Source organism: Azospirillum thiophilum (genome assembly GCF_001305595.1).
Lineage (GTDB): Bacteria > Pseudomonadota > Alphaproteobacteria > Azospirillales > Azospirillaceae > Azospirillum > Azospirillum thiophilum.
Genome location: NZ_CP012401.1, coordinates 1,274,891 through 1,367,500, shown reverse-complemented (window position 1 = coordinate 1,367,500; position 92,610 = coordinate 1,274,891). Strand labels below are relative to the sequence as shown.

At 69.0% G+C, this 92,610-nt stretch carries 86 protein-coding genes, 1 tRNA gene and 1 riboswitch (2 of these 88 only partly in view); of the genes, 51 read left to right on the top strand and 36 right to left on the bottom strand.

Annotation, left to right across the window (positions count from 1 at the left end):
- The 3 genes from AL072_RS06315 to AL072_RS06305 all read right to left on the bottom strand — a co-directional run.
- Nucleotides 1–951, bottom strand: partial view of a potassium channel family protein gene (locus tag AL072_RS06315; RefSeq protein WP_045581048.1) — the 5' portion only. It extends 66 nt beyond the left edge of the window; the window shows 951 of its 1,017 coding nt (coding positions 1–951); the start codon lies at nucleotides 949–951; its stop codon lies beyond the left edge, outside the window.
- 153 nt (nucleotides 952–1,104) lie between these two features.
- Nucleotides 1,105–1,725, bottom strand: a complete 621-nt coding sequence (locus tag AL072_RS06310) for a 2-hydroxychromene-2-carboxylate isomerase (RefSeq protein WP_342669598.1) — start codon at nucleotides 1,723–1,725, stop codon at nucleotides 1,105–1,107.
- Nucleotides 1,726–1,825: 100 nt separating this feature from the next.
- The gene (locus AL072_RS06305) at nucleotides 1,826–2,539 is read right to left on the bottom strand and encodes a response regulator (protein ID WP_045581049.1); all 714 of its coding nucleotides are present in this window, start codon (nucleotides 2,537–2,539) and stop codon (nucleotides 1,826–1,828) included.
- Between the two features lie 273 nt (nucleotides 2,540–2,812).
- On the opposite strand from AL072_RS06305, the gene AL072_RS06300 reads away from it, so the two are divergent.
- From AL072_RS06300 to AL072_RS06290, 3 genes are all read left to right on the top strand, one after another.
- Entirely contained in the window at nucleotides 2,813–2,998 is a 186-nt protein-coding gene (locus AL072_RS06300; RefSeq protein ID WP_045581050.1) for a hypothetical protein, read from the top strand.
- A 22-nt stretch (nucleotides 2,999–3,020) separates the two neighbouring features.
- Nucleotides 3,021–3,263, top strand: coding sequence for a hypothetical protein (locus AL072_RS06295; protein WP_144428162.1), 243 nt, complete (start codon nucleotides 3,021–3,023; stop codon nucleotides 3,261–3,263).
- A 103-nt stretch (nucleotides 3,264–3,366) separates the two neighbouring features.
- Complete coding sequence (locus AL072_RS06290) at nucleotides 3,367–5,580, top strand: hypothetical protein (protein WP_045581052.1); 2,214 nt, start codon at nucleotides 3,367–3,369, stop codon at nucleotides 5,578–5,580.
- Between the two features lie 51 nt (nucleotides 5,581–5,631).
- Here AL072_RS06290 and AL072_RS06285 read toward each other — a convergent pair whose 3' ends face one another.
- The 5 genes from AL072_RS06285 to thiO all read right to left on the bottom strand — a co-directional run bounded on the left by AL072_RS06285 (nucleotide 5,632) and on the right by thiO (nucleotide 8,934).
- Complete coding sequence (locus AL072_RS06285) at nucleotides 5,632–6,090, bottom strand: hypothetical protein (protein ID WP_144428161.1); 459 nt, start codon at nucleotides 6,088–6,090, stop codon at nucleotides 5,632–5,634.
- Between the two features lie 29 nt (nucleotides 6,091–6,119).
- Nucleotides 6,120–6,563 (bottom strand): PaaI family thioesterase, encoded by a 444-nt coding sequence (locus AL072_RS06280; protein WP_045581053.1) that lies wholly within the window; start codon nucleotides 6,561–6,563, stop codon nucleotides 6,120–6,122.
- 100 nt (nucleotides 6,564–6,663) lie between these two features.
- On the bottom strand, nucleotides 6,664–7,473 hold the full coding sequence (thiG, locus tag AL072_RS06275) for a thiazole synthase (protein WP_045581054.1): 810 nt from the start codon (nucleotides 7,471–7,473) through the stop codon (nucleotides 6,664–6,666).
- 73 nt (nucleotides 7,474–7,546) lie between these two features.
- Nucleotides 7,547–7,756, bottom strand: coding sequence for a sulfur carrier protein ThiS (thiS, locus tag AL072_RS06270; RefSeq protein WP_045581055.1), 210 nt, complete (start codon nucleotides 7,754–7,756; stop codon nucleotides 7,547–7,549).
- Nucleotides 7,753–8,934, bottom strand: coding sequence for a glycine oxidase ThiO (gene thiO / locus AL072_RS06265; protein ID WP_045581056.1), 1,182 nt, complete (start codon nucleotides 8,932–8,934; stop codon nucleotides 7,753–7,755). The genes thiS and thiO overlap by 4 nt, the downstream gene beginning before the upstream one ends.
- Nucleotides 8,926–9,025, bottom strand: a riboswitch (TPP riboswitch). (Overlaps the previous gene by 9 nt.)
- 219 nt (nucleotides 9,026–9,244) lie before the next feature.
- Here thiO and AL072_RS06260 point away from each other — a divergent pair.
- Nucleotides 9,245–9,547, top strand: coding sequence for an STAS domain-containing protein (locus tag AL072_RS06260; protein ID WP_045581057.1), 303 nt, complete (start codon nucleotides 9,245–9,247; stop codon nucleotides 9,545–9,547).
- Nucleotides 9,548–9,664: 117 nt separating this feature from the next.
- Here the strand turns inward: AL072_RS06260 and AL072_RS06255 are convergent.
- Nucleotides 9,665–9,749, bottom strand: a tRNA-Leu gene (locus AL072_RS06255).
- Nucleotides 9,750–9,925: 176 nt separating this feature from the next.
- Here AL072_RS06255 and lipB point away from each other — a divergent pair.
- Nucleotides 9,926–10,681: a lipoyl(octanoyl) transferase LipB gene (gene lipB / locus AL072_RS06250; protein WP_045581058.1), complete on the top strand. Its 756-nt coding sequence runs from the start codon at nucleotides 9,926–9,928 to the stop codon at nucleotides 10,679–10,681.
- 10 nt (nucleotides 10,682–10,691) lie between these two features.
- Here the strand turns inward: lipB and AL072_RS06245 are convergent, their stop codons facing one another.
- The 5 genes from AL072_RS06245 to AL072_RS06225 all read right to left on the bottom strand — a co-directional run bounded on the left by AL072_RS06245 (nucleotide 10,692) and on the right by AL072_RS06225 (nucleotide 15,507).
- Entirely contained in the window at nucleotides 10,692–11,213 is a 522-nt protein-coding gene (locus AL072_RS06245) for a hypothetical protein (protein ID WP_045581059.1), read from the bottom strand.
- On the bottom strand, nucleotides 11,200–12,069 hold the full coding sequence (locus tag AL072_RS06240) for a hypothetical protein (RefSeq protein ID WP_245636783.1): 870 nt from the start codon (nucleotides 12,067–12,069) through the stop codon (nucleotides 11,200–11,202). The genes AL072_RS06245 and AL072_RS06240 overlap by 14 nt, the downstream gene beginning before the upstream one ends.
- Before the next feature lie 84 nt (nucleotides 12,070–12,153).
- Nucleotides 12,154–12,444 carry an acylphosphatase gene (locus AL072_RS06235; protein WP_045581061.1) on the bottom strand — a complete coding sequence of 97 codons (291 nt, stop codon included), beginning with the start codon at nucleotides 12,442–12,444 and terminating at the stop codon, nucleotides 12,154–12,156.
- Entirely contained in the window at nucleotides 12,441–14,219 is a 1,779-nt protein-coding gene (locus tag AL072_RS06230; protein WP_045581062.1) for a long-chain-fatty-acid--CoA ligase, read from the bottom strand. Before AL072_RS06230 ends, AL072_RS06235 begins: the two co-directional genes overlap by 4 nt.
- 163 nt (nucleotides 14,220–14,382) lie before the next feature.
- Nucleotides 14,383–15,507 carry a serine hydrolase domain-containing protein gene (locus AL072_RS06225; RefSeq protein ID WP_052709923.1) on the bottom strand — a complete coding sequence of 375 codons (1,125 nt, stop codon included), beginning with the start codon at nucleotides 15,505–15,507 and terminating at the stop codon, nucleotides 14,383–14,385.
- A 188-nt stretch (nucleotides 15,508–15,695) separates the two neighbouring features.
- Between AL072_RS06225 and AL072_RS06220 the strand changes: the two genes are divergently transcribed.
- On the top strand, nucleotides 15,696–16,532 hold the full coding sequence (locus AL072_RS06220) for a hypothetical protein (RefSeq protein WP_045581063.1): 837 nt from the start codon (nucleotides 15,696–15,698) through the stop codon (nucleotides 16,530–16,532).
- A 12-nt stretch (nucleotides 16,533–16,544) separates the two neighbouring features.
- Here the strand turns inward: AL072_RS06220 and AL072_RS06215 are convergent, their stop codons facing one another.
- The 5 genes from AL072_RS06215 to AL072_RS06195 form a co-directional block, all read right to left on the bottom strand.
- On the bottom strand, nucleotides 16,545–17,447 hold the full coding sequence (locus AL072_RS06215; protein ID WP_245636782.1) for an FkbM family methyltransferase: 903 nt from the start codon (nucleotides 17,445–17,447) through the stop codon (nucleotides 16,545–16,547).
- A 66-nt stretch (nucleotides 17,448–17,513) separates the two neighbouring features.
- Nucleotides 17,514–19,067, bottom strand: a complete 1,554-nt coding sequence (locus AL072_RS06210) for a SpoVR family protein (protein ID WP_045581065.1) — start codon at nucleotides 19,065–19,067, stop codon at nucleotides 17,514–17,516.
- Between the two features lie 53 nt (nucleotides 19,068–19,120).
- Entirely contained in the window at nucleotides 19,121–20,413 is a 1,293-nt protein-coding gene (locus AL072_RS06205; protein ID WP_045581066.1) for a YeaH/YhbH family protein, read from the bottom strand.
- 123 nt (nucleotides 20,414–20,536) lie between these two features.
- Nucleotides 20,537–22,483, bottom strand: a complete 1,947-nt coding sequence (locus AL072_RS06200) for a PrkA family serine protein kinase (protein ID WP_045581067.1) — start codon at nucleotides 22,481–22,483, stop codon at nucleotides 20,537–20,539.
- An 893-nt stretch (nucleotides 22,484–23,376) separates the two neighbouring features.
- Entirely contained in the window at nucleotides 23,377–23,775 is a 399-nt protein-coding gene (locus AL072_RS06195) for a response regulator (RefSeq protein ID WP_045582447.1), read from the bottom strand.
- A 231-nt stretch (nucleotides 23,776–24,006) separates the two neighbouring features.
- On the opposite strand from AL072_RS06195, the gene AL072_RS06190 reads away from it, so the two are divergent.
- Nucleotides 24,007–24,858, top strand: coding sequence for an NUDIX hydrolase (locus tag AL072_RS06190; RefSeq protein ID WP_045582448.1), 852 nt, complete (start codon nucleotides 24,007–24,009; stop codon nucleotides 24,856–24,858).
- 84 nt (nucleotides 24,859–24,942) lie between these two features.
- Here AL072_RS06190 and AL072_RS06185 read toward each other — a convergent pair whose 3' ends face one another.
- Nucleotides 24,943–25,482, bottom strand: a complete 540-nt coding sequence (locus AL072_RS06185; RefSeq protein WP_045581068.1) for a c-type cytochrome — start codon at nucleotides 25,480–25,482, stop codon at nucleotides 24,943–24,945.
- Nucleotides 25,483–25,808: 326 nt separating this feature from the next.
- On the opposite strand from AL072_RS06185, the gene AL072_RS06180 reads away from it, so the two are divergent.
- The 4 genes from AL072_RS06180 (at nucleotide 25,809) to AL072_RS06165 (ending at nucleotide 28,356) form a co-directional block, all read left to right on the top strand.
- A complete protein-coding gene (locus AL072_RS06180; RefSeq protein ID WP_045581069.1) occupies nucleotides 25,809–26,585 on the top strand; it encodes a 3-deoxy-manno-octulosonate cytidylyltransferase in 777 nt (258 codons plus the stop codon).
- 55 nt (nucleotides 26,586–26,640) lie between these two features.
- Nucleotides 26,641–27,507, top strand: coding sequence for a prephenate dehydratase (locus tag AL072_RS06175; RefSeq protein ID WP_045581070.1), 867 nt, complete (start codon nucleotides 26,641–26,643; stop codon nucleotides 27,505–27,507).
- Between the two features lie 238 nt (nucleotides 27,508–27,745).
- Complete coding sequence (locus AL072_RS06170) at nucleotides 27,746–28,054, top strand: hypothetical protein (RefSeq protein WP_045582449.1); 309 nt, start codon at nucleotides 27,746–27,748, stop codon at nucleotides 28,052–28,054.
- A gap of 98 nt (nucleotides 28,055–28,152) precedes the next feature.
- A complete protein-coding gene (locus AL072_RS06165; protein ID WP_045581071.1) occupies nucleotides 28,153–28,356 on the top strand; it encodes a hypothetical protein in 204 nt (67 codons plus the stop codon).
- A 7-nt stretch (nucleotides 28,357–28,363) separates the two neighbouring features.
- Here the strand turns inward: AL072_RS06165 and nudC are convergent, their stop codons facing one another.
- Nucleotides 28,364–29,272: an NAD(+) diphosphatase gene (nudC, locus tag AL072_RS06160; RefSeq protein ID WP_045581072.1), complete on the bottom strand. Its 909-nt coding sequence runs from the start codon at nucleotides 29,270–29,272 to the stop codon at nucleotides 28,364–28,366.
- A 161-nt stretch (nucleotides 29,273–29,433) separates the two neighbouring features.
- Here nudC and hisN point away from each other — a divergent pair, with 161 nt between their 5' ends.
- The 10 genes from hisN to rpmB all read left to right on the top strand — a co-directional run bounded on the left by hisN (nucleotide 29,434) and on the right by rpmB (nucleotide 41,311).
- Nucleotides 29,434–30,216, top strand: a complete 783-nt coding sequence (gene hisN / locus AL072_RS06155) for a histidinol-phosphatase (RefSeq protein WP_045581073.1) — start codon at nucleotides 29,434–29,436, stop codon at nucleotides 30,214–30,216.
- A gap of 35 nt (nucleotides 30,217–30,251) precedes the next feature.
- Nucleotides 30,252–30,749, top strand: a complete 498-nt coding sequence (locus tag AL072_RS06150; RefSeq protein ID WP_045581074.1) for a hypothetical protein — start codon at nucleotides 30,252–30,254, stop codon at nucleotides 30,747–30,749.
- Between the two features lie 83 nt (nucleotides 30,750–30,832).
- Nucleotides 30,833–32,683: an extracellular solute-binding protein gene (locus AL072_RS06145; RefSeq protein WP_045581075.1), complete on the top strand. Its 1,851-nt coding sequence runs from the start codon at nucleotides 30,833–30,835 to the stop codon at nucleotides 32,681–32,683.
- Nucleotides 32,684–32,757: 74 nt separating this feature from the next.
- Complete coding sequence (locus AL072_RS06140; RefSeq protein ID WP_052709925.1) at nucleotides 32,758–34,608, top strand: extracellular solute-binding protein; 1,851 nt, start codon at nucleotides 32,758–32,760, stop codon at nucleotides 34,606–34,608.
- Between the two features lie 73 nt (nucleotides 34,609–34,681).
- Nucleotides 34,682–35,791, top strand: coding sequence for a microcin C ABC transporter permease YejB (locus AL072_RS06135; RefSeq protein WP_045581076.1), 1,110 nt, complete (start codon nucleotides 34,682–34,684; stop codon nucleotides 35,789–35,791).
- Nucleotides 35,791–36,873 (top strand): ABC transporter permease, encoded by a 1,083-nt coding sequence (locus tag AL072_RS06130; RefSeq protein WP_045581077.1) that lies wholly within the window; start codon nucleotides 35,791–35,793, stop codon nucleotides 36,871–36,873. The genes AL072_RS06135 and AL072_RS06130 overlap by 1 nt, the downstream gene beginning before the upstream one ends.
- Before the next feature lie 190 nt (nucleotides 36,874–37,063).
- Nucleotides 37,064–38,704 (top strand): ABC transporter ATP-binding protein, encoded by a 1,641-nt coding sequence (locus AL072_RS06125; RefSeq protein ID WP_144428160.1) that lies wholly within the window; start codon nucleotides 37,064–37,066, stop codon nucleotides 38,702–38,704.
- A gap of 73 nt (nucleotides 38,705–38,777) precedes the next feature.
- Complete coding sequence (gene meaB, locus AL072_RS06120) at nucleotides 38,778–39,776, top strand: methylmalonyl Co-A mutase-associated GTPase MeaB (RefSeq protein WP_045581078.1); 999 nt, start codon at nucleotides 38,778–38,780, stop codon at nucleotides 39,774–39,776.
- Nucleotides 39,777–39,989: 213 nt separating this feature from the next.
- Entirely contained in the window at nucleotides 39,990–40,739 is a 750-nt protein-coding gene (locus AL072_RS06115) for a phasin family protein (RefSeq protein WP_045581079.1), read from the top strand.
- Nucleotides 40,740–41,011: 272 nt separating this feature from the next.
- Nucleotides 41,012–41,311, top strand: a complete 300-nt coding sequence (gene rpmB / locus AL072_RS06110; protein ID WP_045581080.1) for a 50S ribosomal protein L28 — start codon at nucleotides 41,012–41,014, stop codon at nucleotides 41,309–41,311.
- Between the two features lie 361 nt (nucleotides 41,312–41,672).
- Here rpmB and AL072_RS06105 read toward each other — a convergent pair whose 3' ends face one another.
- The gene (locus AL072_RS06105) at nucleotides 41,673–42,266 is read right to left on the bottom strand and encodes a regulatory protein RecX (RefSeq protein ID WP_045581081.1); all 594 of its coding nucleotides are present in this window, start codon (nucleotides 42,264–42,266) and stop codon (nucleotides 41,673–41,675) included.
- 155 nt (nucleotides 42,267–42,421) lie between these two features.
- Between AL072_RS06105 and AL072_RS06100 the strand changes: the two genes are divergently transcribed.
- The 5 genes from AL072_RS06100 to AL072_RS06080 all read left to right on the top strand — a co-directional run bounded on the left by AL072_RS06100 (nucleotide 42,422) and on the right by AL072_RS06080 (nucleotide 47,356).
- Entirely contained in the window at nucleotides 42,422–43,225 is an 804-nt protein-coding gene (locus AL072_RS06100; protein WP_045581082.1) for an ABC transporter permease, read from the top strand.
- 125 nt (nucleotides 43,226–43,350) lie between these two features.
- On the top strand, nucleotides 43,351–44,523 hold the full coding sequence (locus AL072_RS06095; RefSeq protein WP_045581083.1) for an aspartate aminotransferase family protein: 1,173 nt from the start codon (nucleotides 43,351–43,353) through the stop codon (nucleotides 44,521–44,523).
- A complete protein-coding gene (gene argF, locus AL072_RS06090; protein ID WP_045581084.1) occupies nucleotides 44,520–45,461 on the top strand; it encodes an ornithine carbamoyltransferase in 942 nt (313 codons plus the stop codon). Before AL072_RS06095 ends, argF begins: the two co-directional genes overlap by 4 nt.
- Nucleotides 45,462–45,725: 264 nt before the next feature.
- Nucleotides 45,726–46,667, top strand: a complete 942-nt coding sequence (locus AL072_RS06085; RefSeq protein WP_045581085.1) for an Hsp33 family molecular chaperone — start codon at nucleotides 45,726–45,728, stop codon at nucleotides 46,665–46,667.
- A 92-nt stretch (nucleotides 46,668–46,759) separates the two neighbouring features.
- A complete protein-coding gene (locus tag AL072_RS06080) occupies nucleotides 46,760–47,356 on the top strand; it encodes a YajG family lipoprotein (protein WP_045581086.1) in 597 nt (198 codons plus the stop codon).
- Nucleotides 47,357–47,387: 31 nt separating this feature from the next.
- Here the strand turns inward: AL072_RS06080 and pdxR are convergent, their stop codons facing one another.
- Nucleotides 47,388–48,998: a MocR-like pyridoxine biosynthesis transcription factor PdxR gene (gene pdxR, locus AL072_RS06075; protein ID WP_144428159.1), complete on the bottom strand. Its 1,611-nt coding sequence runs from the start codon at nucleotides 48,996–48,998 to the stop codon at nucleotides 47,388–47,390.
- Nucleotides 48,999–49,243: 245 nt separating this feature from the next.
- Between pdxR and AL072_RS34180 the strand changes: the two genes are divergently transcribed.
- Nucleotides 49,244–49,453, top strand: a complete 210-nt coding sequence (locus AL072_RS34180) for a hypothetical protein (RefSeq protein WP_144428158.1) — start codon at nucleotides 49,244–49,246, stop codon at nucleotides 49,451–49,453.
- A gap of 256 nt (nucleotides 49,454–49,709) precedes the next feature.
- On the opposite strand, the gene AL072_RS06070 is transcribed toward AL072_RS34180, so the two are convergent.
- Complete coding sequence (locus AL072_RS06070; RefSeq protein ID WP_082108841.1) at nucleotides 49,710–51,602, bottom strand: potassium transporter Kup; 1,893 nt, start codon at nucleotides 51,600–51,602, stop codon at nucleotides 49,710–49,712.
- Nucleotides 51,603–51,842: 240 nt separating this feature from the next.
- Between AL072_RS06070 and AL072_RS06065 the strand changes: the two genes are divergently transcribed.
- From AL072_RS06065 to AL072_RS06040, 6 genes are all read left to right on the top strand, one after another.
- On the top strand, nucleotides 51,843–52,949 hold the full coding sequence (locus tag AL072_RS06065; RefSeq protein WP_045581088.1) for a GGDEF domain-containing response regulator: 1,107 nt from the start codon (nucleotides 51,843–51,845) through the stop codon (nucleotides 52,947–52,949).
- A gap of 151 nt (nucleotides 52,950–53,100) precedes the next feature.
- On the top strand, nucleotides 53,101–53,667 hold the full coding sequence (locus AL072_RS06060; protein ID WP_045581089.1) for a hypothetical protein: 567 nt from the start codon (nucleotides 53,101–53,103) through the stop codon (nucleotides 53,665–53,667).
- 14 nt (nucleotides 53,668–53,681) lie between these two features.
- Entirely contained in the window at nucleotides 53,682–54,203 is a 522-nt protein-coding gene (locus AL072_RS06055) for a hypothetical protein (protein ID WP_045581090.1), read from the top strand.
- 211 nt (nucleotides 54,204–54,414) lie between these two features.
- Complete coding sequence (locus AL072_RS06050) at nucleotides 54,415–57,564, top strand: error-prone DNA polymerase (protein ID WP_045581091.1); 3,150 nt, start codon at nucleotides 54,415–54,417, stop codon at nucleotides 57,562–57,564.
- Nucleotides 57,565–57,674: 110 nt separating this feature from the next.
- Nucleotides 57,675–58,052, top strand: coding sequence for a VOC family protein (locus AL072_RS06045; protein ID WP_045581092.1), 378 nt, complete (start codon nucleotides 57,675–57,677; stop codon nucleotides 58,050–58,052).
- Between the two features lie 25 nt (nucleotides 58,053–58,077).
- Nucleotides 58,078–58,815 (top strand): helix-turn-helix transcriptional regulator, encoded by a 738-nt coding sequence (locus AL072_RS06040; RefSeq protein WP_045581093.1) that lies wholly within the window; start codon nucleotides 58,078–58,080, stop codon nucleotides 58,813–58,815.
- Here AL072_RS06040 and AL072_RS06035 read toward each other — a convergent pair.
- Together AL072_RS06035 and tsaD are read right to left on the bottom strand one after the other, a co-directional pair.
- Complete coding sequence (locus AL072_RS06035) at nucleotides 58,812–59,819, bottom strand: NAD(P)H-dependent glycerol-3-phosphate dehydrogenase (protein WP_045582453.1); 1,008 nt, start codon at nucleotides 59,817–59,819, stop codon at nucleotides 58,812–58,814. The two genes, AL072_RS06040 and AL072_RS06035, sit on opposite strands and share 4 nt — an antisense overlap.
- A gap of 46 nt (nucleotides 59,820–59,865) precedes the next feature.
- Nucleotides 59,866–60,939 (bottom strand): tRNA (adenosine(37)-N6)-threonylcarbamoyltransferase complex transferase subunit TsaD, encoded by a 1,074-nt coding sequence (gene tsaD / locus AL072_RS06030; protein ID WP_045581094.1) that lies wholly within the window; start codon nucleotides 60,937–60,939, stop codon nucleotides 59,866–59,868.
- Nucleotides 60,940–60,984: 45 nt separating this feature from the next.
- Between tsaD and AL072_RS06025 the strand changes: the two genes are divergently transcribed.
- The 5 genes from AL072_RS06025 to AL072_RS06005 all read left to right on the top strand — a co-directional run bounded on the left by AL072_RS06025 (nucleotide 60,985) and on the right by AL072_RS06005 (nucleotide 66,959).
- A complete protein-coding gene (locus AL072_RS06025; RefSeq protein WP_052709927.1) occupies nucleotides 60,985–61,869 on the top strand; it encodes a class I SAM-dependent methyltransferase in 885 nt (294 codons plus the stop codon).
- A gap of 72 nt (nucleotides 61,870–61,941) precedes the next feature.
- Entirely contained in the window at nucleotides 61,942–62,880 is a 939-nt protein-coding gene (gene hemC, locus AL072_RS06020) for a hydroxymethylbilane synthase (protein WP_045581095.1), read from the top strand.
- Between the two features lie 52 nt (nucleotides 62,881–62,932).
- A complete protein-coding gene (locus tag AL072_RS06015) occupies nucleotides 62,933–63,703 on the top strand; it encodes a uroporphyrinogen-III synthase (protein ID WP_045581096.1) in 771 nt (256 codons plus the stop codon).
- A 149-nt stretch (nucleotides 63,704–63,852) separates the two neighbouring features.
- Nucleotides 63,853–65,613, top strand: coding sequence for a mitofilin family membrane protein (locus AL072_RS34855; protein WP_045581097.1), 1,761 nt, complete (start codon nucleotides 63,853–63,855; stop codon nucleotides 65,611–65,613).
- Nucleotides 65,610–66,959: a heme biosynthesis protein HemY gene (locus AL072_RS06005; protein WP_045581098.1), complete on the top strand. Its 1,350-nt coding sequence runs from the start codon at nucleotides 65,610–65,612 to the stop codon at nucleotides 66,957–66,959. The genes AL072_RS34855 and AL072_RS06005 overlap by 4 nt, the downstream gene beginning before the upstream one ends.
- A gap of 49 nt (nucleotides 66,960–67,008) precedes the next feature.
- On the opposite strand, the gene AL072_RS06000 is transcribed toward AL072_RS06005, so the two are convergent.
- Entirely contained in the window at nucleotides 67,009–68,967 is a 1,959-nt protein-coding gene (locus AL072_RS06000; RefSeq protein ID WP_045581099.1) for a right-handed parallel beta-helix repeat-containing protein, read from the bottom strand.
- Between the two features lie 242 nt (nucleotides 68,968–69,209).
- On the opposite strand from AL072_RS06000, the gene AL072_RS05995 reads away from it, so the two are divergent.
- Together AL072_RS05995 and AL072_RS05990 are read left to right on the top strand one after the other, a co-directional pair.
- The gene (locus AL072_RS05995; RefSeq protein ID WP_045581100.1) at nucleotides 69,210–70,655 is read left to right on the top strand and encodes a membrane protein; all 1,446 of its coding nucleotides are present in this window, start codon (nucleotides 69,210–69,212) and stop codon (nucleotides 70,653–70,655) included.
- Nucleotides 70,652–71,617, top strand: coding sequence for a glycosyltransferase family 2 protein (locus AL072_RS05990; RefSeq protein WP_045581101.1), 966 nt, complete (start codon nucleotides 70,652–70,654; stop codon nucleotides 71,615–71,617). Before AL072_RS05995 ends, AL072_RS05990 begins: the two co-directional genes overlap by 4 nt.
- On the opposite strand, the gene AL072_RS05985 is transcribed toward AL072_RS05990, so the two are convergent.
- A complete protein-coding gene (locus AL072_RS05985; protein WP_045581102.1) occupies nucleotides 71,553–72,122 on the bottom strand; it encodes an MAPEG family protein in 570 nt (189 codons plus the stop codon). The two genes, AL072_RS05990 and AL072_RS05985, sit on opposite strands and share 65 nt — an antisense overlap.
- Nucleotides 72,123–72,435: 313 nt before the next feature.
- On the opposite strand from AL072_RS05985, the gene AL072_RS35945 reads away from it, so the two are divergent.
- Entirely contained in the window at nucleotides 72,436–72,564 is a 129-nt protein-coding gene (locus AL072_RS35945) for a hypothetical protein (protein ID WP_281178655.1), read from the top strand.
- 111 nt (nucleotides 72,565–72,675) lie between these two features.
- Here the strand turns inward: AL072_RS35945 and pspC are convergent, their stop codons facing one another.
- From pspC to AL072_RS35165, 4 genes are all read right to left on the bottom strand, one after another.
- A complete protein-coding gene (gene pspC / locus AL072_RS05980; protein ID WP_045581103.1) occupies nucleotides 72,676–73,077 on the bottom strand; it encodes an envelope stress response membrane protein PspC in 402 nt (133 codons plus the stop codon).
- A 254-nt stretch (nucleotides 73,078–73,331) separates the two neighbouring features.
- Nucleotides 73,332–73,559, bottom strand: coding sequence for an envelope stress response membrane protein PspB (gene pspB, locus AL072_RS05975; protein ID WP_045581104.1), 228 nt, complete (start codon nucleotides 73,557–73,559; stop codon nucleotides 73,332–73,334).
- 78 nt (nucleotides 73,560–73,637) lie between these two features.
- Nucleotides 73,638–74,309: a phage shock protein PspA gene (pspA, locus tag AL072_RS05970; protein WP_045581105.1), complete on the bottom strand. Its 672-nt coding sequence runs from the start codon at nucleotides 74,307–74,309 to the stop codon at nucleotides 73,638–73,640.
- A gap of 17 nt (nucleotides 74,310–74,326) precedes the next feature.
- A complete protein-coding gene (locus AL072_RS35165) occupies nucleotides 74,327–74,503 on the bottom strand; it encodes a hypothetical protein (protein WP_167543366.1) in 177 nt (58 codons plus the stop codon).
- A 180-nt stretch (nucleotides 74,504–74,683) separates the two neighbouring features.
- Between AL072_RS35165 and pspF the strand changes: the two genes are divergently transcribed.
- Both pspF and aceB read left to right on the top strand, forming a co-directional pair.
- Nucleotides 74,684–75,754, top strand: a complete 1,071-nt coding sequence (pspF, locus tag AL072_RS05965; RefSeq protein WP_045581106.1) for a phage shock protein operon transcriptional activator — start codon at nucleotides 74,684–74,686, stop codon at nucleotides 75,752–75,754.
- Nucleotides 75,755–76,043: 289 nt separating this feature from the next.
- Nucleotides 76,044–77,648 (top strand): malate synthase A, encoded by a 1,605-nt coding sequence (aceB, locus tag AL072_RS05960; RefSeq protein WP_045581107.1) that lies wholly within the window; start codon nucleotides 76,044–76,046, stop codon nucleotides 77,646–77,648.
- 128 nt (nucleotides 77,649–77,776) lie between these two features.
- Here the strand turns inward: aceB and AL072_RS05955 are convergent, their stop codons facing one another.
- The gene (locus tag AL072_RS05955) at nucleotides 77,777–78,544 is read right to left on the bottom strand and encodes a class I SAM-dependent methyltransferase (protein WP_045581108.1); all 768 of its coding nucleotides are present in this window, start codon (nucleotides 78,542–78,544) and stop codon (nucleotides 77,777–77,779) included.
- Between the two features lie 169 nt (nucleotides 78,545–78,713).
- Between AL072_RS05955 and AL072_RS05950 the strand changes: the two genes are divergently transcribed.
- Nucleotides 78,714–79,670, top strand: coding sequence for an acetyl-CoA carboxylase carboxyltransferase subunit alpha (locus AL072_RS05950; RefSeq protein WP_045581109.1), 957 nt, complete (start codon nucleotides 78,714–78,716; stop codon nucleotides 79,668–79,670).
- Nucleotides 79,671–79,807: 137 nt separating this feature from the next.
- Here AL072_RS05950 and AL072_RS05945 read toward each other — a convergent pair whose 3' ends face one another.
- On the bottom strand, nucleotides 79,808–81,253 hold the full coding sequence (locus AL072_RS05945; protein ID WP_045581110.1) for a Y-family DNA polymerase: 1,446 nt from the start codon (nucleotides 81,251–81,253) through the stop codon (nucleotides 79,808–79,810).
- 248 nt (nucleotides 81,254–81,501) lie between these two features.
- Here AL072_RS05945 and AL072_RS05940 point away from each other — a divergent pair, with 248 nt between their 5' ends.
- From AL072_RS05940 to AL072_RS05925, 4 genes are all read left to right on the top strand, one after another.
- Complete coding sequence (locus AL072_RS05940) at nucleotides 81,502–82,032, top strand: hypothetical protein (RefSeq protein WP_045581111.1); 531 nt, start codon at nucleotides 81,502–81,504, stop codon at nucleotides 82,030–82,032.
- A 110-nt stretch (nucleotides 82,033–82,142) separates the two neighbouring features.
- A complete protein-coding gene (locus AL072_RS05935; protein WP_045581112.1) occupies nucleotides 82,143–82,637 on the top strand; it encodes a HupE/UreJ family protein in 495 nt (164 codons plus the stop codon).
- Nucleotides 82,638–82,718: 81 nt separating this feature from the next.
- The gene (locus tag AL072_RS05930; RefSeq protein ID WP_052709928.1) at nucleotides 82,719–83,903 is read left to right on the top strand and encodes a TAXI family TRAP transporter solute-binding subunit; all 1,185 of its coding nucleotides are present in this window, start codon (nucleotides 82,719–82,721) and stop codon (nucleotides 83,901–83,903) included.
- 123 nt (nucleotides 83,904–84,026) lie between these two features.
- Nucleotides 84,027–84,488, top strand: a complete 462-nt coding sequence (locus AL072_RS05925; RefSeq protein ID WP_045581113.1) for a GNAT family N-acetyltransferase — start codon at nucleotides 84,027–84,029, stop codon at nucleotides 84,486–84,488.
- 46 nt (nucleotides 84,489–84,534) lie between these two features.
- Here the strand turns inward: AL072_RS05925 and AL072_RS05920 are convergent, their stop codons facing one another.
- The gene (locus AL072_RS05920) at nucleotides 84,535–87,612 is read right to left on the bottom strand and encodes a beta strand repeat-containing protein (RefSeq protein ID WP_144428156.1); all 3,078 of its coding nucleotides are present in this window, start codon (nucleotides 87,610–87,612) and stop codon (nucleotides 84,535–84,537) included.
- A 244-nt stretch (nucleotides 87,613–87,856) separates the two neighbouring features.
- Between AL072_RS05920 and AL072_RS05915 the strand changes: the two genes are divergently transcribed.
- The 3 genes from AL072_RS05915 (at nucleotide 87,857) to htpG (ending at nucleotide 92,325) form a co-directional block, all read left to right on the top strand.
- The gene (locus AL072_RS05915; RefSeq protein WP_045581115.1) at nucleotides 87,857–88,525 is read left to right on the top strand and encodes a glutathione S-transferase family protein; all 669 of its coding nucleotides are present in this window, start codon (nucleotides 87,857–87,859) and stop codon (nucleotides 88,523–88,525) included.
- Nucleotides 88,526–88,618: 93 nt separating this feature from the next.
- Nucleotides 88,619–90,241: a hypothetical protein gene (locus AL072_RS05910; protein ID WP_045581116.1), complete on the top strand. Its 1,623-nt coding sequence runs from the start codon at nucleotides 88,619–88,621 to the stop codon at nucleotides 90,239–90,241.
- A 203-nt stretch (nucleotides 90,242–90,444) separates the two neighbouring features.
- The gene (gene htpG / locus AL072_RS05905; RefSeq protein ID WP_045581117.1) at nucleotides 90,445–92,325 is read left to right on the top strand and encodes a molecular chaperone HtpG; all 1,881 of its coding nucleotides are present in this window, start codon (nucleotides 90,445–90,447) and stop codon (nucleotides 92,323–92,325) included.
- A 38-nt stretch (nucleotides 92,326–92,363) separates the two neighbouring features.
- On the opposite strand, the gene AL072_RS05900 is transcribed toward htpG, so the two are convergent.
- Nucleotides 92,364–92,610, bottom strand: partial view of an ATP-binding protein gene (locus AL072_RS05900; RefSeq protein ID WP_045581118.1) — the 3' portion only. The gene runs 977 nt beyond the window's last position; only the last 247 of its 1,224 coding nucleotides appear in the window; its start codon lies off the right edge, out of view; the stop codon is at nucleotides 92,364–92,366.

Genomic DNA, 92,610 nt, shown 5'->3' with positions numbered 1-92,610 from the left:
GAACAGCAGCAGAAGCACGCCCATGATGATCTCGATGCCGCAGATCAGACGCACCGGCCCGGAGACCGGATGGATATCGCCATAGCCGACGGTGGCGAAGGTCACGATGGAGAAATAGATGCCTTCGGCGAAGGTCAGATCACGCCTGACACCTTCGATGACGAAGTTCGGCTCCACCATGAAGCGGTCCATGATGGTGTAGATGGCGCCGAACAGGATGATGCACAGCGAATAGAAGGTGAGGAAGGCGAAGGCCGGCAGCACCAGCCGTGCCGATTGCTGGAAGAACCCTTCGAACAGCAGTCCGGCATCGAGCAGGAAGATGGCGATGTCGCGGGCGACCAGGGCGACGATCGCGGCGACCGCCGACATGGACAACAGGAAGATGGCGCCGACCGTCTGCGTGTCGATGTCCTGACCCGGCACCAGGAAGGTCAGGGCGCCGATGCCCCAGACCGGGGCCATCCACAGGAAGATCCGGTCGAAATGGCCGCCTTCGCGCAGACGCCGCGACATCACGATCCGCCGGATGTCCTCCGCCCGCCACCAGGCACCGCCCAGGAACGCGGCCAGCGGCAGGACGAAGGCGATGGCCTGGGTCAGCGGCCGGATGTTGTGGAAATTGCTTTCCAGGAAAAAGACGAAGATGCAGGCATAGACGCCGATGAAGTTGGTCAGGGCCAGCGTGAAGAACTGGCTGCCCGGAAACAGGTAGTGGAAGGCGCCGACCGCCAGCCCGACCGATCCCAGAAGCACGAAGGTCAGGTCGCCCGACACCGACCGGATCGACAATGCGATCAGGCCGAGCAGCAACGCGGTCAGCAGCGCCCCGCCCAGCCAGGATTTGGATGCACCGCGCGCGCCATGGGCACCGGCATGCGCGCCGACAGTGGGGGCCGCTGCTGTGGGACTTGCCGTCCGGGGGCGGCGGTCGGGAACGATCTGGTCCATGGGGCGGCAACCCGAAGCGGAAACAGGCACCGGCGCCGGCGCCTCAACGAAAGTCATGGTTCGGAGTTATAGCGGTTCGCCCACCCCAACCGTCAGAGATTTCCGCACGGGAGGTAAGGATTTCGGGCGGAGGCCGGGTCCGCCCGACGCCGCTCACCAGCCGCCGGTGGCAAGCCAGCGGTCGACCATGTCGAGCCGGTCCCAGCCCCAGAAGGGTTCGCCGTCGACGAGGACGAAGGGAGAGCCGAAGACCCCGCGGTCGACCGCATCATCCGTTTCCGTCCGCAGCCGGTCCTTGACCGTCGGGTCCTGGAGCGCGGCCGTCACCGCGGCGCGGTCGATGCCGAGGCTGCCCAGCGTCTGCGACGCGATCTCCGCCACCGTGTCGGACGGTCCGATGTCGCGCCCTTCGCCGAAATGGGCATGGAATAGCGCGCGGGCCAGCAGCTTCGCCTGTTCCGGATGCTGGTCGGCCAGCCAATAGAAGGCACGCGACGCCGCGACGCCGTTGACCGGCGCCGAATCGGGGAAGGTGAAGGGAACGCCGGTCAGCCGGGCGATGCGGCCGACATCGTGCGTCAGATATTCGCCGCGCAGCGGCTGCTGCAGGTTCGGCTTCATGCCCGTCACCTTGAAGATGGCGCCGAGCAGGACAGGGTGCCAGATGACGGAGCGGCCATGCTTCGCCGCCAGTTCGTCGATGCGCAGGCTGGCGAAATAGCCGTAGGGCGAGGCGAAGTCGAAATAGAAGTCGATGGGGTCGGACACGCGCATTTCCTCTCCGCTGGTTTTCAGAAAGGTTAACGCGTGCGTAAGGAAGCGTCCAGGGGCAGGCGCCCTCCCCCGAACGGCCGGGCGTTCAGACCGTCAGCAGCTAGACCGCCCGCACCTTGGCGTCGAAGACGTAGCCGGCGCCGCGTTCGGTCTTGATGATGCGGGGTTCCTTCGGATTGGCCTCGATCTTGCGGCGCAGGCGCAGGATCAGGACGTCGATGGACCGGTCGAACACCTCCGCCCCGTCGACCCGGGTGAGGTCAAGCAGCTGGTCGCGGGTCAGCACCCGCTGCGGCCGCTTGACGAAGGCGGCGAGCAGACCGAATTCCGCCTTCGTGAGCTCAACCTCGCGCCCCTCCTGCCCGCGCAGGCGCTGGGCGGTGAGGTCGAGCTCCCAATTGGCGAACTGCACGACGGCCCGCAGTTCGTCGGCATTGCGCGGCGGACGTCCGTCATTGGAGACGCGGCGCAGCACCGCCTTGATGCGGGCCAGCAGTTCGCGCGGGTTGAACGGCTTGGTCAGGTAATCGTCCGCCCCCAGCTCCAGCCCGACGATGCGATCAACGTCCTGGTCCTTGGAGGACAGGATGATGACGGGGATCTGCGATTCGGTGCGAATCTGGCGGACCAGCCCCAAACCGTCGCCGTCGGGCAGGCGGAGGTCGCAGACCACGAGGTCGACGGGCTCGCCATCCAGGGCCTGCTTGGCCGATGCGGTATCGTGCGCCGTGGTGACCCGGTAGCCTTCCCCCGCCAGATAGGACGCCAGAAGCTCCCGAATCGGCTCGTCGTCGTCGACCGCGAGAATGTGCATGCCTGATACCTCCCCCGATCTTCTTATCCCACGCGCGAACGACGCGCAATGCGTTACAACCCGGTAACCGTCGCCGGTCCTCCGGCTTTCGCATGAGCCGACTGAAATGGCAGCCGGCCCCGGTGACATGAAATTACCCCTTCACGGACATTAACCAGAAACATGCTGCGGTTTAAATGCCGACCATCGAACAGGGGGCGAACAGGGGACGGTGACCCGCCCGGGTGCCGGACCACCGCCAGCGATACCGCTCGTGATGGGGAATGCACCGCCATGTCGAACATCGATCATTGCCTGGAGCGCCTGGCGTTGCTCGACCGCGCAGACCGGCTGCTGAACGAGGTGCGGGTCTATGGCCAGCAGGGCTCGAACCGCGACATGCTGGCGCAGCACCGGTTGCTGCTGGGCGAGGCGCGACGCCACCTCGATTCGGCGCGCTCGGTCGGCCGGTCGGGCTGAGCCGCGACGCGCGATGCCGATCATGTCCGGTTGCAATGCCCCGGCACCGCCGGTGCCGTTCCACCGCGGCAAGCCGTCGCGGCGCCTGCCCGCCGACGGCCATCGCCGTCCGGTGCAGGACCGCTGCGGCCACCATGCCGGCTGCGCCCCCGCCGCGGCACACGGTCCCTTGCCCCAACCGGCAAAGCTCCCCATGCCGATGCCGGTCGCGCCTGCCCCGCTGTGGCGCACGATGATGGACCGCTGGCTGGCGGCGACGCCCTGACCAGCCGATACCTCACCGGCCTTCGCCACATCGTCTCCCTATTCCCGCCCGATTTCACGCCTATGCCGGCGGTTCGGGAACAACAGGAACGGAGAGACCCATCATGACCCGCGCCATCCTTCTCGCCACCACAGCACTGCTGACGGCGGCACCGGCCGCCTGGGCGGCGAACGGCTCCGCCGATGGGGGAGCCGATGGGGGGGGCGGCGGACGGCTGGCGCTGACCCGGGTTCTGCTGTCGACCGGCGGCGTCGGCTATTTCGAATATGAGGCGACGGTGAGCGGCGATGCCGACCTGTCGCTGGAGGTGCGGCGCGATCAGGTCGACGACGTGCTGAAAAGCATCGTCGTCTATGACGACAAGGGCGGCGTCGGCACCATCGGCCTTCCGGGAGCGGAACCTCTGGACACCGCCTTCCGCGAGCTGCCCTTCTCGGCCGGCGACCTCCATTCCCCGGCGGCGCTGCTGAGCGCGATGCGGGGCGCCGAGGTGACGGCCGGCGGCTCCAGCCAATTGACCGGCCGGCTGATGTCGGTGACGGAGGAGACGGCGCGCCTGCCGGGTGGCGACAACGCCACCGTGACGCGCCACCGGGTGACGCTGATGACCGCCGACGGCATGCGACAACTGGTGCTGGAGGAGGCCGACACGCTGCGCTTCACCAATCCGGCGGTGCAGGCGCAGATCGACAAGGCGCTGGCGGCGGTAGCGGACAATGCGCGGCGCGAGCGCAGGCGGCTGACCGTGCAGAGCCACGCCCCGAAGGACGGACAGGCGGGCGGCGAGCGCCGGGTGCGCGTCGGCTATGTAGCGGAGATGCCGCTGTGGAAGGCGACCTACCGGCTCAGCCTGGGAGCGGACGGCGCTCCGGCGGGAACCGGCCGGCCGCCGGACGGGCGCGGCGCGCTGCAGGGCTGGGCGGTGCTGGAGAATCTCAGCGGCGAGGACTGGCGCGGCGTCGACCTGACCGTGGTGTCGGGCAACCCGGTCACTCTGCGCCAGGCGCTCTATACCCCCTATTTCGTCGAGCGGCCCGAGGTGCCGGTCGAGGTGCTGGGCCGGGTGCTGCCGAGCGCGGACGAGGGCACGGTCACGCTGGATGCCGCCCGCCCGGCGATGCGTGCCGAATCGTCGCGCCCCGCGCCTGCGCCCGCCATGGCCGCACCGGCCCCGATGGCCGAACGGATGGCCGAACCGATGGCGAAGACTGCGACCGCCCCCTATGGATCGGCCCTGGGCACCCCGGCGGTCGCCGCGGTCGACAGCGCAGAAGCCGGCACGGCCGAGGGCGCCCAGGTGCTGTTCCATTACCCGCAGCCGGTCACGGTGCCGAACGGCGGCACGCTGATGATGCCGATCGCCGCGCGGGCCATGCCGGTGGAGCGGGTGGCGCTCTACCAGCCGGCGACCGCGGCGCGCCACCCGCTGGCGGCACTGCGGCTGCGCAACGACGGCGACACCGCGCTGCCGCCGGGATTGCTGACCTTCTACGACCGCGCCTCCGGAACCGCTGCGACCGCCGCCGCAGGGAACACCGCCGCAGGGAACACCGCCGCCGGGAACACCGCCTATGTCGGCGATGCCCGCATGGCGACCCTGCCGGCGGGCGACAGCCGGCTGCTGTCCTTCGCCGTCGATCAGTCGGTGACCGTCGACCGCGAGGAGAAGCCGGATCGCCGGCTGTCGCGCGCCACCATTGCCGACGGGGTGCTGACACTGTCGGTGATCGACCGCCAGACCACCATCTACACCGTCGCCGGTGCTCCGGATGGCGACCGCAATCTCGTGATCGAGCATCCGCGCCGCGCCGGTTGGACCCTCGCCGAAGCGGCGGGCGGTGGAACGGACGGCAAGCCGGACGCAACCGCGATCGCCTACCGCCTGCCGCTCGCCGTGCCGGCCGGCAAGACGGTGACGCTGACCGCCACGCTTGAACGGCCGAGGCAGGAACGCATCGTCCTGACCGACCTGAGCGCCGACCAGATCGCCGCCCGCGCCGCCGCCACCGAACTCCCGGCGGAGGTGCGGCAGGCGCTGACCGCGATGGCCGGGCTGCGCGCCGCCGTCGCCGAGAAGGAACGCCGGATCGCCGAGCTGGAGCGCGACCGGACGGACCGCATCGCCGACCAGGACCGTCTGCGCGAGAACCTGAAGGCCCTGCCCGCCGGCAGCGACCTGCACAAGCGCACGCTGGCCAAGATGGCGGAGGCCGAGAACCGCCTGGACGCGATCGCCCGCGACCTCGCCACCGCCCGCGGCGAGGCCGAGGCGGCGCGGCAGACGCTGCGCGAGCGGGTCAAGGCGCTGGCGATCTGAGGGCAATGGCAAGGGACGGTGGCGGCGGGCGATGCCCGCCGCCCCGGTTCCCTACAGCGTCGTCGCGCTGCAATAGGCCCAATCTTCGCCCTGGAGGCCGAAGAACGCCGCGACCGGCTTGCCGCTGGAGCGGTCGACGACGACTCGGAAGCGGCTGCCGGTGCAGGTGCCGGCGGCCTGCCTGGCGAAGGGCAGCTTGACGTGCTTGGACTTCAGGCAGGCGTTGGACATCTTGGGCGGGGAGGCCGGGCCGTCCACCTTCCTGCCGTTCAGCACCATGTAATAGGTGGTGGCCTGGCCGCCCTTGACGTCCGCCTTCACCTCGATCTTGCCGAAGCGCGACTTGTAGAGGCCGGCATCCTGCTCGCCGTCCGGCCCCCCGGCCGGCAGCGTCCGGAAGGAGATGGCCGCGCAGGACGGCGGGTCCTTGGCCAGTGCCGGGGTGGCGAGCATGGCGAGGCCGCCGGTCAGCAGAAGGGCGGCAATCCGTGACGGCTGCATGGGCTGCATGGGAAACCCCTTTCGAACCGGTTGGAACGTCACTTCGGCATCACGCAGAAGGTGGTCTGCTGCATCAGGGCGCAGTCCTTCTCCACCCCGCCGTCCAGCATCGCGATCTCGACCTGGGTGATGACCAGGGTGCGGCCCGGCTTCACCACGCGGGCGCGGGCGATCATCACGTCGCCCTTGGCCGGCGACATCAGGTTGATCTTGAACTCGACCGCCAGCACCTCCGCCCCGGCCGGCATCAGGCTCAGCGCGGCATAGCCGCCGGCATTGTCGGCCAGCGTGCTGACCATGCCGGCATGGAAGAAGCCGTGCTGCTGGGTGAGGTCGGCGCGGAAGGGCAGCCGCATCTCGCAGAAGCCGGGCTCGATGGCCGCCAACTCGATGCCGAGCGTCCTGCAGATCGGCTGCTGTTCGAACGAGGCGAGGCAGCGCGCCTTCCAGTCGGCGGCGCGGGGTTCGAAGGTGGCGGGCAAGGCTGGGGTCTCCGACAAGGGGATGCTGCGCCACAGCCTGCGTCAGCCGCTCCGCCGGATCAAGCGGACGAATGGACAGAGCGCCTCGCTCCCCGTGGTGTCACCCCCCGATCAGGCCCATCTGCGGGCTGGACGGTTCGGCATGGGCCCGCATCGGCATGCGGCCGGCGAGATGGGCGCCCCGGCCGGCGCTCACCGCGTCGCGCATCGCCGCCGCCATCCGCACCGGATCGCGCGCCTTCGACACCGCGGTGTTCAGCAGCACGGCGGCACAGCCCAGCTCCATCGCGCGGGCGGCGTCCGACGCGGTGCCGATGCCGGCGTCCAGCACCACCGGAACCGGGCTGCGGGCGCAGATCGTCTCGATGGCGTGCGGGTTGCGGATGCCAAGCCCCGACCCGATGAAGGCGCCCAGCGGCATCACCGCGGCGGCGCCCAGGTCGGCCAGCTTGCGGCAGGTCACCGGATCGTCGTTGCAGTAGGGCAGCACGACGAAGCCGTCATTCACCAACTCCTCCGTCGCGCGCAGCAGTTCCTCCACGTCGGGATAGAGCAGCTCGCGGTCGCCGATCACCTCCAGCTTGATCCAGGGGGTATCCAGCGCCTCGCGCGACAGCTGCGCGGTCAGCACGGCCTCCTTGGCGGTCATGCAGCCGGCGGTGTTGGGCAGCAGCCCGACCGGGCCGCCCGGCCGCCCGGCGGTGGCGCGGGCCAGCACGTCGACCAGGCTTTCCGAATAGCCGTCCAGGCTGATGCGCCGGATCGCCAGCGTGACCAGCTCGCTGCCGCTGGCCGCCAGCGCGTCGAGCATGACCTGCTGGTTCGGATAGCCGGCGGTGCCCAGGAACAGGCGCGAACCGAAGCTGCGCCCGGCGATGACTAGGGGGTCGGCGGGAATGGTTTGGGACATGGAATCAGGACCTTCGCAAAGGCGCTTCCCCGTTTTCGGAGGAAGGGAGATGTCGGGGGGCTGCCGCCCTGGTTCAGCCGCCCTGGATCGGGCGGACGATCTCCAGGCTGTCGCCCGGCCGGAGCGCGGTGCCGGCCCACTGGCGGCGGGGAACCACCGTGCCGTTGAGGGCGACGGCGACGCCGCGGGTTCCCTCGGCGATGCCGCGGGCGGCCAGCAGTTCGGCGACAGAGGCGGCGGCGAGCGGCTCGTCGCGGCCGTTGACGCGGAGGACGGCGCTCATGCGGCGGCTCCCGCCAGGACGAAACGGTCGGCGGCGAACGGGCGCAGCAGCGGATCGGTCTCCCCGGTCAGCACCAGCCGGGCGATGCCATCGGCGGTCACCGGGGTCAGCAGGATGCCGTTGCGGTGGTGGCCGGTGGCATGGATCAGGCCGGGAATCCCGCTGTCGCCCAGGACCGGCGCATCGTCGCGGCTGCCGGGGCGGAAGCCGGCCCAGGCCTCTTCGATCGGCAGTTCGGCGATGCCCGGAAGCGCCCGCCATGCCCCCTCCAGCAGGGCGAACTGGCCGCCCGCGGTGAGGCGGTCGTCGAAGCCGCGCTCCTCCGTCGTGGCGCCGATCAGCAGCCGGCCGTCCAGCCGCGGGATCAGGTAGGTACCGGGCGTCCACACCACATGGCGCAGCAGCGGCAGCCGCGGGTCCATGCGCAGGCAGACCATCTGCCCCTTCACCGGCCGCACCGGCGGCCTTGCCACGGGCGGCAGGCCGGGCACCCCGGCCGACCAGGCGCCGGCCGCCAGCACAACCCGGTCGGCCCGGTGCAGGCTTCCGGCGACACGCACCCCAATGGCACGACCGCCCTCCACCGCCAGCGCGACGTCGCCGCATTGCTCGTGCAGGCGGGCACCGGCAGCCTCCGCGGCGCGGCGCAAGGCGGTGGCGACCTTCCGGTTGTCGACCTGATGGTCGCCGGAACAGAACAGGGCGCCGGCGACGCCGGGTTGCAGATAGGGCTCGCGCCGCCGCACCTCGGCCCCGCCCAGCCACTCCACCGGCAATCCGAGATCGCGCTGGAAGCCGTGCAGGAAGCGGACCTTGGCGGCATCGTCGGCATTGAGCGCGATGACCATGGTGCCTTCGCTGCGCAGATCGACCGGCAGGCCGCTCGCCGCCTCCAGGTCGCGGGCGAAGTCCGGCCACAGCGCCTGCGAGGCGCGGGTCAGCGGCAGCAGTCCCTCCTCGCCCGGCTCGGTCTCGACGCAGGCGGCCAGCATGCCGCCGGCGGCATGGGTGGCGCCGCGACCGGCCTCCCCCCGTTCGAACAGCTCGACGCGGCAGCCGGCCGACGCCAGCCTCCAGGCGATGGCGAGGCCGATGCAGCCGGCGCCGATGATGGCGACGGACGGGCGGGCTCCCGAGTCGGGAGCGGAAAACGGATGTGGTTCGGGCGCATCGATCATGCGGCGGCTCCCTTCGCTGGAATTACCCAGACAGGTTCGATGGGTGTGTTCTCAGCCGCGCGACCACCGCGCGGCACCCCAGGCCTATGTTTTTGCCTTATGCCAACATTCAGCTGGCCCTACAAGCGGAATCGCGGCCCCGCTGCGGCAGGACCGGCGACACCGGGACGGACCCAGGGGCGCCTTTTCCCGTTTGTCCAGCCCGGATCGAACCGGATAGCCCCTTCCGCAGCATGGGCTTGCACCGCCGCAACCCTTCATGCTCCCATGCCGGTACGCCGCATCATCGAGAAAGGGACCGGACGCGACGATGGAGTATGCCTTCACCACCGTCGGCGACCGCGACGGGATCCTGCTGTCCGGCCGCTGCACCTACGAGGACGGCAACCGCTTCCACGACATGCTGCGCGACTGGGACTTCCTGGCAAGGCCGATGGTGCCGCTGGACCTGCGGTTCGTCTCCTTCATCGACTCCGCGGCCATCGGCATGCTGTTCATCCTGGCCAACCGCTGCCGCGAGGCCGGCGGCCACATCGTCGCCAGCGGTGCCGCCCCCCACATCGTTCGTGCGCTCCGCCGCGCCACGCTGGAACGCTATATCGAGCTCAGGTAAGGGGAGCTCAGGCAAGGGACGCCCCGGAACGCGGATACGAAAAAGCCCGCTCGGTCTTTCGACCTGCGGGCCTTTCGTCGTTCCCGTATCCCCGGGATGGTCCCATCTGCATGGGAGTGGTGCGGTCGAGAAGACTCGAACTTCCACGGGTTGCCCCACAGCGACCTCAACGCTGCGCGTCTACCAATTCCGCCACGACCGCACGAGGCTGGTAGCCCCGACCTGCGCTTGCGCGCCTCATCGGGTGGAGCGGGTAGATATCAGCTTCCCGAGGGTCGATCAAGCGCTACAATCATCATCCGCGAAGAAAAATGCGAACGGCCCCTCATCCCTTCTTCCAAACCCTTCTGCCCGACCCTTCTGCCGAGACCCTATCGAATGACATCCGTGACCAGCCTGCCCGCCAGTCCGATCCCGTCCGACACCCCCGCCGGCCTCCGCCCCGCCGCACTTCCCCCGGTCGAGTGGCGCATCTCCGACCGGCCGGTCCCCTACCCCGAGGCGATCGCCGAGATGGAGGCCCGCGTGGAGGCGATCCGCGCCGGCACCGCGCCGGAGATGGTGTGGCTGCTGGAGCATCCGCCGCTCTACACCGCCGGCACCAGCGCCCGGGACGAGGATCTGCTGGAGGCCGACCGCTTCCCGGTCTACCGCACCGGCCGCGGCGGCCAGTACACCTACCATGGGCCGGGCCAGCGGGTGGCCTATGTGATGCTGGACCTGAAGGCGCGCGGCGCCGACATCCGCGCCTATGTCCACGATCTGGAGGAGTGGATCATCCGCACGCTTTCCTCCTTCACCATCAGGGGGGAGCGGCGCGACGGCCGCGTCGGCATCTGGGTCGACAAACAGCCCTATGGCGGCGTGAGGGGCCAGGAGGACAAGATCGCCGCCATCGGCGTGCGGGTGCGGCGCTGGGTCAGCTTCCACGGCATCGCCCTGAACGTCGAGCCGGACCTCGGCCATTTCGGCGGCATCGTTCCCTGCGGCATCGCCGGGCATGGCGTCACCTCCATCGTCGCGCTGGGCCAGCTGGTGACGATGGAGGACGTCGATTCCGCCCTGATCGCGGCATGGCCGGAGGTGTTCGGCGGCCCGATGCGGGGCGAGGAGGGCGAGGACACAGGCGCCTGAACGGCCCCGGTCAGTATTTCTTGAACCCGCCGCCGGCCGGCGTCGCGGCCTGTCCGGCAGCGGGATTGACGCGCGGATCCTTGTTGTCCATCGACTGCACCGTGCAGCCGGCGGAATCGCCGTTGCGGAACAGGTAGATCTTCTTGGGATCGGCCTTCTTGCCGGGATCGTGCAGGTTCAGGCCGTGGCCGAAGGCGACGCCCATCACCTGCCCGTTGAAATAGGCGCGGAACCGCATCGGCGTGATCTCGCCGAAGCGCAGGGCGGCGCAGTCCTTGCTCAATTCCTTCTCGAACGTGCCGGCCTTGCGCCAGTCCTCCTTGGAGCGGATCGTCATCCATTGCGGCGGCAGCGCGAACTGCACGATGGGCGGCGCGAAGGGAAGCTGGGCACCCGGCTGGGGCGGCGCCAGATGGCCGGGCTCGGTCCGCTCCAGCGGCCCGGCCAGCGCCGGGGCGGCCGCCATCGGGCCTGAAATGGACAGAACCAGGATCAGGGCCGCCAGCCGGCGGCACGGATCAAATCCGGACATCGACCCCCCGCTCCCCGAAAGGCTCGACCGGCTTTTCCTTGGCCGGGGCGGTGGGCGGAGCGGACGGGACCGCTGTCCCGGCGCCCAGCCGCCCGGACAGGGTGAGCGACAGGTCCAGCGTCTCCCCGACCGCCGGGGTGTTGCGCGGCGACAGGACCACCGTGCCTTCCAGCCCGTCCGGCGGCCCGGTCATCGCCCCGGCCAGCACCTCCATGAGAGGGCCGAGACCATCGGCGGGAATGCCGTCGGCCTCGACCGTCAGCCCCCGGCCCGGCCGGATGGCCGAGCGCAGCGCGCCGATCACGGCGGCGAGGCCATCGCTCCCCCCCTCGGCCGGCACATGCGCCAGGACCAGGGCTGCCTCCTCGAAACAGGGTGACGCAGGGCCATCCGCCACGCGGAGACCGATGCCGCGCACCTCGACCGCCACATCCCCGGCACCTCCGCCCTCCGTCACCGGACCAAAGTCACCGGCAGGACCATCCAGCGCCGCCACCGCGGCCCGGCGCTCCGCATCGCTGAAACGCCCGGCAAGCGCGGCCTCCGCCGCAGCCACGCCGTCCGCCTCCATTCCGAACACCGTCAGCAGCCGCCCGAGGTCGCGCGCCACCGCCTGGATCGCCGGACCCAATTGCCCCGCAAGGCCGGCAGGGAAGCCGCCGGACGGTCCGGCCAGCGCGTCGTCCACCATCCCCGCCGCAAGGCTGAGACGGACTGCAGGCTCACCGCCCGGCGGCACCGGGGGCATGTTACGGGCAGCAGGCGGCGCCGGCTTGCGGACAGCTTTTCCCTTCGCCTCCGCCGCCTTGGCGAAGACGCCGGCAAGCATGGCCTTCATGCCCGCTACGTCGCTCACATCCTGGCTCCAGTCCCCGAACCGCAAAAGCGCTGCGGCCTCCAGCATGCCGCCATCATGGTTAGCGGAACGCTAATGCCGCGCCTACAGTGTCGGCCGCTGCTCGAACCCGGCCATTCCGGGATCCTGATCGGGCTCGGCCACCAGGTCGCGGACGATGGCGGCGGGCGGGCCGCGGCGGCAGGCGTCCAGCATGCGGTCGACGGCGTCGGCAGGGCCGGCGAACAGTGCCTCAACCGTGCCGTCGGCGCGGTTGCGCACCCAGCCGGTCAGCCCCAGCCCGCCCGCAGTGTCGACGGTCCATCCGCGGTACCATACACCCTGCACCCTGCCCAGGATGCGGACACGCACCGCCTTGCGCCCGTCCGCGCTCATGCGGCACCGCCATCTGCTGGATTGCCGCCGGCAGGACTGCCGCCGACGCCCGCGGCGGCGCGCTTGCCCGCCTCCTCGTCCAGCAGGGCCTTGCGCGACAGTTTGCCGATCATCGTCTTGGGCAGCTCCCGGCGGAATTCCACGACCTTGGGCATCTCGATGGGCGACAGCTTGTCCTTCAGGAAGCTGATCAGCTCGCCCGCGGTCAGGCTCTGGCCCTCGTCAAGCCGCACATAGGCCTTCACCGTCTGGCCGCGATACTCGTCGGGCATGCCGGCCACCACGCATTCGGCGACCGCCGGATGCAGGTAGATCGCCTCCTCGACGTTGCGGGGATAGACGTTGAAGCCGCTGCACAGGATCATGTCCTTGATGCGGTCGACGATGGTGGTGTAGCCGTCCGTGTCCATCACACCGACGTCGCCGGTGTGCAGCCGGCCGTCCACCAGCGTCTGCGCCGTCTCGTCCGGGCGGCGCCAGTATCCCTTCATCACCTGCGGGCCGCGGATGCAGACCTCGCCCTTCTCGCCGGGGGGCAGGACGCGCCGCGGTTCCTCCAGGCTGACGATCTCGACGATGGTGCCGGGCAGCGGCAGGCCGATGGAGCCCTTCTTCTCGCTGTGCTGCACCACCGGATTGACGGTGGCGACCGGCGAGCATTCCGACAGACCGTAGCCCTCGACCAGCGTGCAGCCGGTGACGCGCTCGAACGCCTCCTTCACCTCAAGCGGCAGCGGCGCCCCGCCCGACATGCAGAAGCGGATGGAGGACAGGTCGAACTCCTTCAGGCGCTTGTGATGGTTGATCGCCGTGTAGATGGTCGGCACGGCGGGGAACAGGGTGATCCGCTCCGTCTCCAGCGTGCGCATCACCTGCTCCAGCTCGAAGCGCGGCAGCAGGACGATCTCCGCCCCCAGATGCAGGCCGAAATTCATCACCGCGGTCATGGCGAAGACGTGGAACAGCGGCAGCACGCCCAGCATGCGCTCCTGTCCGTCATCGGTGCCTTCGCCGGGCTTGCGTTCCTTGGCCGCGTACCAGGTCGCGCACTGGACGGTGTTGGCGTAGAGGTTGGCATGGGTCAGCATGGCGCCCTTGGGCACGCCGGTGGTGCCGCCGGTGTATTGCAGCACCGCCACGTCGTCCCGCGGGTCGATGGCGACCGGAGCCGGCTGGCCGTCATTGTCGATCAGCCGGGCGAAGGGAATGTGACGGTCGTCGCGCGGGATCGCCGCGATCTCCGACCGCTTGGCGATGGGGAACAGCCAGTTCTTGGGGAAGGGCAGGATGTCGGCCATGCGGCAGACGACCAGCCGCTTCAGCCCGGACTCATCCAGCATCCGCGCCATCTTGCCGTAGAGCAGCTTCAGGTCCAGCGTGACCATCAACTCGATGTCGCTGTCGCCGATCTGGTGGACCAGCTCGCGTTCGGCATAGAGCGGGTTGAAATTCACCACCACGCCGCCGGCCTTCAGGATGCCGAAGAAGGCGATGACGTAATAGGGCGTGTTGGGCAGGAACAGCCCGACCCGCGTGCCCTTCCCCACCCCGATCGCCTGGAAGCCGCGCGCGGCGCGGTCCACCAGCCGGCCCAGCTCGCGATAGCTGGTGCGCTTGCCCAGGAAATTCAGGCAGGGCCTGTCGCCGTGGCGGGCCGCCGCCCCGTCCAGCAGCTCGGTCAGCGGCCTGACCGGAATCGGCATCGCCCAGTCGACCGTCGGCGGGTACGACGCCAGCCATGGATGATCGGGCAGTGTGCGGACGGCTTCCGCCATGTGCGTGTCCTCCCCCAGCGTCCTGTTCTTCCGATGCCGGTTTCTCCCGGCACCTGCGACGATCCTACGCCCGATCCCCATCCCTGGGGAGCGGAGGATCGTCCCCTGTGAATGGAGATGGGAACGCGCGGGGGATGGACAAGAAGCGGGCGGATGCCCCGGGTCAGCGCGGCCGGCGCAGGCGGTGCAGCACCTCCACCGCCATCCATTCGGCAAGCGCCCCGTCCTCGCCATCCAGGAACACGGCGACGGAGACCGGGACCGGTCCCGGCGTGTGGTAGGCGGCAGGCGTCACCCCCGGCCCGCCGCCGGTGTGGCCCCAATAGGGTCCGGCCGCCGGATCGAGCTCCACCATCATCCCCAGCCCGTAGGACGGCTCGACCCAGGGCCGCCCACCCATCGGCCCGCCGACCGGCAGCCCGTCGCGCATCCGCCGCAGCAGCAGGCCCGGCAGATACTCCTCCGTCAGGCCATGCATGAAGCGGCAGGCGTCGGCCGCGGTCATCGCCGCCACCCCGTGCGACACCCAGCCGGGATGATAGGCCGTGCCCACCGGCGCGCCGCCGAAGGCCGGGCTGGCGCCGAAGAACAGCCCGTCCAGGTCGGTGCGGGTGCGCAGCAGCGCCGCGCTGGACAGGCCGAGCGGAGAGAAGACCTCGCGCGCCAGCACCTCCGCCAGCGGAGCGCCGCCGGCCCGCTCCAGCAGCCGGCCGACCAGCAGATAGCCGATGTTCGAATAGGCGAAGACGCCGACCGGCGGTCCCTTCCCTTGCTCCGTCCCTTCGCGATTCGGGGTCACCCCGCAGCGCGCCAGGAACTCGTCGCCGCTCCAGGGTTCCCCGCCGGCGGCGACGGCGGCATGGTAGTCGGCCCGGCCGCCATAGTCGGGCAGGCCGGCGCGGTGGGCCAGCAGCTGCGCCACGGTGACGCCGCCCGGCCACCCGGCCAGCTCCGGCAGCCAGCGCCCGGCCGGCCCGTCGAGATCGACCGCGCCGCGCGCCGCCAGCCGCAGCACAGCGGCGGCGAGGATGGTCTTGGTCAGGCTGTAGACCAGTGCCCGCCGCCCCGACAGGTCGTCCGCCCCCGACTCGCCCCGCAATGAACGCGGGCGCAGGACCAGCGTGCGCACCGCCGCGGCATCGTCGGCCCCGCGGCCGCCGGCGATGGCGACCAGTGCGGTCCGGGTGGCCGGGCTGACGCTTTCCTCCTCCAGCAGGCCGGTCAGGGCGGCGGCCAGCAGCTCCTGGTCGATATCGGCGCCCGCCGCCCCGTTCTTGTCCTTGCCCATCGCCTGCCCGCTCCCCACTGCCGTCCCATGTATCGTCCCAGATAAAAGGGCCGTCCTGTGGCAAAGGGAAATCCGGTTCGTTCCCACTGGGAGAGCCCTCAGGTCGGCGATTAACCATACTTGTCCGCTGTCGTCCGACGGACGCCTGGAGTATCCTGTCTCATCGCCCCTGCGGGGAGGGCCGCGCCATGCCCGTGATGGATGCAGACCAGCGCCGGAAACTGGAAGACCAGTTGATCCGCAAGGCGGAAGAAGCGTTGCGGACCTTGCGGCGGGAGGCGGAAACCGGCGATCCCGCCCGTGTCGATTCATTGGCCGAGGGGCTGGCCGGACTGTTGAAGACCCGCGAGTTCCCCAGCCTGCGCGCCGCCGAGTTCCGCGAGCTGTCCCGCGCCTACCAGCGCGGCGCCTATCAGCGCAGCGTCGATTCGCTGCTGGTCCAGGCCGAACGCTGCGGCCATCGCGGCGACGACAAGGGGCGCAACGCCCTGCTGACCCAGGCCAAGGACCATTTCGCCAAGGCCCTGCGCCTCGGCGCCGATGACGAGTTCCGTCATGGCGTCGAGCGGCGGGTGCAGGCGACGTTGATGACCAGCAAGGACGGGGTGGACGACCGCACCAAGCAGGCGGCGAAGCGCAAGCTGGAGCAGCACGATGTCGGCGCCAAGCCGCCGAACGGTATCGAGCATCGCCGCGCCATCCGCTACGTCGACCCGGCGCTGGTGGTGGAGGCGGAGGGGCGCAGCTGCACGACGATCAACTGGTCGACCCGCGGCCTGCTGGTGGATTTGCCGCCGGCCGAGTTCAGCCATGCGGTCGGCGGCAAGCTGCGGCTCGAGCTGTACTGCCCGGAGGTGCCGGAGAGGGGCGGGCAGCGCGTCGGCGGCCGTCAGGTCGCGCATGTGGTCCGCCTCGACCCCGACCGCCACGCGGTGGCCCTGTCCTTCCCCGACATCAGCACCGTGGTGCTGGACCTGATGCATGCCATGAAGGATGCCGGCATCAAGCCCGAACCGGAGCGCTGATCGCGGACGCCGTCAACCGCCGATGAAGCGCCCATTGTGGCCGCGAAGCAGCGGATGTTCTTCCGGACCGGCGACAGGCAGCAGGCCGCTGATGCGCGCGCCCGCCTCCGCCGGCAGGCAGAACAGGTTGATCCCCATGCCGAGCCCGTGGATCTCCGTCCCGTCGTCGATCAGCCCATGGCCGAAGATCGGCTCGGACCGGCCGGCGAAGTTGGCGGGATTGTGGAAGGCGGGCAGATACCAGTAGCAGGCATAGCCCAACTCCTCCAGCAGGCGGATCAGGGCCGCCGACTTGTCCGGCCGGTCATTCTCCACATAGAGGACCGGACGGTCGCGGGCGATCAGGGCGCGCGCACCCTCCAGAACCTGGGCCTCCATCCCCTCGACATCGATCTTGATCAGGCGGATGCGGCCCGCCCCGTCATGGGCCAGCCCATCGAGACGATGAACCGGAACCGGCCGGTCGCCGGCCGGCGCGCCCAGAGACAGCGTGTCCAGCGACAGTGCGCCGTAATTGCCATCCTCCTCCATCGCCACGCCGGCAAGATGCAGGATCCCATCGGTGGCCCCGGCGGCGGCCAGCATGCCGTCCGCCCAGTCCAGCCCGTTCAGCGCCAGGTTGCCGCACAGCAGCCGGTGGTTGGCGTCGATGGGCTCCAACGCCAGAACCCGGCCTGTCGGGCCGACCAGCCGGGCCAGCGCCACCGTGTGGGCGCCGATGTTGGCGCCGACATCGATCACCCGGTCGCCGGGCCGGACGCACTGACGGAACAGCGCGACTTCCTGTTCGAAATATTCACCATAATAGTCCAGCGACCGGCCGACGACAGTGTCGGTGCGCCGGTACATCATCAGGCCATGCCGCGCCCTGACCAGCCCGACCGGCCCCGCTCCACCCAACAGATCCTCCGCCATCGCTCCCCCCTGCATAGCCCATGGGCTGCATTGCCGGCGGAAGTGTAGCGGAGCCGGTCATATACGTCACACCACCCCGATCCCGCTGGGCGCGGTAACGGCGTGTTCCTTCAGGATCGCCTCGGAAATCGCCGACACCTCGATCAGCTGCACCTCGTAGCCCCACAGGTTGGCGATGTGGCGCAGCACCGCCTTGGCGTCGCTTTCGTCCAGCAGCACGCCGTTGGTGACGCGGTGCTGCAGGATCAGCTTGCGGTCGCCGGCGAGGTCGACGTCGACGATCTGGATGTCCGGCTCCAGATAGCCGAGGTCGTACTGCCGGGCCAGCTTCTTGCGGATGTCGCGGTAGCCGCGTTCGTTGTGGATGTGATCGACCAGCAGATAGGGATCCTCGGCATCGTCGCGCACGCTGAACAGCCTGAGCTTCCGCATCAGGTGCGGGCTGAGATACTGCAGGATGAAGCTCTCGTCGCGGAAGTTGGCCCAGGCCTCGCGCACCGCCGCCATGCCGTCGCCGCGGCCGGCAAGGTCGGGGAACCACTGGCGGTCCTCGTCGGTCGGTTTCTCGGCGATGCGGGCGATGTCCTGCATCATGGCGAAGCCCACCGCATAGGGGTTCAGGCCGGAGAAGCGCTTGTCGTCGAATTCCGGCTGGAACACCACCGAAGTGTGCGAGTGCAGGAACTCCAGGAAGGCGCCCTCGCTGATCTGGCCGGTCTCGTGCAGGCGGGTCATGATCTGGTAATGGACGTAGGTGGCGCAGCCCTCGTTCATCACCTTGGTCTGTTTCTGCGGGTAGAAATACTGGGAGATGTGGCGGACGATGCGCAGGAGTTCGCGCTGCCAATGCTCCAGCCGCGGCGCCTTCTTCTCCAGGAAATAGAGGATGTTCTCTTCCGGCAGGCCGAGCAGCTTCTTGCGCTCCGACACCGACTTGGCGGGCCGCTGGCCGGCGGCCGGCTTCGGCACGGTGCGCCACAGGTCGTTGAAGGTCTGGTCCTGGTACTCCTGCCGCTCGCGCTCGCGTCGCTGCTCGGTCCGCAGGTCTGACCGCTTCTTCGGGTATTTGTGAACGCCCTGGCTCATCAGCGCGTGGGCGGCGTCGAGAACCCGCTCGACCGCGGCGTGGCCGTAGCGCTCCTCGCAATGGGAGATGAAGGTCTTGGCGAATTCCAGATAGTCCAGGATGCCCTGGGCATCGGTCCATTGCTGGAACAGCTGGTTGTTCTTGAAGAAATGGTTGTGGCCGAAGGCGGCGTGGGCGATCACCAGCGTCTGCATCGTCATGGTGTTCTCTTCCATGATGTAGCTGATGCAGGGGCTGGAGTTGATGACGATCTCGTAGGCAAGGCCGCGGTAGCCCTTGCGGTACATCATCTCGTCGCGGGCGAAATGCTTGCCGAAGGACCAGTGCCGGTACATCAGCGGCATGCCGATGGACGAATAGGCGTCGAGCATCTGCTCGGCGGTGATGACCTCGATCTGGTTGGGATAGACGTCGAGGCCCATTTCCTTCAGCGCGATATGCTCGACGGCGTCGTAGACGCGCTTGATCTTGTCGTAATCCCACTCGACGCCGTCATACAGCAGCGCGTCGGGCCTGGTGATCACAGCGGTCATTCTCGATCTCCCCCTGCCGCCCCCGCGGGGGGCGGTGATTTCCTTATGACCCCTCAGGCCCCTGCCTTCTCGCGGGCGAACAGCTCGCGGAAGACCGGGAAGATCTCCCGGCGGGAGCGGACGCGGCGCATCGCCAGCGGGCGTTCCGGGCTCTGCACCTGCTTGTAGGTGCGCCACAGCTCGGTCTCGCGGCCCAGCGCCGACAGGCCCATGTTGTGTTCCGCCGCCACCTCGATGTAGGCGAAATACTGGCACATCGGCAGGATGACATCGCGCAGCAGGGTCGCCGACTTGACGTTGTCCGACGACATGTTGTCGCCGTCCGACGCCTGGGCGGCGTAGATGTTCCATTCATTGTGCGGGTAGCGCTCCTGCACCACCTTCTGCATCTCCTCCAGCGCGGTCGAGACCACGGTGCCGCCGGTCTCGGTGGAGTAGAAGAAGGTTTCCTCGTCGACCTCCTTGGCCTCGTGGGTGTGGCGGATGAAGACGATGTCGACCGAGCGGTAGCGCCGTCGCAGGAACAGGTACAGCAACATGAAGAAGCGCTTGGCCAGATCCTTCATGTGCTCGGTCATCGAGCCGGAGACGTCCATCAGGCAGAACATCACCGCCTGGGCGATCGGCTTCGGCACCGTCTCGAAGCGGTTGTAGCGGACGTCTATCGGGTCGATGAAGGGAATGCGGCGGGAGCGCAGGACGATGCGTTCGAGCTGTTCGCGCAGCGCCTGGATCTGCTCGGCATCCTCTCCGGCCTCCTCGGCCTCGCGCAGCATCTCCTGCAACTCGAGGATCTCGTCGCGCTTGGGACGTTTCAGCGCGATGCGGCGCGACAGGCTGTTCCGCATGGTGCGGACGAGGTTCAGGTTCGCCGGCGACCCCGACACCGAATAGCCGGCCCGCGTCAGCGTGTGCGATTCCGACTGCTTCACCTTCTGTTTCACCAGATCGGGAAGCTCCAGATCCTCCAGGAAGATGTCGAGGAACTCGTCGCGCGACAGGACGAAGCGGAACTCGTCCTCGCCCTCGCCGTCGGCGCTGCCCTCGCTGCCGCGGCCGCTGCCGCCGCCGTCCGGGCGCTGGATGGTGTCGCCTTCCACATACTCCTTGTTGCCGGGCACGACATAGTCGCGCACCCCGCCCTGGGACGCGCGGTGGAAGGAGGGTTCGCGCACCCCGCCGGCGGCGATCGTCACCTTCTCGCCGTTCTCGATATCCTGGATGCCCCGTTTGCCGGAGGCGTCGCGGACCGCCTTGACCACCTGTTCCTTTGCACGGCGCAGGAAACGCTGGCGGTTGGCCAGGCTCTTGCCCTGCGGGTTCAGGCGACGGTCGATGATGTTCATCAAGGGGCTGGCCCTCCCACCCGTTTCGTCACGCGGCCTTCAGACTTTGACAGCATTCTATGACAGTGGGGTTGCCGCGGGGCGTTGCAACACCCGGCCCCGCGGCAAGCAAAATTAAGCCCGTCAGCCCGCCTGCTTGACCCGCATGTACCATTCGACCAGCCGGCGGACCTGCCGCTCGGTGTAGCCGCGGGTCATCATGCGCGAGACGAACTCGGTGTGCTTCTTCTCGGTGTCGCCGTCCTTCTTCGACCCGAAGCTGATGACCGGCAGCAGGTCCTCGACTTGGCTGAACATCCGCTTCTCGATCACCTCGCGGATCTTCTCGTAGGAGGTCCAGGACGGGTTGCGGCCGGCATTGGCCGCCCGCGCCCGGAGCGCGAACTTGACCACCTCGTTGCGGAAGTCCTTCGGGTTGGCGATGCCCGCCGGCTTCTCGATCTTGGTCAGCTCCTGGTTCAGCAGCTCGCGGTTCATCAGCTGGCCGGTGTCGGGATCCTTGAAGTCCTGATCCTCGATCCAGGCATCGGCATAATCGACATAGCGGTCGAACAGGTTCTGGCCATAGTCGGAGTAGGATTCCAGATAGGCCTTCTGGATTTCGTTGCCGATGAACTCGGCATAGCGCGGGGCGAGGTCGGCCTTGATGAACTCGACGTATTTCTTCTCGGTCTCTTCCGGGAACTGCTCGCGCTTGATCGCCTGTTCCAGCACATACATCAGATGCACCGGGTCCGCCGAGATCTCGGTCGAGTCGTAGTTGAAGGTCGAGGCCAGCACCTTGAAGGCGAAGCGGGTGGAGATGCCGCCCATGCCCTCGTCGACGCCGCCCTGGTCCTTGTACTCCTGCATCGACTTGGCCTTGGGATCGGTCTCCTTGACGCTCTCGCCGTCATAGACCCGCATCTTGCTGTAGGCGCTGGAGTTCGGATGCTCGCGCAGGCGCGACAGCACCGAGAAGCGGGCCAGCATCTCCAGCGTCGCCGGCGCACAGGGCGCCGTCGACAGGTCGGAGCCGTTGACCAGCTTCTCGTAGATCTTCTGCTCCTCCGCCACCCGCAGGCAGTAGGGGACCTTGATCACGCAGATGCGGTCGATGAAGGCTTCGTTGTTCTTGTTGTTCTTGAAGGTCTGCCACTCCGCCTCGTTGGAGTGGGCCAGGATCACGCCCTGGAAGGGAATGGCGCCGATGTTCTCCGAGCCGACATAGTTGCTCTCCTGCGTCGCGGTCAGCAGCGGATGCAGCATCTTGATCGGCGCCTTGAACATCTCGACGAATTCGAGCATGCCCTGGGTCGCGCGGTTCAGGCCGCCGGAGAAGCTGTAGGCGTCGGGATCGTTCTGGCTGTAGATCTCCAGCTTGCGGATGTCGACCTTGCCGACCAGCGACGAGATGTCCTGGTTGTTCTCGTCGCCCGGCTCGGTCTTGGTGACACCGATCTGGCGCAGCTTGCTCGGGTGCAGCTTCACCACCTTGAAGCGGTTGATGTCGCCGCCGAACTCGTCGAGCCTTTTCACCGCCCACGGACTCATCAGGCCGGTCAGCCGGCGCTTGGGAATGCCGAAGCGGTCCTCCAACTCGTCGCCGATCTCGTCCGGGTTGAACAGGCCGAGCGGGCTTTCGAAGATCGGGCTGATGTCCTTGCCGGCCTTCAGGACATAGATCGGGCATTTCTCGACGAGCGACTTCAGCCGCTCGGCCAGCGAGGATTTGCCGCCGCCGACCGGGCCCAGCAGGTAGAGGATCTGCTTGCGCTCCTCCAGCCCCTGCGCCGCGTGCCGGAAGAAGCCGACGATCCGCTCGATCGTCTCCTCCATGCCGTAGAACTCGGAAAAGGCGGGATAGACCTTGATGGTCCGGTTCATGAAGATGCGGCCCAGGCGCGGGTCGCGGGCGGTGTCCACCACCTCCGGTTCGCCGATGGCGGCCAGGATGCGTTCGGAGGCCGAGGCGTAGGACATGGGATCGTCGCGGCACAGCTGGAGATAGTCCATCAGGGACATCTCGGTCTCGCGGCGGGTCTCGTAATTCTGCGTATAGCGCGTGAACAGTTCGTCGGCCGGGAACATTCGTCGCTCCGTCTTATCTGGTCCGATGCGCCGGGGCTCCGCCGGTGGCTGCGGCGGTTGGGCGCGGCGCATGCCGCGATCCAAGGGGCACTCCAGGGGAAGAGCGGACCGCGTCGGGTCCGCAGCCTCCCCGCTCAGCGGTAGAAGCCAGCGGTCTGGTATAAGGAACGGTCCTGAGAAGGCCGGGAGCCGTCCGTCCTGCGACGCGGCGTCCCCCGAACGAGTCATTTTTGAATGTAATGCTCCACCTGGAGCTTTCCAGGCACTCAGGCTCCATAGCCTGAAAGCCCGCGGTGAAACCGGCTTCGGCCATAGGACCTAGGTCCTGCGGCCAGATTTGGTGCGGCGAGCGCACCGGCTCAACCCGCGCGTGCGGCGGAAGGTTCGGCAAAGGAAAAGAAGCGGCAAGGCGGGTGAACGGCGTGAAACCGGCGGCAATCGGCGTTGCCCGTCCAGTCAGGGAATGTTGCCCGGTGCGGTTCGACTGGGCGCCCTTGATCACGCCATCGCCCTCCTCAGACAAGCGCGCCGCCTCGACCAAGCACGGCGCCAGGATTTACCGTCGATGCTGAACCCCAAACCTTAACAAAATCCCGCAAAGGAGATTGCGGCTGGCCATATGTCGGCCGGGAACCGCAACACCTCTTGGCGATCATGTTGAGGCCCAATCCTCCCCCTCAACAAGGCGGAAATTGGGTGAGAGCTTGGCAACGGTGCGGCACGGTGGAGGGCTACCGTTCGATTGCCGAATTGTTTCAAGCACTTGGCAGGCATGCCACAGAGTGGGAAATTTTTAGGCAGAGCCAGCCGCAGCGGCCGGTTGCCGCCGATGGAGGCAATTCCGTCCGGACAGGGGGAATATTCGGGACGGTGCGGCTGTCGGACGGCGCCGCTCAGGCGAAGGGAACCACCGGCCGGCGGATGCCCAGCACGTCGCGCAGGCTCGCCGGGGTCGCCGGCTTGGCCAGCACGGCATCGGCGCCGCTGGCCAGCGCCGCCGCCTCGCGGTCGCCGTCGACGCGGCTGGACATGAAGACGACCGGCAGGGTGCGCCGCCGGGAATCGGGACTGGCACGCAGCGCACGGACGAAGCCAAAGCCGTCCATCGGCTGCATCTCCACGTCGCACAGGATCAGGTCGGGCTCGTGGGCGTCGACCGCGGCCAGCGCCGCCGCGCCGTCGGCGGCCTGATGGACCGCCTTGACGCCCAGCCCGGCCAGCATCTTCGCCAGAACCATGCGGGTGAAGGACTCGTCCTCGACCACCAGGACGGACAGGCTGCCGAAAGGCATGCCCGTCTCCTGCACCGCCCTGTTCCGCCCCGCCCCGTTCCGCGTTGAGCTGTCAGTCACCCGCTCCGCCCTTTCCCTGTCCCGGCCGCCGGTCATTTCGTGACCTGCCGGGTGTACGATGGCAACCGGGGCCGCGCAAGATGTCCAAAGCGGAAGAGGCGGCGAGGCGCCTTCGAGGAGGGGTGCGAAGAGCGGTTGCGCCGGCCGGAGCGCCCCGCTTAGATGGTGGCCATGAGCTTCCTCGATCACATCCGCGCGTGCAACGCGCACGACCTGTCCGGCTTCCGCCGATTCGAGCTGGACGGCCATTGCGTCGGCTGGGTGCGCCATGCCCTGGCGGAGGCGCTGCCCGGCGTCGACCCCGGCTTCGTCGTCAGCGCCGACCGGCTGACCGTGGTCCCCGAGATCCGCGATTTCGAAGCGCGCTCCGCCCTGCTCGACCATGCCGCCGCCTATCTGGTGGAGTGCGGAACGGTCGCCGCCTTGCGCGGGGAATATTATGCGGTCACGCCGCGCTGGGGTGCCGAGCCGCTGGCCCGGCTCGACCGCGCCGCGGTGGCCGCCTTCGGCATCGAGGCCTATGGGGTGCATGTCAACGGCTTCGTCCGCGACGGGGCAGGCGGCCTGCAGTTGTGGGTGGGCCGCCGCGCCCATGACCGCGAGGTGGCGCCCGGCCAGCTCGACAACATGATCGCCGGCGGCCAGCCCATCGGCCTCACCCTGGCCGAAAATCTGGAGAAGGAAGCTGCGGAGGAAGCCGGGCTCGACGCCGCCACCGCAGGGCGCGCCGTTCCGGTCGGCGCCATCAGCTACACGATGGAGACCCCGGCCGGGCTGAAGCGCGACCGCCTGTTCGTCTATGACCTGGAACTGCCGCCCGACGTCGTTCCCGTCAACACCGACGGCGAGGTCGAGTCGTTCGAGCTCTGGCCGCTCGACCGGGTCGCGGAGTCGGTGCGCAGCGGCGGCGACTGGAAATTCAACGTCAACCTGGTGGTGACCGACTTCCTGATCCGCCATGGCCGGCTGACGCCGGAGAACGACACCGACTATCTGGAGATCGCCTGCGGCCTGCGGCGGTAGGAGCCCGAAAAAAAGCCCCGCCCTCTTGCGGGGGCGGGGCCTTCTTCGATGTGCCTTTTTTTTCGATGGGCGCGTGTTGGCGCTTTACTGCGGCAGCGGCTGCGGGCTGTCGGCCAGCGAGCGCAGGTAGGCGATGACGGCCGCGCGGTCCTCGTCCTTCTTCAGCCCGGCGAAGGTCATCTTGGTGCCGGGGGCATAGCCCTTCGGATCGTGAAGGAACTTGTTCAGCTCGTCATAGCTCCAGCTGCCGCCGGTCTTGACCAGCGCGTCGGAGTAGCTGAAGCCCTGTATATGGCCCTTCGGCCCGCCGACGATGCCGTACAGGTTCGGCCCGACCTTGTTGGCGCCGCCCTTGTCGAAGCTGTGGCAAGCGGCGCAGGCCTTGGCAACCTTCTGGCCGGCCTCCGGGCTGGCGGCGGCGAGCAGGGGGGCGATCGGTGCCGGGCCGGCGGGAGCGGCCCCCTTGTCGGCGGGGGCGCTGGTCCCCTCGGGCATCGCGACGGCATAGACGCTCTTTTCCAGCGGCTTCGAATGAACCAGCACCTTGGACGCGAATCCGGTCAACATGGCGATCAGCCCGGCCAGCAGCACGGCGCCGAATAGCTTGTTCCACTCCATGCTCATTGATGAGCCCCTTTATTCCCTATTTCACCACACTCGGCGTTTCTCCCGCCCGCGGCCCCAAAAGCGCCGCGGTCACCATAGCCTGCGGTCCGAAGCTTGTCATAGCCCGGCAGACCGCGAAAAAAGGTCGCATACAAATTTGTCGCAGTCACCAACCTCTTAATTTGCTTGCGCATCGCGCTGCACTGCAAAAGAGGATAAAACGGACACTGCCGGCACTTGACGCCGGCCCGGCGTCCGTGTTTCACCCGCGCGGGCTCGCCGCCCGCGCCTCAGCCGCCATCCGGACCCGTCGTCCGGCACCGGCCCACCGGAGCCTCCGCGCCATGTCCACCGCCGCCCGCCCTTCCGGCCGACCCGCCAGCCCGATCGTGATGATCCCGGCGCGCATGGCCTCGACCCGCCTGCCCGGCAAGCCGCTCGCCGACATCCTCGGCGCGCCGATGATCGTCCATGTGATGCACCGCGCCATGGAGTCGGAGATCGGCCCGGTGGTGGTCGCCTGCGCCGAGCCGGAGATCGCCCGCGCGGTGGAGGCGGCCGGCGGCACCGCGGTGCTGACCCGGCCCGACCATCCGTCGGGGTCCGACCGCATCTTCGAGGCGCTGCGGCTGATCGACCCGGAGGGCCGGCACGACGCCGTGGTCAACGTGCAGGGCGACCTGCCGACCATCGAGCCGGAAAGCGTGCGCGCCGTCTTCGCCCCGCTGGCCGATCCGGGCGTCGACATCGCCACGCTGGTCGTCGAGATCACGCGGCAGGAGGAGAGGAGCGACCCCAACGTCGTCAAGGCGGTGCTGGAGCTGCCGCAGGGTGCCCGGCAGGGCCGCGCCCTCTATTTCACCCGCGCCACCGCGCCGTCGGGCGACGGGCCGCTCTACCATCACATCGGGCTCTACGCCTACCGCCGTGCCGCGCTGGAGCGCTTCGTGGCGCTGCCGCCGTCGGCGCTGGAGCAGCGCGAGCGGCTGGAACAGCTCCGCGCCCTGTCCAACGGCATGCGCATCGACGCGGCGGTCGTTGACGCGGTTCCGTTGGGTGTCGATACTCCCGCCGACCTGGAGCGCGCCCGCGCCCTGCTGTCCGGCCGCAAGGCCGGCTGACGCCGACACCTCATTACAGCTCCGCCTTCAAAGCTCCGCCGGGGGAATTCCGTTCATGGCCACGTCCAACATCATCGCCTTCCAGGGCTTCCCCGGCGCCTATTCGGACCTGGCCTGCCGCAACGCGCGGCCGACCATGACGACGATGCCCTGCGCGACCTTCGAGGACGCCTTCGCCGCGGTGCGCGAGGGGCGGGCGTCGCTGGCGATGATCCCGGTGGAGAACTCCATCGCCGGCCGCGTCGCCGACAACCATTATCTGCTGCCGGACGGCGGCCTGCACATCATCGGCGAGCATTTCCAGCGGGTGAACCATCAGCTTCTGGCACCCAAGGGCGCCACGCTGGAGGGGCTGGAGACGGTGCGCAGCCACATCCAGGCGCTGTCGCAATGCCAGGCCGGTATCCGCGACCTGGGCCTGCAGACGATCAACCATGCCGACACGGCAGGGGCCGCGAAGGAGATCGCCGCCCTGAACGACCCGCGCCATGCCGCCATCGCCTCGTCGCTCGCCGCGGAGATCTACGGGCTGGCCATCCTCAAGGCCGGGTTCGAGGATGCGGCCCACAACACCACCCGCTTCCTGATCCTGGCGCGCGAGCCGAAGCTGCCGGCGCTGGGATCCTGCAAGACGATCACCACCTTCGTCTTCCGCGTCCGCAGCGTGCCGGCCGCGCTGTACAAGGCGCTGGGCGGCTTCGCCACCAACGGCGTCAACATGACCAAGCTGGAAAGCTACATGGTCGGCGGCCGCTTCACCCAGACCCAGTTCTATGCCGACGTGGAGGGCCACCCGGACGAGCGCCCGCTGCGCCTCGCCCTGGAGGAGCTGGATTTCTTCGCCCGCGAGGTGAAGATCCTGGGCGTCTACCCGGCCAATCCCTTCCGCTACCAGGAAAGCCAGCGCGTCGGCGAGGATTGAGGCGCTGCTGCAACGCCGAAAGTCATTTCGCAGTCGCCGCAAGTCGCGCGTCATTCCGCCGCAGTGACGCCACTTGGCCATGGCCGGCGCTTGCCGGTGCTGGGAAAGATTAGCGGAAGTTGTTATACAGGAGGACCGGTACACGCCGGCCCCTCAATTCTTACGAATACAAACAACACCACGGCGGCTGACGGGTGAAACCCCGCCGACGGCCATGGCGCCACGGATGGAGGTTGCCATGCTCACGGTCGAAGATTGTCTGTGCCTTGCCGAACTCGAGGCGGACGAGGTGGCTCAGATCGCCGCCCACGAACATCTCCCCTTCATGGCCGCGCTGGAAAAGGGCGCCGCCCTGCTGCATGAACCCTGGGGCGACGCGGCCGTCCGCCAGATGGTGTGGGACAATCTGTGCGCTGCCAACCGCCATCGTCCGGCGGACGTCGTGTCCTTGATGCGGCTCTATCACGCCACCTGCACCCGCCACCCCAACCCCTTCGACCGCCGCCATTCCCCGAGCCGTAGCGCGGGTCCGCAACAGCGGCATTGAAAGGGATCAGGGAGTCGCAATCATTAGACGGTTGAAGCGGAACACGGCACCGATCATCTTTTAAGGCGTTCTCAGAAAAAGGACCGGAGCGGCGCCGCATGACCACGATGCAAAGCGAAGTGTATGAGGCGTTCCGATCCATCGACGTACCGGAGGACAAAGCCGTGAAAGCCGCAGCGGCCCTCAGCAAACGGGACGACGACGTCGGAACGCTGAAATCCGATATGAACCTGATGAAGTGGATGCTCGGCTTCGTCCTTGCCTTTCAGATCGGCATTTTCGTGAAGCTGTTCATCCACTGAGGGTCCATCACCCCTCCGCCAGCCACTCATGAACCAGCCGGCTGGCGATCGAGTCGGCGCGAGGAAGGCGGAACTCCTCGCCGGGGGTATGGTTGCGCAGGAAATCGCGGTCGAACCAGGCCGCGCTTTCCAGCTCGTCGGCACCGGTGTCGATGTCGAAGCTGGTGGCCCGAGCGGTGAAGCCCAGCATCAGCGAGGATGGAAACGGCCAGGGCTGCGACGAGCGGTAGCGGATGTCGGTGACGGACAATCCGACCTCCTCGAACACCTCGCGGGCGACGGTGTCCTCCAGGCTCTCGCCCGGTTCGACGAAGCCGGCCAGCACCGAATGCATGCCGGCCGGGAAACGGCTCTGGCGGCCCAGCACCAGCCGGTCGCCGCCGTCATGGATCAGCATGATCACCGCCGGGTCGGTGCGCGGAAAATGGTGGGTGGCGCAATCCGGATTGGTGCAGAGGCGGACATGCCCGCCCTCCGCCGTCGCCGCCGGGGAGCCGCAGACCCCGCAGAAGCGATGACGCGCGTTCCACCACACCATGCCGCGGGCGTAGGCGCACAGCGCCGCCTCCCCCTCCGGCATCAGCGGTCCGGCGGCGCGCAGATCCTCGAACCGGCCGCGGCCCTGCAGGGCGGGCAGAGCCTCCGGCACCTCGACCATCGACAGGTCGACGGCGAACAGCGGGGCGCCGTCCGCGGTCAGGCCGAGGAAGATCGGCACCGCCTCCAGCCCATCGGCAGGCAGCAGGACGGCGCGCGGCGCCTCAAGCGGGCCGGCGACCAGACTGCGGGTCTGCCAGACCGGCAGGACGCGGGCGTCTGGTGCCAGCCAGGCTTCGGTCAGCCAGTCATCGTCCTTGCGGCGGAGCGACGCACGGTCGAGCGGGGTGGCGGCGTAGATGTTGGGTCGGTTCGTCATGGCCGGTCGAGGCTGCCACAAGCCGGGCCGGCGGCAAAGCCCCGCCTGGGCTTGGTCGGGCGCTTTCGGGTTTCCGGAGCCGGCCTGCGCCGTTAGGATGCGGCCACCGAATTCCCAAGTCCCAGTCACTGTTCCCCCACTCACAGTTCCAAGGAGCGACCATGACCGAACCCTGCCCCGCCCCGATGGTGGCGCTCGCCCAGCGGTTGGCCGACTCCAGCGGCAGCGTCGTCCGCCGTTATTTCCGCACCCCGGTCACCATCGACGACAAGGCCGACGCCTCGCCGGTCACCATCGCCGACCGCGAGGCCGAGCATGTCATCCGCACAATCATCGAAAGCCAGCGCCCCGACGACGGCATCTATGGCGAGGAGCACGGCACCAAGAACCTGGACGCCGAGTGGGTATGGGTGATCGACCCCATCGACGGCACCAAGTCCTTCATCGCCGGTCGGCCGATCTTCGGCACGCTGATCGCGCTGCTGCATCATGGCCGCCCGGTGATGGGCATCATCGACCAGCCCATCGTCGGCGACCGCTGGATCGGGGTGGAGGGCCGTCCGACCACGCACAACGGCCAGCCGGTGCGCGTGCGCCCCTGCCCCGGCGGGCTGCCTGCGGCCATGTTCGGCACCACCTCGCCCGACCTGTTCCCCGGCAGCGATTATGATGCCTACCGCCGCATCGCCGCAAAGGTGAAGACGGCGGCCTATGGCGGCGACTGCTACACCTACGGCCTGCTGGCGTCCGGCTATTACGACCTCGTCGTCGAATCGGGGCTGAAGCTCTACGACTTCGCGGCGCTGGTGCCGGTGGTGACCGGGGCCGGCGGGCTGATGACGGATTGGGAGGGCAAGCCGCTCGACGCCAACTCCGCCGGCCGGGTGATCGCCGCGGGCGATGCCCAGACCCACAGTGACGCCATGGCGGTCCTGGCCGGCTGATCCTCCTGCCGACACCCACCTGTTCGGAAACAGAAATGACCGCCATCGACCCGCTCGCCCGTTCCGTCTTCGAAACCGCGCCAGACCGGCTGCGGCCCTTCCTGGAGGGGCTGGCGGCGCGGGTGTCGGGCGGGTCGAACTGGCTGGTGCGCAAGAAGACCGTCTGCGACCTTCTGCTCGGGCTCGACGCCTTCTTCGCCCTGCCTGCGGCCGAACGGCAATCCCTGATGGCCGATGGCGGCGCCCCTGCCGATGCCGATACCGAAGGGGGACCGGAGGATTTCCGCAGGGTGCTGCCGATCTATGTCGGCGCAATCCTGGAGGGGTTGGGCGAAACGACCATTTCGTCAGCGGAACAAGCCGCTGTCTATATACTCTCCATCCATCCCGAGCATCAGGCGGCGGCGGAACGCTGGATGCTGGCCGACCCGCGCAACGGCAAGTCGCTGCGCCGGCTGATGCGCGGCGACCGCCGCTATCGCCAGTTGATGGACCGCATGGCCGATCATTGGCGAGCCGGCAGAAGCACCTGACTCCGCACCGGAATTGCGCTTGACCGCAGCGCGGGCGTGGCAATCTAAACCAGGATGTCCGTTTCCCCGACACAGGACCGCCGATGCGCCGCCTCCTTGCCATTGCCGCCACGATCCTGACCCTGTCCAGCCCACTGGTTCCGGCCGCGGCGCAAGCGGCAAGCGTGACCGTCACCGCGCTGAAGCAGTTCGGGGAACCGCAGTTCAAGCCCGGCTTCACCCATTTCCCCCACGTCAACCCCGACGCCCCCAAGGGCGGGGCGGTGACGCTGGCCGAATCGCAGCCGGGCACCTATGACAGCCTGAACACGCTGATCCTGCGCGGGGTGCGGCCCCGCACGCTGGGGCTGATCTCCGACACGCTGATGGTCGGCTCCGGCTGGGAGCTGGACGCCGCCTACGCCCATCTGGCGGAAAGCGTGGAAGTACCCGACGATTACGGCTGGGCGGTCTTCACGCTGCGCCAGGGCGCGCACTGGAACGACGGCGTCCCGATCACCAGCGCCGACGTCGTCTTCACCTGGGACATGATCCAGGCCCACGGCGCCCCCTTCATCAAGTCCTTCCTCGACCACATCGCCAAGGTGGAGGCGCTGGACGAGCGCCGCTTCAAGATCACCCTGACCGGCACGGGGGAGATCAAGCCGATCATCGACTTCGCCGTCACCTTCTCGCCCCAGCCCAGACATTGGTGGACCGCCCAGGGGCGCGACATTTCCAAGACGACGCTGGAGCCGGTGCTGGGCAGCGGCCCCTACCGGATCAGGACGGTCGATCCCGGCCGTTCCATCACCTATGAGCGGGTCGCCGACTGGTGGGCGAAGGATTTGCCGACCGCCCGCGGCTTCTACAATTTCGACAGCGTGAAGGATGATTTCTACCGCGACGACGACGTGATGTTCGAGGCGTTCAAGGCCGGCGGCTACGACTTCCGCGGCGAATACCGGGCACAGCGCTGGACCACCGGCTATGATTTCCCGGCCGCGAAGGACGGCCGGGTCAAGACGCTGGCGGTGCCGAGCGAGTTGCCGCTGGGCGCCCAGGGCTTCCGCCTGAACACCCGCCGCGACAGGTTCGCCGACCCGCGCGTGCGCGAGGCGCTGGCGCTGCTGTTCGATTTCGACTGGATCCAGAAGAACATCCTGTACGGCCAGTACAAGCGCACGCTCAGCAATTTCCCCAACTCCGACTTCGGGGCGAAGGGACCGCCCGGCCCGGCCGAGTTGGCGCTGCTGGAGCCCTTCAAGGCGCAGCTGCCGGACCGGCTGCTGACCCAGCCCTTCACCCTGCCCTCAACCGACGGCAGCGGCAACAACCGCGCCCAGGTGCGCGAGGCGACCCGCCTGTTCAAGGAGGCCGGCTGGGAGACCCGCAACGGCAAGCTGACCAATGTGAAGACCGGCGAGGCGATGGCGATCGAGTTCCTCGACGGCACCGGCGCGCTGACCCGCGTGATCCAGCCCTATGTCGAAACCCTGCGCCGTGTCGGCATCGACGCCGGCCTGCGGCTTGTCGACACCGCCCAGTATCAGGCCCGGCTGGACGAGTTCGACTTCGACGCCATCATCGTCAACCTCTCCTTCTTCACCCCGCCCGGCACCGAGCTGCGCGGCTATTTCGGCTCCGCCGCTGCCGGCCTCAAGGGATCGGCGAATTATTCCGGCATCCATGACCCGGTGGCCGACGCGCTGATCGAAAGGGCGCTGGCGGCCAAGGATCTGGACAGCGTCCAGGCCGCCACCCGCGCGCTCGACCGCGTTCTGCTCTGGGGCTTCTACATGGTGCCGCAATGGCACAATCCCGAAAACTGGATCGCCCACAAGGCGTGGCTTGCCCATCCCACGGTCTGGCCGAAATACGACCAGGACTATCGCAGCACCAATTTCCCGGCGACCTGGTGGGTCGATGCGGCGAAGAAGGCGGAGCAGCCTTGATGACGCCCCATTGCCGGGCTAACTCCATCGAACTGAACGGCTTTCGGCAAAACAAACGAGGGAGGGGATCGGGAATGACAGGGCGGATGCGGTGGTTGGGCAGCGGCGCGGCGGCGGCGATGGCGGGGCTTCTGCTGCTGGCGACGCCGGCCTGGGCGCAGGAAACGGGCAGCCACGCCCTGGCCCTGCACGGCAAGCCGAAATACGGGCCGGACTTCCAGCATCTCGATTATGTCAATCCCGACGCGCCGAAGGGCGGCGAGGTCAAGCTGATGGCTTTCGGCGGCTACGACAACCTCAACCCCTACATCCTGCGCGGACAGGCCGCCGCCGGCTCCGGACTGGTGTTCGAGACGCTGACCACCAGCAACGGCGACGAGGCGATCACCGAATACGGCCTGCTGGCCGAGACCATCCAGGTCGCCCCCGACCGGACCTGGGTCGCCTTCACCCTGCGGCCCCAGGCGCGCTTCCACGACGGCCAGCCGGTCACCGTGGACGACGTGATCTGGAGCTTCGACACGCTGCGGGAAAAGGGCCACCCGCTCTACCGCACCTACTACGCCGACGTGACCAAGGCGGAGAAGACCGGCGAGCATACGGTGAAATTCTCGTTCCGGGACGGCAACAATCCCGAGCTTCCAGTTATCATGGGCCAGTTGCCGGTGCTGCCCAAGCATGCCTTCGCCAGCCGCGATTTCGCCACCACCACGCTGGAACCGCTGATCGGCAGCGGCCCCTACAAGGTGGTCGACATGCAGCCCGGCCGCGCCATCACCTATGAGCGGGTGAAGGACTGGTGGGGCAAGGATCTGCCGATCAACCGCGGCCGCTACAATTTCGACCGCATCCGCTACGACTATTACCGCGACCTCGACGTCGCCTTCGAGGCGTTCAAGGCCGGCGCCTATGATTTCCGGCTGGAGAACTCGTCGAAGAACTGGACCACCGGCTACAATGTCCCGGCGGTGCAGAACGGCCAGATCGTCCGCGAAGAGCTGAAGCACGAGGATCCGCAGGGGATGCAGGCCTTCGTCTTCAACATCCGCCGCCCGATCTTCCAGGACCGCCGCGTCCGCGAGGCGCTGAACAACCTGTTCGACTATGAATGGACGCGCGCCAACCTGTCCTACGGCCTCTACCAGCGCACCAAGAGCTATTTCGCCAACACCGAGCTGGCGTCCACCGGCCTGCCTTCGCCGGCGGAGCTGAAGCTGCTGGAACCCTTCCGCGGCCAGATCCCGGACGAAGTGTTCACCAAGCCTTACGAGCCGCCGAAGACCGATGCCAGCGGCAACATCCGCCAGAACCTGCGCACCGCGCTGGGCCTGCTGAAGGAGGCTGGCTGGGACCTGAAGAACGGCAAGCTGGTCAACGGACAGGGCCAGCCCTTCCGTTTCGAGATCCTGCTGGTCCAGGCCGACATGGAACGCATCGTCCAGCCCTTCGTCCGCAACCTGGAGCGTGCCGGGATCGAGGCGCAGATCCGCGTGGTCGACAGCGCACAGTACCAGAACCGCACAGATAATTTCGATTACGATATGATCATCGAGCGGTTCCCGCAGTCATTGTCGCCGGGCAACGAGCAACGGGACTACTGGGAAACCTCGCGCGCCGACTTGGCCGGCAGCCGCAACAGCATCGGCATCAAGAACCCGGTGGTCGACAAGCTGGTGGAGACGCTGATCGCCGCCCCCGACCGCGAGGCGCTGATCGCCGCCACCCGCGCGCTCGACCGGGTGCTGCTGTGGAACTGGTACGTCATCCCGCACTGGCACGACACGGTGTACCGCGTCGCCTATTGGAACCGTTTCTCCCATCCCGCGGTTGCCCCCAAATACGGTCTGGGCTTCTCGGATACATGGTGGGTCGATGCGGACAAGAACGCGAAGCTCGCCACCAGCGCGCGGCGCACCGGCCCCTGAAAGATCTGATCGACGCAACGCTCTGGTCTAAGCTGCCGTCACTTGAGGATTGGGGAGGGTTGGGACACCCGCGATGCTGGCATACATCATCCGCCGCCTGTTGCTGATCATCCCGACCCTGTTCGGGATCATGGTGATCAATTTCCTGATCGTGCAGATCGCCCCCGGCGGCCCGATCGAGCAGATGATCGCCCGCGTCCAGGGCACCGCGGTGGAGGCGACGTCGCGCATCGGCGGCTCCGCCGGCGGCGACGCCAACACCGCCCAGCACCAGAACCAGTCCGGTGGCGACACCGGCAGCAAGTACCGCGGCGCCCAGGGGCTTGATCCCGCCTTCATCAAGCAGCTGGAGAAGGAGTTCGGCTTCGACAAGCCGCTGCACGAACGCTTCGTCCACATGATGTCGAACTACATCATGTTCGATTTCGGCAGCAGCTACTTCCGGGATCGCCGCGTGGTCGATCTGGTGCTGGAGAAGATGCCGGTGTCGATCTCGCTCGGCATCTGGACGACGCTGATCGTCTATCTCGTCTCCATCCCGCTCGGCATCGCCAAGGCGGTGCGCGACGGCCAGCCCTTCGACGTCTGGACCTCCGGCGTGGTCATCGTCGGCTATGCGATCCCCAGCTTCCTGTTCGCGGTGCTGCTGATCGTGGTGTTCGCAGGCGGCCGCTATCTCGACTGGTTCCCCTTGCGCGGGCTGGTATCCGACAATTGGGGCGACCTGCCCTGGTACAAACAGGTGCTCGACTATTTCTGGCACATGGCTCTGCCGGTATTCTCCATGGTGATCGGCGGCTTCGCCGGCCTGACCATGCTGACCAAGAATTCCTTCATGGAGGAGATCGGCAAGCAGTATGTCACCACCGCGCGGGCCAAGGGGCTGACCGAAAGCCGCGTGCTGTACGGCCATGTCTTCCGCAACGCCATGCTGATCGTCATCGCCGGCTTCCCCGGCGCCTTCATCGGCATCCTGTTCACCGGCGCCATGCTGATCGAGGTGATCTTCTCGCTCGACGGGCTGGGTCTGCTCGGGTTCGAGGCGGCGATCAACCGCGACTATCCGGTGATGTTCGGCACCCTCTATTTCTTCACGCTGCTGGGGCTGATCATGAATCTGGTCGGCGACATCACCTATGTGATGGTCGATCCCCGCATCGACTTCGACTCGCGGAGGGTGTGATGACTCCGCTGACCCGGCGCCGGCTGGCCAATTTCAAGGCGAACCGCCGCGGCTTCTGGTCCTTCTGGATCTTCCTGGTGCTGTTCGTCCTCTCGCTGGGGGCGGAGTTCATCGCCAACGACAAGCCGCTGCTGGTCCGCTACGAGGAGCAGTATTACTGGCCGGTCTTCACCGCCTATCCGGAGACCATTTTCGGCGGCGAGTTCGAGACCGAGACCGACTACCGCGACCCTTATGTCCGCGACCTGATCCAGGCCAAGGGCTGGATGGTGTGGCCGCCGATCCCCTACAGCTACCGCACCATCAACTACAACCTGCCGGTCCCCGCTCCCGCCCCGCCGTCGGCCGACAACTGGCTCGGCACCGACGACCAGGGGCGCGACGTGGTGGCGCGGCTGATCTACGGCTTCCGCATCTCGGTGCTGTTCGGGCTGGTGCTGACCGCCTTCTCCTCGGTCGTCGGCGTCGCGGCCGGCGCGGTCCAGGGGTATTTCGGCGGGCTGACCGACCTGCTGTTCCAGCGTTTCATCGAGATCTGGCAGGGGCTGCCCACCCTGTTCCTGCTGATCATCCTGGCCAGCGTGGTGACGCCGACCTTCTGGTGGCTGCTGGGCCTGCTGCTGCTGTTCTCCTGGACCGCGCTCGTGCATGTGGTGCGGGCGGAGTTCCTGCGGGCGCGCAACCTCGATTACGTGCGCGCGGCCAAGGCGCTGGGCGCCGGCGACCTCACCATCATGGTGCGCCACGTCCTGCCCAACGCCATGGTGGCGACGCTGACCTTCATGCCCTTCATCCTGAACGGCTCGATCACCACCCTGACCGCGCTGGACTTCCTGGGCTTCGGCCTGCCGCCCGGCTCGCCGTCGCTGGGCGAACTGCTGGCCCAGGGCAAGGCCAACCTGCAGGCGCCCTGGCTCGGGCTGACCGCCTTCTTCGTGCTGGCACTCATGCTCAGCCTGCTGATCTTCATCGGCGAGGCGGTGCGCGACGCCTTCGACCCGCGCAAGACCATCGCCCAGCTGTCCACCGCGCTGCCGGGCGAGTCGGCATCCGCGGCGGCACGCAAGGAGGCGGCGGAGTGATGGCGCGCGCCGACCGCGACCGCTTGCCCCCTCTCCCCCCCGGGGAGAGGGTCGGGGGGAGGGGGATGCACCGGGTGGCTTCGCAACAGATGCGACGCCCCTCCCTGCTTCCTAAATCAACCCGATGCTCCCCCCTCACCCCGACCCTCTCCCCGGGGGGGAGAGGGGGATATTGCGGACGTTCGCCGACATGACCCTGATGCCCCCCAACCCCGACCTCCTTTCCGTCCGGGGCCTGCGCGTCGATTTCCGCTCGGGCGGCGGCGCGACACAGGCCGTCAAGGGCGTGTCCTTCGACATCCAGAAGGGCGAGACGGTGGCGCTCGTCGGCGAATCGGGATCGGGCAAGTCGGTCACGGCGCTGTCGATCCTGCAGCTGCTGCCCTACCCGATGGCGCACCACCCCGCCGGCTCGATCCGCTTCCGCGACACCGAGCTGCTGGGCGCCGACGAGAAGACGCTGCGGCAGGTGCGCGGCAACCGCATCGCCATGATCTTCCAGGAGCCGATGACCTCGCTGAACCCGCTCCACAGCATCGAGCGGCAGATCAACGAGACGCTGGTCCTGCACAAGCGCCTGTCGGGCGGCGCCGCCCGCTCCCGCACGCTGGAGTTGCTGCGGCTCGTCGGCCTGCCCGATCCGGAAAGGCGGCTGACTGCCTACCCGCACGAACTGTCGGGCGGCCAGCGCCAGCGCGTGATGATCGCCATGGCGCTCGCCAACGAGCCCGACCTGCTGATCGCCGACGAGCCGACCACCGCGCTCGACGTCACCATCCAGGCCCAGATCCTGGCCTTGCTGAAGGATCTGCAGAGCCGCTTCGGCATGGCGCTGCTGCTGATCACCCATGACCTGGGCGTGGTGCGCAAGATGGCGGACCGCGTCTGCGTGATGAACCAGGGCGAGATCGTCGAGCAGGCCAAGGTCGACGACCTGTTCATCCGGCCCCGGCACGCCTACACGCAGAAGCTGCTGTCGGCCGAGCCGCGCGGCAACCCGCTGTCGCCGCCCGAGGACGCGGCGGAGGTGATGGCGGCGGACCGGCTGAAGGTCCATTTCCCGATCAAGAAGGGGCTGCTGCGCCGCACCGTCGGCCATGTCAAGGCGGTGGACGGCGTCGACGTCGCGGTCCGCCGCGGCCACACCGTCGGCGTGGTCGGCGAATCGGGGTCGGGCAAGACGACGCTCGGCCTTGCGCTGCTGCGCCTGCATGCCAGCGAGGGCGCCATCCGCTTCGACGGCACCGACATCCAGGGCTGGGTTCCCAAGCGCCTGCGCCCGCTGCGGCGCGAGATGCAGATCGTCTTCCAGGATCCCTACGGCAGCCTGTCGCCCCGCCTGTCGGTCGGCCAGATCATCGGCGAGGGGCTGGGCATCCACGGCATCGGCGACCGTGCCGACCGCGAAGCGATGGTGTCCCGCGCGCTGGAGGAGGTCGGGCTGCCGCCCGACTCGCGCAACCGCTACCCGCACGAATTCTCCGGCGGCCAGCGCCAGCGCATCGCCATCGCCCGCGCCCTGGTGCTGAAACCGAAATTCGTCGTGCTGGACGAGCCGACCTCGGCGCTCGACATGTCGGTGCAGGCGCAGATCGTCGATCTGCTGCGCGACATCCAGGCCCGCCACAACCTCGCCTACCTGTTCATCAGCCACGACCTGCGGGTGGTGCGGGCATTGTCCAGCCACGTCATGGTGATGAAGGACGGCAAGGTGGTCGAACAGGGACCGACCCAGCGCATCTTCGAGGCGCCGCAGCAGGACTACACCCGCGCCCTGCTCGCCGCCGCCCTGAACCTGGAGGCGGTGGAGTCGCCGGCGGTGCGGACCTGAGGTTCGGAGGCTTTATTCGCGACCGCTCCGCGGGTAGGGTACCGCTCCCCTCGCACTGACCGATCCCGCAGCCATGACCGACACCGCCCCGCCGGACGCCGCCCGCCTCGCTGAAGCCGTCCGGTCGGGCGACCGGCGGGCGCTGGCCCGGGCGATCACGCTGATCGAATCGACCCGCGCCGACCATCGCGCCACCGCCGAGGCGCTGCTGGCGGCGCTGTTGCCCCACACCGGCAATTCGGTGCGACTCGGGATTTCCGGCGTGCCGGGGGTGGGCAAATCGACCTTCATCGAGGCGTTCGGGCTGCATGTCATCGGGCTCGGGCACAAGGTCGCGGTGCTGGCGGTCGATCCGTCGTCGCAGCGCACCGGCGGCTCGATCCTGGGCGACAAGACCCGCATGGTCGATCTGTCGCGCGAGCCGGACGCCTTCATCCGCCCCTCGCCCGCCGGGGCGACGCTGGGCGGGGTGGCCCGCCGCACCCGCGAGGCGATGCTGATCTGCGAGGCCGCCGGCTTCGACGTCATCATCGTCGAGACGGTGGGCGTCGGCCAGTCGGAAACCGCGGTCGCCGACATGGTCGACCTGTTCATGCTGCTGCTGCTGCCGGCCGGCGGCGACGAGCTGCAGGGCATCAAGAAGGGCATCGTCGAGCTGGCCGACCTCGTCGTCGTCAACAAGGCCGATGGCGATCTCGCCGCCACCGCCCGCCACACCGTGGCCGACTACCGCCACGCCCTGACCCTGCTGCGTCATGGCGACTGGCGGGTGCCGGTGCTCAGTTGCTCCGCCGTGCGCAAGGACGGCATCGCCGCCATCTGGACCACCATCGGCGAGCACAAGGCCCTGACCGAGGGCAACGGCGCCCGTGCCATCCGGCGGGCGGAGCAGGCCCGCGCCTGGCTGTGGAGCGAGATCCGCGAGACGCTGATCGACCGCTTCCGCGCCCACCCGGCGGTGCGCGCCGACCTGGCGCGTCTGGAGGCGGAGGTGACCGCCGGCACCACCATCCCGGCCGCCGCCGCCCATCTCCTGCTGGGACGCTTCCTCGACCGGCCGGGAAGCGCATAATCCGAACAGCTTATGCTGCACCGCAACAAATCCGTTGCGCCGCACCAGCGGTAGGGATATTCTGCTTCGGGCGGGAAAGGGGCGGAGTGTGCCGATTCGGCCGCGTCGAATTGGACATATCGCTTGGGCCGGGGTGCCCGCGGTCTCCTGGGGTTACGCCGGAGCGGCCTTTCCGTTTCCGCCAACGTGCCTTCGATTATGGGAGACGACGCCATGACCGCTCAGCCGACCCCCGCCAACGTCCTGACCCTGTTCACACAGGCCGGATCGCTGGCCAAGACCAATGCCCAGACCACCGCGGCCAAGTCCGCCCGTGTCGCCACCCTGATGCAGGATGGCTACCGCCGCTGGTTCGATGGCGTGACCACCACGGTCAACGACGCCAGCCGTCTGGCCGCCGGGCTGGGCAAGGCCCGCAGCCCCGCCGATCTGGCGGCGCTGCAGCGCGACTGGCTGTCCACCACCCAGACCCGCGTGACCGAGAGCGTGCAGGGCTTCCTGGACGTCTCCACCAAAATCGCCGCCGAGATCACCACCTTGCCGGCTGCCGCCGCTCCGGTGGCTGCGGCTCCGGCCGCCCCCGTGGCCGCCCCGGTGGCTGTGGCCCCCAAGGTGGACGCGCCGCAGCCGGAAGCCGTCGAGCCGGCACCGGTGAAGGCCGAGGCGCCGGTCGCCGCCCCCATCGTGGAGGCGCCCGAGCCCATTCCGGTTCCCGTCCCGCCCCCGGCCCCCGTCGAGGTTGCCGAGACAGCGGCGATCGCCACCGCCGTCGCCGCCGAACCGGCCGAGGTCCCGGTGAAGGAACCGGTCGAGGCGGTGAAGACCGAGACGGTCGCTCCGACTCCGGCCGCCCCGGCCGCCGCTCCCGCCGCGGTCAAGGCCGATGCCAAGCCTGCCCCGCGCCGCGGCGCAAAGCCTGCCCCCGGCAAGCCGGCGCCGAAGGCCCCCACCTCCCTGAACTGACAACAGCCGTCAAACGGTCGCTGCCGAGGCATGGTGCGGCAAGACATGGTGCGGCAAGACATGGCGCGGCGCGTCTCTTCACCCGATCGAAGAGGCCGCCGCGCTTCGACTCGCGAAATGTCCTGGGCCGGCTGTGACGCCTCGAGCTTTTTGAGGATTTCATCTGGATCCCGGCTTGACGACCCCGCTTTTGTTCGACTATATAGCGGCCTCCTTCGGGCGGCGGGCCGTCCGATACCGGGTTTCATTTGCTAAAGTAAAGGATCAGTCCGATGGCACGTCGGTGCGCCGTGACCAACAAGGGCACGCAGTTTGGCAACAACGTCAGCCACGCCAACAACAAGAATCGCCGTCGCTTCCAGCCGAACCTCCAGGACACGTCGCTGCTCAGCGACAGCCTGGGGCAGCTGGTGCGTCTGCGCATCTCGGTGAACGCGATCCGCTCGATCGAGCACAAGGGCGGCCTCGATGCCTTCCTGCTCGATGCGAAGGACGACGTGCTGAGCCTGGAAGCCCGCCGCCTGAAGCGTCGCATCGCCAAGGCGCAGGAGAAGCAGCAGGCCGCGGCCTGACCGCTTCCCCTGTCTCCGGGACGCGTTTGGTGTGCTGAAGCGGGGCGCTTGCCGCTCCGCTGACGAGATTTAGGACGCGTACAGGACGATTCCGACTCCCGGTATGAGAGCGGCGCGCGACATCCGAAAGGGTGCCGCGCGTTTCGTCGTTTTCGAGGGTGGAGTGCTGCGCTGGCTGCCCCCTCCCCATCCCTCCCCCGCTCTCGGCCGGCCGATGGCCGGTCCGATCGCGGGAGAGGGGGCAGGACGTTTGGCAACGGCACGACTGTGTCGGTGTGTGGCGGAGTTCCCTCTCCCGCGGAAGCGGGGGAGGGTTCGGGAGGGGGCCGACGGACGAAAGCTGATCCACTCCTCTCCCCCCTCACTCCCCCAGCACCTCCTCCGGATCCTCGGCATCCACCACCCGGCGGGCGATCTCATAGCCGAATCCGGCCCGGCCCAGCGCCGCCATGTCCTTCTCGCGGTGCGTCGCCCGCTGTTCCGGCAGCCGGTACGGGCCCAGCCGCCGGCGCTTGGCGAGCGCCAGCGCCGCCGACAGGTCAAGGTCCGGGCCGACATCCTCGCGCAGGCTGTCCAGCGCCTTGTCGGCCTCGTCACGGCCGATGCCCTTGCCGGCCAGCTTCTGGGCGATCAGCCGGGTCGAGGCACCGCGGCGGTGCAGGCTCTCCGTGCGCATGCGGGCATAGGTCTCGTCGTTCAGCAGGCCGCTGCGGACATAGCGGGCCAGCAGCTCGTCGACCCAGCGCACGCCCTCCTCCCGGTCGGTGCCGTGGGCCTTGGCGGACAGGTCGACCTTGCGCATCAGCACCCGGCGCAGATTCGACGTGGAGCTGGCGAATCGCTCCAGATAATAAAGCGCCGCATTCTCCAGATACTGCGGTGTCACGCGTTTCGGCGGCTTTCGCCCCGGCCGGCCCGAAGGCACATCGGCGGAGCGCTTATCGTCGGTGTTCATGGCAGTCCCTTCGGCGGCGGCGGTTGCCGGATGGGCTGGCCGCACGTACAGTCCGTGACCCTCCCGGCGCCCTTTCCTGGCGAAACAGACCCGCCCTCCCCGGCCGCGACCGCGACCATGGAGAAGCCGGCTCCCAACAGGCAGATCGTGACGCGATGACCCTTCCCCTCCCTCCCATGCCGCGCGATGTCGGTTCCGTCAACTGGATCGGCTTGTGGACGCTCTACGCACGCGAGGTGCGGCGCTTCGTCAAGGTCCACCAGCAGACCGTCTGGGCGCCGGTTGTGACGACGCTGCTCTATTACGCGGTGTTCGCCCTGTCGCTCGGCTCGGCTGTGCGGATGGTGGGAAGCACACCCTACCTGGAATTCCTCGCCCCCGGCCTGATCATGATGGCGATGGTGCAGAACGCCTTCGCCAACACCTCCTCCTCGGTGGTGATCGCCAAGGTCCAGGGCAACATCGTCGACATCCTGATGCCGCCGCTGTCGCCGATGGAACTGGTCAGCGGCTTCGTCTTCGGCGGCGTCACCCGCGGCATCGTGGTGGGTCTGGTGACCGGGCTTGCCATCTGGGCTGTGATCCCGATGCACATGCCGCATCCGGGCTTCGTGCTGTTCCACGCCGTCATGGCGTCGATGCTGCTGTCGTTGCTGGGTCTGGTCGGCGGCGTCTGGTCGGAGAAATTCGACAACATCGCGGCGGTGACCAACTTCGTGGTGACGCCGCTGTCCTTCCTGTCCGGCACCTTCTATTCGGTCGATACCCTGCCGCCGGTCTTCTGGTGGGTCGCCCATTTCGACCCCTTCTTCTACATGATCGACGGTTTCCGCTATGGCTTCATCGGCACGTCGGACGGGTCGCGCTGGCTCGGCGTGGCCGTGATGCTGGCCACGAACGCCGGGCTGTGGTGGCTGGCCTGGCGCATGTTCAAGACCGGCTACAGGCTGAAGGCGTGAAGCTTCCGCGAAAGCAGCGTCTTTTCCGCCCTCTCCGTTGACAGAACCCGTCGTTCTCCGGATATTTGCCGTTCCCGGCGGCCAGCCATGGCCGCCGGATTTTCCTTTTTTGGGAGTCAAACGCCGTGATCCCCGTCGTCATGCCCACATACGCCCGCGCCGACATCGTGTTCGAGCGTGGTGAAGGTCCGTATCTCTACGCGACCGACGGGCGACGATTCCTCGATTTCGCCGCCGGCGTCGCGGTGAACGCGCTGGGTCACGCGCATCCCTATCTGGTGGAAAAGCTGACCGAGCAGGCGAAGAAGCTGTGGCACACCTCCAACCTGTTCCGGGTCGCCGGGCAGGAGAGCCTGGCCAGCCGCCTGACCGACGCCACCTTCGCCGACACCGTCTTCTTCACCAACTCGGGCGCCGAGGCGTGGGAATGCGGGGCCAAGGCCGTCCGCAAGTTCCATTATGAATCCGGCAACCCGCAGAAGAACCGCATCATCACCTTCGAGCAGGCCTTCCACGGCCGCACGCTGGGCGCCATCTCGGCCGCCAAGCAGGAGAAGCTGGTGCACGGCTTCGACCCGCTGCTGGACGGCTTCGACCAGGTGCCCTTCGGCGACCTCGATGCCGTGCGCGCCGCCATCACGCCCGCGACCGGCGGCATCTGCGTCGAGCCGATCCAGGGCGAGGGCGGCATCCGCGCCGGCTCGGTGGAGTTCCTGCGCGGCCTGCGCGCGCTGTGCGACGAGCATGGCCTGCTGCTGTTCCTGGACGAGATCCAGTGCGGCATGGGCCGCACCGGCAAGCTGTTCGCCCATGAATGGGCCGGCATCACGCCGGACGTCATGTGCGTCGCCAAGGGCATCGGCGGCGGCTTCCCGCTCGGCGCCTGCCTCGCCACCGAGCGTGCGGCGTCGGGCATGACCGCCGGCACCCACGGCTCGACCTATGGCGGCAACCCGCTGGCGACCGCCGTCGGCAACGCCGTGCTGGACGTCATGCTGGCGCCGGGCTTCCTCGACGACGTGCAGCGCGTGTCCGGCATCCTGCGCGGGCGCCTGGAGGAGCTGATCGCCAAACATCCGGCGATGTTCCTGGAGCTGCGCGGCCAGGGCCTGATGCTGGGGCTGAAGCTGGGCCAGCCGGTGGGCGAAATGGTGGCGAAGCTGCGCGCCAACGGCCTGCTGTCGGTCCCGGCCGGCGACAATGTGGTGCGGCTGCTGCCGCCCCTGACCATCGGCGAAGCCGAGGTAGACGAGGCCGTCGGGATTCTCGACCGGACGGCGCAGGAGTGCGTTGGATGAGCGGCGACAACAAGGACGTTCGGCATTTCCTCGACATCGACCGGATGGATGGCGCCACCCTGCGCCGCCTGCTCGACCATGCCGTGCGCATCAAGGCCGACCTGAAGGCGGACCGGCTGGCCCATTCGACCCTGCTGGCCGGCCGTTCGCTGGCGCTGATCTTCGAGAAGCCCTCCACCCGCACCCGGGTGTCCTTCGAGGTCGGCATGCAGCAGTTCGGCGGCAAGGTCGTGGTGCTGAAGCCCGACGACATGCAGCTGGGCCGCGGCGAGACCATCGGCGACACCGCCCGCGTGCTGTCGCGATTCGTCGACGCGGTGATGGTCCGCACCACCGGCGAGGAGCGGGTGCACGAACTGGCCGCCCATGCCAGCGTGCCCATCATCAACGGCCTGACCGACCAGACCCACCCCTGCCAGATCATGGCCGACCTGATGACCTTCGAGGAGCATCGCGGTCCGATCGGCGGCCGGACGGTGGCCTGGATCGGCGACTGCAACAACGTCGCGGTCAGCTGGGCCCATGCAGCCGTCCGCTTCGGCTTCGAGCTGCGCCTGGCCTGCCCGACCGTCTACGGCCCCTCGCCGGAGCTGCTGGCCTGGGCGGAGCGCGAGGGCACCGGCCGCCTCGTCGTCACCGACCGGCCGGAGGACGCGGTGCGCGGGGTCGAATGCGTCATCACCGACGCCTGGGCCTCGATGCACAACACCGACGTCGACGAGCGCGCGGCGATCCTCGCCCCCTATCAGGTGAACGAGGCGCTGATGGCGCACGCCCACCCCGACGCGCTGTTCATGCATTGCCTGCCGGCCCACCGCAACGAGGAGGTGACCGACGGCGTGATCGACGGCCGCCACTCCGTCGTCTGGGACGAGGCGGAAAACCGCCTGCACGCCCAGAAGGCGATTCTCGGCTGGTGCATGGGCGTTCTGGACTGACGGGCCGGTTCGCCCCCTCCCTGACCCTCCCCCGCTCTCGGCCGGCCGAAGGCCGGTCCGATCGTGGGAGAGGGAATTGGGCAGCGGAGCGGCGGAGTTCCCTCTCCCTCGAAGAGGGGGAGGGTTAGGGAGGGGGCAAAGCGCCTCCCTACACCACAGGCCCCCCCATGCATGGGTGCCTTGCCGGTCTTGATTCGGCCGCTCCCCGCCCCGATCTTGCGGCCTACGCCCCCATCACCGGCCTTTTGTCAAGGAATCCGCCCTATGGACGATCCGTCCGTCCGCCCGCTCACCGATGATTTCGTCCTGCCGTTCCAGATCGAGGCGTCGCGCCTGCGTGGCCGCGCGATCAAGCTGGGGCCGGCGATCGACGAAATCCTGACCCGCCACGACTATCCGCCCACCGTCGCCCGCTTCCTCGCGGAGACGGCGACGCTGGCCGTGCTGCTCGCCAGCATGCTGAAATACGAGGGCATCTTCACCCTCCAGACCAAGGGCGACGGGCCGATCCGCCTGATGGTGGCCGACGTCACCTCGGTCGGCGACGTGCGCGCCTACGCCCAGTTCGATGCCGAGGCGCTGGCCAAGGCCGAGCGGGACGTGGAGATCGCCCCGGCCGCGGCGCTGCTCGGCAAGGGCTACATCGCCTTCACGGTGGACCAGGGCGCCGACACCGACCGCTACCAGGGCATCGTCGAGCTGTATGGCAAGACGCTGACCGACTGCGTCCAGCATTATTTCCGCCAGTCCGAGCAGATCGACACCGGCCTGACCGTCTCGGTCGACCGCGCCGTCGCCGCGGACGGTTCCTTCGGTCCCTGGCGGACCGGCGGCATCATGGTCCAGCGTCTGCCGCAGGAGCAGAATGTCGTCGCGTCGGACAACGAGGATGATTGGCGCCGCGCCATGGCGCTGATGGCCAGCGTGTCCGGCGACGAGCTGCTGTCGACCGAGCTGCCGGCCGCCGACCTGCTCTACCGCCTGTTCCACGAGGACGGCGTGCGCGTCTATGACGGCCAGGCCCTGCGCTTCGGCTGTCGCTGCTCGCGCGAGCGGGTGGAAACCATGCTGAGCAGCCTGCCCCGCGCAGAGGTGCAGGAACTGAAGATCGACGACGGCCGGGTCGAGGTGACCTGCCAGTTCTGTTCGACCGACTACCACTTCACCGATGCGGATCTCGACCGGGTGTACGGTCCCGCCGCCTGAGCGGGAATAGGGTCCGACACCAGCGCGTTCATCGGGGCGCGGCGTCCGCGCCGCGCCCCTTTCCTTTTCCCCAGCCCCGAACCGGAGCCCCCATGCTGTCGCGCCGCCTCCTCCTCGCCGCCGGAACGGCCACCCTCCTGCTCGCCGCCTGCCAGAGCACGCCGCCGCGCCCGGCGCCGCGCCCGATCGACTTTTCCAATTTCGGGCCGATCGTGCTGAATGCCGGGATCGTCGACGTGGTCGATTCCTACCGGCCGATGGGGGCCAAGCATGTCGAGGGCCGCTCCCCCGTTCCGCCGGCCGAAGCGGTGCGGCGCTGGGCGGCGGAGCGGCTGCAGGCGGCCGGCGGGCCGGGGCGCGTGCGCGTCACCATCCGCGACGCCGGCATCGTCGAGGTGCCGCTGCCCACCAAGAAGGGCATCAGCGGCTATTTCACCAACGATCAGGCCCAGCGCTATGACGGCCGGATCGAGGTCGAGGTCGCCGGCGAGGTCCCCGACACCGGCAGCGGCGGCTTCCGCGGCGTGACGCGTTCCACCGTCACCCAGTCGACCACGGTGGCGGAGAACATCTCGCTCGCCGACCGCGAGGCGACCTTCCTCGACCTCACCCGGCGGATGATGGACGACCTGAACGCCCGGCTCGACGCCGGCATCCGCAAGGATCTGGCGCCGATGGTCCGGCGCTGACCGGCGGCAGAGGGGGCGGGCTTGGGAATGCCTACCCCCTTTCGCCGGTGTTGCCGGGAGACTCCGTCTGGCGTAGAACCCGCCCGAGGCGACGCAGCGGTTCCGCAACCTCCGCCCCGGACATATGAGCGTAGCCGATCCGCGTCCCTCCTACCAAGGGCCTGCCGGTCCAGAACTGTCGGGCGGGCAGAAGACGCACCCCCGCCGCTCGTGCCCGCGCCATGAAACCGGCCGTGTTGACCGGCGCGTCGAACTCCACCCAATAGGCCAATCCGCCATCCGGTACCGAGAAGCGCACACCCGTCCCGAGATTCTGCCGCAACAGGTCGGCAAAGCCCTGCCGACGCTGGTCGTAGACCTGCCGGGCCTTGTCGTTATGGCGCTGCAGAGTGCCGGAATTGATCAGTTCGGACAGTGCCAATTCCTTCACCGGATCTCCCAACCGATCGATCTGGGCCACCCACGAAGCGGCGTCGCGGATGAATCCGGCCGGCCCCGTGATGAAACCGCTGCGCACATGCGGCGACAGCAGTTTGGAGAATGAGCCGATGTATATGATCCGCGCATCCGGCGCCCGGTTGGCCAGCGGCAGCAGCGGCTTGCTGGCAAAATGGAACTCGTGGTCGTAGTCGTCCTCGACGATGGTGAAGCCGTAACGCTCCGACAGCTCGAGCAGCCGTCGGCGCCGCTCGGGGCTCAGCGACACGGTGGTGGGAAACTGATGGTGCGGCGTGACATAGACGCAGGCGAGCCCACGCGTCCGACACAGCCCTTCCAGAATGTCCACCCGCATCCCTTCCCCGTCCACCGGAACCAGCGCCAGATCCGCCCCGGCCCGACGGAACGCAGTCCGGGCCTGCCCATAGCCCGGCTCTTCCAGCGCAACCGTCCTGCCCGGTCCGGTCAGGATGCGGGCCGCCAGAAAAATAGCCATCTGGCTACCACGGGTCAGGCAGATGCGGTCCGGCGTGGTGGCCATGCCGCGGTTGAAATTCAGCATGCCCGAAATCGATCGCCGGAGCTCAGGATTGCCCAACGGGTGCTCGTCGGCCAGCCTGTTGCTTCGGCTGAGCCGCCGCAGCGCCCCATGATAGGCCTGCGCCAGGGCCGACACCGGCACCAGCCGGGTGTCCGGAGCGCCATCGTCGAAGACGATCGTGGTGTATGGCGGCGGCTGAGGAACCGGCTGGGACGATCGCACGGGCTCCGGATGCCGGTCGATGCCCGTCTCGGCGGTCGAACGCTGCGCTGACGGGGGGCGCAGGCAGACGAAGGTACCGCGCCGGCCTTCCGTCGTAACCCAGCCGGCGGCGATCAGCTCGTCATAGGCCAATTGCACCGTTTTGCGATTAACATCCAGAAGTTGTGCAAAGGTTCGGCTGCCCGGTAGCGGACTACCGGCGGGCAGCCGCTTCGAACGGATGCCTGCCACCACCGCATCGTAGATTTGGATGTGGATCGCCCGCTGGCTGTCCTCATCGAGGGGAATATGAAGTGGCCACGGTCTGAGCATCTGGACCATCCAGATTTTAAGAACTGGAGGATGCACCCTGAAATCGAGTGTGTCATACAGAAAACGCAACCAATGAGCAACAAAACAAACCTCGATGCACAATGCGTGCAGCTCGCATTTGGCATGCAAGGAAGAAAGTCTTGAACAGTACCATTTCTGATTTGAACAACGCCGCTGATTCGGTTGCCAAAAGAAATAATCCGATATCACTGGGCACGCTTTTTTTAGTATTCCGAAAAAGCTGCTCTAAAAACTCCGACATCATTGCCATACCCGAGAAAATTAATTGCGATCTCGGACTATGGCCTATGATTTTGACATCTCAGACAAGATGACAGTCAACTGACCATCAAAACCAAGCCAAGGAGTTAACTATGGGCGCGCTGATCACCGAAGCTATCTCGAATTTTTTCAACGGCCCCGCTCTCGAACAGATGGCCGCACAAATAGAAGGAATTATTTCCGAAGGAGGGGCATCCATTGGAAATGCAATTATTGATGTTCTTGTGGGCGCTGGAGTTCCCATGGCTGAAGCGGAGGTTGCTTCCGAGGCAATCGTGATCGGATTGGCGGTGGCGGCGTAACCCTTCCGCCATGATTGAGGACTAGATCGGATCGCGTAAAATCGACGTCGATTTGAAGCGTGAATCCGATCGCCAATCAAAGGGCTGGAGTTTCATGCGTTTCATATGAAACGCATGAAACTCTAAAATTGCCGATTGAGTCTGTTTGAGAAACGATCCACCGTCATCCGTCCCTTCGTCACAGGCTCCAGGGTCCCAGTCCGCAAGACCGGGACCTTTTCGTTTCCACCGTCCCGGTCTTGCGGCCGGAAGCCCCTCAGATCTCCAACTGCATGCCCAGTTCGACCACGCGGTTGGGCGGGATGCAGAAATACTCCGACGCGCTGGTCGACAGCTTCGACAGGAAGATGAACAGCGGTTCCTGCCAGCGCGGCAGGCCGAGCTTGCCGTGGCTGCGGATCAGCGTCTCGCGGCTGACGAAATAGGTCGTCTCCATCGGCTCGAACGGCAATCCTGGAATCCGCCTAGTCTCCAGCGCCTGCGGGATGTCGGGTTCGTCCTTGAAGCCGAAATGGACGATCAGCCGGAAGAAGCCGGCGGACAGCGCCTTCAGCTCGAACCGCTGGTCATCGGGCACATGGGGCACATCCTCGATGTCGACGGTCAGCAGGACGACGCGCTGGTGCAGCACCTTGTAGTGCTTCAGGCTGTGCAGCAGCCCGGGCGGCAGGCCGCGCGGGTTGCCGGTCAGGAACACGGCGGTGCCCGACACCCGCTGCACCGACCCGCCCTTCATCCGCTCCATCAGCAGGTCGAAGGGCAGCGCATCCTCGGCCAGCCGCTTGCGCACCACCTCGCGGCCGCGCCGCCACGTCGCCATCAGCAGGAAGACCAGCGCGCCGACCACCAGCGGGAACCAGCCGCCCTCCTCGACCTTGACCAGATTGGCCAGGAACAGCGCCATGTCGACGGTCAGGAACACCGCCAGCGCCAGCACCGCCTGCCACAGCTTCCAGCGGCCGAGCGAGCGCGCGACCTTGTAGGCCAGCAGCGTGGTCGCCACCATCGTCCCGGTCACCGCGATGCCGTAGGCGGCGGCGAGGTTGCTGGAGGTCTGGAAGCTCAGCACCAGCAGGAGGACGCCGGCCAGCAGCAGCCAATTCAGCTGCGGCATGTAGATCTGGCCCTTGGCATGCTCGGAGGTGTGCCGCACCTCCATCCGCGGCAGGTAGCGCAGATGCATCGCCTGCAGCGTCACCGAATAGGCGCCGGAGATCACCGCCTGCCCGGCGATGATGGTGGCCGCGGTGGCCAGCAGCAGCAGCGGCACCTGCGCCCATTCCGGCGCCAGATGGAAGAAGGGGTTCTCGATGGCGTCGGGCTCGTGCAGCAGCAGGGCGCCCTGGCCGAAATAGCACAGCAGCAGCGACGGCAGCACCAGCGCGTACCAGGCGATGCGGATCGGCTTGCGCCCGAAATGCCCCATGTCGGCATAGAGCGCCTCGGCACCCGTCACCGCCAGCACCACGGCGCCCAGCAGCAGGAAGCCGTGCCAGCCATGCTGGAACAGCATCTCGACCGCATGGCCGGGCCAGACCGCGGCCAGCACGCCCGGATAGCGCACGATCTGCCAGCCGCCCAGCACGCCCAGCGTCAGGAACCAGACCAGCATCACCGGCCCGAACAGCCGGCCCACCTTCTCGGTGCCGAAGCGCTGCAGCACGAACAGCCCGATCAGGATGGTCAGCGTGATCGGGATGACGTAGGCGTCCAGGGCGGGTGCCACGACATGCAGCCCCTCCACCGCGCTCAGCACCGAGATGGCCGGGGTGATCAGGCTGTCGCCGTAGAACAGCGCCGCCCCCATCACGCCGATCGCCATGACGATGCCGGTGCGCCGGTGTCCCGGCCGCATGCCGCGCAGTGCCAGCGCGGTCAGCGCCAGAATGCCGCCCTCGCCCTGGTTGTCGGCCCGCATCACGAAGACGACATATTTCACCGTCACCGTGATGATCAGCGCCCAGAAGATCAATGACAGCACGCCCAGGATGACCTCCGGCACCAGCGGAAAGCCGCCGCCCTCGGTCAGGCATTCGCGCAGCGTGTAGAGCGGGCTGGTGCCGATGTCGCCATAGACGACACCCAGCGCCCCCAGCGCGAGCGCGCGCAGCTTCGTCGCATGCTCGCGCTCGTCCATGCCTGCTTCCATACCCGGTCCGCTCCGATCGTTGCCCCATGCACTGCCATGCCTAAGGTGGGTTGCGGTTGCCGCGCAAGCACCGAATGGCTGAACGCGCCGCCGGCCCCGCCGATCCACCGCCATTTCCGCTCTTCCGGCCAGGAGGCGGAGCGGAGGAGAGGGGCGGCGCGGCGCTCGGCGCCGTTGCATCGTCCGCGGCGCCGTGCTTCCATCCATACGCGTACCGCGGACAGTCCCGAGCCGGCAGCCATGTCCAACGATTTCCTGTTCGCCCCGGACGCTTCCCCACCCCCGCAGGGCCCGCCGGGCGGGGAGAAGGCCTCCGACTCCGCCGTCCCGGATTTCGGCGCCCCGGACCCGGACGCCCCGCCCTGGCTGATCCTGGTCGCCGACGACGAGCCGGAGATGCATGCCGTCACCCGGCTGGCGCTGGCGCGGCTGCGCTTCCGCGGCCGTCCCGTCCGGCTCCTCGATTGCACCAGCGCCGCGGAGGCGGAACGGATCCTGCGCGGCACTCCGGACATCGCCGTCCTTCTGCTGGACGTGGTGATGGAGACCGAGGAGGCCGGCCTGCATCTGGTCCGCAGAATCCGCGAGGATCCCGGCAACCGCAGCATCCGCATCATCCTGCGAACCGGCCAGCCCGCCCGGGTGCCGGAAGAAGACCTCGTCCTCGCCTATGAGATCGACGGCTTCGCGGCGAAGACGGACATGACCGCGGGCAGGCTGATCACCTGCGTGGTCACGGCGCTGCGCGCCCATGCCGACTTCCGGGCGCTGGAACAGCGCGTCGCCGAGCGTACCCGGCAGTTGGAGGAGGCGACCGCCCGCCTGAACCGGCTGGCGGTGCTGGACCCGCTGACCGGGGTATGGAACCGCCGCCGCTTCCTGGAGCTGACGGAGGCGGAACTGGCACGGGCGCGGCGCCATGGCCGGCCGCTCGGGCTGTTCCTGCTCGATCCCGACGGCTTCAGGAGGATCACCGACACCCACGGCCTCGCGGCGGGCGACGCGGTGCTGCGCGCCCTGGTGAAGCGGGTGCGGGCGGCCCTGCGCATCTCCGACCATCTCGCCCGCTTCGGCGGCGAGGAGTTCGTCGTCCTGCTGCCGGAGACCGATGCCGCCGGCACCGCCGTCGTGGCGGAGCGGGTGCGCGCGGCCTTGGCCGACAGTCCGGTGCCGGTGCCTGGAACTGGGCCCGGCCCGCGGCCGGCGGAAAGCCGCGCCGTCACCGCCAGCATCGGCGCCACCGCCTGGCTGCCGCTGGAGCCGTCGGTCGAGCAGGCCTTTCACCGCGCCGAACGGGCTCTCCAGGCGGCCCGGCAGGCCGGCGGCAACCGGGTGGAGGTCGGATAGGCACGAAGCCCTCGAAAGCACTCCCCCGGGCGCCGGGCCGTTCCATATCAAATAACGTTGCAGCGCGGCGATTGAACGGCCGGGGCGCACGGGCTACTCCTATCGCCGGATGCCTCCTTATCGACAGCATTCCCGATCCGGGGACCAGCACATGTGGCAGAGCTACACCAACGCGCTCATCACCGCCTTCGGGCTGTCGGGCCTGGGGTTCGGCATCGGCAAGCTCGTCATTGTGCTTGGCGAGCGTGCGATCGAACGCCGCCTCGGGTCGGAGGGGGTGCGCGACGTCATCGCCCGCCGCGCCAAGATGGAGTCCCTGTTCGAGGCCCGCCGCGCCAGTCGGGTGCAGGAACTGAAGGAACTGGACGGCGCGGTGGAGGATGTGCTGCGCCGCCGCAAGGCGATGGAGCGGCAGGTCGAGGCGTCGCGCCAGTCAGGCGAACGGCTGGTCCGCCTGATCGGCGAGGAGGTCCATGGCTGCCCCTGCTATGTCGCCATGATCGTGAACAAATATGTCGGCACCGCCAGCATGCAGCAGAGCCAGCACGCCCTGATCGACGCCAGCTGGGCCCAGCCGCAGACCGTCGAGGTCTGGGCCCGGTCGATGGCGGAGGCGCGGACGGAGATCGAGCGGCGCTATCCCCCAGCCTTCGGCTATGCGGTGACCCGGATGCAGGAGTTCCTGTCCGCCGACACGCCGATCGCGAAGGCCGGGTGAGAGGAAACACGCGAATGGACGCCATGCCCTATGTCTTCGCCGGACTGGTCGGCTTCGCCTCGCTCGCCGTGTCGCTCCTGCTGGCGCTGCGCCGCCTGAAGACGTCGGAGGAACGGATCGCCACCGCCGTTTCCCGCAAGCAGGCGCAGGTCGAGCGGATCAAGAAGATCGCCCGCGTCACCCTGCGCCAGGCCCACGACCTGCGCGAGGCCCGCCGCCGAAAGACGATGGCCGAACTGGGTTGCGAGGATCTGGAACAGCGCCTGAAGGCCGCCGACGCGGCCGACCGCCGCGTCTATGTCCTGGACGACCGGCGCACGCCACAGGACGAGGGCTGGCTGCTGCGGGTGGTCAACATCGAATATGCCTCCCGCGTCAACGCCAACCTCACAACCGCGGCGCTGGGCAGCTGGAAGCGCGGCCGCCGCGTCCTGGTCTGGGCGCTGGACGAGAAGAAGGCGCGGGAGAAGGTCAACGCCCGGCTGCCGGAAAACAAGGGCTTCACGATCATGGGCGTGGAGTCCTACCTGGGGTAAGTGTCGTCTGACGATGCCCCCTTCCCCCCTCACGCGGGAGAGGGGATCAAGTGCTTACCTGATAAAGCAGCGATAGCCCCTCCCCCGCCCAGCGGAGGAGGTCAGATGGGGGCATCGCCAGCCGACACTCCCGCCACGGAGATGACATAAATCCTATTCTCAGGCTATCATCCCCAGGCGCATCCATCCACCCGCGCCGGGAAGCCTTGCCATGATCCGCTACGCCGAATTGCAGGTCGCCACCAGTTTCAGCTTCCTGGAAGGCGCCTCGCAGCCCGACGAGCTGGCATTGACCGCGGCGGCGCTGGGGCTGGCGGCGGTCGGGGTGACGGACCGCAATTCGCTGGCCGGGGTGGTGCAGATGCACGCGGCGGCGAGGAAGGCGGGGATCCGGGCGCTGATCGGCTGCCGGCTCGACCTGACCGACGCCGACAGCCTGCTGGCCTATCCGACCGACCGCGCCGCCTATGCCCGGCTGTCGCGGCTGCTGACGCTGGGCAAGAGGCGGGCGCCGAAGGGGGACTGCTTCATCACCCGCGCCGACGTGCTGGCCCATGCCGACGGCATGCTGTTCCTGCTGCTGTCCCCCGACCGCCGCGACGATGCCTTCCTCGCCGAACTGCGGGCCTGGCGCGGCGGGCTGGCGCGCGGACAGCTCCATCTGGCGGCGAGCCACCGCTATCGCGGCGACGACGGGCGTCGGCTGGGCTGGCTTGCCGGCCTGGCCGAGGCCGAACGGGTGCCGCTGGTCGCCACCAACGACGTGCTCTATCACGGCACCGGGCGGCGGACGCTGGCCGACGTGATGACCTGCATCCGCCACCACACCACCATCGACGAGGCCGGCTGGCGGCTGTCCGCCAACGCCGAACGCCATTTGAAGCCCGGCGTCGAGATGATGCGGCTGTTCCGCGACCATCCCGACGCCGTCGCCCGCACGGCGGAGATCGCCGACGCCTGCCGCTTCTCGCTGGACGAACTGCGCTACGAGTACCCCGACGAGGTGGCCGAGGGCGGCGACCCGCAGAGCCGGCTGGTGGAGCTGACCTGGGAGGGGGCAGCGGCGCGCTACCCGTCCGACCGCTTTCCCGGCGGCATCCCCGATGCGGTCCGGCTCACGGTGGAGCGCGAGCTGGCCCTGATCGCCGACCGGCGCTACGCCCCCTATTTCCTGACCGTCCACGACATCGTCCGCTTCGCCAGGGGCGAGGGCATCCTGTGCCAGGGGCGGGGCAGCGCCGCCAACTCCGCCGTCTGCTATTGCCTGGGCATCACCTCGATCGATCCGACCGAATTCGAGCTGCTGTTCGAACGCTTCATCTCCGCCGCCCGCGACGAGCCCCCCGACATCGACGTCGATTTCGAGCATGAGCGGCGCGAGGAGGTGATCCAGTACATCTACCGCAAATACGGCCGCGACCGCGCCGGCCTGACCGCCACCGTCGTCCGCTACCGCGCCCGCGGCGCCCTGCGCGAGGTCGGCAAGGCGATGGGACTGTCGGCCGATCTGGTGGGACGGCTGACCGGCTCGATCTGGGGCTGGAGCGGCCAGGGGGTGGACGCGGAGCGTGCCCGGTCGCTGGGCTTCGACCCGGACGACCCCAGGCTCGGCCGCACGCTGGAACTGGCGCAGGAACTGATCGGCTTTCCCCGCCACCTGTCGCAGCATGTCGGCGGCTTCGTCATCACCCGCGGCCCGTTGTCCGACCTCTGTCCGGTCGCCAACGCGGCGATGGAGGACCGCACCACCATCGAGTGGGACAAGGACGACATCGACGCGCTGGGCATCCTCAAGGTCGACGTGTTGGCGTTGGGCATGCTGACCTGCATCCGCCGGGCCTTCGACCTGATCGAACAGGTGCATGGCACGCGTTGGACGCTGGCCACGCTGCCCCAGGAGGATCCGGCGGTCTACGAGATGCTTGGACGGGCCGACAGCCTGGGCGTCTTCCAGGTCGAGAGCCGGGCGCAGATGAGCATGCTGCCAAGGCTGAAGCCGAAGACCTTCTACGATCTGGTGATCGAGGTCGCCATCGTCCGCCCCGGCCCGATCCAGGGCGGCATGGTGCATCCCTACCTGCGCCGCCGCAGCGGGGCGGAGGACATCACCTACCCGATGCGGGTGCTGGAACCGGTCCTGAAGCGGACGCTGGGCGTGCCGCTGTTCCAGGAGCAGGCGATGAAGGTCGCCATGGTCGGCGCCGGCTTCACCGCCGAGGAGGCCGACCGGCTGCGCCGCGCCATGGCCGCTTTCCGCAAGACGGGGCAGGTCCGCCTGTTCCACGACAAGTTCGTCGCCGGCATGACCGCCAACGGCTGCGACCCTGCCTTCGCCGAACGCTGTTTCCACCAGATCGAGGGGTTCGGCGAATACGGCTTCCCCGAAAGCCACGCCGCCAGCTTCGCCCTGCTGGTCTATGTCTCGGCCTGGATCAAGCGCCACCACCCCGCCATCTTCGCCGCCGCCCTGCTGAACAGCCAGCCGATGGGGTTCTACGCCCCGGCCCAGATCGTCCGCGACGCGCGCGAGCATGGCGTGACCGTCCTGCCGCCCGACGTGAACCTGTCGGGGTGGGATTGCGCGGTGGAGGAGTTTCCCTCTCCCGCTCCTGGAGAGGGCCGGCTGCGCCTCCGCCTCGGCCTCCGCCTGATCAGGGGCTTCACCGAGGAGCAGGCCAAGGTCATCGTCCTCTCCCGCGCCGGCGGCTACCGCGACCCCTACGATGTGTGGCGCCGTGCCCGCCTGCCGGTCGCCGTCCTGGAAAAGCTCGCCAAGGCCGACGCCTTCCGCTCGGTCGGGCTCGACCGCCGGGCGGCGCTGTGGGCAGTCCGGGCGCTGGGCGACCAGCCGTTGCCGCTGTTCGCCCGTCTCGACGGCCCGATGGCCGAGGAACCGGACGCGCCGCTGCCGGCCATGGCGCTGGGCGAGCATGTGGTGATGGATTACGGCAGCTTGTCCTTGTCGCTGAAGGCCCACCCGCTGGCGCTGCTGCGCGACGGGCTGCCCGGCGTCACCGCGGCGGAGCGGCTGGCGCAGACGCGCGATGGCCGGCGGCTGACCGTTGCCGGGCTGGTGCTGGTGCGACAGCGGCCGGGCAGCGCCGAGGGTGTCGTCTTCGTCACGCTGGAAGACGAGACCGGGATCGCCAATCTCGTCGTCATGCCCGACATCTTCGAAACCTTCCGCCGCGCAGTCATGACCGCAAGGTTGATGGCGGTCACCGGCCGGGTCCAGAACCATGACGGCGTGGTGCATCTGCGCGTCGAATCGCTGATCGACCTCACCCACCGGCTGGCCGAGTTGACCGGCGAGGACCGCCCCGCGGCAACGCCCTTTCCCAGGGGGCGCAATTTTCATTGAGGACGCCGATCGCTCCTGACATCACGCTGTCAGGAGGGGGTGTGCTATCAAGGGGGCGTGCCGGCACGAACCACGAACATCCCCCCTTCCTCCCGTCAGGAGCCTGTTCCATGAACACGCCGAACGTCGTCACCTGGTTCGAGATCCCCGCCGCCGACCTCGCCCGCGCCGTGCGCTTCTACGAGACCGTCTTCGCCGTCACCCTGGTGCAGGAACCCTGCCCCAGCGGCATGAAGATGGCCGTCTTCCCCGCCGAGGGCGACGCCGTGAAGGGCTGCCTGATCCAACACGACTCCTGCAAGCCCAGCGCCGACGGCACCACCGTCTACCTGAACGGCGGCGACGACCTGTCGGCCCCGCTGGCCCGCGCCGAGCAGGCTGGTGCGGCCATCGTCGTGCCGAAAACGCTGATCACGCCCGAGATCGGCTATTTCGCACAGTTCATCGACAGCGAGGGCAACCGGGTCGGCCTCTATTCGATGCACTGATCCCTTATCCCGGGACGCCACCGCCATGCGCCGCGCCGACCGCCTGTTCCAGATCGTCCAGCATCTCCGCAAGGGGCGGCTGGTGACGGCTGCCGAGCTGGCGCGGTGCCTGGAGGTGTCGGAACGCACCGTCTACCGCGACATGCGCGACCTCGCCTCCTCCGGCGTGCCGGTGGAGGGCGAGGCCGGCGTCGGCTATCTGCTGCGCGACGGCTACGACCTGCCGCCGCTGATGTTCACCCGCGACGAGGTGGAGGCGCTGGTGGTCGGCGCCCGCCTCGCCCGTGCCTGGGTCGGCGGCGCCCTTGCCGATGCCGCCGCCCGCGCGCTCGACAAGGTCGAGGCGGTGGTGCCGGAGGCGCGGCGGCGCGAGCTGGCCGACAGCCGGGTCTTCGTCCCCGACTTCTCCTTCCCCGCCCCCTTGCGCGAGCGGATGGACGTGCTGCGCTGCGCCATCAACGCCCGCCGCGTCGTGCTGTTCGACTACCGCCGCCAGGACGGCACCAATTCCGCCCGCGCGGTCCAGCCGCTGGGCCTGTTCTTCTGGGGCCGGGTGTGGACGCTGGGCGCCTGGTGCGAGCTGCGCGGCGAATTCCGCAGCTTCCGCATCGACCGCATGGACAGTCTCGCGGCGCTGGACCGCCGCTTCGACGAGCTCCCCGGCCGCGGCCTGGAGGATTATCTGGCGCTCTGGCGCGAGGAGGCCTGCCGCGACCGGGACAGCGAGCCGGCGCATGCCGACGGCTGGACCGGGAAGCCCTAGAATCCCTCGCCGCGGAAGGGCCGGGACAGCAGCCCCTCGATGGTCTCGTCCAGCCCGGCGCCGCGGTTCAGGATGGCGTCGACCGCGCCGCAGATCGGCATGTCGACACCCAGCTTCGCCGCCAGCCCGACCACCGCGGCGGCGGTATAGACGCCCTCCGCCACCGACCGGCGGACGGCCAGGATGTCGGCCAGTGCCTTGCCCTCGCCCAGCGCCGCCCCCAGCGACATGTTGCGCGACTGCAGGCTGGAGCAGGTCAGCGTCAGGTCGCCAAGCCCCGACAGCCCCATCAGCGTCTCCGCCCGGCCGCCCAGCGCCAGCGCCAGCCGGGTGATCTCCGCCAGCCCGCGGGTGATCAGCGCGGCGCGCGCGTTGTCGCCCAGCCGCCGCCCCTCGACCACGCCGCAGGCTATGGCCAGCACATTCTTGACCGCCCCGCCGACCTGCGAGCCGACGACGTCGTCAGAGCGGTAGGGCCGGAAGGTCCGGCTGCCCAGCGCCGCCACCAGCGCCGCGCCGAGCTCCTCGTCCGCACAGGCCAGCGTCACCGCCGTCGGCAGCCCGCGCGCCACCTCCGCCGCGAAGGTCGGGCCGGACAGGATCGCCACCGGCGTTCCCCCCGGCAGCGAGGCCGCCACCGCCTCGCTCATCAGCGCGTGGCTGTCCAACTCGATCCCCTTGGCGCACACCACCACCGGCGCCCCCGGCTTCAGCAGCGGCGCCATCCGCGCCGTGACCGTCCGCGCATGCTGGGCCGGCGACACCAGCAGCACCGCGTCGCAGCCGCCGAGCTCAACCAGATCGCCGGTGACGCGCAGCGCGTCGGGCAGCGGCACGCCGGGCAGATAGTCGCGGTTCTCCCGCCGGATGCCCATCGCCTCCACCACCGCCGGCTCGCGCGCCCACAAGAGCGTGTCACGCCCGGCGCGCAGAGCCGCCAGCGCCAGCGCCGTGCCCCAGGCGCCGCCGCCGACGACGCCGATGCGATGGAGGGGAGAGGACACGATGCTCATGGCCGACCACGCAAGCTGTTATTGAGACCGGCGCCCGTCACGCCTTCACCCCCGACCCGACCCCGGCACGCCCGATCGCCGGGACGGCGGTGGGGTCCAGCGGCCAGCGCGGCCGTGGGGCGAAGCTGAGCGGATCGCTTTCGCCCAGGCGGAACCGCTCGATGCCGGCCCAGGCGATCATCGCCGCGTTGTCGGTACACAGCCGCAGCGGCGGGGCGACGAACGGCATGCCGTGCTTCTCCGCCAGCGTCGCCAGCCGGGCGCGGATCGCCTTGTTGGCCGCCACGCCGCCGGCGACCACCAGGGCGCCGCCCTGCGGATGCTCCTCCTTGAAGCGGCGGATGGCGCGGGCGCAGCGGTCGGCCAGCACCTCGGCCACCGTCGCCTGGAAGGCGGCGGCGAGGTCGTCGCGGTCGGCCTCCGTCAAAACGCCGCCCAGTTCCTCCACATGCCGCCGCACCGCGGTCTTCAGCCCGGAGAAGGAGAAATCGCAGCCCGGACGCCCGAGCATCGGCCGCGGCAGCTCGAACCGGCCGGGGTTGGTCGCCCGCGCCGCCGCCTTCTCCACCAGCGGCCCGCCGGGATATCCCAGTCCCAGCAGCTTGGCGGTCTTGTCGAACGCCTCGCCCACCGCATCGTCGATGGTGGTGCCGAGCCGGCGGTAGCGTCCCACCCCCTCGACCGCCAGCAACTGGCAATGGCCGCCCGACACCAGCAGCAGCAGGTAGGGAAAGGCGACGTCGTCGGTCAGCCGCGCGGTCAGCGCGTGGCCTTCCAGATGGTTGACCGCGACGAAGGGCAGCCCGCGCGCCGCGGCGATGGCCTTGGCGGTCATCACGCCGACGATGACGCCGCCGATCAGCCCCGGCCCGCCGGTGGCCGCCACCGCGTCGAGGTCGCCGAAGCCGATCCCAGCCTCCGCCATGGCGCGGCGGATCAGCCCGTCCAGGTGTTCCAGATGGGCGCGGGCGGCGATTTCCGGGACGACGCCGCCATAGGGCGTGTGGTCGTCCAGCTGCGACAGCACCACGTCGGCGCGGATCTCGCGCGCGTCGGTGACGACGGCCGCCGCCGTCTCGTCGCAGCTCGTTTCAATTCCAAGAACGATCATGCCGCCAAACTAGCGGCCTTGGCCGTCCGGGTATAGCGTCGAGTTATGAACCCCGACACCCCGCCCGACGACGGCAGCATCCTCTATTACGACGCCGACTATCCCTCGCTGGAGATCGGCGAGGCGCGGGCCGACGACGCGGCGACGCTCGCCCGCCTGGGCCTGCTCGGCGACGTCGCCTTCTACACCGGCCTGGCGCGCACCACCGGCGCCTCGGACCGCGGCCCGGTGCTGGAGATCGGCTGCGGCACCGGCCGCCTGACCATCCCGCTCGCCCGGACCGGCGCGGAGGTCTGGGCGGTCGACGTCAACCCCGGCATGCTGGCCCAGCTGCGCGACCGGCTGGCCGCCGAGGCGCCGGAGGTCCGGGCGCGCGTCCACATCCTGGAGCAGGACGCCGCCGGCCTCGACCGGCCGGAGCTTGCCGCCCGGCTGGCGATCCTGCCCTTCAACCTGCTGATGATGGTGCCGGACGGCAGGCACGAGGCCCGCCTGCTGGCCGCCGTCGCCCGCCATCTCGCTCCCGGCGGCACGGTGGCGCTCGACGTGATGAACCCGCTGACCCTGCCGCAGGACGCCGATCCCGCCCCCGCCCCTTCGCGCCCACGACGCCATCCGCGCACCGGCAACCCGGTGGTCCGCCATGCCCGGGCCGGCGCGGTGGACGGCAACGGGGTGCAGCGCATCGCCGGCCGCTATGACGAGCTGCTGCCCGACGGCTCGATCCGCAGCACCCCCTTCGCCTTCGGCTGGCGGATGATCGGTCTGGCGGATCTGCGGTCGCGGCTGCCCGCCGCCGGCTTGGCGGTCGACCGGGTCCAGGGCGACTTCGACGGCGCGCCCTGGACGGTCGCCAGCCGGCGCAGCGTGCTGGTCGGTCATCGCCCCTTTGGCCACCGCCCCTTTCAAGGATCTCCGGACGAAATTTGATCCGTCTCAATCTTCGGTATGGCAGGGCGACGAATCCTTGCAAAGCTGTGCGGATCGCCTAGAACACGCCCTATGACGACCCACCCGCTCCGTATCGGGACGCGCGGCAGCCCGCTGGCGCTGGCGCAGGCCCATGAAACCCGCGACCGCCTGATCGCCGCCCATCCCCATCTGGCCGCCCCCGGCGCCATCGAGATCGTCGTCTTCAAGACCACCGGAGACCGCATCCTCGACCGCACCCTGGCGGAGGCGGGCGGCAAGGGCCTGTTCACCAAGGAGCTGGAGGAGGCGCTGTTCGACAACCGCGCCGACCTTGCCGTCCATTCGATGAAGGACGTGCCGACCCAGCTGCCCGACGGGCTGGAGATCGCCACCCTCCTGCCGCGCGAGGATCCGCGCGACGCCTTCTTCGCCCGCTCCGGCGGCGGACTGGCCGACCTGCCCGCCGGCGCCGTCGTCGGCACCGCCGGCCTGCGCCGTCAGGCCCAGGTGCTGGAGCTGCGCCCCGACCTGACCATCGTCCCCCTGCGGGGCAACGTGCAGACCCGCCTGTCCAAGCTCGACGCCGGGGAGGTGGACGCCACCCTGCTGGCGCTCGCCGGTCTGCGCCGCCTCGGCCTGACCAGCCGCATCAGCGCGGTGCTGGAGCCGGAAACCATGCTGCCCGCGGTCGCCCAGGGCGCCATCGGCATCGAGATCCGCAGCGACGACAGCGACACCCGCGCCCTGCTGGCGCCGCTGAACTGCGCGGAGACGACGGTGCGCGTCACCGCGGAACGCGCGCTGCTCGCCGCCCTCGACGGCTCCTGCCGCACGCCGATCGCCGCGCTGGCGATGCTGGAGGGCGACCGGCTCCATCTGCGCGCCAAGGTGCTGTCGCACGATGGCCGCAGCATCTTCCGGGCCGAACGCCGCGGCACGGCCGCCGAGGCCCTGTTGCTGGGCGCCGACGCCGGGGCCGAGATCCGGTCGCAGCTGCCCCCCGGTTTCTTCGCCGCCGCTCCGCACTGACCGTCGGCTTGGCGGGTTTTCCGGATAGCGGAAAAGACAGCAGGTCTTCCGGATGACGGAAAAACAGCACGCCTCCCCTTCCCGGCAGGGCCGTACGCGCCTTCTTGTCACCCGTCCGATGGAGGACGCCGAGCCTCTGGTCCGGCGGCTGGAGGCGCTCGGCCATGCCGTGGCGGTGGAGCCGATGCTGTCGATGGTGTGGATCGACGGGCCGGAACCGGACCTATCGAACGTACAGGCTTTGCTGTTCACCAGTGCGAATGGCGTACGGGCATACTCCAAACGTACGAGCCGGCGCGACCGTCCGGTGCAGGCCGTCGGCGACGCCACGGCCCGGGCAGCGCGCGAGGCCGGCTTCGCCGACGTCGACAGCGCGTCGGGCGACGTGTACGCCCTGGCGGACCGCGTCCGGCTCCTGCGCGATCCGGCGGCAGGTACGCTGCTGCATGTGGCGGGAAGCAAGGTGGCGGGCGACCTTGCCGGGCTGCTGGGAGCGGCCGGGTTCACGCTGCACCGCAGCGTGATGTACGACGCCGTACCCGCTTCCACCCTGTCGGAGGAGACCGCGACATTTTTGCGTACGTCCGGCATCGCCGGCGTGTTGTTTTTCTCTCCCCGTACCGCGGCCTCCTTTGTTAGGCTGCTGGCCGAGGCCGGACTGGTCGACCGTTGTCGTACGGTCGACGCGTTCTGTCTCAGCCCCGCGGTCGCGGAGGCTGCCCGTGCGTACGGCGACCAGGGAGTGACGCCGTGGCGAAGCGTACGGGTGGCGGCCCGGCCGGAGCAGGACGCCTTGCTCGATCTGTTGCCGGCCGCCGGGTGACACCGGCGCGGTCCGGCCGTTCGGCCTGATCCCAGGCGCGCCCCCTACGGGGTACGCCGCGCTGGACGGGCAGGCCGTACGGAGGATGAGCGGACCGGTCCGGGGGCTGTGGCGTTAAGACGAACAACAGCGAACCGAAGGTACAGCCCATGACCTCTCGTCCAGGCTCCGAACGCCCCGGCACCGACCGTGACGGCGACGGCGCCAGCACCGGCAATGCGGCGGTCGACCGCATCGTCGAACGTTTCGGCGGCATCCGCCCGATGGCCAACAAGCTGGACACCCCGGTGACGACGGTGCAGGGCTGGAAGAAGCGCGGCGCGATCCCGCTGGCCCGCCATGCCGACCTGCGCGCCGCCGCCGCCAAGCACCGAATCAAGCTGGACGACGCCGACCTGGACGCGGCCACCCCCAGCGAGGACCGGCAGACCGACACCGCCCCGGCCGTCATCGTCACGCCCGCCCCCGCCGCCCCCGTCGATGTGACGCCCGCCGACGCCACCTCTGCCGACGTCACACCCGCCGACACCACGCCCGCCGACACCGTTCCGGTGGTGGAGCCGGTCCCGGCCGCCGCACCGGCCGACAGCATCCCCGGCGCCGATGTCCCGGCCGGGCCGCAGGCGTCCGACGCGCTGATCCCGCCCGCCACGCCGCTCGGGACGACCGAACCCGGCAAGGAGGAGGCGAAGGCCGAAGAGGCGCAGGCGGAGGACGCCAAGCCGTCCGACTCCGCAACGCCCTGGTCCTCCACCGGCTCCACTGGCGGCACCACCGGCGGCACGGGCTACGGCAGCACCGCCGACGCCGAGCCGGTGCGCCCGACCATCGCGCCGACGCCCTCATATCTCGACGAGCCGCGCTCCGGCAGCGGCTTCGCCACCGCGCTGTCGATCGTCGCCCTGCTGGTCGGCGCCGCCGCGCTGTCGGCGCCCTGGTGGGGCCCCGCCCTGCCCGGCTGGCCGTCCCCGGCCGCTCCGGCCGCCACCTCCACCGCCGCCGCCCCGGCCGATCCCGTCCTGCGCGCGCAGATCCAGCAGCTGGTCGACCGCGTCGCCAAGCTGGAGCAGCGCCCGGCCGCCGCACCGGCCGGCAATGGCGGCAGCGCCGCCGACCTCACCGCCCTGACCGGGCGGATCGACGCGCTGGAGAAGCGCCCGGCCGCCGATCCCGCCGCCGGCGCTGCCGCCGACGACGCCCGGAAGGCGCTGGCCGACCGCCTCGCCGCGCTGGAACAGAAGCTCACCGCCGTCTCCGGCAACAGCCAGGCGGCGCAGGAACTGCGCACCGAGGTCGACTCGCTGAAGCAGCAGGTCTCGACCGTCAGCCAGGGCCTGGAGAAGCGCCAGGACGCCGCCACCGCCGCCCAGGCGCTGGTTCTGGCCGCCGGCCAGCTGCGCGCCTCGCTGTCGGGCGGCCAGCCGTTCCAGCAGGATCTGCAGGCGGTCCGCGCGCTCAACATCGCCGATGCCGGGGTGTCCCAGCCGCTCGACGCGGTGGCCCCCTATGCCGCCAAGGGCATTCAGACCCGCGCCCAGCTGACCGACCGCTTCCAGCCGCTGGCTGGCGAGATCGTCCGCGCCGGGATCCGCGGCGAGGGCAACGGCTGGATCGACTCGGCGGTCGGCAAGCTGTCGACCCTGGTCACCGTGCGCCGCGAGGGCGGCGGGGTGGTCGGCACCACCGACGACGCCATCGTCGCCCGTGCCGAGGCCGCTCTCTCCGCCGGCAATCTCGGCAAGGCGGTCGAGGAGCTGTCGGCCCTGCAGGGTCCGGCCGCCCAGGCCGCCGCCCCCTGGCTGGCCGACGCCAAGGCGCGTCTGGCCGCCGATCAGGCGGTGCGCCAGCTGAACGACCGTGCCATCGCCCTGATGACCACCGCCGCCGGCGGGAAAGGGGCCGCCCAATGATCCGCGCCCTCTGGTTCCTTCTGAAGGTCGCGGTCGTCATCGCCGCCGCGATCTGGCTGGCCGACCGTCCCGGCACCGTCAGCGTCCATTGGCTGGGCTATGCCGTCGAGGCGCCCTTCTGGGTCGCGCTGCTGGTCGGGCTGGCGGCGCTGGGCATCGCGGCGCTGGGCTACCGCCTGCTGCGCGGCCTGATCCGCACGCCGCAGCGCATCCGCCGCCACAGCCGGGCCCGCCGCCGCGAACGCGGCTACCGCGCCCTGACCCAGGGCATGGTCGCGATCGCCGCCGGCGACGCGCCGACCGCGCGCAAGATGGCGCGCAAGGCCGACGGGCTGCTGAACGAGCCGCCGCTGACCATGCTGCTGTCGGCCCAGGCCGCCCAGCTCCAGGGCGACGAGCGCGCCGCCAAGCAGTATTTCCATGCCATGCTGGAGCGGCCGGAGACGGCCTTCCTCGGCATGCGCGGGCTGCTGACCCAGGCGATCAAGTCGGGCGACCGGGTGGAGGCGCTGACCCTCGCCCGCAAGGCGCGCGGGCTCCAGCCCGACACGCCGTGGCTGCTCGGCACGCTCTATGACCTGGAGGCGCGGGCCGGCGACTGGGCTGCGGCCGAAGGCACGCTGCAGCAGGCGATCCAGGCCGGGGCCATCCCGACCGAGGAGGGCCGCCGCCACCGCGCCGTCCTGCTGCTGGAGCGCAGCTTCGAGGCGGAACGCCGCGGCCGGGCCGACGCCGCCCTGTCGCACGCCCAGGCGGCGCACGACCTGATGCCGGGCTTCGTCCCCGCCGCGGTGCGGCTCGCCCGCCTGCAGGTCGCCGCCGACCGGCTGAAGCCGGCCGCCAAGGTGGTGGAGCGGGCATGGCGGCAGTCGCCGCATCCGGAGCTGGCCGAGGTCTACCGCGGCATCATCGCCAGCTACGACGCGCTGACCCGCGTCCGGCTGTTCCAGAAGCTGCTGCGGCAGTCGCCCGACTCGGCCGAATCGCATCTGGCGGTCGCCCGCGCCGCGATCGACGCCCAGCTGTGGGGTGAGGCGCGCCAGCACCTGAACCGCGCGATGGAGATCGGCCCGACCCGCCGCGCCTACCGGCTGATGGCCGAGCTCGAGCGTGGCGAGCGCCATGACGAGGATGCTGCGAAGGACTGGCTGGCCAAGGCCGCCAACGCGCCGGAAGACCCGGTGTGGACCTGCGGCTCCTGTGGGGCGGTCAGCCACAATTGGGGCGGGCTGTGCGGCCATTGCGGCGCCTTCGACAGCCTGGCCTGGAAGGCCCCGACCGTCGCCGTTCCCCTGATGGAACCGACGGACATCCCCCCGGCACTCGCCCGCCCGGCGACCGCGTAAGGATAGACGCATGTTCGACCCCCTCTCCCGCCCCGGGAGAGGGGGTTTTTTATTGCCGCATCCCCTCCGGCCCGACGCGGTCGAGGGGCAGGTTCTTCAGGGCGCGGAGGCGGTCCAGGGTCCGGGGGGCAGGGGCGGCGGCGGCACTTGCGGCTCCGCCGGCGATCCTGGCCCCGGCGGCAGCCGCCTCCGGCGCCCCTGCATCGGGCGCCGCAGTCTCCAGCCGGTTGTCCTCCATGCGGAACTCGCCGCCGGTCAGGCTGGTGACGAGCTGGTCCTTCGGCGACGGCCCCGCCACCACGTTGCCGTTGGCGACGTTGCCGTGCATCAGCCCGGCCTTGCCGGCGCTGGGCACCCATTCCAGCCGCAGGAAGCGGTCCTTGGCATCGGGCATCAGGGTGACGTTGTCCGACACCCGGTTGTTGTCGCCGCCATGCAGGAAGATGGCGGCGGCGCCGGTGTTCTCCAGCAGGTTGCCCTGCACCGTCACGCCGCTGGTCATGTCGTCCAGATAAATGCCGAAGCCCTTGTAGCGGACCAGCCAGCGCCCCTGCGCGTCGGTGGCCAGCCCGCCGCTGTCGCGGATATCGTTGAAGCGGACGATGCTGCGGGTGTCGTTGCCGCTGCGGCCCAGCATCTCGATGGCGCCGGCGTCGGCGGTCTGGCGGGCGGTGTCGCGGATGCGGTTGAACTCGACGATGTTGTCGCTGTTCACCGTCTGCGGGTTCCAGTTCTTGATCGAGATGCCGTAGCGCGCGGCGCGGCGGATGTCGTTGTGGGCGATCAGCGTGCCGCTGATGCCGGCCGCCATCACCCCGCCGCCGAAGAAGCGCACCTCGCCGATGTCGCTGATGCGGTTGGCGAGGACGCGGTTGTCGCGGCTGCCCGGCGCCAGCAGGACGCCGCTGCGGCCGAGATGCTCCATCCGGTTGCCCGACACCTCGCTGCGGACGGCGCCGTCCAGCGTCACCGCGGTGCCGACCAGGGCGAAGCGGTTGCCGGCGATGCGCAGGCCGCTGCCGCCCTTGGCCAGCACGGCGCTGCCGTCCCACGGCACGTCGGCGAAGCTCAGCCCCTGCACCGTCACGTCACGGGCGTTGTCCAGCCGCAGCAGCGTCGCCTGCCGCGCCACCACCAGCTCCGCCCGCCCGCCCTCTAGCCCGGTGCCCAGCCCGGCCGGCGGCTTCACCAGCAGCCGCTTTGCCCTGGCGTCCCAGGCGAATTCGCCAGGCCGCCTCAGGAAGTCGGGATGGCCAAGCAGCCTGACGGTGGAGCCGTCGCGGTAGGGATACTGCCCATCGCCGTCGAGGGTCAGCAGCCCGCCCGGATCGGCGGAGGCGACGCCCAGCAGGTCGTCGGACAGCCGTTCGCGGTCCAGCGCCTGCGCCCGCACCCCCGGCCCGGCCCAGCCGGCCTTCAGCACCCCGGGCGGCAGCCGCATCTGCCGCCTGCTCCCGGGCCTCTTGGAATCTGACTGGACGGCCTTCGCCGGGAACCAGCCGCTGCGCGGGTCGCCGGGCGTGAAATCGCCGCTGCGCGCCGCATCGAGCCGCTGCCCGCCGATGGACACGTCCAATCCCGGATCGCGCGCCAGCGGCGCCGACAGCAGGCCGTTCGCCGGCTGCGCGCCGCCCACCGGCTCGCCGCCCGACAGCACCGGCTCCTCGCCCTCCGCCGCGATCAGGCGCAGGCCGGCCAGCGAGCCATCAACCACCAGCGGCGCCGTCAGCCGATAGGTTCCGCCATGCAGCCGAACCGTCGCCGGGCCGTTGCCCTTCGCCGCCGCCAGTGCCCGGGCCGGGGTGGCGAAGGGGCCGTCGCGACCGTCCGCCGACGGCTGGGGCAGGCGCCCCGACCAGCGGTCGTTGCCGGCGGGGGACACATGGAAGCTCGTCTCCGCCGCTACCGCCGCCCCTCCGGCGGCAGGCAGCAGAAAGGCACAGATCGACAGGGCAAGGGGCAGGAGTCGGATCGCTCCACCGCGAAGGCGAGGCTGGGGACGGGGCATTGCAGAACCTCCTCGGTTGCGACCGGCCTTCCGCCGAAGGGGGGAGACTGACCCAGCGCCGCCGCACCGGCAAAAGCGCGAAGGGGGTGTGCGGGTGCGAAGGGGCCACGCCCTCTGCACCCCTGCCGCGACGGGATGGGACGTATAGGCTGGCTTTCCTCCCAGCCCGACCGGCCGGTCGTCCGGCTTCGCCCGCGTCCGGCCCAGGTCGGGCCAAGCCCGTAACCGGGGACGGTGTGCCGATGATCGAAATGGCGCTGATCGCGCAGGTTCTGGTGCTGGTGCTGGTGGCCGTGGTGTTCCTCAGCACCGGCAGCGCGTCGATGTTCCATCCGCTGACGCTGTACCTGATCTTCCACGCCCTGGTCTTCGTCATGCGGCCGATCCTGGTCCACACCCAGCATTTCGACGACGTGTGGCTGTTCATGGGCTTCTGGCCGGACGAGCAGCAGTTCGTCATGACGCTGGTGGTCAGCTCGGTGGCGCTGGTCGCCTTTTCCGCCGCCTGCGCCTGGGCCGGGCTGGCCAGGCCCGACTGGACCCCGAACGGCGAGCCGGCGCCGGCCTTCGTCTTCGACCGGGTCGACATCGTGGCCTTCCTGACCACCGCGGCGCTGCTGGCGCCGCTGGCGATCTATTCGGCGATCCAGCGCCAGGGCGGCGCCAGTTTCGACGGCACCGGCGACGTGCAGATGGAACGCGATCCGCTGACCGGCCAGCCGATCTACACCAACACCACCGGCTACATCGCCGAGGCCCATTCGATGGGCCTGCCGCTGACGCTCGGGCTGATCTGGATCTGCCGCTTCCACCCGCTGTCCTTCCTCCCCTTCGCCGGCTTCGTCGCCTACCGCGCCTATCTCGGCTGGGGGCGCTGGGCGATCATCATGGGCATCCTCGGGCTGGTGCTGCTGCTGCTGTACCGCACCCGCACCCGCTGGTTCCGGCTGTGGCATGTGCTGGCGGCGGTGCCGGTGATGGGGCTGTTCACGCTGCTCGGCAACAACCGCGACGCCTTCCGCGACGTGCTGGCCGGCGACGCGCCGCCGTCGGTCCTGCTGCGCTTCAACGGCGGCAGCGGCGGCGGCCGGGCGATCGACGCGCTGGCCGGCCAGGATTTGGCGAATTTCGACTTCCTCTCCTACATCCTGTGGGTGGTGCCGAAACAGTCGGCCACCTACACCTGGTTCACCCAGTATCTGCAGCTGTTCACCGAGCCGATTCCGCGCCTGCTGTGGCCGGGCAAGCCGGTGGGCGCGCCGGTGAAGTGGGTCGACCTCAACGACTACGGCGTCTTCTACAACCTGACCACCTCGCTGCCGGGCGACGGCTGGATGAGCGCCGGCTGGATCGGCATGATCGTCACCATGGTCGCGGTCGGCCTGATCCTGGGGCGGCTGCACCGCTGGTTCTGGGTCAGCGGCTTCCGCAACCGCTATGCCGTGCTGTTCTATTGCGCCTTCCTGCCGCTGTGCCTGCAATGGTTCCGCGACGGCAACATCACCATCGTGAAGTTCGGCTTCTTCTCGCTGCTGCCGATCCTGCTGTGGATCGGGCTGACACGGGTGCTGCGCGCCTGGGGGATCCTGGACGACGACCCGCTGGGACCGGTGGTGGCGCCGCCCAATCTTGCCGGGCGTCATAATCTTGCCGGGCAGCCCAATCTTGCCGGAAGGGAGCCGTCATGACGCTGACCGTCAGCGCCGTCATCGCCACCTACAACCGCGGGCCGGAGCTACGCATCGCCCTGACCCGGCTGATGGCCCAGACCGCGCCGCCGATGGAGATCATCGTCATCGACGACGGCTCCAGCGACGGCACAGGCGCGATGATGCGGGCGGAGTTCCCCACCGTCCGCTACATCCGCCAGCCGCACAATGGCGGGCTGATCCTCGCCCGCAACTTCGGCTTCGTGAACACGACCGGGGACTGCATCCTGTCGGTCGACGACGACAGCTGGTTCGAGGAGCCGGACGGGCTCGCCCGCTGCGTCGCCCATCTCCAGGACAATCCCGACGTCGCCGCCGTGGCCTGCAACATCGAGACGCGCGACGGGCTGGTCTATTTCCCCAAGGCCGCCGCCCCCTTCGACGTGCCGTGGTATGTCGGCTGCGGCCATCTGCTGCGGCGCAGCGCGGTCGAGAAGGTCGGGCTCTACATGCCCGAGCTCTACCGCCAGGGGGAGGAGAAGGACCGCTGCCTGCGTCTGGTCGGCGCCGGCTTCCGCGTCGTGGCGCTGCCCGGCGTCATGGTCTACCACGACAAGAGCGAGAAGGGCCGCAAGCCTGGGCTGGAGCGCTTCTACAACCACCGCAACGACCTGATCCGCGAGGTGGCACGCTGCCCGGCCCCGCTGCTGGCATGGCGGCTGGCGCGGAGCTGGGCCGGCAACAGCTGGAAGAACCTGCGCCGGGGGCCGCGCCTGACCGACCTGAAGGTGCTGCTGGCCCTGCCGGAGATCCTGCGCATCGGCCTGAAGCACCGCGCCCCGGTCGGCGTCGAGGCCTACCGCCGCTGGCTGCATCTGGCGAAGACCGCGGCCCCCTCCGGCGCGTCGATGGAAAAGCCCCTCAACCGCAAGCCCCTCAGCCGCCCGGCTGCATCCCGCCCAGCTGCAGCAGAACGGCCCAGCCCAGCACGATCAGAGTGACGGTCAGCGTCATCGCCATGCCAGGCGCCCGCGCGAAGGGATGGATCAGGTATCCCGCCCAGAACAGCAGCCGCCCCAGCACGAACAGCCCGGTCGCCACCGCCGCCGCTCCCATCGAGGGCACCGGCAGGGTGGCGACCAGGGCGGCCAGCGCCGGCAGGAAGATGGCGGTCTGCTCCACGCTGTTGGCCAGCACCCGCTGGCTGACGCGCTGGCCGCGCGATTCGGGATCCTCGATCGGGTTGAAGGCCTGGGTGCGCCCGCGCATCGCCATCACGCCGAAGACCATGGCGAACAGCACCAGCGCCGGCCACAGCGCCAGCCGCGCCCACAGGGCCATCCGCGCGCCGGGCGCGTTGATGCCCATCGGCGGCGCCACCAGCGACAGCAGCAGGACGAACAGCAGCACCGTCACCACCGCCGAGGAGCCGTTCAGCAGCAGGGCGGGCAGAACCAGCGACTTCCGCCGCCGGGCGGACTGCGGGCGGATGGCGGTTTCGGACATGGCGGGCGGGCTCCATCGCGAGAGGGCATGAACGAAGGGACATGAACGAAGGGACATGAACGAAGGGGACTTGGACGAAGTGCGGGTCATCCCCGATTGACCTGTCCGACCCATCGGGGAAGGATCGTATCGGTCCTGACCTTCAATAACGGCCATGCCCGTGATTTGGATCAAGGCCCCGATGCCGTCTTGCGTATCCCATGCAGGGGTGTCCCGTTGGAGACCTGTTGCCAGCCTCTCTTTTCGCTACCATGTTCTAATCATCTTGCTTCACCATGTGGGTGAACGCAGGGATCTCGATGGTGGAGGGTCTATGATGGATCTTGTTCTGCTCGGTGGTGCGGTGGCGGCGGCTGCGGCGTTGGCCGGTCTGATCGCCACGATGCCCACCCCGAAACCGATTCCGATCCGCGTCCGCGACCGGCGCCGCCAGCGCCGCTGACGGCACCGGCAGGCCGGCCCCACAACCGATCCCTGCAATGATGGGATGGGCGGATCGGCTTGGCTTGACCGGGAGGTTTTGACAGCCGGCAGGGTTTGACGCGAAGAGCGGTCAGCGGTCCAGATCGCGGATCGCGCGGTTCAGCTCGAACTCCTTGGAGGCGACATAGGCCTCCATCCCGACGATCCGCTTCTCCATGTCGCGAAAGCGCTGGGTCAGGCCGGCGAGCGTGCGGTCGGGTTTGGTCGATACCGTCCGCCAGAAGGCTTCCTCCTCGGAATCGCGATAGAGCTGCGCCGGACGGACCGGCAGCACCAGCACCGCGATGACATAGGCGATCACCAACGGCACCGAAAAGATGAACAGGCCGAACAGCATCGGCAGCCGGACGACGCCCGGCCGCACGCCGAAATAATCGGCGACGCCCTTGCACACCCCACCCAGCACCCCGCGTTGCGGATCGCGGTAGAGCCGGTGCGGATTCGGCGAGTCGTAAGGGGACGTGCGGTCCATGGCGGCCTCGTTCCTTTCGTTGAGTTTCAGGTTGGTACAGGAAGTGCTGCGGCTGTTGCCCTGGTTGCCCCCGTCCCTCCCCCGCTTCGCGATGGAGGGGGCAGAAGCTTTGCAGGGGTTCGGCGGCAGTCCCCTCTCCCTCGAAGCTCTCGCACAAAGCTCTGCTTTGTGCTGACGCGGCAGGCGGACCGTAGGTCCGCTGAGAGCGGGGGAGGGTTAGGGAGGGGGCAATCGCCAGCCGACATCCCACCCCATCACACCTTGTTGCGCCAGTTCGGCGCCTCGGCGTCGAGCACGCGTTCCAGCGTCTGGACGCGGGTCTCCAGCCGGTTGGAGATTTCCCACAGCTCGGCCAGCAGCCGTTCGTCCTGCGCCGTGAGCCCGCGCTGCGACCGCCATTTGGTGATGTAGTGGAAGACGATCCAGACCGGCGCCACCACCACCATGAACAGCACCGCAAGGACGAAACCCAGGATCCCCATGGTCGTCGGGCCTTCTTATTGTCGTGAGTACAAGGAGGCGGGGCGTCGCCGCCCCGCCCCGCTGCCGGAACCGACCGGTCAGCCGTTGCGGCGGGCGGCGATCCGCGCCTTCAGCGCAGCCAGATCCTCTTCGACCTTGTGCGCCGCCTCAAGCTCGGCGATCTCCTCGGTCAGGCTCTTGGTGCGGCCGACGTCATAGGCCTCGACCCGGCCCTCCATCTCGTCCAGGTTGCGCTCGACCTGCTCGAAGCGCGACAGGGCGTCGTTGATGCGCTCGTCATGCAGGACGGTGCGGACCTTGACCCGGTTGCTGGCGGTCTGGGTGCGGGCGACCAGCGCCTTTTCGCGGGTCTTGGCGTCGGTCAGCTTGGCCTGGAGCCGGCCGATGTCCTCGTTGGCCTTGGCCAGCGCGGCTTCGACCTGCACCAGCTGCTCGGTCAGCGTGTCGGCCTGCTCGGCGACCTTCGACTTGGCCAGCAGGGCACCCTTGGCCAGATCCTCGCGGTCGCGGGTCAGCGCCACCTCGGCCTTGCGGTCCCATTCGTCGCGCTCGCGGTGGAGGTCGGCGACGCGGCGTTCGATCTCCTTCTTCTCCGCGATGATCTTGACGGTGGAGGACCGCACCTCGACCAGCGTGTCCTCCATCTCCTGGATGATCAGGCGGATCAGCTTCTCCGGCTCCTCGGCGCGGTCGAGCAGGGAATTCAGGTTCGACTGCACGATGTCGGTCAGGCGCGAAAAGATGCTCATGGTCTGTATCCTGTGAATCAGCCGAGGATGGCGCCGGCGACGATGCCGGCAAAGAAGAACAGCCAGCTTTCCGCCGGCCGGGTGGCGAGGTAGTTGCGCACGCGCCGCAGCGTCGGGCGGCCCGTCGAAGGACCCTGCGCGCTGTCGGAACGGTGACCGCCATAGCGGCGGCGGAAATCGCTGAAGTCGCTCATGTGTGATCTCCTTGCCTTTGCAGCCTTCATCGCAACCGCCGTGCCAAGTCGCGCCGCTCCCCTCCAACCCGTTGCCATGACTGGGTTTTCACCGTTCGGCACCCAACAATGCATCGGGTTGCCGCATCGCCATTTCAGCGATACAATCGCCATTTCAGTGAACTTCCGGCGAAAAGCGCGATGATTCCCAACCCACCCTCGCTGCTCGGCGAATCGCCGGCCTTCCTCTCAGCGCTGGCCCATGTGTCGCGGGTGGCGCCGCTGGAGCGGCCGGTACTGGTGATCGGGGAGCGCGGAACTGGCAAGGAGCTGATCGCCGCCCGCCTGCATTACCTGTCGCAACGGTGGGACCGCCCCTTCGTCAAGGTGAACTGCGCCGCCCTGCCCGAGTCGCTGCTCGATTCGGAGCTGTTCGGGCATGAGGCCGGGGCCTTCACCGGCGCCACCCGCCGCCAGATCGGTCGGATCGAGCAGGCCGACGGCGGCACCCTGTTCCTGGACGAGATAGCCACCGCCTCCCCCGCCGTTCAGGAGAAGCTGCTGCGCGCCGTCGAATATGGCGAGATCGAGCGGGTCGGCGGCCGCACCGCCACCGTCGACGTCCGGGTCGTCGGCGCCACCAACGCCGATTTGCCGGCGCTGGCCGCGGACGGGCGGTTCCGCGCCGACCTGCTGGACCGGCTGGCCTTCGACGTGGTGACCCTGCCGCCGCTGCGTGCCCGGCCCGACGACATCCCGCCGCTGGCCGAGCATTTCGCGCTGGGCATGGTGCGCGAATTGGAACGCCCGCTGTTCCACGGCTTCACCGCCGCGGCGCTCGACCGCCTGCGCGGCCATGACTGGCCCGGCAACGTGCGCGAACTGCGCAACGCGGTGGAACGCTCGGTCGCCGCCGCCGATCCCGACGAGCCGCTCGACCACATCATCCTCGACCCCTTCGATTCACCCTGGCGTCCGGCCGCCATGCCGACGGCGCGGGCGCTTGCCGCCTCCGTTCCGGACCAGCCTGCTTCGGAGCAGCCTGCGCCGGATGGGCCCAGCGCCCCGGACGGCAACATTCTCGACCGGGTCCGCGAGTTCGAGGCCGCCCTGCTGCGCGAGGCCCTGGAACGTCACCGTTTCAACCAGCGCCAGACCGCCGACGCCCTCGGCCTCGGCTACCACCAGCTTCGCGGCATGCTGAAGAAGCACGGGCTGATTCCGTCACCTCAGGATTTTCAGCCCAAACTTACGCGGAATTCCGCTTCGTGATAGGAAAAGACCACCCCTTCCCCAGCCATTGGAGCCCCCCGAATGCCCCGCCCCGCAATCCCCGGCCTCCCCGCCCCGCCGCCGCGGATGGAACAGTGAACAGCGCGGCCGATTCTGTTCCATACGGTTTCAAATGTTCCATTCGTCCGGCGGGACACCTCCCGGAATCTCCCGAAGGATCCCCCCTCTGCGACCATAGGCCGTCCCCGGCCGGCAGGCAGGCCGTGCTATACCGGGTTCTCAACCGTCGCAAAGCGGTTCGTCACGATACGGGAAGGGGAGCAGCGCGATGGCCACCAGCATGTCCGGCCTTGAGGTCCGTGGTCCGGTCAAGCCGGGTTTCGAGGAGATCCTGACGCCCGAGGCACTGGCCTTCCTTGCCGAGTTGGAGGGGCGGTTCGGGCCTGAGCGGCAGCGGCTGATGGACGTGCGGAGCAAGCGGCAGGCGCTGCTGGACCAGGGGCACAAGCCCGATTTCCTGCCGGAGACCCGCGCCATCCGCGAGGCCGACTGGACCATCGCCCCGTTGCCGGTCGATCTGCTCGACCGCCGGGTCGAGATCACCGGCCCGGTCGACCGCAAGATGGTCATCAACGCGCTGAACAGCGGCGCCAAAGTCTTCATGGCCGACTATGAGGATGCGACCTGCCCGACCTGGACCAATCTGGTCGAGGGGCAGATCAACATCCGCGATGCCGTGCGCCGGACCATCTCCTACGAGGATCCTGCCAGCGGGAAGAAATACCGCCTCAGCGACAAGACCGCGGTCCTGAAGATCCGCCCGCGCGGCTGGCATCTGGAGGAGCGCCATGTGCTGATGGACGGCGAGCCGATGTCGGGCGCGCTGTTCGACTTCGGCCTGCATGTCTTCCACAACGCGCATGAACTGCTGGCTCGCGGCAGCGGCCCCTATGTCTATCTGCCCAAGCTGGAAAGCCATTTCGAGGCGCGGCTGTGGCGCGAGGTCTTCCTGGTGGCGGAGGAGTACCTGCACCTGCCCCACGGCTCGATCAAGGCGACGGTGCTGATCGAGACCATCCTGGCCGCCTTCGAGATGGACGAGATCCTCTACGAACTGCGCGAGCATTCCGCCGGCCTGAACTGCGGGCGCTGGGACTACATCTTCAGCTTCATCAAGAAGTTCCGGAAGGACCCCGCCGCCGTCATGCCCGACCGGGCGGAGGTGACGATGGCGACCCCCTTCCTGTCGGCCTACAGCCAGCTGGCGATCAAGACCTGCCACCGCCGCGGCGCGCCGGCCATCGGCGGCATGGCCGCCTTCATCCCGGTCAAGGGCAATCCGGAAGCGAACGAGATCGCCTTCTCCCGCGTGCGCGCCGACAAGGAGCGCGAGGCGTCCAACGGCCATGACGGCACCTGGGTCGCCCATCCCGGGCTGGTGCCGGTGGCCTGCGAGGTGTTCGACACCTACATGCCGACGCCGAACCAGATCGCCCGCAAGCGCACCGACGTCGTCGTCACCGCCGCCGACCTGCTGGCGGTGCCCCCCGGTCCCAGGACCGAGGCCGGCCTGCGCAGCGACGTGGCGGTCGGCATCGGCTATATCGAAGCATGGCTGCGCGGGCTGGGCTGCGTCCCGCTGTTCAACCTGATGGAGGACGCCGCCACCGCGGAGATCAGCCGCACCCAGGTCTGGCAATGGGTCCACACCGGCACTCTGCTGGACGACGGGCAGGCGGTGACCATGGGTCTGGTCGACCGCATCATCGCCGAGGAACTGTCCGCCTGGAAGGACCGCGTCGGCGCCGAACCCTATATGGGGGGACGCTATGCCGACGCCGCCGCCCTCTTCCGCGATCTGGTCGCCCGCGACGACTTCACCGACTTCCTGACCCTGCCGGCCTACGACCGCCTGGTGGCCGAGGGGGCGTAAGGGGCGCTGCCGGCCCCCTCCCTCCCACGCCTTTGGCGGTGGAGGGACAGGAAGCGGCAGTCCCCTCTCCCTCGAAAAGGGGGAGGGTTAGGGAGGGGGCATCGAAGCCTTGGCCTAACCCGTCCCCCCTACCCCACCTGGCCCAACAGGACCGTCAGCGGCCAGCGGATACGCCGCTCCGTCTCCGGGTCGCCCCACAGCGGCGCGATCTCCTCCGCGAATTCTTCCAGCGGGTTGCGACCCGTCGCCCTGGCGGCCGCCTTCACCCCCGACCAGGTGCTCATATAGCCGAGCAGCCGCGGCAGCGACCACAGCGCCTCCATCGCCAGCGGCGGCACCGGCAGCGCCGGGAAGGGGAAGTCGAGGTCGCGGTAGCCGTTCACCACCTTCCAGCGGTCGGCCGGCCAGTGGGGACCGAGCGTGCCGTTGTGGAAACGCTCGACCGCCGCATCCAGCGCCGGGTCGTCCAGCCGCTGCAGCGCGTAGCAGACCAGCGCCACCGCCGCCGCCGGCTTCGCCACCCGCCGGACCTCGGCATAGAAGCGGGGCAGGTCGAACCAGTGCGCCGCCTGCGCCGCGACGATCAGGTCGCAGCAGCCATCGGGCAGGCCGCCATCGGACAGGCCGATGTCCTCCGCCGGGGCGACGGCGTAGCGGACGCGGTCATGTGCCTCGGCCCGGGCGATCTGGTCGGCGCTGGCGTCGGTGGCATGGACCGCCGCGAAGCGGGCGGCCAGCGCGGTGGAGAACTGTCCGTTGCCGCAACCGGCATCCCAGGCCAGCCCGGTCGACGGCGCCGCGTCCGCCAGCGCCGCGGCCAGACCGTCCGGATAGCTGGGCCGAAAGGCGCGGTAATCCCCGGCATGGCCGGAGAAATGGTCCTTGAAGGATGGCATCGGGAACGATTGGCCTTGGAGTTCCGTGGCCGATGAGGATAAACCCTGTGGGTTCGTCGCGGAACCCTTCCCGGGGCATCCCGCATCTTTCCGCTGTGGCGCAGGCGCGCCGGGCGTGCTAACCAAGCGCGCGATTTTCCGTGCGCCTCGCCAACCACCCGTGTCCGGCATGCAGACCTTCCTGGAATTCGAAAAGCCGATCGCCGAGCTTGAAGGCAAGATCGAGGAGTTGCGGCACCTGACCAACGCCGGCGACATCAACATCGCCGACGAGGTCGCCAAGCTGCAGACCAAGGTCGACAAGCTCCTGCGGCAGACCTACGCCAAGCTCACGCCCGCGCAGAAGGTTCAGGTGGCCCGCCACCCCAATCGTCCGCACTGCCTGGACTATGTGCATGGCCTGATCGAGGACTTCACGCCGCTGGCCGGCGACCGCCATTACGCCGAGGACCGTGCGGTCATCGGCGGGCTGGGGCGCTTCCGCGGCCGCTCGGTCGTGGTGATCGGCCAGGAAAAGGGCAACGACACCGAGACGCGCGTCCGCCACAATTTCGGCATGGCGAAGCCCGAAGGCTACCGCAAGGCCCAGCGCCTCATGGATCTGGCCGACCGCTTCAAGCTGCCGGTCGTCTCGCTGGTCGATACCGCCGGCGCCTTCCCCGGCGTCCAGGCGGAGGAGCGCGGCCAGGCCGAGGCCATCGCCAAGAGCATCGAGCGCTGCCTGCGGCTGTCCGTGCCGATGATCGCCTCGGTCATCGGCGAGGGCGGCTCGGGCGGCGCCATCGCCATCGCCACCGCCGACCGCGTCCTGATGCTGGAACACGCCATCTATTCGGTGATCTCGCCGGAAGGCTGCGCGTCGATCCTGTGGCGCAGCTCCGACATGGCGGGCGAGGCGGCCATCGCGCTGCGCCTGATCAGCCAGGACCTGAAGGAACTGGGCGTCATCGACCATGTGGTGAGCGAGCCCATCGGCGGCGCCCACCGCGACCCGGCCGAGACGATCAGGAAGCTGGGCGACTGCATCGAGGAGTCGCTGGGCGAACTGGACGGGCTCGACGGCCCGGCGCTGCGCACCAAGCGCCGCGAGAAGTTCCTGGAGATGGGGCAGAAGGGGCTGGGGTAAGTTCTTAGCCCGTGTACCCCCTCCCATCCCTCCCCCGCCCTCGGCGATGGAGGAGGCAGGAGCTTTGCAGGACGTACAGCGGCAGTCCCCTCTCCCGCGGAACGCGGGGGAGGGTTAGGGAGGGGGTAAAAAGCCCCTCACCCCAAGAACCCGTGCAGGAACCAGCGCGGGTTTTCCCCCGGCCGGTACAGCCCGGCGCGGAACAGCCAGAAGCGGCGGCCGTCGCCATCCTCCACGCGATAATAATCGCGGACGGCGAGCCCCAGCGACCCTTCCGGGCGCCACCATTCGCATTCGATCCGCTCCGGCCCATCGGCCCGGCGGACACGATGGCGCACGCCGCGCCACAGGAACTGCAACGGCGGGTCGTCGGGCAGCGGGGCGATGGCCTCGACCGGCTCGGGCGGTGTCAGCAGGCGCAGCGGGCGCGGCCGGCCGGCCGGCCAGGGCTTCGGCGCCGGCACCGGCTGCCCCGGCGGCAGGGGCGCGACGCAGCGTTCCGGCAGCCAGCTTTCCCGCGGCACCAACCGCAGCACCGCCCGATCCCCCAGCCGCAGCACCAGGCGGTCCACCAGTTCGACCAGCCCGCCATCCGCCCCCTCGCCATCCATGCCGATCTGGATCGCGCCGAGCGGCTCCGTCTCGGTCGCGGCCAAGGTCAGCGTCTCCAGCCCCGGGCCGGGCTCGATCCGCTCCAGCAGGGGGGCGAACAGCCGGGCCAGCACCGCCGGATCGCGGGCCGGCCGACTGGTGCCGAGCGTCAGCCCCTGCGGCTCGTCGTCCACCCGCTGGTCGATGCAATGGGCATCCAGCCGCAGCCGCCGTGCCCCCTGCCCGGCCGCCTCCAGCCCGGCGCAAAGCCGCCGCAGCAGATGGCGGAGCGCGCCGGCAATCGATTCGGGTGTGGCGATCGGCTCGGCGAAGGACAGGCGCTCGCGGAATGCCGGCACCGGCCGGCGCGGCGAGATCGGCTCGTCCAGCCGGCCGAAGGCCTGATCGTAGCGTTGCAGCAACTTTTCTCCGAACCGCGCGGCCAGCCCGGCGCGCGGCATGGCGTGCAGGTCGCCGATCCGGCGCAGGCCGAGCGCATGCAGCGCCTCCACCGTCTCCGCCTGCAGGCGCAGGGCGGCAAGCGGCAGGCCGTCCAGCCGCTCCCGCCGCCGCTCCTCGGCATCGGCGAAGCGGACGATCCCCCAGGCAGCCGTCGGGGTGGCGGCAATGGCCGCGCGGGCGGCGAAGCCGGCGGCCCGCAACCGGCCGGTCAGGTCGGCCGCCAATGCCCCTTCTCCTCCGAACAGATGGGCGCAACCGGTGATGTCGATCACCACCCCGTCCGGCTCGTCGACCGCGGTGCAGGGGCTGTAGCGCCGTGCCCAGTCGGCGATCCGGCCGAGCAGCGCCGAATCGGTGTCCGGCGTCGCCTCTGCCACCTCCAGCCCGGGTTCGAGCGCGCGGGCATCGGCCAAGCTGTGGCCGGGGCTGATGCCCATCGCCGCCGCCGCGCGGTTGACCGCGACCACCACCCGCCGCTGCCGCTCGATCCGCAGCAGGGCAAACGGCCGCGCCCGCTGCTCCGCCGGCATTCCCCGCTCCCGGCCATCGGTGGGAAGCCGCGGCAGCCACAGGGCAAGGATGCGGCGAGCCTCCCCCGCACCCCCGCCGATTCCGCGGAGTGGGGAAAGAGAGGCGCGCGGAAGCTGGGCGGGGGATGCCATATCGGACCAATGGATAGGAACAAACAATGAACAGTCTAGCGTCGACTTGGCTGCAAGGGGAGCCCCTCCTTTGGGGGCATCTTGCCGAAACGGCTTGCGGTGCCGACATTCGGTCGATGAACCCACATCTCCCGCCCCTCGCCCGCCGTCTGGCGCCGCTGGCTTTTCTGCTGGCAGCCGGCGCCTGCGCGCCATCGGACGTGCGCGACGACACCCCCGGCCGCGCCCAGGCCTTCCCGCCGGTGTACAACCAGACGGTCATTCCCGGCGGCGGGGAGCGGCGGACCTGGAGCCAAATCCAGGCGGAAGAGTCGCAGAGCACCCCAGCCAAGGCACGGCAGCCCGACGAGCCGCAGATGCGCCGCGACTCGGGAGACGCCGACCAGACGCCACCCAAGCGCCGGCGCGGCAGTTCGTCGCCCCCGCCCGACCCGGCGGCCCTGCCCCGGCCGCCGCGCCCGGTGCCGGTGCCCCCTCCGCCCTCGACCCAGGGCGCCACCGACGCCTTCAAGCGCGATCTGATCCGGCCGGAGGTGGACCGCATGCGCACCGACGACGCCATGGGCCGGCTCGATCCGCTGGGCCAGCGCGACCTGATGAAGCGCGAGAACGACCTGCGCCAATGGGGCGATCCGCTGGCGCGTTAGCGACTCCTCCGCTGGGCCATCTACGCTGAGCCGTCTCCGCCGCTTGACCCCAAGCCTCCTCTGCCGCCATACCGGCTCCCGGACGGACGGAGACTGGAGGCGGCGGGCACATGACAACGGTGACGGGGGCCTTCGGGAACGGGCTGACCACGCCGGTTTGGGTGATTCAGCATCTGCTGGGCATCCTCGGCATCGGGATGTGGGCGGGGCAGACCGGCGGAACCGCGGTCTGGCAGGTGCCGGCCGCCGCCGTGACCGCCGCGCTGGCGTCGGGCATCGCCGCACAGATGGGCTTGCGGCTGCCCTATGCCGGGCCGGGGCTGGCTGCCTCGCTGATCGTGGTCGGATCGCTGGTGGCGCTGGGGGTGCGGGCACCGGCCGCGCTGGCGGTCCTGCTGGGGGCGGTCGCCGCGGTGTTCCACGGCCACGCCCACCAGGGGCCGCCGCTCTATTGGGCCGGCTTCGCCGCCGGGTTGATGCTGGTGGCCTGCGGCGGGCTCGGCCTGTCGGTCGCGGTGGCGCAGGCCGAGTCGGAGCGGGGGGTCCGTGTGTGTGGCGGTGCGGTAGCAGTCGCCGGCGTTCTCGACCTCGTCGGCGTGATTTGACCGGTTGCGCCTTGAAATGACGGCGTTGCGCGGAAATCTTGAAGGGACGCCCTTCCCACCCCAGACGAACGGGACGACCCGGTGCCCCGCGCAGCCGCCAAAGCCTGCCCCACCCCGCCGGAGCCCCCACCGGGACCGACGGCGCATCCCGATGCGCACCCCCCGACCTGTTCCCTGGGCCGCCGCCGCCTGTTGGGCGGGCTGGCGCTGTCGCCCCTGCTGACGCTCTCCGGCGGGCTGCTGCCCGCCGGAGACGGTTCGGCCGCGGCACAGGAGCTCCGCTATTTCCGCATCGGCACCGGAACCACCGCCGGCACCTATTTCCCGATCGGCGGGCTGATCGCCAACGCCATCTCCAATCCGCCGGGCTCCCGCCCCTGCGACAAGGGGGGGAGTTGCGGCATCCCCGGCCTGATCGTGGTGGCACAGGCCAGCAACGGCTCGGTCGACAATGTCGAGATGCTGCGCGCCGGCACGGTGGAGGCCGGCTTCGCCCAGGCCGACGTCGCCTATTGGGCCTACAGCGGCACCGGCACCTTCACCGGCAAGCGCCCCTTCGCCGAACTGCGCTCGCTCGGCATGCTCTATGCGGAGGCGATCCAGGTCGTCGTCCGTTCCGACGGCTTCATCGACCGCATGGCCGACCTGAAGGGCCGCAGCATCTCGATAGGCGAGGAAGGATCCGGCACGCTGGTCGAAGCGCGGCTGATCCTGGATGCCTACGGCCTGTCGGAAACGACGATCACCCCCCTCTACCTGAAGCCGGGCACGGCGGCCGACCGGCTGGCGAAGGGCGAGTTGGACGGCTTCTTCATGGTCGGCGGCTATCCGGTGGCGGCGGTCAGCGACGTGGCGGCACGGGTGCCGATCCGGCTGGTGCCGCTGGACGGCGAACCGGCCGCCCGGCTGATGCGCACCCTGCGCTTCTATATCGAGGACGAGATCCCGGCCAACGCCTATCCCGGCAGCGCTCCCACCCCGACCCTGAGCCTGGGGGCGGAACTGCTGACCCGCGCCGACCGCGATCCCGAGTTGATCTATGGCGTCGTCCGGGCCCTATGGCACGAGAACACCCGCCGCATCCTGGCCGACGGGCACCCGCAGGGCCGGAACTTCGATCCCGCCCGCGCAGTGGCCAACGTCTCGGTCCCCCTGCATCCGGGAGCGGAACGCTATTACCGCGAGGTCGGGTTGCTGGGCAGCGCCGCCAACGAGCCTGCCCGGGATCCCGCCGGCGGCCCCAGCGGAGACAAGACGGTCCGCTGAGCCGGCCCCCCGCCGCCGGCAAGACCCGACGAAAGAAGCGCTCCCGGACAGCCCGCCGCGGGAATATTCTGATCCGTGCCCGGTTGATCCCATGATCGACCGCACTGGACGGAAGGAGGGGGCATGCCGGCCGGGACAGGGGTACGCATCGCAATCCGTTCCGCCCGCGCCGCCGATGCGGCGCGCTGTGCCGAGATCTTCCTGCATGGCCGCCGCCAAGCCTTCTCCTGGCACCCCGCCGACCGCTTCGGACTGAACGATTATTACGACTGCGTGCGCGAGGATACGGTGCTGGTCGCCGAGGTCGCCGGGTTGGTGGTCGGTTTCGTCTCGCTCGACCCGCAGGCCCGCGTCATCCACAACCTGTTCATCGACCCCGGCTGGCACAAGCGCGGCATCGGTTCCGCCCTGCTGCGCGAAGCGCTGGGCCTGTTGCGCGACAGCCAGCGCCCGGCAGAGTTGGCCTGCGCCGCCCGCAATGCCGCCGCCCGCGCCTTCTATGAACGCAACGGCTGGATGGCGGTGAGCGCACCCTCCAACCAGCAAGACGCCCTTGTCCTGTACCGTTTGTCGCAGGCGGGGTGACCCTCTCCCGCGCCCGGACGAGCCGGCAGCGCGGGAGAGGGACTGCTCAGAACGCGTACCGGACGTTGGCCGACACCGTGTAGGCCTTGTCGTCCTTGCGCAGGACCTGGGCCGACCCGAAGAGCCCGACGGTCAGGTTGTCCATCGGAGTGGAGCGCAGGCCGCCGCCCAGGATCGCGCCGCTGCGGTCGCCGCCGGACGAATTGCGGACATCCACTTCGTAGACGGCCGAGACATAGGGGGTGACCTGATCGAACCGGTAGGACGCCTCGCCGCCCGCCCTCACCTGCCCCAGATAGACACTGTCCGGGCTGACGCGGGAACCGCCCGACAGCTCATAGCTGGCGAAAGTCTCACGGCTGACGCTGACTCCGCTCAGGGCGGCCAGCCCGACATCGCCCATCTGCCACGTCGCGTTCAGGTTGGCGGCGGCGAACAGACGGGTGCTGGCGAATCGGCCTTCATCGGCGGTTCCGGCCCGGTACTGCTTCAAAGTGTTCGTCAACCGGGTCGCGCCGGCCTGGACGTCGGCGTTCAGCCAGTCGGTGAACTGGTAGCCGGCATAGCCGACCGCGGTGATGCCGGTCCCCGTCCGCTTGCCGTCGTTCAGGCGCAGCGACAGGGTCGACCGCTCCCAGCCGATGGCGCCGCCGACGACGAAGCCATCCGCGACCGAATAGTCGGCGCCGAACAGCAGGTTGCGCGTATAGCCGGAAAAGCCGTCCGAGGAGTTCTCGTTGCGCAGGCGGCTGAAGCCGCCGTCTGCCCAGACCGCCGCCCCCTGGCCGGGCGTGTCGCCCGCGGCAAGGCCGACTTGTTGAGGCGACCCGCTTTTCGTGTCGCCGCGGCGCGCGGTGAATGTGTCGCGGATGCGGGTGGACACCGACGTCACCACCGACCGGACGGTGGCCCGGCCCTGCTCCTGCGCGGTGTTGCTGACCGCTTCGGCGGTGGCTGCCGCCGCGGTGCCGCCGCCGGTCACCACCAGATCGAAGCTGCCGGGCTGGGCGGTCGGAACCAGTTCGACGGCCACGCCGGACCGGTTGGCCTGGGCGACCACGGCCGCCTGGCCTTCGGCGCCCTGGGTCGTGGTCAGGAAATGGTAACGGTCGCCGTCGGCAGGCTGCAGATTGTCGGCGAATTGCATCGTGACCGTGCCGCCGTTGAAGGTGGCGGCACCGTTGACGGCATAGATATCGTATTGACCGGCTGCGGCGCCGTTGACCTTGACCAGCACGGTGCCGGAATTGACGGTCAGCCCGTTGCCGATCGTCATCGTGCCGATCGACGAACCGGTGGACAGCACGCCGCCGTTCAGGGTCACCCGGCCGGCCACGGTGCCGGTGCCGACCAGGCGGCCGCCCGGATTGACCTGCACCTCCCCGGCGGTGACCTTGCCGCCGTTCAGGACCGACAATATCTTCGAGGTACTGGCGGTGCCGGTGGCGCTGCCGAGCAGAACGGTGCCGGCGCGCAGTTCGCCGCCATCCGAGACGGTGACCGTCGCGGCGCCGCCGTTCCGGCCATCCTGCCCGATGCCGACGCCGAGCAGGCTGCCGGCATCGACGAGCGAGCCGCTGCCGGTGACCGTCAGGGTGCCGATGCCGCCGGATCGCGCCCCGACGAACACGCCGTTGCGCGACCCGCTGGCCGCCGCATCGACCACCAGCGATCCGCCGCCCGACACCGTCAGGATGCCGGTGCCGGCATCGCCGACCAAGGCGGCGGCCCCCAGGCCGCCATTGGAGTCGGTGCCGGACAGCCGGACGGAGCCGCCGCCCGACACCATCAACGTGCCGGCCGCCCCGGAGTTCGAGCCGATGCTGAGGTCGAGGGTGTTGACGGTCGCGTTGTCGGTGACGGTGACGTCGGCCCGCCCCGATTCTCCGACCGAGAAGACCGCGCTCGATCCCTGGACGTTGACCGTGGTGCCGCGGCCCTGGATCGTCGCGAACGCGTTTCCAGCCTCGCTGGCGGAGATGGTCCGGGATCCACTGAACACCAGCCCGCCATAGATGCCATCGCCGTTGTTCACGGTCAGCGTGGCCCCGTCCTCCACCACCAGCCTGCCGGTGCCGTAGCGGCCGACGCTCATCCAGGTGGTGTCCACGCCGCTCCCGCTGCCGTTCACCGTCATCCGGGAGCCGGATCCGCTGACGGTGAGGGTTCCCACCGCACCGGCGTCGCGCCCGACCGACACATTGGCGACACCGCTGCCGGCGTCCACCGACAGCAGGCCGCCCTGCGAAACCGTGGCGCTTCCGCTGCCGCCACGGCCGATGCTGATCGCCACCGGATTGTTGCTCGTGCCGGTGCCGCTCATCAGGAGCTGGCTGCCGGAGCCGGTCACTTCCAGAGTGCCGAGCGCCCCTGCGTCGCGGGCCACCGAAAGGCTGGCGGGCCCGACGCCGCCGGTCAGCGCCACCGTGCCGCCGTTCCGCAGGATCATGGCGCCGTTGCCACCCCGGCCGATCGACACCGACGGCTCATATTCGCCGGCTGCGAAGTTCGGCAGGCGCGCCTGGGTGAAGGTCAGGGTGGACCCGGTTCCTTCGACCAGCACCGAGCCGCGGCTGCCCTGGTTCCGCGCGATGTTCATGTAGGAGCCGAGAGCGGTGGAGCCCTGCGCGCCGCCTTCCACCGTCGCCGTTGCGCCATTGAGGACGTTGAACTGGCCGACGCTGCCGGAGTTGCGGCCGACCTGGATGCCACCGCCGTCCAACTGGCTGGGCGACAATTGCAGGCCGTTCGCGGTCGTCGCGACGATCCGCGATCCGGTCCCGCTGACCTGCAGCGTCCCGTTGCCGTCCAGGCCGACCCCAAAAAACAGCGAATCGATCCGTCCGCCGCCGCTGACCAGGGCGGTGCCCGATGCCGACGAGCTCCCCGTACCCAGGATGACGCCGTTGCCGGCGCCCGTGGTGGTCAGGGTGCTGCCGCGGTTGACGGTGAGCGTGCCGGTCCCGCCGATTCCGACCCCGACCGATCCCGCGACCGTGGAGTTGGATTCCGTGCCGAACGTCGGCGAGGTCGTGCCGCTGGTCAGGATTTCGGCGCAGACCGAACCGCCCGTCAGCGCCGTGCTGGCAAGGAGGCACAAAAATAGCTTCCGGCTGTATCGCATGAGATGCTCCCCCCAGAGCGTCGTCAGAACAATCGAAAATAAATCCAAAGGTAGAGGAGTATTTCCAATCTTCTCATGTCAAGAAAGGACTGCATATGCAGTGCAGGCTTTGAGGAGATCGCGAAAGGAAATATCCCCGTATCGCCTTCAGGCAATCCCGCCACGCGTCCTATCCCAACGAGACCCGCAGGCACCCACGCTCAGGCTGTTTTCGTTTGCGGCATTGCGGTAAAGTCCCGCCGCCATGCGAACCCTGTACCATCACCCGATCCACGCCCCGTCGCGCGTCGCGCGCGTGATGCTCGCCGAGAAGGGGCTGCCCTTCGAACCCGTGATCGAAAGGCCATGGGAACGGCGCGCCGACTTCCTCAGGATGAACCCGTCCGGCGAGGTGCCGGTGCTGGTGGAGGAGGATGGGACGGTCATCGCCGGCGGCCTTGCGGTGGTCGAGTATCTGGAGGAGGCCTATCCCGATACCCCCCTGCTGCCGCGCGAGGTCGCGGCACGGGCCGAGGTGCGGCGGATCGCCGACTGGTTCCTGCACAAGTTCGAACGCGAGGTGGCCGAGAATCTGGTGGGCGAGAAACTGACCAAGCGGTTGTCCGGCCAGGGCCATCCTTTCGCCCCCGCGATTCGCGCCGGACTGGCGAACATCACCTATCACCTCGACTACATCGCCTTCCTGTCGGAACGCCGGCCATGGCTGGCAGGGCCGGTCTTCTCGCTGGCCGACATCGCCGCCGCGGCGCAGTTGTCCTGCCTGGACTACATCGACAACGTGCCGTGGGACCGCAGCCCGGAGACCAAGGACTGGTACGCCCGGATCAAGTCGCGCCCCAGCTTCCGCGCGCTGCTTTCCGACAACATCACCGGCTGTCCGCCTCCCAAGCATTACTCGGATCTGGATTTTTAACGCCGCCTCAAGACTTCGCGCATCAGAGGCATGGACCGGCCTCGCGTATCAGGCTTAACGTGCTCCCAAACCGTACCTGGGAGAAGTTCCTCGATGCGTCTGCGCCGTTCCTCGACCGCCCCGACCCTGCCGGTCCGCTCCCTGAGGCCAGCCCTGCTCGCTGGCGGCCTGCTCGCCCTGGTGGCCGGCTGGTCGCCGGCCCAGGCCGCCCCGGCGGTCGACGACGCCGGTGCCAAGTCGCTGGCAGCCTCCCTGAAGAAGGATCTGCCCCGCTGGTTCCCGCCGCCGACCGAGGATGGCGAGGGCATCGGCTTCGAATGGCAGGGCGAAGCGACGGTCAAGCCGGCCGGCGACCATTACGATGTCGCCCTGCCCCGCCTGTCGGCCGAGGATGCCGAAGGCACCCTGTTCGACATCGGTACAGTCCTGTTGTCGGTGACGCCGAAGGACGACGGCCAGTATGGCGTGTCGATCACGCTTCCCGGCGCGATCAAGGTACAGAACCTCGACGACAACGACGAGTATGTCGATGCCGCGACCATCTCCATCGGCAAGCAATCCTTCACCAGCACCTGGTCGGGCACGCTGGAGACTCTGCTGGCGGTCGACGCCGCCTACAGCGACATCGCCGTCGCCGCTGCCGACGGCAAGGGCAAGGTTTCCATCGCCTCGATGACGATGGTGCAGGACCTGAAACCCGAAACCGGGAGTGGCGGCGCCACGCTGTGGAGCGGCCCGGCCGCCTTCGCATTCGGCGGCCTGTCAGTGCTGGACGACAAGAACAAGGAATTGGTGAGAATCGGCGGCGTCACCGCCGAGGCCGCCTATACCCGCGTCGACCTGACCAAGGTCAGCGCGCTTCAGAAGCTGTCGGAACAGGCGGCGGCCAAGGGCGTGGCACCGACCAGCGGCGAGTTGCTGCCCAAGCTCCAGGGCATGTTCGGTGGCATCACCGGTACGCTGCGGCTGTCAAACCTGTCCGTCGTCAACCCGGAGGACGGCACCACGGTCACGCTCGGCCAGTTCGCCTTCCGCAGCGGCTTGGCCGATCTGGACCAGGCGTTGTCCACCGTCAGCCTGGGCTTCGAGGCGCGCGACTTCGCCATGAGCCCGTCGCCGGCCCCCGCCGCCTTTACTCCGCGCACGATGGAGATGAAGCTGTCGGTGGCGAAGCTGCCGAACGCCGCCCTGTGGAAGGCCTTCGGCGAACTGGCCAAGGCCGCCGAGGCCGAGGAGGCCCCGCCGAAGAAGGGCGGCAAGCCCGCCAAGGCGCCGGCCGGCCCCGCGCCGGCCGACCTGGCCATGCAGCAGGCGATGGCCGCGATGGGCGAAGCGGGGACCGAGCTGCGCATCGACGCGCTGAACCTCGACACCCCGGCCACCGCCGGCACCGCCACCGGTGCGCTCAGGGTCGCGGCCCCGGCGGCCTTCGGCGTCACCGGCGGCGCCACCGTCCTGCTGCGCGGCATCGACGCCGCGGTGAAGGCGATGCAGCCGGCTCCGGGCGCCAAGCCCGACAAGGAGACGCAGGATCTGCTGGGCGGGCTGGCGATGATCCAGGCCCTGGGCCAGGCCGGCAAGGACGACAGCGGCGCCGACATCCGCAGCTACAAGATCGAGGTGACGGAGATGGGCCAGCTCCTGCTGAACGGCGCCGACATGAGCCCGCTGCTGGCCGGCGGCGGCGAACCGGCCGAACAGCCCAAGAAGAAGTAGGAGCCGACCTGGGCTCCATGGTTCTGCCGGATTTCCGCGCCCGCCCATGTATGGACGGAGTTCGGAAATCCGGCCGGATCGCGGCATCCCGCCGCACACCTCCCGCGGTTGCAGGGTACAAGCCTCTTGAACGGCGGAGACGCTTTCACATATCTCCGCCGTCTTGACGCCATCACCCGTGCAAAACCAACGAAGGTGCCCCCATGACCGAGGAACGGCTCAGTTTTCAAGCCGAGGTCAGCCGCCTGCTCGACATCGTCGCCCACTCGCTCTACAGCGAGAAGGAAGTGTTCCTGCGCGAACTGGTCTCCAACGCGTCGGATGCCTGCGACCGACTGCGCTATGCGGCCCTGACCCAGCCGGAACTCTCGGCCGACGATCCGAACCTGAAGGTCCGCCTGCTGGTCGACAAGGACGCGCGGACCCTGACCGTCGCCGACAACGGCATCGGCATGAACCGCGAGGATCTGGTCGAGAATCTCGGCACCATCGCCCGCTCCGGCACCGCCGCCTTCATGAAGTCGCTGGAGGGCGCGGAGAAGGCTGACGGCAAGAAGGACGTCAACCTGATCGGTCAGTTCGGCGTCGGCTTCTATTCCGCCTTCATGGCCGCCGACACGGTCACCGTGCTGACCCGCAAGGCCGGCGAGCCCCATGGCTGGCGCTGGGAATCCGACGGCAAGGGCGAATTCACCATCGCGGAGGCCGACGGCCTGTCGCGCGGCACGAAGATCGTCCTGCACCTGCGCGAGGGCGACGACGAGTATCTGGACGAGACCCGGCTGGGCGGCATCGTCCGCAAATATTCCGACCACATCGCCATCCCGATCCTGTTCGGCGAGGGTGACGACGCCAAGGCGCTGAACAGCGCATCGGCCCTGTGGACCCGGTCGAAGTCGGAGATCACCGCCGACCAGTACAAGGAATTCTACCATCATGTCGGCCATGCCTTCGACGAGCCGTGGCTGACGCTCCACTGGCGGGCGGAAGGGGCGCTGGAATACACCAACCTGCTGTTCGTGCCCTCGACCAAGCCCTTCGACCTGTTCGATCCCAAGCGCGCCCACCGGGTGAAGCTGTACGTCAAGCGCGTCTTCATCACCGACGCGGCCGAAGGCCTGCTCCCGCCCTATCTGCGCTTCCTGCGCGGTGTGGTCGACAGCGAGGATCTGCCGCTGAACATCAGCCGCGAGATGCTGCAGCACAATCCGATGCTGGCAAAGATCCGCGCCGGCATCACGCGCCGTGTCCTGTCGGAACTGGCAAAGAAGGCGAAGGACAGCGAGAACGTCGCCGAATACAATGGCTTCTGGGAGAATTTCGGCGCGGTGCTGAAGGAAGGCCTCTATGAGGACTACGAGCACCGGGACGACATCCTGAAGCTGCTGCGCTTCCGCACCACCGCCGGCGAGGAACTGGTGTCGCTGGAGCAGTATGTCGGCCGCATGAAGGAGGGCCAGGACGCCATCTACACCATCAGCGGCGACGATCTCGACACGCTGCTGCGCAGCCCGCAGTTGGAAGGCTTCAAGGCCAAGGGCGTCGAGGTTCTGCTGCTGACCGACCCGGTGGACGAGTTCTGGATGCCGTCGGTCGGCGTCTATGACGGCAAGCCCTTCAAGTCGGTGACGCGCGGCGGCGCGGACCTCGGCAAGATCAAGGGTGCCGAGCCGGAGAAGCCGGAGGAGAAGGCGCCCGAGGGCGAATTGACCGATCTGCTGGCCCTGCTGAAGCTGACCCTGTCCGACGCGGTGAAGGACGTCCGCAAGTCCGAACGGCTGACCGACAGCGCCGTCTGCCTGGTCGCCGACGACAACGACATGGACATGCATCTGGAGCGCCTGCTGAAACAGCACAAGCAGCTGAACGGCGAGATCGGCAAGCGCATCCTGGAGATCAACCCGTCCCACGCCCTGATCAAGCGTCTGGCAGAACGGGCCAAAGGCAGCGGCGCCACCGACGCGCTGGAGGATGCGGCGTGGCTGCTGCTCGACCAGGCCCGCATCGTCGAGGGCGAACCCCTGCCCGACCCCGCCGCCTTCGCCCGCCGTCTGGCCGGCGCGATGGAGAAGGGGCTGGCGTAAGGATAGCGGGGCCCTCTTCTTCGCGGAGAAGAGGGCCCCTACCCCCGCCCCACCCGCTCGGCCGGGAAGACCAGCGACATGGTGGTGCCTTGGTCGCGGCAACTGACGACGTCCAGAAGGCCGCCATGCAGTTCGATCAGGCGCTTGGTCAGGGGCAGGCCAAGCCCGGTGCCGACCTGGGCGCGGGCCAGCGCGCTGTCGATCTGGCCCCAGGGCTCCAGCGCCTTGGCCAGTTCCTCGCCGGTCATGCCGATGCCGGTGTCATGCACCGACAGCCATAGGGTG

Excerpts from the sequence above, each read along its gene's own strand:
- AL072_RS06040 (WP_045581093.1), top strand. The coding sequence starts at position 58,078 with ATGCGCCGCGCCGACCGCCTGTTCCAGATCGTCCAGCATCTCCGCAAG.
- AL072_RS06005 (WP_045581098.1), top strand. The coding sequence starts at position 65,610 with ATGATCCGCGCCCTCTGGTTCCTTCTGAAGGTCGCGGTCGTCATCGCC.
- AL072_RS06175 (WP_045581070.1), top strand. The coding sequence starts at position 26,641 with ATGGCCACGTCCAACATCATCGCCTTCCAGGGCTTCCCCGGCGCCTAT.
- AL072_RS05910 (WP_045581116.1), top strand. The coding sequence starts at position 88,619 with ATGCGTCTGCGCCGTTCCTCGACCGCCCCGACCCTGCCGGTCCGCTCC.
- AL072_RS06295 (WP_144428162.1), top strand. The coding sequence starts at position 3,021 with ATGTCCGGTTGCAATGCCCCGGCACCGCCGGTGCCGTTCCACCGCGGC.
- thiG (WP_045581054.1), bottom strand. The coding sequence starts at position 7,473 with ATGTCCCAAACCATTCCCGCCGACCCCCTAGTCATCGCCGGGCGCAGC.
- AL072_RS05925 (WP_045581113.1), top strand. The coding sequence starts at position 84,027 with ATGCCGGCCGGGACAGGGGTACGCATCGCAATCCGTTCCGCCCGCGCC.
- AL072_RS06305 (WP_045581049.1), bottom strand. The coding sequence starts at position 2,539 with ATGCACATTCTCGCGGTCGACGACGACGAGCCGATTCGGGAGCTTCTG.
- AL072_RS05955 (WP_045581108.1), bottom strand. The coding sequence starts at position 78,544 with ATGCCATCCTTCAAGGACCATTTCTCCGGCCATGCCGGGGATTACCGC.
- AL072_RS06180 (WP_045581069.1), top strand. The coding sequence starts at position 25,809 with ATGTCCACCGCCGCCCGCCCTTCCGGCCGACCCGCCAGCCCGATCGTG.
- thiS (WP_045581055.1), bottom strand. The coding sequence starts at position 7,756 with ATGAGCGCCGTCCTCCGCGTCAACGGCCGCGACGAGCCGCTCGCCGCC.
- hisN (WP_045581073.1), top strand. The coding sequence starts at position 29,434 with ATGACCGAACCCTGCCCCGCCCCGATGGTGGCGCTCGCCCAGCGGTTG.
- aceB (WP_045581107.1), top strand. The coding sequence starts at position 76,044 with ATGGCCACCAGCATGTCCGGCCTTGAGGTCCGTGGTCCGGTCAAGCCG.
- AL072_RS06310 (WP_342669598.1), bottom strand. The coding sequence starts at position 1,725 with ATGCGCGTGTCCGACCCCATCGACTTCTATTTCGACTTCGCCTCGCCC.
- AL072_RS06245 (WP_045581059.1), bottom strand. The coding sequence starts at position 11,213 with ATGTCCGGATTTGATCCGTGCCGCCGGCTGGCGGCCCTGATCCTGGTT.
- AL072_RS35165 (WP_167543366.1), bottom strand. The coding sequence starts at position 74,503 with ATGAGCGACTTCAGCGATTTCCGCCGCCGCTATGGCGGTCACCGTTCC.
- AL072_RS06055 (WP_045581090.1), top strand. The coding sequence starts at position 53,682 with ATGGACGCCATGCCCTATGTCTTCGCCGGACTGGTCGGCTTCGCCTCG.
- AL072_RS06065 (WP_045581088.1), top strand. The coding sequence starts at position 51,843 with ATGTCCAACGATTTCCTGTTCGCCCCGGACGCTTCCCCACCCCCGCAG.
- AL072_RS06210 (WP_045581065.1), bottom strand. The coding sequence starts at position 19,067 with ATGACCGCTGTGATCACCAGGCCCGACGCGCTGCTGTATGACGGCGTC.
- AL072_RS06050 (WP_045581091.1), top strand. The coding sequence starts at position 54,415 with ATGATCCGCTACGCCGAATTGCAGGTCGCCACCAGTTTCAGCTTCCTG.
- AL072_RS06260 (WP_045581057.1), top strand. The coding sequence starts at position 9,245 with ATGGAGTATGCCTTCACCACCGTCGGCGACCGCGACGGGATCCTGCTG.
- AL072_RS06235 (WP_045581061.1), bottom strand. The coding sequence starts at position 12,444 with ATGAGCGCGGACGGGCGCAAGGCGGTGCGTGTCCGCATCCTGGGCAGG.
- AL072_RS06300 (WP_045581050.1), top strand. The coding sequence starts at position 2,813 with ATGTCGAACATCGATCATTGCCTGGAGCGCCTGGCGTTGCTCGACCGC.
- AL072_RS06115 (WP_045581079.1), top strand. The coding sequence starts at position 39,990 with ATGACCGCTCAGCCGACCCCCGCCAACGTCCTGACCCTGTTCACACAG.
- rpmB (WP_045581080.1), top strand. The coding sequence starts at position 41,012 with ATGGCACGTCGGTGCGCCGTGACCAACAAGGGCACGCAGTTTGGCAAC.
- pspF (WP_045581106.1), top strand. The coding sequence starts at position 74,684 with ATGATTCCCAACCCACCCTCGCTGCTCGGCGAATCGCCGGCCTTCCTC.
- AL072_RS05935 (WP_045581112.1), top strand. The coding sequence starts at position 82,143 with ATGACAACGGTGACGGGGGCCTTCGGGAACGGGCTGACCACGCCGGTT.
- nudC (WP_045581072.1), bottom strand. The coding sequence starts at position 29,272 with ATGACGAACCGACCCAACATCTACGCCGCCACCCCGCTCGACCGTGCG.
- AL072_RS06105 (WP_045581081.1), bottom strand. The coding sequence starts at position 42,266 with ATGAACACCGACGATAAGCGCTCCGCCGATGTGCCTTCGGGCCGGCCG.
- AL072_RS06215 (WP_245636782.1), bottom strand. The coding sequence starts at position 17,447 with ATGGCGGAGGATCTGTTGGGTGGAGCGGGGCCGGTCGGGCTGGTCAGG.
- AL072_RS06085 (WP_045581085.1), top strand. The coding sequence starts at position 45,726 with ATGGACGATCCGTCCGTCCGCCCGCTCACCGATGATTTCGTCCTGCCG.
- AL072_RS06150 (WP_045581074.1), top strand. The coding sequence starts at position 30,252 with ATGACCGCCATCGACCCGCTCGCCCGTTCCGTCTTCGAAACCGCGCCA.
- AL072_RS06015 (WP_045581096.1), top strand. The coding sequence starts at position 62,933 with ATGACGGAAAAACAGCACGCCTCCCCTTCCCGGCAGGGCCGTACGCGC.
- AL072_RS05940 (WP_045581111.1), top strand. The coding sequence starts at position 81,502 with ATGAACCCACATCTCCCGCCCCTCGCCCGCCGTCTGGCGCCGCTGGCT.
- AL072_RS06170 (WP_045582449.1), top strand. The coding sequence starts at position 27,746 with ATGCTCACGGTCGAAGATTGTCTGTGCCTTGCCGAACTCGAGGCGGAC.
- AL072_RS06230 (WP_045581062.1), bottom strand. The coding sequence starts at position 14,219 with ATGGCGGAAGCCGTCCGCACACTGCCCGATCATCCATGGCTGGCGTCG.
- AL072_RS05990 (WP_045581101.1), top strand. The coding sequence starts at position 70,652 with ATGACGCTGACCGTCAGCGCCGTCATCGCCACCTACAACCGCGGGCCG.
- AL072_RS06070 (WP_082108841.1), bottom strand. The coding sequence starts at position 51,602 with ATGGAAGCAGGCATGGACGAGCGCGAGCATGCGACGAAGCTGCGCGCG.
- AL072_RS05995 (WP_045581100.1), top strand. The coding sequence starts at position 69,210 with ATGATCGAAATGGCGCTGATCGCGCAGGTTCTGGTGCTGGTGCTGGTG.
- AL072_RS06135 (WP_045581076.1), top strand. The coding sequence starts at position 34,682 with ATGCTGGCATACATCATCCGCCGCCTGTTGCTGATCATCCCGACCCTG.
- pspC (WP_045581103.1), bottom strand. The coding sequence starts at position 73,077 with ATGGACCGCACGTCCCCTTACGACTCGCCGAATCCGCACCGGCTCTAC.
- AL072_RS06220 (WP_045581063.1), top strand. The coding sequence starts at position 15,696 with ATGCCCGTGATGGATGCAGACCAGCGCCGGAAACTGGAAGACCAGTTG.
- meaB (WP_045581078.1), top strand. The coding sequence starts at position 38,778 with ATGACCGACACCGCCCCGCCGGACGCCGCCCGCCTCGCTGAAGCCGTC.
- AL072_RS06205 (WP_045581066.1), bottom strand. The coding sequence starts at position 20,413 with ATGAACATCATCGACCGTCGCCTGAACCCGCAGGGCAAGAGCCTGGCC.
- AL072_RS34180 (WP_144428158.1), top strand. The coding sequence starts at position 49,244 with ATGGGCGCGCTGATCACCGAAGCTATCTCGAATTTTTTCAACGGCCCC.
- AL072_RS06190 (WP_045582448.1), top strand. The coding sequence starts at position 24,007 with ATGAGCTTCCTCGATCACATCCGCGCGTGCAACGCGCACGACCTGTCC.
- AL072_RS06000 (WP_045581099.1), bottom strand. The coding sequence starts at position 68,967 with ATGCCCCGTCCCCAGCCTCGCCTTCGCGGTGGAGCGATCCGACTCCTG.
- AL072_RS05945 (WP_045581110.1), bottom strand. The coding sequence starts at position 81,253 with ATGCCGGCGGAGCAGCGGGCGCGGCCGTTTGCCCTGCTGCGGATCGAG.
- AL072_RS06025 (WP_052709927.1), top strand. The coding sequence starts at position 60,985 with ATGAACCCCGACACCCCGCCCGACGACGGCAGCATCCTCTATTACGAC.
- AL072_RS06290 (WP_045581052.1), top strand. The coding sequence starts at position 3,367 with ATGACCCGCGCCATCCTTCTCGCCACCACAGCACTGCTGACGGCGGCA.
- tsaD (WP_045581094.1), bottom strand. The coding sequence starts at position 60,939 with ATGATCGTTCTTGGAATTGAAACGAGCTGCGACGAGACGGCGGCGGCC.
- lipB (WP_045581058.1), top strand. The coding sequence starts at position 9,926 with ATGACATCCGTGACCAGCCTGCCCGCCAGTCCGATCCCGTCCGACACC.
- hemC (WP_045581095.1), top strand. The coding sequence starts at position 61,942 with ATGACGACCCACCCGCTCCGTATCGGGACGCGCGGCAGCCCGCTGGCG.
- AL072_RS35945 (WP_281178655.1), top strand. The coding sequence starts at position 72,436 with ATGATGGATCTTGTTCTGCTCGGTGGTGCGGTGGCGGCGGCTGCGGCG.
- AL072_RS06285 (WP_144428161.1), bottom strand. The coding sequence starts at position 6,090 with ATGCAGCCCATGCAGCCGTCACGGATTGCCGCCCTTCTGCTGACCGGC.
- AL072_RS06200 (WP_045581067.1), bottom strand. The coding sequence starts at position 22,483 with ATGTTCCCGGCCGACGAACTGTTCACGCGCTATACGCAGAATTACGAG.
- AL072_RS06100 (WP_045581082.1), top strand. The coding sequence starts at position 42,422 with ATGACCCTTCCCCTCCCTCCCATGCCGCGCGATGTCGGTTCCGTCAAC.
- argF (WP_045581084.1), top strand. The coding sequence starts at position 44,520 with ATGAGCGGCGACAACAAGGACGTTCGGCATTTCCTCGACATCGACCGG.
- AL072_RS06130 (WP_045581077.1), top strand. The coding sequence starts at position 35,791 with ATGACTCCGCTGACCCGGCGCCGGCTGGCCAATTTCAAGGCGAACCGC.
- AL072_RS06145 (WP_045581075.1), top strand. The coding sequence starts at position 30,833 with ATGCGCCGCCTCCTTGCCATTGCCGCCACGATCCTGACCCTGTCCAGC.
- AL072_RS34855 (WP_045581097.1), top strand. The coding sequence starts at position 63,853 with ATGACCTCTCGTCCAGGCTCCGAACGCCCCGGCACCGACCGTGACGGC.
- AL072_RS05920 (WP_144428156.1), bottom strand. The coding sequence starts at position 87,612 with ATGCGATACAGCCGGAAGCTATTTTTGTGCCTCCTTGCCAGCACGGCG.
- pspA (WP_045581105.1), bottom strand. The coding sequence starts at position 74,309 with ATGAGCATCTTTTCGCGCCTGACCGACATCGTGCAGTCGAACCTGAAT.
- AL072_RS06080 (WP_045581086.1), top strand. The coding sequence starts at position 46,760 with ATGCTGTCGCGCCGCCTCCTCCTCGCCGCCGGAACGGCCACCCTCCTG.
- AL072_RS06195 (WP_045582447.1), bottom strand. The coding sequence starts at position 23,775 with ATGCCTTTCGGCAGCCTGTCCGTCCTGGTGGTCGAGGACGAGTCCTTC.
- AL072_RS06060 (WP_045581089.1), top strand. The coding sequence starts at position 53,101 with ATGTGGCAGAGCTACACCAACGCGCTCATCACCGCCTTCGGGCTGTCG.
- AL072_RS06185 (WP_045581068.1), bottom strand. The coding sequence starts at position 25,482 with ATGAGCATGGAGTGGAACAAGCTATTCGGCGCCGTGCTGCTGGCCGGG.
- AL072_RS06140 (WP_052709925.1), top strand. The coding sequence starts at position 32,758 with ATGACAGGGCGGATGCGGTGGTTGGGCAGCGGCGCGGCGGCGGCGATG.
- pspB (WP_045581104.1), bottom strand. The coding sequence starts at position 73,559 with ATGGGGATCCTGGGTTTCGTCCTTGCGGTGCTGTTCATGGTGGTGGTG.
- AL072_RS05985 (WP_045581102.1), bottom strand. The coding sequence starts at position 72,122 with ATGTCCGAAACCGCCATCCGCCCGCAGTCCGCCCGGCGGCGGAAGTCG.
- AL072_RS05950 (WP_045581109.1), top strand. The coding sequence starts at position 78,714 with ATGCAGACCTTCCTGGAATTCGAAAAGCCGATCGCCGAGCTTGAAGGC.
- htpG (WP_045581117.1), top strand. The coding sequence starts at position 90,445 with ATGACCGAGGAACGGCTCAGTTTTCAAGCCGAGGTCAGCCGCCTGCTC.
- thiO (WP_045581056.1), bottom strand. The coding sequence starts at position 8,934 with ATGATCGATGCGCCCGAACCACATCCGTTTTCCGCTCCCGACTCGGGA.
- AL072_RS06125 (WP_144428160.1), top strand. The coding sequence starts at position 37,064 with ATGACCCTGATGCCCCCCAACCCCGACCTCCTTTCCGTCCGGGGCCTG.
- AL072_RS06225 (WP_052709923.1), bottom strand. The coding sequence starts at position 15,507 with ATGGGCAAGGACAAGAACGGGGCGGCGGGCGCCGATATCGACCAGGAG.
- AL072_RS06165 (WP_045581071.1), top strand. The coding sequence starts at position 28,153 with ATGACCACGATGCAAAGCGAAGTGTATGAGGCGTTCCGATCCATCGAC.
- AL072_RS05915 (WP_045581115.1), top strand. The coding sequence starts at position 87,857 with ATGCGAACCCTGTACCATCACCCGATCCACGCCCCGTCGCGCGTCGCG.
- AL072_RS06045 (WP_045581092.1), top strand. The coding sequence starts at position 57,675 with ATGAACACGCCGAACGTCGTCACCTGGTTCGAGATCCCCGCCGCCGAC.